General features: G+C 40.4%; 108 protein-coding genes, 1 tRNA gene and 5 pseudogenes (2 of these 114 cut by a window edge). 43 read left to right on the top strand and 71 right to left on the bottom strand.

What is annotated here, in order from left to right; translation table 11 throughout:
* The 3 genes in view from FEE42_RS00830 to FEE42_RS00820 are tightly spaced (each overlapping or abutting the next) and all read right to left on the bottom strand, a layout consistent with a single transcriptional unit that may run on beyond the window.
* Positions 1 to 480 carry the 5' portion of a glycosyltransferase family 2 protein gene (locus FEE42_RS00830; RefSeq protein ID WP_059365306.1) on the bottom strand. It extends 402 nt beyond the left edge of the window, so the window shows 480 of its 882 coding nt (coding positions 1-480); it begins with the start codon at positions 478 to 480; its stop codon lies beyond the left edge, outside the window.
* Positions 473 to 1672 (bottom strand): hypothetical protein, encoded by a 1200-nt coding sequence (locus tag FEE42_RS00825; RefSeq protein ID WP_164027469.1) that lies wholly within the window; start codon positions 1670 to 1672, stop codon positions 473 to 475. Before FEE42_RS00825 ends, FEE42_RS00830 begins: the two co-directional genes overlap by 8 nt.
* Positions 1673 to 2443: a glycosyltransferase family 25 protein gene (locus tag FEE42_RS00820; protein ID WP_164027468.1), complete on the bottom strand. Its 771-nt coding sequence runs from the start codon at positions 2441 to 2443 to the stop codon at positions 1673 to 1675.
* A 127-nt stretch (positions 2444 to 2570) separates the two neighbouring features.
* Between FEE42_RS00820 and FEE42_RS00815 the strand changes: the two genes are divergently transcribed.
* The 3 genes from FEE42_RS00815 to FEE42_RS00805 are packed head-to-tail and all read left to right on the top strand — an operon-like array spanning position 2571 to position 5790.
* Positions 2571 to 4094: a lipopolysaccharide biosynthesis protein gene (locus tag FEE42_RS00815; protein ID WP_164027467.1), complete on the top strand. Its 1524-nt coding sequence runs from the start codon at positions 2571 to 2573 to the stop codon at positions 4092 to 4094.
* Positions 4091 to 5050: a polysaccharide pyruvyl transferase family protein gene (locus FEE42_RS00810; RefSeq protein ID WP_164027466.1), complete on the top strand. Its 960-nt coding sequence runs from the start codon at positions 4091 to 4093 to the stop codon at positions 5048 to 5050. The genes FEE42_RS00815 and FEE42_RS00810 overlap by 4 nt, the downstream gene beginning before the upstream one ends.
* Complete coding sequence (locus tag FEE42_RS00805; protein ID WP_164027465.1) at positions 5047 to 5790, top strand: YdcF family protein; 744 nt, start codon at positions 5047 to 5049, stop codon at positions 5788 to 5790. The genes FEE42_RS00810 and FEE42_RS00805 overlap by 4 nt, the downstream gene beginning before the upstream one ends.
* A 55-nt stretch (positions 5791 to 5845) precedes the next feature.
* Here FEE42_RS00805 and pgi read toward each other — a convergent pair whose 3' ends face one another.
* The 4 genes from pgi to pyk form a co-directional block, all read right to left on the bottom strand.
* The gene (pgi, locus tag FEE42_RS00800) at positions 5846 to 7495 is read right to left on the bottom strand and encodes a glucose-6-phosphate isomerase (RefSeq protein ID WP_164027464.1); all 1650 of its coding nucleotides are present in this window, start codon (positions 7493 to 7495) and stop codon (positions 5846 to 5848) included.
* A gap of 25 nt (positions 7496 to 7520) precedes the next feature.
* Positions 7521 to 8603, bottom strand: coding sequence for an alanine racemase (alr, locus tag FEE42_RS00795; protein ID WP_164027463.1), 1083 nt, complete (start codon positions 8601 to 8603; stop codon positions 7521 to 7523).
* A gap of 9 nt (positions 8604 to 8612) precedes the next feature.
* The gene (locus tag FEE42_RS00790; protein WP_059365314.1) at positions 8613 to 10019 is read right to left on the bottom strand and encodes a replicative DNA helicase; all 1407 of its coding nucleotides are present in this window, start codon (positions 10017 to 10019) and stop codon (positions 8613 to 8615) included.
* A gap of 238 nt (positions 10020 to 10257) precedes the next feature.
* Entirely contained in the window at positions 10258 to 11694 is a 1437-nt protein-coding gene (gene pyk / locus FEE42_RS00785) for a pyruvate kinase (protein WP_059365315.1), read from the bottom strand.
* A gap of 232 nt (positions 11695 to 11926) precedes the next feature.
* Here pyk and FEE42_RS00780 point away from each other — a divergent pair.
* Positions 11927 to 12003: transfer RNA gene (locus FEE42_RS00780), tRNA-Val, on the top strand.
* Between the two features lie 124 nt (positions 12004 to 12127).
* Here FEE42_RS00780 and FEE42_RS12730 read toward each other — a convergent pair.
* The 34 genes and pseudogenes from FEE42_RS12730 to tssI form a co-directional block, all read right to left on the bottom strand.
* A pseudogene (locus tag FEE42_RS12730) lies at positions 12128 to 12310 on the bottom strand (RHS repeat-associated core domain-containing protein); the annotation flags it as partial.
* A 438-nt stretch (positions 12311 to 12748) separates the two neighbouring features.
* A complete protein-coding gene (locus FEE42_RS00770; RefSeq protein WP_237184446.1) occupies positions 12749 to 13759 on the bottom strand; it encodes an RHS repeat domain-containing protein in 1011 nt (336 codons plus the stop codon).
* Between the two features lie 452 nt (positions 13760 to 14211).
* Positions 14212 to 14616: a hypothetical protein gene (locus FEE42_RS00765; RefSeq protein WP_164027462.1), complete on the bottom strand. Its 405-nt coding sequence runs from the start codon at positions 14614 to 14616 to the stop codon at positions 14212 to 14214.
* 142 nt (positions 14617 to 14758) lie between these two features.
* Entirely contained in the window at positions 14759 to 15061 is a 303-nt protein-coding gene (locus FEE42_RS00760; protein ID WP_206023155.1) for a hypothetical protein, read from the bottom strand.
* Between the two features lie 11 nt (positions 15062 to 15072).
* Positions 15073 to 15621 (bottom strand): HYD1 signature containing ADP-ribosyltransferase family protein, encoded by a 549-nt coding sequence (locus FEE42_RS12725; RefSeq protein WP_164027461.1) that lies wholly within the window; start codon positions 15619 to 15621, stop codon positions 15073 to 15075.
* The gene (locus FEE42_RS12720) at positions 15618 to 16484 is read right to left on the bottom strand and encodes an RHS domain-containing protein (RefSeq protein WP_164027460.1); all 867 of its coding nucleotides are present in this window, start codon (positions 16482 to 16484) and stop codon (positions 15618 to 15620) included. Before FEE42_RS12720 ends, FEE42_RS12725 begins: the two co-directional genes overlap by 4 nt.
* A 35-nt stretch (positions 16485 to 16519) precedes the next feature.
* Positions 16520 to 16957, bottom strand: a complete 438-nt coding sequence (locus FEE42_RS00745; RefSeq protein ID WP_164027459.1) for a pentapeptide repeat-containing protein — start codon at positions 16955 to 16957, stop codon at positions 16520 to 16522.
* Between the two features lie 10 nt (positions 16958 to 16967).
* Positions 16968 to 17585, bottom strand: a pseudogene (locus tag FEE42_RS00740) (RHS repeat-associated core domain-containing protein); the annotation flags it as partial.
* 118 nt (positions 17586 to 17703) lie between these two features.
* The gene (locus FEE42_RS00735) at positions 17704 to 17937 is read right to left on the bottom strand and encodes a hypothetical protein (protein ID WP_164027458.1); all 234 of its coding nucleotides are present in this window, start codon (positions 17935 to 17937) and stop codon (positions 17704 to 17706) included.
* The gene (locus FEE42_RS12710) at positions 17934 to 18554 is read right to left on the bottom strand and encodes an RHS repeat-associated core domain-containing protein (protein ID WP_257792979.1); all 621 of its coding nucleotides are present in this window, start codon (positions 18552 to 18554) and stop codon (positions 17934 to 17936) included. The genes FEE42_RS00735 and FEE42_RS12710 overlap by 4 nt, the downstream gene beginning before the upstream one ends.
* Positions 18555 to 18669: 115 nt before the next feature.
* On the bottom strand, positions 18670 to 19125 hold the full coding sequence (locus tag FEE42_RS00725; RefSeq protein ID WP_077550066.1) for a hypothetical protein: 456 nt from the start codon (positions 19123 to 19125) through the stop codon (positions 18670 to 18672).
* Positions 19126 to 19129: 4 nt separating this feature from the next.
* Positions 19130 to 19228 carry a hypothetical protein gene (locus FEE42_RS12990; protein WP_135969254.1) on the bottom strand — a complete coding sequence of 33 codons (99 nt, stop codon included), beginning with the start codon at positions 19226 to 19228 and terminating at the stop codon, positions 19130 to 19132.
* A 90-nt stretch (positions 19229 to 19318) separates the two neighbouring features.
* The gene (locus FEE42_RS00715) at positions 19319 to 19546 is read right to left on the bottom strand and encodes a hypothetical protein (RefSeq protein ID WP_077550065.1); all 228 of its coding nucleotides are present in this window, start codon (positions 19544 to 19546) and stop codon (positions 19319 to 19321) included.
* A 16-nt stretch (positions 19547 to 19562) separates the two neighbouring features.
* The gene (locus FEE42_RS00710; protein WP_418067226.1) at positions 19563 to 20306 is read right to left on the bottom strand and encodes an RHS repeat domain-containing protein; all 744 of its coding nucleotides are present in this window, start codon (positions 20304 to 20306) and stop codon (positions 19563 to 19565) included.
* Between the two features lie 360 nt (positions 20307 to 20666).
* Positions 20667 to 20891, bottom strand: coding sequence for a hypothetical protein (locus tag FEE42_RS00705; protein WP_164027457.1), 225 nt, complete (start codon positions 20889 to 20891; stop codon positions 20667 to 20669).
* Positions 20892 to 21326: 435 nt separating this feature from the next.
* Complete coding sequence (locus FEE42_RS12705) at positions 21327 to 21602, bottom strand: RHS repeat domain-containing protein (RefSeq protein ID WP_237184442.1); 276 nt, start codon at positions 21600 to 21602, stop codon at positions 21327 to 21329.
* A 578-nt stretch (positions 21603 to 22180) separates the two neighbouring features.
* Positions 22181 to 22900 carry an RHS repeat domain-containing protein gene (locus FEE42_RS12700; protein WP_257792978.1) on the bottom strand — a complete coding sequence of 240 codons (720 nt, stop codon included), beginning with the start codon at positions 22898 to 22900 and terminating at the stop codon, positions 22181 to 22183.
* A gap of 187 nt (positions 22901 to 23087) precedes the next feature.
* The gene (locus FEE42_RS00690) at positions 23088 to 23540 is read right to left on the bottom strand and encodes a hypothetical protein (RefSeq protein ID WP_135969669.1); all 453 of its coding nucleotides are present in this window, start codon (positions 23538 to 23540) and stop codon (positions 23088 to 23090) included.
* A 3-nt stretch (positions 23541 to 23543) separates the two neighbouring features.
* The gene (locus tag FEE42_RS00685) at positions 23544 to 24422 is read right to left on the bottom strand and encodes an RHS repeat domain-containing protein (protein WP_237184440.1); all 879 of its coding nucleotides are present in this window, start codon (positions 24420 to 24422) and stop codon (positions 23544 to 23546) included.
* 170 nt (positions 24423 to 24592) lie between these two features.
* Positions 24593 to 25075 carry a hypothetical protein gene (locus FEE42_RS00680; protein WP_135969197.1) on the bottom strand — a complete coding sequence of 161 codons (483 nt, stop codon included), beginning with the start codon at positions 25073 to 25075 and terminating at the stop codon, positions 24593 to 24595.
* A gap of 4 nt (positions 25076 to 25079) precedes the next feature.
* Positions 25080 to 26984, bottom strand: a complete 1905-nt coding sequence (locus tag FEE42_RS00675; RefSeq protein ID WP_164027456.1) for an RHS repeat-associated core domain-containing protein — start codon at positions 26982 to 26984, stop codon at positions 25080 to 25082.
* Between the two features lie 59 nt (positions 26985 to 27043).
* Positions 27044 to 27589 (bottom strand): hypothetical protein, encoded by a 546-nt coding sequence (locus FEE42_RS00670; RefSeq protein WP_237184439.1) that lies wholly within the window; start codon positions 27587 to 27589, stop codon positions 27044 to 27046.
* Between the two features lie 11 nt (positions 27590 to 27600).
* Positions 27601 to 28293: an RHS repeat-associated core domain-containing protein gene (locus FEE42_RS00665; RefSeq protein ID WP_164027455.1), complete on the bottom strand. Its 693-nt coding sequence runs from the start codon at positions 28291 to 28293 to the stop codon at positions 27601 to 27603.
* Positions 28294 to 28316: 23 nt separating this feature from the next.
* The gene (locus tag FEE42_RS00660; RefSeq protein ID WP_164027454.1) at positions 28317 to 28952 is read right to left on the bottom strand and encodes a hypothetical protein; all 636 of its coding nucleotides are present in this window, start codon (positions 28950 to 28952) and stop codon (positions 28317 to 28319) included.
* A gap of 19 nt (positions 28953 to 28971) precedes the next feature.
* A complete protein-coding gene (locus FEE42_RS00655; protein ID WP_164027453.1) occupies positions 28972 to 29352 on the bottom strand; it encodes a hypothetical protein in 381 nt (126 codons plus the stop codon).
* Between the two features lie 393 nt (positions 29353 to 29745).
* Positions 29746 to 30426 (bottom strand): RHS repeat-associated core domain-containing protein, encoded by a 681-nt coding sequence (locus FEE42_RS00650; protein ID WP_257792976.1) that lies wholly within the window; start codon positions 30424 to 30426, stop codon positions 29746 to 29748.
* Positions 30427 to 30461: 35 nt separating this feature from the next.
* Positions 30462 to 30692: a hypothetical protein gene (locus tag FEE42_RS00645; protein WP_077585994.1), complete on the bottom strand. Its 231-nt coding sequence runs from the start codon at positions 30690 to 30692 to the stop codon at positions 30462 to 30464.
* Between the two features lie 201 nt (positions 30693 to 30893).
* Positions 30894 to 31148 carry a hypothetical protein gene (locus FEE42_RS12620; RefSeq protein WP_206023154.1) on the bottom strand — a complete coding sequence of 85 codons (255 nt, stop codon included), beginning with the start codon at positions 31146 to 31148 and terminating at the stop codon, positions 30894 to 30896.
* A 66-nt stretch (positions 31149 to 31214) separates the two neighbouring features.
* A complete protein-coding gene (locus FEE42_RS00630; protein ID WP_135969664.1) occupies positions 31215 to 32351 on the bottom strand; it encodes a tetratricopeptide repeat protein in 1137 nt (378 codons plus the stop codon).
* A 9-nt stretch (positions 32352 to 32360) separates the two neighbouring features.
* Positions 32361 to 33344: an RHS repeat-associated core domain-containing protein gene (locus FEE42_RS00625; RefSeq protein WP_164027452.1), complete on the bottom strand. Its 984-nt coding sequence runs from the start codon at positions 33342 to 33344 to the stop codon at positions 32361 to 32363.
* Between the two features lie 153 nt (positions 33345 to 33497).
* Positions 33498 to 33728 (bottom strand): hypothetical protein, encoded by a 231-nt coding sequence (locus FEE42_RS00620; RefSeq protein ID WP_077584623.1) that lies wholly within the window; start codon positions 33726 to 33728, stop codon positions 33498 to 33500.
* Positions 33729 to 33738: 10 nt separating this feature from the next.
* On the bottom strand, positions 33739 to 34842 hold the full coding sequence (locus FEE42_RS00615; RefSeq protein WP_470421595.1) for an RHS repeat domain-containing protein: 1104 nt from the start codon (positions 34840 to 34842) through the stop codon (positions 33739 to 33741).
* Between the two features lie 227 nt (positions 34843 to 35069).
* Positions 35070 to 35552: a hypothetical protein gene (locus FEE42_RS00610; protein ID WP_164027451.1), complete on the bottom strand. Its 483-nt coding sequence runs from the start codon at positions 35550 to 35552 to the stop codon at positions 35070 to 35072.
* A gap of 10 nt (positions 35553 to 35562) precedes the next feature.
* A complete protein-coding gene (gene tssI / locus FEE42_RS00605; RefSeq protein ID WP_164027450.1) occupies positions 35563 to 41517 on the bottom strand; it encodes a type VI secretion system tip protein TssI/VgrG in 5955 nt (1984 codons plus the stop codon).
* Positions 41518 to 41962: 445 nt separating this feature from the next.
* Between tssI and tyrS the strand changes: the two genes are divergently transcribed.
* The 5 genes from tyrS to FEE42_RS00580 all read left to right on the top strand — a co-directional run bounded on the left by tyrS (position 41963) and on the right by FEE42_RS00580 (position 47043).
* Positions 41963 to 43150, top strand: a complete 1188-nt coding sequence (tyrS, locus tag FEE42_RS00600; protein WP_164027449.1) for a tyrosine--tRNA ligase — start codon at positions 41963 to 41965, stop codon at positions 43148 to 43150.
* A gap of 109 nt (positions 43151 to 43259) precedes the next feature.
* Entirely contained in the window at positions 43260 to 44186 is a 927-nt protein-coding gene (locus tag FEE42_RS00595; RefSeq protein ID WP_164027448.1) for an aminoimidazole riboside kinase, read from the top strand.
* A 69-nt stretch (positions 44187 to 44255) separates the two neighbouring features.
* On the top strand, positions 44256 to 44867 hold the full coding sequence (locus FEE42_RS00590; RefSeq protein WP_135968910.1) for a glutathione S-transferase N-terminal domain-containing protein: 612 nt from the start codon (positions 44256 to 44258) through the stop codon (positions 44865 to 44867).
* 7 nt (positions 44868 to 44874) lie between these two features.
* A complete protein-coding gene (locus tag FEE42_RS00585; RefSeq protein ID WP_164027447.1) occupies positions 44875 to 46329 on the top strand; it encodes a glycoside hydrolase family 32 protein in 1455 nt (484 codons plus the stop codon).
* 51 nt (positions 46330 to 46380) lie between these two features.
* Positions 46381 to 47043: an NAD(P)H-dependent oxidoreductase gene (locus FEE42_RS00580; RefSeq protein ID WP_135968908.1), complete on the top strand. Its 663-nt coding sequence runs from the start codon at positions 46381 to 46383 to the stop codon at positions 47041 to 47043.
* An 85-nt stretch (positions 47044 to 47128) separates the two neighbouring features.
* Here the strand turns inward: FEE42_RS00580 and FEE42_RS00575 are convergent, their stop codons facing one another.
* The 3 genes from FEE42_RS00575 to FEE42_RS00565 are packed head-to-tail and all read right to left on the bottom strand — an operon-like array spanning position 47129 to position 49508.
* Entirely contained in the window at positions 47129 to 47902 is a 774-nt protein-coding gene (locus FEE42_RS00575) for a TIGR01619 family protein (RefSeq protein ID WP_059365327.1), read from the bottom strand.
* 9 nt (positions 47903 to 47911) lie between these two features.
* Entirely contained in the window at positions 47912 to 48715 is an 804-nt protein-coding gene (gene xthA / locus FEE42_RS00570; RefSeq protein ID WP_164027446.1) for an exodeoxyribonuclease III, read from the bottom strand.
* A 31-nt stretch (positions 48716 to 48746) separates the two neighbouring features.
* A complete protein-coding gene (locus FEE42_RS00565; protein WP_164028787.1) occupies positions 48747 to 49508 on the bottom strand; it encodes a TIGR01621 family pseudouridine synthase in 762 nt (253 codons plus the stop codon).
* Between the two features lie 18 nt (positions 49509 to 49526).
* Here FEE42_RS00565 and cls point away from each other — a divergent pair, with 18 nt between their 5' ends.
* From cls to FEE42_RS00540, 5 genes are all read left to right on the top strand, one after another.
* Entirely contained in the window at positions 49527 to 50987 is a 1461-nt protein-coding gene (gene cls / locus FEE42_RS00560; protein WP_164027445.1) for a cardiolipin synthase, read from the top strand.
* 75 nt (positions 50988 to 51062) lie between these two features.
* Complete coding sequence (locus tag FEE42_RS00555) at positions 51063 to 51827, top strand: ATP-binding cassette domain-containing protein (RefSeq protein ID WP_164027444.1); 765 nt, start codon at positions 51063 to 51065, stop codon at positions 51825 to 51827.
* A 1-nt stretch (position 51828) separates the two neighbouring features.
* Positions 51829 to 52719 carry an iron-siderophore ABC transporter substrate-binding protein gene (locus FEE42_RS00550; RefSeq protein ID WP_164027443.1) on the top strand — a complete coding sequence of 297 codons (891 nt, stop codon included), beginning with the start codon at positions 51829 to 51831 and terminating at the stop codon, positions 52717 to 52719.
* Positions 52713 to 54686 carry a Fe(3+)-hydroxamate ABC transporter permease FhuB gene (gene fhuB, locus FEE42_RS00545; RefSeq protein ID WP_164027442.1) on the top strand — a complete coding sequence of 658 codons (1974 nt, stop codon included), beginning with the start codon at positions 52713 to 52715 and terminating at the stop codon, positions 54684 to 54686. The genes FEE42_RS00550 and fhuB overlap by 7 nt, the downstream gene beginning before the upstream one ends.
* A 32-nt stretch (positions 54687 to 54718) precedes the next feature.
* Positions 54719 to 56737: a TonB-dependent siderophore receptor gene (locus FEE42_RS00540; RefSeq protein ID WP_164027441.1), complete on the top strand. Its 2019-nt coding sequence runs from the start codon at positions 54719 to 54721 to the stop codon at positions 56735 to 56737.
* A gap of 97 nt (positions 56738 to 56834) precedes the next feature.
* Here FEE42_RS00540 and FEE42_RS00535 read toward each other — a convergent pair whose 3' ends face one another.
* On the bottom strand, positions 56835 to 57893 hold the full coding sequence (locus FEE42_RS00535) for a TIGR01620 family protein (RefSeq protein WP_164027440.1): 1059 nt from the start codon (positions 57891 to 57893) through the stop codon (positions 56835 to 56837).
* 72 nt (positions 57894 to 57965) lie between these two features.
* Here FEE42_RS00535 and FEE42_RS00530 point away from each other — a divergent pair, with 72 nt between their 5' ends.
* Positions 57966 to 58847: a VirK/YbjX family protein gene (locus tag FEE42_RS00530; RefSeq protein ID WP_059365334.1), complete on the top strand. Its 882-nt coding sequence runs from the start codon at positions 57966 to 57968 to the stop codon at positions 58845 to 58847.
* Positions 58848 to 58849: 2 nt separating this feature from the next.
* Here the strand turns inward: FEE42_RS00530 and FEE42_RS00525 are convergent, their stop codons facing one another.
* Positions 58850 to 60280: a YcjX family GTP-binding protein gene (locus FEE42_RS00525; protein ID WP_164027439.1), complete on the bottom strand. Its 1431-nt coding sequence runs from the start codon at positions 60278 to 60280 to the stop codon at positions 58850 to 58852.
* Between the two features lie 69 nt (positions 60281 to 60349).
* Between FEE42_RS00525 and FEE42_RS00520 the strand changes: the two genes are divergently transcribed.
* The 6 genes from FEE42_RS00520 to FEE42_RS00495 all read left to right on the top strand — a co-directional run bounded on the left by FEE42_RS00520 (position 60350) and on the right by FEE42_RS00495 (position 66753).
* Positions 60350 to 62047 carry an ABC transporter substrate-binding protein gene (locus tag FEE42_RS00520; RefSeq protein WP_164027438.1) on the top strand — a complete coding sequence of 566 codons (1698 nt, stop codon included), beginning with the start codon at positions 60350 to 60352 and terminating at the stop codon, positions 62045 to 62047.
* Positions 62047 to 63012, top strand: coding sequence for an ABC transporter permease (locus FEE42_RS00515; RefSeq protein ID WP_059365337.1), 966 nt, complete (start codon positions 62047 to 62049; stop codon positions 63010 to 63012). The genes FEE42_RS00520 and FEE42_RS00515 overlap by 1 nt, the downstream gene beginning before the upstream one ends.
* A complete protein-coding gene (locus FEE42_RS00510) occupies positions 63002 to 63889 on the top strand; it encodes an ABC transporter permease subunit (RefSeq protein ID WP_164027437.1) in 888 nt (295 codons plus the stop codon). The genes FEE42_RS00515 and FEE42_RS00510 overlap by 11 nt, the downstream gene beginning before the upstream one ends.
* 2 nt (positions 63890 to 63891) lie before the next feature.
* On the top strand, positions 63892 to 64944 hold the full coding sequence (locus tag FEE42_RS00505; RefSeq protein WP_059365339.1) for a peptide ABC transporter ATP-binding protein: 1053 nt from the start codon (positions 63892 to 63894) through the stop codon (positions 64942 to 64944).
* A 3-nt stretch (positions 64945 to 64947) separates the two neighbouring features.
* Positions 64948 to 65757 (top strand): peptide ABC transporter ATP-binding protein, encoded by an 810-nt coding sequence (locus tag FEE42_RS00500; RefSeq protein WP_164027436.1) that lies wholly within the window; start codon positions 64948 to 64950, stop codon positions 65755 to 65757.
* Positions 65758 to 65820: 63 nt separating this feature from the next.
* Positions 65821 to 66753 carry a bile acid:sodium symporter family protein gene (locus FEE42_RS00495; protein WP_059365341.1) on the top strand — a complete coding sequence of 311 codons (933 nt, stop codon included), beginning with the start codon at positions 65821 to 65823 and terminating at the stop codon, positions 66751 to 66753.
* A 79-nt stretch (positions 66754 to 66832) separates the two neighbouring features.
* Here the strand turns inward: FEE42_RS00495 and sppA are convergent, their stop codons facing one another.
* A complete protein-coding gene (gene sppA, locus FEE42_RS00490; protein ID WP_164028786.1) occupies positions 66833 to 68689 on the bottom strand; it encodes a signal peptide peptidase SppA in 1857 nt (618 codons plus the stop codon).
* A 111-nt stretch (positions 68690 to 68800) separates the two neighbouring features.
* On the opposite strand from sppA, the gene FEE42_RS00485 reads away from it, so the two are divergent.
* Positions 68801 to 69355 (top strand): NAD(P)H nitroreductase, encoded by a 555-nt coding sequence (locus FEE42_RS00485; RefSeq protein WP_164027435.1) that lies wholly within the window; start codon positions 68801 to 68803, stop codon positions 69353 to 69355.
* A 28-nt stretch (positions 69356 to 69383) separates the two neighbouring features.
* Here FEE42_RS00485 and metX read toward each other — a convergent pair whose 3' ends face one another.
* A complete protein-coding gene (gene metX / locus FEE42_RS00480) occupies positions 69384 to 70469 on the bottom strand; it encodes a homoserine O-acetyltransferase MetX (RefSeq protein ID WP_164027434.1) in 1086 nt (361 codons plus the stop codon).
* Between the two features lie 158 nt (positions 70470 to 70627).
* On the opposite strand from metX, the gene FEE42_RS00475 reads away from it, so the two are divergent.
* The 6 genes and pseudogenes from FEE42_RS00475 (at position 70628) to fbp (ending at position 77114) form a co-directional block, all read left to right on the top strand.
* Positions 70628 to 71329, top strand: coding sequence for a SanA/YdcF family protein (locus tag FEE42_RS00475; RefSeq protein ID WP_059368788.1), 702 nt, complete (start codon positions 70628 to 70630; stop codon positions 71327 to 71329).
* A gap of 112 nt (positions 71330 to 71441) precedes the next feature.
* A complete protein-coding gene (gene lysC / locus FEE42_RS00470; RefSeq protein WP_135968892.1) occupies positions 71442 to 72794 on the top strand; it encodes a lysine-sensitive aspartokinase 3 in 1353 nt (450 codons plus the stop codon).
* Between the two features lie 149 nt (positions 72795 to 72943).
* Positions 72944 to 73738, top strand: a complete 795-nt coding sequence (locus tag FEE42_RS00465) for a hypothetical protein (RefSeq protein ID WP_135968891.1) — start codon at positions 72944 to 72946, stop codon at positions 73736 to 73738.
* 186 nt (positions 73739 to 73924) lie between these two features.
* A complete protein-coding gene (gene purA, locus FEE42_RS00460; RefSeq protein WP_059365346.1) occupies positions 73925 to 75223 on the top strand; it encodes an adenylosuccinate synthase in 1299 nt (432 codons plus the stop codon).
* Between the two features lie 68 nt (positions 75224 to 75291).
* Positions 75292 to 75888: pseudogene (locus FEE42_RS00455) on the top strand (DUF484 family protein); the annotation flags it as partial.
* Positions 75889 to 76109: 221 nt separating this feature from the next.
* Positions 76110 to 77114: a class 1 fructose-bisphosphatase gene (gene fbp, locus FEE42_RS00450; protein WP_059365348.1), complete on the top strand. Its 1005-nt coding sequence runs from the start codon at positions 76110 to 76112 to the stop codon at positions 77112 to 77114.
* Between the two features lie 92 nt (positions 77115 to 77206).
* Here the strand turns inward: fbp and FEE42_RS00445 are convergent.
* From FEE42_RS00445 to lptF, 4 genes and pseudogenes are all read right to left on the bottom strand, one after another.
* Positions 77207 to 77359 (bottom strand): annotated as a pseudogene (locus FEE42_RS00445) (LptF/LptG family permease); the annotation flags it as partial.
* A gap of 71 nt (positions 77360 to 77430) precedes the next feature.
* A pseudogene (locus FEE42_RS00440) lies at positions 77431 to 77583 on the bottom strand (LptF/LptG family permease); the annotation flags it as partial.
* 71 nt (positions 77584 to 77654) lie between these two features.
* A complete protein-coding gene (gene lptG / locus FEE42_RS00435) occupies positions 77655 to 78731 on the bottom strand; it encodes an LPS export ABC transporter permease LptG (RefSeq protein ID WP_059365349.1) in 1077 nt (358 codons plus the stop codon).
* 5 nt (positions 78732 to 78736) lie between these two features.
* Complete coding sequence (lptF, locus tag FEE42_RS00430; protein ID WP_059365350.1) at positions 78737 to 79828, bottom strand: LPS export ABC transporter permease LptF; 1092 nt, start codon at positions 79826 to 79828, stop codon at positions 78737 to 78739.
* 108 nt (positions 79829 to 79936) lie between these two features.
* On the opposite strand from lptF, the gene FEE42_RS00425 reads away from it, so the two are divergent.
* The gene (locus FEE42_RS00425) at positions 79937 to 81412 is read left to right on the top strand and encodes a leucyl aminopeptidase (protein WP_164027433.1); all 1476 of its coding nucleotides are present in this window, start codon (positions 79937 to 79939) and stop codon (positions 81410 to 81412) included.
* A 158-nt stretch (positions 81413 to 81570) separates the two neighbouring features.
* Here FEE42_RS00425 and FEE42_RS00420 read toward each other — a convergent pair whose 3' ends face one another.
* From FEE42_RS00420 to FEE42_RS00400, 5 genes are read right to left on the bottom strand one after another with little or no spacing between them, the layout of a single operon-like run.
* Complete coding sequence (locus tag FEE42_RS00420; RefSeq protein ID WP_164027432.1) at positions 81571 to 82188, bottom strand: energy-coupling factor ABC transporter ATP-binding protein; 618 nt, start codon at positions 82186 to 82188, stop codon at positions 81571 to 81573.
* Complete coding sequence (locus tag FEE42_RS00415) at positions 82175 to 82816, bottom strand: energy-coupling factor transporter transmembrane component T family protein (protein ID WP_164027431.1); 642 nt, start codon at positions 82814 to 82816, stop codon at positions 82175 to 82177. The genes FEE42_RS00420 and FEE42_RS00415 overlap by 14 nt, the downstream gene beginning before the upstream one ends.
* Complete coding sequence (gene cbiM, locus FEE42_RS00410) at positions 82813 to 83433, bottom strand: cobalt transporter CbiM (protein WP_059365354.1); 621 nt, start codon at positions 83431 to 83433, stop codon at positions 82813 to 82815. Before cbiM ends, FEE42_RS00415 begins: the two co-directional genes overlap by 4 nt.
* A gap of 11 nt (positions 83434 to 83444) precedes the next feature.
* Positions 83445 to 83918, bottom strand: coding sequence for a hypothetical protein (locus FEE42_RS00405; protein ID WP_059365355.1), 474 nt, complete (start codon positions 83916 to 83918; stop codon positions 83445 to 83447).
* A 15-nt stretch (positions 83919 to 83933) separates the two neighbouring features.
* Positions 83934 to 84617, bottom strand: coding sequence for a DUF4198 domain-containing protein (locus FEE42_RS00400; protein ID WP_164027430.1), 684 nt, complete (start codon positions 84615 to 84617; stop codon positions 83934 to 83936).
* A gap of 86 nt (positions 84618 to 84703) precedes the next feature.
* On the opposite strand from FEE42_RS00400, the gene FEE42_RS00395 reads away from it, so the two are divergent.
* A complete protein-coding gene (locus FEE42_RS00395) occupies positions 84704 to 85108 on the top strand; it encodes a MerR family transcriptional regulator (RefSeq protein WP_059365357.1) in 405 nt (134 codons plus the stop codon).
* A 61-nt stretch (positions 85109 to 85169) separates the two neighbouring features.
* Here FEE42_RS00395 and pntB read toward each other — a convergent pair whose 3' ends face one another.
* The 3 genes from pntB to FEE42_RS00380 form a co-directional block, all read right to left on the bottom strand.
* Positions 85170 to 86594 carry a Re/Si-specific NAD(P)(+) transhydrogenase subunit beta gene (gene pntB, locus FEE42_RS00390; RefSeq protein ID WP_164027429.1) on the bottom strand — a complete coding sequence of 475 codons (1425 nt, stop codon included), beginning with the start codon at positions 86592 to 86594 and terminating at the stop codon, positions 85170 to 85172.
* A 10-nt stretch (positions 86595 to 86604) separates the two neighbouring features.
* On the bottom strand, positions 86605 to 88143 hold the full coding sequence (gene pntA / locus FEE42_RS00385) for a Re/Si-specific NAD(P)(+) transhydrogenase subunit alpha (protein WP_077543952.1): 1539 nt from the start codon (positions 88141 to 88143) through the stop codon (positions 86605 to 86607).
* 239 nt (positions 88144 to 88382) lie between these two features.
* The gene (locus FEE42_RS00380) at positions 88383 to 89222 is read right to left on the bottom strand and encodes an endonuclease/exonuclease/phosphatase family protein (RefSeq protein WP_164027428.1); all 840 of its coding nucleotides are present in this window, start codon (positions 89220 to 89222) and stop codon (positions 88383 to 88385) included.
* 105 nt (positions 89223 to 89327) lie between these two features.
* Between FEE42_RS00380 and FEE42_RS00375 the strand changes: the two genes are divergently transcribed.
* The 3 genes from FEE42_RS00375 (at position 89328) to FEE42_RS00365 (ending at position 92995) form a co-directional block, all read left to right on the top strand.
* Positions 89328 to 90650 (top strand): cation:proton antiporter, encoded by a 1323-nt coding sequence (locus tag FEE42_RS00375; protein WP_164027427.1) that lies wholly within the window; start codon positions 89328 to 89330, stop codon positions 90648 to 90650.
* Between the two features lie 188 nt (positions 90651 to 90838).
* Positions 90839 to 91612 (top strand): hypothetical protein, encoded by a 774-nt coding sequence (locus FEE42_RS00370; RefSeq protein WP_059365362.1) that lies wholly within the window; start codon positions 90839 to 90841, stop codon positions 91610 to 91612.
* A 297-nt stretch (positions 91613 to 91909) separates the two neighbouring features.
* Positions 91910 to 92995 carry a zinc-dependent alcohol dehydrogenase family protein gene (locus FEE42_RS00365; RefSeq protein ID WP_077550206.1) on the top strand — a complete coding sequence of 362 codons (1086 nt, stop codon included), beginning with the start codon at positions 91910 to 91912 and terminating at the stop codon, positions 92993 to 92995.
* A gap of 158 nt (positions 92996 to 93153) precedes the next feature.
* Here FEE42_RS00365 and FEE42_RS00360 read toward each other — a convergent pair whose 3' ends face one another.
* From FEE42_RS00360 to FEE42_RS00350, 3 genes are read right to left on the bottom strand one after another with little or no spacing between them, the layout of a single operon-like run.
* Entirely contained in the window at positions 93154 to 95082 is a 1929-nt protein-coding gene (locus FEE42_RS00360) for an LTA synthase family protein (protein WP_164027426.1), read from the bottom strand.
* Positions 95083 to 95099: 17 nt separating this feature from the next.
* Positions 95100 to 95780, bottom strand: coding sequence for a tetratricopeptide repeat protein (locus FEE42_RS00355; protein ID WP_164027425.1), 681 nt, complete (start codon positions 95778 to 95780; stop codon positions 95100 to 95102).
* Positions 95781 to 95785: 5 nt separating this feature from the next.
* The gene (locus FEE42_RS00350; RefSeq protein ID WP_077582384.1) at positions 95786 to 96508 is read right to left on the bottom strand and encodes a YwiC-like family protein; all 723 of its coding nucleotides are present in this window, start codon (positions 96506 to 96508) and stop codon (positions 95786 to 95788) included.
* Positions 96509 to 96622: 114 nt separating this feature from the next.
* On the opposite strand from FEE42_RS00350, the gene FEE42_RS00345 reads away from it, so the two are divergent.
* From FEE42_RS00345 to gyrA, 4 genes are all read left to right on the top strand, one after another.
* On the top strand, positions 96623 to 96973 hold the full coding sequence (locus tag FEE42_RS00345) for a RidA family protein (RefSeq protein ID WP_077582383.1): 351 nt from the start codon (positions 96623 to 96625) through the stop codon (positions 96971 to 96973).
* A gap of 104 nt (positions 96974 to 97077) precedes the next feature.
* On the top strand, positions 97078 to 97479 hold the full coding sequence (locus FEE42_RS00340) for a Z-ring associated ZapG family protein (RefSeq protein WP_077494765.1): 402 nt from the start codon (positions 97078 to 97080) through the stop codon (positions 97477 to 97479).
* A gap of 175 nt (positions 97480 to 97654) precedes the next feature.
* On the top strand, positions 97655 to 99049 hold the full coding sequence (locus FEE42_RS00335; RefSeq protein ID WP_164027424.1) for a DegQ family serine endoprotease: 1395 nt from the start codon (positions 97655 to 97657) through the stop codon (positions 99047 to 99049).
* 146 nt (positions 99050 to 99195) lie between these two features.
* Positions 99196 to 101838: a DNA topoisomerase (ATP-hydrolyzing) subunit A gene (gene gyrA / locus FEE42_RS00330; RefSeq protein ID WP_164027423.1), complete on the top strand. Its 2643-nt coding sequence runs from the start codon at positions 99196 to 99198 to the stop codon at positions 101836 to 101838.
* Positions 101839 to 101893: 55 nt separating this feature from the next.
* Here gyrA and FEE42_RS12580 read toward each other — a convergent pair whose 3' ends face one another.
* Positions 101894 to 102037, bottom strand: a complete 144-nt coding sequence (locus FEE42_RS12580) for a hypothetical protein (RefSeq protein ID WP_164703637.1) — start codon at positions 102035 to 102037, stop codon at positions 101894 to 101896.
* Between the two features lie 260 nt (positions 102038 to 102297).
* On the opposite strand from FEE42_RS12580, the gene queC reads away from it, so the two are divergent.
* The 6 genes from queC (at position 102298) to rnb (ending at position 107832) form a co-directional block, all read left to right on the top strand.
* Positions 102298 to 102984 carry a 7-cyano-7-deazaguanine synthase QueC gene (gene queC / locus FEE42_RS00325; protein WP_059365371.1) on the top strand — a complete coding sequence of 229 codons (687 nt, stop codon included), beginning with the start codon at positions 102298 to 102300 and terminating at the stop codon, positions 102982 to 102984.
* Complete coding sequence (gene queD, locus FEE42_RS00320; RefSeq protein ID WP_164027422.1) at positions 102977 to 103402, top strand: 6-carboxytetrahydropterin synthase QueD; 426 nt, start codon at positions 102977 to 102979, stop codon at positions 103400 to 103402. The genes queC and queD overlap by 8 nt, the downstream gene beginning before the upstream one ends.
* 6 nt (positions 103403 to 103408) lie before the next feature.
* A complete protein-coding gene (locus FEE42_RS00315; RefSeq protein ID WP_164027421.1) occupies positions 103409 to 104038 on the top strand; it encodes a 7-carboxy-7-deazaguanine synthase QueE in 630 nt (209 codons plus the stop codon).
* A 113-nt stretch (positions 104039 to 104151) separates the two neighbouring features.
* Positions 104152 to 104907: a Nif3-like dinuclear metal center hexameric protein gene (locus tag FEE42_RS00310; RefSeq protein WP_164027420.1), complete on the top strand. Its 756-nt coding sequence runs from the start codon at positions 104152 to 104154 to the stop codon at positions 104905 to 104907.
* A 92-nt stretch (positions 104908 to 104999) separates the two neighbouring features.
* Positions 105000 to 105788 (top strand): enoyl-ACP reductase FabI, encoded by a 789-nt coding sequence (locus FEE42_RS00305; protein ID WP_164027419.1) that lies wholly within the window; start codon positions 105000 to 105002, stop codon positions 105786 to 105788.
* A gap of 64 nt (positions 105789 to 105852) precedes the next feature.
* Positions 105853 to 107832: an exoribonuclease II gene (gene rnb, locus FEE42_RS00300; protein WP_164027418.1), complete on the top strand. Its 1980-nt coding sequence runs from the start codon at positions 105853 to 105855 to the stop codon at positions 107830 to 107832.
* An 83-nt stretch (positions 107833 to 107915) separates the two neighbouring features.
* Here the strand turns inward: rnb and yfbR are convergent, their stop codons facing one another.
* From yfbR to FEE42_RS00265, 7 genes are all read right to left on the bottom strand, one after another.
* On the bottom strand, positions 107916 to 108509 hold the full coding sequence (gene yfbR / locus FEE42_RS00295) for a 5'-deoxynucleotidase (RefSeq protein WP_077582375.1): 594 nt from the start codon (positions 108507 to 108509) through the stop codon (positions 107916 to 107918).
* Between the two features lie 7 nt (positions 108510 to 108516).
* Positions 108517 to 109539 carry an outer membrane-stress sensor serine endopeptidase DegS gene (degS, locus tag FEE42_RS00290; protein ID WP_059365377.1) on the bottom strand — a complete coding sequence of 341 codons (1023 nt, stop codon included), beginning with the start codon at positions 109537 to 109539 and terminating at the stop codon, positions 108517 to 108519.
* The gene (gene ribD / locus FEE42_RS00285) at positions 109540 to 110661 is read right to left on the bottom strand and encodes a bifunctional diaminohydroxyphosphoribosylaminopyrimidine deaminase/5-amino-6-(5-phosphoribosylamino)uracil reductase RibD (protein ID WP_164027417.1); all 1122 of its coding nucleotides are present in this window, start codon (positions 110659 to 110661) and stop codon (positions 109540 to 109542) included.
* A gap of 2 nt (positions 110662 to 110663) precedes the next feature.
* Positions 110664 to 111113, bottom strand: coding sequence for a transcriptional regulator NrdR (nrdR, locus tag FEE42_RS00280; RefSeq protein ID WP_077543516.1), 450 nt, complete (start codon positions 111111 to 111113; stop codon positions 110664 to 110666).
* A gap of 62 nt (positions 111114 to 111175) precedes the next feature.
* Positions 111176 to 114571: an exodeoxyribonuclease V subunit gamma gene (gene recC / locus FEE42_RS00275; RefSeq protein WP_164028785.1), complete on the bottom strand. Its 3396-nt coding sequence runs from the start codon at positions 114569 to 114571 to the stop codon at positions 111176 to 111178.
* Between the two features lie 51 nt (positions 114572 to 114622).
* A complete protein-coding gene (locus FEE42_RS00270; RefSeq protein ID WP_059365380.1) occupies positions 114623 to 114910 on the bottom strand; it encodes a DUF5374 domain-containing protein in 288 nt (95 codons plus the stop codon).
* Positions 114903 to 115343, bottom strand: the 3' portion of a protein-coding gene (locus FEE42_RS00265; protein WP_059365381.1) for a DUF2572 family protein. 249 nt of this gene lie beyond the right edge of the window; the window shows 441 of its 690 coding nt (coding positions 250-690); its start codon lies off the right edge, out of view — the gene reads right to left on this strand; it ends in the stop codon at positions 114903 to 114905. The genes FEE42_RS00270 and FEE42_RS00265 overlap by 8 nt, the downstream gene beginning before the upstream one ends.

Here is a 115343-nt window from a genome sequence, read left to right as displayed (position 1 = left end):
TAAGAAAAGATCTTTCTTCACCGCCACCATCGGCATACCGCCAATTTTATTCGCCAGTAAGATACGTTCCACACTAATTTCTTGTGGTGGGATCGGCTTGGTCACGTAGCTAAATCCTTCATTGATCATCTCGCATTTCGCCGGATGATAAATAAAATTAATAGCGGGTTGCTCGCTAATCACCTCAGCCAATTTCTCACATTTATTCTCAGCAAATCGATCATCATCGTCCAAAAATAACAACCATTCCCCCGTTGCTGCACGAGCACCGATATTTCGGCTTTCCGCAGCCCCCTGATTGGTCTCATTACGAATCACGTTTACCTTAAAGGGATAAGATTGCTCCACTACAACAGGTTCTTGCGAGTTGTCATCAACGATCACCACCTCAAAATCGTTGTTGGTTTGCTTCCCTAAACTTTCCAATAAAGCGGGAATTTCCGATTTTCGATTGTAAGACGGTACAATGATACTAAACATTTTTTTCCTCATTCTGTACTAAGAAAATACGTTGTTTACCGTGAACGCCAAATAATGACAAAAACATCAACATCACAAACATAATGCCCGGAAAAGCGAAGGTATCGGCTTTAATATTGCAGGCGGTAAGAATCACAAAAGCGGAAAGAATAAATTTCCAACTACCATCAAACCAATTCAGGGCGACTTTGCGTACAAAATAAAATGTGACAAAAAAACAAACCAGTGCGTAAGCTACGCCGCCGTATAAAATTTGGCGTAAAAAACCGGAATCCGTATGGCCATAATAACGCCCGCTCTCTAACTGCCCTGTCATATACATTCCATCACCGCTGATAAATTGTTTCAAGGTCGGCATAAACAGATGATTTTTGACTAAAGTATCAGTGGAAGAACTCACAAAACCGGCGCCGTGCAACAAATTAATGATCGGCTCTAGCGCATGAGCGACATAAGGATTTTTGGGTGCAAAATAAGCCAATCCCAGCACCAATAGCAAAAATGCAATCAACGATGGGACATATCGCCATTTAAAATACACGGCTATACTCACTACGGAAAGCAACAAAAAGGTTCTACCGGAAATCAACCCGATACAGAGCATCAAAAATATAAAAACACTCAGAATACTGCTATGTTTTGCGTTATACGCTAATAAAAAATGGAACAGCATTAAGTAAAATAAACTCAGTTGGAAAAAGGCTGTCGCCGTGATGTTATACAGGCGGTATTCCTGTTCCGAACCATAAAATCTTGCCGGTAACACCGCATTGGTTGAAAGCAAAAAATCCACCAAAAATGACACACCAAACAAGGCTAATATGCCAAATACAAATTGCACCACAACCCCGATTTGTAAATCACGCACAAGCAGCTGTTGCCCATTGGGTATCGCATAGAAAACGTTATAAAACCCAATACCGAAAATAAATAAAATCAGTGATTTCACATACATAATAATCACTGAAAAATCGCTTGTCGTATTGATCAGTAGCGGAATCACACTCAATAAAATTAGTCCTAACAGTACGGCTAAGCTATCCATTGGCACAATAATACCTTGCGTGTTTTTTTTCTTTATATAGCGATAAAACAACACGCCCAAGGCAAGCAAGCCAACCACAAAAGACATACGCACCACATGGAAAAACCACGGATCATAGATATAGAAAAGATTAAAAAGTGCGGTCATTTATTTTCCTAAATTTTTCTGAATTGCCATTATTTTTTTCAGCGGATATTTCATCAGTTTTTTGACAAGATTATTCGCTTGCGAACCGCGAATCGCCTCAAGATTGCTTACTAATTTCGGATTTTCGATCACCATCAGCGGACGAACCACTTGATTCGACAAAGCAAATCGCGTTTCAAATAACAAAAAGTCATCGGCAAGCCAAAAAGGTTTCCCCTGTTCAAGTTGCTTAAGAAAAGCACGGGCGGCAGATTTTTTGATTAAATATCCTACCGTACCGGCAAAATAACTTTTATAGGGATAGGCATAAACCACATCATCTGCTTTATGACATAAAAATGAAAAAGTCGTCGGGTAATTAATTTCCAACTCAGTATCATTAAATTGAGCAATTTTTGATTGCCCGATAAGCACAATCGGCATGGCGTTATTTTGACTTAAAAGTGCGGTCAAATTTTGTTGGAAATTTGGCGCAAGCAAAGCATCATCTTCGCACACTAAGGCGTAATCATCCTCCGCCACCGATTCATCTTCCACGATTAAACGATATACGGCAAGATGACTCAGCGTACAACCGATTTCACCTTTCGTCACTTTACGCCCGTAATGCCGTTCAAATTGAGCCAAATCAAACTGCTGCGCCAATTCTTCCCATTCACGTTGCATTGTATTGATTGCGGAAAATACACAAAAATCCGCCGTATCGGCTTGCGAAAAGAAAAGCGTACGTCGCTGTTCATCTTTATCTAAGGAAATCAAATATTTATTCATTATTATCTCGACTAAAACGGTATCGTCTATTTGATTAATCAAATGGGAAATAGTTGCATAAAAGATTGCTGATTATACTAAAGAAATCTATAATTCCCCACCAATTTTAAGGCGAAAATCAGTCATAATGTCGAACAAAACCATTGCGAAAAATACCCTATTTCTTTACATCCGTATGCTCTTTAATATGGGAGCAATGCTTTATATTTCACGTGTTGTATTACGTGTGCTAGGCGTGGAAGATTTCGGGATTTATAACATTGTCATGGGTGTGGTGATTTTGTTTTCGTTTTTTAACGGTACGATGACGGCAACCACCCAACGTTTTATTAATGTGGAAAAAGCTTCCAATGATTCAAGCCGTGTCAATATTATTTTTAATATAAGTATCTTAAATCATCTCTTTATTATGCTTGTCGTGGCAGTGTTGGCGGAAACCGTGGGGCTTTGGTTTTTAAACCATAAACTCAATATTCCGACAGAAAGAATGCATGCTGCCAATATTGTCTATCAAATTGCTCTTCTCATTGCCCTGATTGAAATTATTAAAGTTCCTTTCAATGCCATGATTGTCGCCCATGAGCGAATGTCATTTTATGCTTGGCTGGGCTTGAGTGAGACGGCATTTAAACTCTCTGCTATCTTTATTTTAATGCAAATTGAACAATACGATAAATTAATCAGTTATAGCCTATTATTACTTGGGGTGAGCCTGCTCGTATTTGTACTTTATGTTAATTTTACCCGCCGCACCTTTTATAGTGAAACCCGTTTTCGTTTCTACAAAGATTTTAGCAAAACAAAGGAAATGGCAAGTTTTTCCGGTTGGATGTTACTCGGGCAAACGGCTTATGTCGCCTCAACACAAGGCTTAAATATGGTCATCAACCTGTTTTTTGGGGTCACCGTCAATGCTGCCGTAGGCATCGCCACCCAAGTGGATAGCGCGATTTATAGCTTTGTGAATAACTTTCAAGTGGCATTTAACCCACAACTTGTGCAATCTTATGCGGCAAAAGATTACGAACGCAATAAAAAGCTTATTCTCGGCACATCAAAATATTCCTTTTATCTCATTGCGATTTTATCCGCTCCGGTACTTTATTTTCCTCACACGTTGCTTACCTTCTGGTTAGGTGATCATTTACCGATATATGTGCAACAATTAGTGCAAATTACCCTGTTATGCTCGCTGATTAGTGCCATGGCGGGATCATTTTGGATGACAGCGTTGGCTATCGGAACAAACAAAATTAAGCAATATAATATTGTCATTGCCATCATTGATCTTTGTACCGTGCCGCTCGCCTATTATTTATTTACTCTCGGTTATAACCCGATCTATGCCTTTATCGGCAGATTTTCTACCGCACTTATCATGCAAATCTACCGTTTCTATTTTATTAACAAAAAAATTCAATTTAACCGAAAAGAATTTGTCACATACTTACTTAATATCGGCATCGTATTTGCCTACTTAATCGGGCTCATTTACTTGTCAGATACCCAGCGCATTTATACTTTCCCTGAATTTCTCGCTAAGGCGGTATTATTGGAATTTGGGCTGATTGCGGTGATGTTATTAATCGGTTTAAATCGGACAGAAAAAGCCTTCTTATTTGGCTATATTTTGAAAAAGGTAAAAAAATGAATTCAACATTAGTTTCGCTAAAGCAACAACTCGCTCCTATTGCGGATTTAATCAAAGATAAAAATGACGTGTTTTACTTTGATTATCCGTTGCATTTGAATGTCGGAGATTTATTGATCTATCACGGAACGGAACAATTTTTTAAAGATCACCATATCCGTGTGAGATTAAAACGTTGTGAGTTTGATATAGATATTAATGAGATAAAACAAAAGATTACCCCGAATACAACGATTTTGTTACACGGTGGTGGAAACTTCGGTGATCTCTACCCGCAACACCAAAAAATTCGAGAGGCAATGATTCAACATTTCCCCAATAACCGTATCATTGTGTTACCACAAACGCTGTATTTTAAAGAGCAAAAAAATCTCGAAAAATCAGCCGCACTTTTCAATCAACACGCAGATTGTTACTTACTTGCCCGTGATGAACGCACAGCGGAAAGTTTCAAACAATTTTCCTCAAATGTGTCATTATCACCGGATATGGCACACCAACTTTACGGCACTTTGCCGACAAAACAAGGCAACACCGGCAAACAACTTTATTTTTTACGCAAAGACATTGAAGCCAGTGACGTAGAAAAAAATATCCTTGCTACCCTGCCGGCAAATTCAAATGTGAAAGATTGGGATGATATTCTCTCCCGTTTAGACAGTATCGTTTTGGCGCTCGGTTGGCGTATAAGTAAATTTGCCAATCAACAAAACTGGGCTTGGTTAAAAAACCGTTTCCATCAATTTTGGTTTGCTTACACCAAACGTATTGTAAATCGCGTCGCCGAGGTATTTTTACAAAATGATCAGGTAACAACCACACGTTTACACGGCCATATTTTCTCCTGCTTACTGGAAATTCCAAACCGAGTATGCGATAACGCTTACGGTAAAAATTCCGGCTATGCCAATTTATGGACAAAAAATATTGATTTTGTGGAAATTGACAAAAAATGATGGAAATCAAAAAGCTCATCACCGCCATGATATTACCGCCATTCAATGTTTTAATTTTATGGCTGGCGGCATTGATTTTGGCAAGGTTTAATTGCAAAAAACTAAGCCGAATTTCGACCGCACTTGGGCTTGCCCTACTTTATATATTGAGTATTCCCTTCACAGCACAAAGCTTAAAAGACAGCTTAATTACGGAAGACAATTTAACACTCAACGACTACAAAAATGCCCAAGCCATCGTGCTATTGGGTGGCGGATTGCGCGATAGCAAAGAGCTTTATGCGCCGCTTGCTTCCACCGCAATTCAGCTTGAACGCTTACGCTATGCGGCGTATTTACAAAAAGAAACGGACTTACCGCTTTTGATTACCGGAGCAAGCCCGAGCGGTGCAATCGAAGCAAAAATTGCAGCGGAAGAATTACAACATTTCTTTCATATACCGACAAATTGGATTGAGCCTAACGCCTTAACCACCAAAGAGAATGCGCTCTTTACCAAACAAATATTGGAAAAAGAGCATATCAATAAAATTATTCTTGTTACCAATGAATGGCATATGCAACGTGCAACCTTGCTTTTCCAACAACAGGGATTTGAGGTGTTACCGGCGAGTGTCGGCGAAGGGATTACGCCTAAAGAATACGGGTTAAATATGATGCATTTTATTCCGCAAGGCGGTGCATTAGCGAAAAATATGCAACTATTGAAAGAATGGATCGGCTACTGGAAAGAAAAATAATCTCTTTCATAAAAAGTGCGGTCAAAATCGACCGCACTTTTCACTCTAATTTATTTTATCGCCACGCTTTAAATTGATTAATCAATCCGTTTGTTGAGCTGTCGTGGCTTGACACATTTTCGCTTCCCGCTAATTCCGGCAGGATACGGTTAGCCAGTTGTTTACCCAATTCCACGCCCCATTGGTCAAAGCTGAAAATATTAAAAATCACGCCTTGAACAAAGATTTTATGCTCATACATGGCGATCAACGCCCCTAAAGTGAACGGCGTAATTTTTTGCACCAAGATAGAATTGGTCGGCTTGTTACCGCTAAACACTTTAAACGGAACAATCTCTTTTACCTCATCTAAGGATTTACCCGCTTTCACAAACTCCGCTTCTACTTCTTCTTTTGTTTTACCAAATGCTAAGGCTTCCGTTTGGGCAAAGAAGTTAGAAAGTAATTTGTTATGATGATCCGCCAATGGATTATGACTTTGTGCCGGTGCAATAAAATCACAAGGAATTAAGGTTGTGCCTTGATGAATTAATTGATAAAAGGCGTGCTGACCGTTTGTACCCGGCTCGCCCCAGATGATTGGGCCGGTTTGATAATGGCTAATGGTGTTACCGTTTCTATCCACATATTTACCGTTTGACTCCATATTTCCTTGTTGGAAGTAAGCGGCAAAACGGTGTAAATATTGATCGTAAGGTAAAATTGCTTCCGTTTGTGCGCCTAAAAAATTAGTGTTCCACAATCCGACAAGCGCTAACGTGGTTGGAATATTCTGTTCGATTGGTGCGGTACGGAAATGTTTATCCATTTCATGCGCCCCGCTTAACAATTGCTCGAAGTTGTCAAAACCAATGGAAAGCGCAATGGATAAACCAATGGCAGACCATAAAGAATAACGTCCGCCAACCCAATCCCAAAACTCAAACATATTATCGGTATCAATACCAAACTCGGCTACCGCTTTGCCATTGGTAGAAAGTGCCGCAAAATGTTTTGCTACCGCACTTTTATCTTGTGCCGAAGCCAATAACCAATCACGTGCGCTTTCAGCATTTGTCATAGTTTCTTGCGTCGTGAAAGTTTTAGACGCAACCAAGAAAAGCGTGGTTTGCGGATTGACTTTTTTCAGCGTCTCTGCAATATGCGTGCCGTCCACATTAGAAACAAAGTGCATTGTGAGATGATTTTTATAAGGGCGTAATGCTTCGGTTACCATATAAGGGCCTAAATCCGAGCCGCCAATCCCGATATTCACCACATCGGTGATTGCTTTACCGGTATAACCTTTCCATTCCCCGGAAATCACACGCTGACAAAAATCCTTCATTTTTGCCAAAACCGCATTCACTTCCGGCATGACATCTTTGCCATCCACCATCACCGGTGTGTTAGCCCGATTGCGAAGTGCGGTATGTAATACGGCACGATTTTCCGTACGGTTAATTTTTTCACCACTAAACATGGCTTCTTTTGCACTGTCTAATGAACATTCTTGAGCCAATTGTCGAAGAAGAGAAAGGGTTTGTTGATTAATGTTATTTTTTGAAAAATCAACTAAGATTTGATCCTGAAAGTTTAATGAATAATCTTTAAAGCGATCTTTTTCTTGTCGGAATAAATCTTGGATAGTGATATTTGCCAACTCGGTTTGGTGAATGTCTAATGCTTTCCAAGCATTAGTCGTCGTCGGATTAATATTTTTCATCGTTATTTCCTCTATTAATTAAAAACTAGTCTACATACTCGGTTATAACGCGTGGCGTTAATTTTGTAATCAATTCATAGCTCAATATACCGGTAAATTGGGCGACGGTTTCAATAGGTAATTGTTTACCCCATAAAATCACTTCATCACCAACCTGATCTTGGCTATCCCAACCTAAATCTACGGTGAGCATATCCATAGACACACGACCGACAATCGGCACGATACGCCCATTTAAATACACGGGAGTACCTTCCGGAACATCGCGCGGATAACCATCGCCGTAACCGATAGCGACAACCCCAATTTTTGTATCGTTCGGGCTTGTCCAAATCCCGCCATAACCGACCGGTTCACCTTTTTTGTGGGTGCGTACGGCAATAAGGGAGGAAGTTAAATTCATTACGGGAGTTAAATTAAATTCTGCGCCCACGGTATCCGTTGGTGAAATACCATACATAATAATCCCAGGACGAATCCAATCCAGATGGGAGGCTTGCCAAAATAAAATTCCCCCTGAGGCAGCAATACTGCGTTCTCCCGATTTATCTTGAGTTACCGATAAAAAGCGATTAATTTGACGTTGTGTATAATCGGATTCCAACTCATCAGCCCGGCTAAAATGACTGACAAAACCTAAGTGCGGTTGAATTTGAGGGAGTTTTTTAAGTTCATGATAAAACCAATCTACCTCATCAAGCGCAACCCCTAAACGGTGCATTCCGGTGTCAATTTTAAGCCACACTTTAATTGGGCTTGGCAGAATTGCTCGTTTTAATGCCTCAAGTTGCTCATGATTGTGAACAATCGTTTCAATATTATTTACCGCAAGAACCGGCAAATCTTTTTCATCAAAAAAACCTTCCAATAACAAAATAGGTTTTGTGATACCGTTTGAACGTAATGCAAGTGCTTCTTCCAAACGCGCTACCCCAAAACAATCAACATCCTTCTCTAAGGTCGATGCCACAAATACCACACCATGCCCATAAGCATTGGCTTTCACCACTGCAATAATCTTACTATTGGGTGCTTTTTGTTTAATCACTGCTAAATTGTGTTTTAAGGCCCGCGAACTAATTTTTGCGGTTGCCGGTTTTACGTTCATTATTTTTCCTTAATAGTCATCATGATATTCACGTTGTTCTGCTAGATTATCGAAACGTGAAAATTGTCCGTTAAACTTCAAACGTACTCGACCAATCGGACCATTCCTTTGTTTTCCGATGATAATTTCCGCTACGCCCTTATCCTCAGAATTATCGTTATAAACTTCATCACGATAGATAAACATAATTAAGTCGGCATCCTGTTCTATGGAGCCCGATTCACGTAAATCCGAGTTTACCGGACGCTTGTCCGCCCGTTGCTCTAAGGTTCGGTTTAACTGAGAAAGGGCAATGACCGGTACCTCCAATTCCTTCGCCAGCGCTTTTAACGAGCGCGAAATTTCCGCAATTTCTAAAGTACGGTTATCGGAAAATGCCGGTGCGCGCATAAGCTGCAAATAATCCACCATAATGAGGCTGAGCCCGCCATTTTCACGATATACACGGCGTGCACGAGAGCGCACTTCCGTTGGTGTTAAGGCGGAAGAATCATCAATATAAAGGTTGTTCTTCTGCTTAAACATACCGAATACACTACTGATTTTATTCCACTCAATTTCATCCAAACCTTGACCGGTACGAATTTTCGTTTGATCCACTCGGGCAAGGGAAGCAATCATACGCATCATAATTTGTTCCGCCGGCATCTCTAAACTAAATACCAATACAGGCTTATCACTTGCCATGGCGGCATTTTCACATAAATTCATCGCAAAGGTCGTTTTCCCCATGGAAGGACGTGCGGCGACAATAATCAAATCGGAAGGCTGAAGACCCGCCGTTTTTCGATCGAGATCCGTAAAACCTGTTGTTACTCCGGTTACACCGGAATGATTTTTTACTTTACTCAAGGTATCAATGCGTTCAATCGTATTCTGTAACACACTAATTACATTTTGCGGCCCTTCATTAGAAGAACTCCGCTTTTCAGCAATGGCAAAAACTTCCCGTTCCGCTTCATCCAAAATCAATTTGATGTCTTGCCCTTTGGGGGAATAGCTTTTTTCCGCAATACGATTTCCCACGGAAATTAATTCGCGCAAAATCGCTTTTTCTCGAACAATATCCGCATAGGCTAAAATATTGATGGCATTTGGCGTATTATTCGACAGCTCGGCAAGATACGCAAAGCCCCCGACCTCTTCACTGATTCCTTTATTTTTTAGTGCCTGATCAAGTGTAATCAAATCAATGGGCGATTGGTTTCGTATGAGATCTTCCATTGCTTGAAAAATTGCGCGGTGTGCAAAGGTGTAAAAATCATCGGCAATTACACGCTCGGCAATGCCGTCCCAATGTTGATTGCTCAACATAATACCACCCAATACGGCTTGTTCGGCTTCAAGGGAATGAGGAGGAATGCTAACTTGTGCAGTTTGTTTATCTGATGAGGTAATTTGCGGTTTCGAGGCCATAGATAATTTGAAATACAAAAAGAATTGGCGTTTATGATACCGCAAATAGAGAGGAGGTTTAAGAAAAAAGTGCGGTCACAAAAAACAAAGTTTTTTGAACGTTGGCTTTGCCAACGGCTCCGAAGGGGTGAATAAATCACTTTAGTGATTTATGCATAATTTTCGAGGCGATTTTATTCCCAAGAGAAAATAAAAAACGGTAGGAAAACCCACCGCTCTTTTTATCTCACCCCGTTTATTACTCAACAATTAAAGTACGGCATACGTTAGTATGCTTCATTAACTCATCACCTTGAGTGAGTAACACTAAATCGCCCGAGCTTAAGTAGCCTTTTTCTTTTAATAACGCGATTGCTGTTTGTGCGCCATTTGAGCTACGAGATTCAGCATCGCTGAATACCGGAGTAACACCACGATATAATGCGCAAAGGTTTAAGGTTTCTTGATTACGGGACAAGGCAAAAATCGGTAAACCCGAACTAATACGGGACATTAATAATGCAGTACGACCGGTATGGGTTAAAGTCACGATTGCTGCAATACCTTTCATATGGTTTGCAGAATACATGGCTGACATCGCAACGGCTTCTTCAATATCATCAAACTCTTTGTCCATACGATGGCGAGACACATTTATGCTAGGCATTTTTTCCGCACCTAAACAAACACGCGCCATTGCTGCAACAGTTTCTGACGGATATTGACCGGCAGCCGTTTCAGCTGAAAGCATTACTGCATCAGTACCGTCCAATACAGCGTTCGCCACGTCCATAACCTCCGCACGGGTCGGCATAGGGTTACTAATCATGGACTCCATCATTTGTGTAGCCGTGATCACTGCACGGTTTAATTGACGTGAACGACGAATTAATTTTTTCTGAACGCCAACTAATTCAGGATCACCGATTTCAACCCCTAAGTCACCACGCGCAACCATGATAACATCAGAAGCCAAAATAATATCATCCATTGCTTCATCACTCGCCACACTTTCGGCACGCTCAACTTTAGCAACGATTTTCGCATTTAAACCGGCCTGTTTAGCAAGTTCGCGCGCATAATCTAAATCTGCACTTGAGCGAGGGAAAGAAACAGCCAAGAAATCAACACCGATACGTGCGGCAGTAATAATATCCGCTTTATCTTTTTCAGTTAAGGCATCTGCAGATAAACCGCCACCTAATTTGTTAATCCCTTTATTATTTGATAACGGCCCACCAACAGTCACTTCAGTGAAAACTTTCGCACCTTCGGTCGATAGCACTTTTAATTGAACACGGCCATCATCTAATAAAAGAATGTCACCGGGAACAACATCTTGAGGAAGGGTTTTATAATCTAGCCCTACCGCTTCTTGATTACCTTCGCCTTTTGGTAATTCCGCATCAAGAATAAATTTATCACCAACATTTAAGAAAATTTTGCCGTCTTTAAAAGTAGAAACACGAATTTTAGGCCCTTGTAAATCCCCTAAAATTGCAACCGTCTTACCTAATTTTTTCGCAATAGAACGAACACGTTCAGCACGCTCAATATGATCTTCAGGTGTACCGTGTGAAAAATTCATACGCACTACATTTGCACCCGCTGCAATAATTTTCTCAAGATTGTTATCGCGGTCGGTTGCTGGCCCCATAGTACATACAATCTTTGTTCTTCTTAGTCTTCTAGACATCATTCTACTCCGTCAATATTTCGCTAACTTAAAAAATAAAACCAACTTACCCAAACATCTTTGAGTAATGTAAATCGGCGCGCATTATACGCCGAAAATCAGCCAAAATCAAAAAAGAGTTCCCGATATCTCCCCCCTATGACTCTGGTTATTTTTTTACCATTTGAAATAATCATTAAAGAAAATTACTTGTCTTCATGAAAAAAACTGTTTATTATCCACCGCATTCAACGCGACTATAGCTCAGTTGGTTAGAGCACCACCTTGACATGGTGGGGGTCACTGGTTCGAGTCCAGCTAGTCGCACCATACCTTATTTCAAACCTGTTCAAAACAGAGAGTGAATAGCTAGATTCATCAGGGATCTAGCTGTTTTTTGTTCGTTTTAGTTCAAAAATTTGATACTGACTAAGATTTTATTACTACATTTTCCTCAAAATAATGCAGATCGAACTAATGTATCCAACTGATTCTGCACCGCTCCCTCAAACCGATAAAAATTCATCCCTCCCGCAAGTCCAATCGGGTCTTGGCTGATAAACCGCCCCGTCATCGGTTCATAGTAACGCAGGAAGTTATAATGTAATCCTGTCTCTTGGTCAATGTATTGGTTCTGTAAGCGGAACGGTTAGTGTGTAGGGTTTGGGTACGACAGTTGCTGTCATAAGTGAGTTGTTCTACATGTGTTTTATCTATTTTTGATGAATAAACTTAAGATATAAGATAGATGAAGTTTTTTAACTTATTAAATTCCATACCTGCTAATCCCGATACTAATAACACATAGGAATATTAACCAAAACAACAGATATATAATAATTAAATTTAATATCCCGTAAAAAATTCTATATTTCTTAATAAAAAACATTACCATTAAAGAAAATATAGAAAAAGGGAAAACCACCTCACTACCAAAAGGAAATAAAAAAACAAAATAAATATGTGATATACAATCAATCTTTAATATTAAAAACAAGTAATTTATTAAAAAAAATACAACCACCAAAATAGCATCAATTAATATAATTTTCTTCAACATAAACTCTCCTTTTTATTAAACAAGAATATCTCTTAGGTTTTTTCTCTTATTATTAATTATTCTATCGTATTCTTTTACAGATTCAGTTTTGAAGTCTTGGCAGTTATTTGTGAATAACCCATAGTTATCGTCATCATACTGTAATCCTTTAGAAAACAGACCATCTTTTCTTGATGATATATTAGCTACAGCTTTTCTCATAATATTATCATCGTAAATATTGGTCGTATCGCATTTATATTTTTTTATTACATTAGGGTCTGTTTCTTTAAATATTCCATGATTTCCATATCCTATATTATCTACATTTTCAAAATTAGAGCTGTCGCCATAGAAAATATGAGTATGATTCATAGCAAGATCCATATTTGTCCCAAGTAATGTCTCAAACTTAATATCTCCAAATTTTGGAACATCTGTTAACAGAGACAATGGTCGAGTACATATTACTGCCAGTCCCAACGGATCAACCCATGCCTGTGCATTAGGCGCAAACTGATAAAAATTCATCCCTCCCTGTAAGCCAATCGGATCTTGTGTCGTAAACCGCCCCGTTATCGGGTCGTAGTAGCGCAGGAAGTTATAGTGTAACCCTGTTTCTTCATCAAAATATTGATTCTGTAAACGGAACGGTTGGTGACCTTGGTTTTGTTGCGTGAGGTGGCGGTCATAGTGTAAGCCGCCCCACGCATCATAACATCCTCGCCAAATCACTTTACCTTGGCTGTCCGTCATCTCCCTCGGGATGCCGATTTGGTCGCAGTGGAAGTAGTTTATCTCGTGATCAATTCGGTTGCCCTGTTCATCCCTGCGGTCAATACATTGCGCCAGCGGCTCGTAGCTGTTCGGATGACGATAGATATAGGTAAAAGTGCGGTCGGTTTCTTGCGAGTTTTTACCTTTTTGAATTTCTTGCACTAAGTGGCTACCGTCCCAAACGAACACGGTGTGGATTTCCAGTTCGCCCTGTTTGTTCCGTTTTGCTTTGGCTATCCGTCTGCCGATGGCGTCATAATATATGCCCAACGTTCGGTATCGTAACGCCCTTTAATCACGGAATTAGATGTCATTTAATCCATAGAGTAATCTATTTGGACTAAATCAAGATTGCTAACAGACATTTTCTTGTGTTTTGTATAAAATTTCACTATTAACTTCAATAATATTATCCGCCTTTAATTCCTAACAATATGAATATCATCGCAATAGCATAGAAAAACAAATAGGATAAGAGGGAAATAAAAATTGCATTGATTATCAAATAAAATATAGATACATCATTAAAATATTTTTTTTTCAAAAAAATTTGGAGTAAAAGAAAAACAAAAGGGGTATATATAAAAAGCAATACATCATTATCTATAATGATCCATAATAAATAATACCAATTTATACCAAAGTCAAATAAAATAAAAACAAAAGATAGAATACATACATATGACAATATGAATATATTAATTTTTTTTAAGATTAATGACTTACCCATTACCCCCCTCCAATTTATAATACTCCTTTTCTACCTCTGTAGCAAAATCTTGGCAATTATTCAAGGCACCATTATATTGCTCATTCCCAAACTGAAATACTTCTTTTTCTGCAACCATCTCCTTACTTAATTTGTATTTCTTAATTTTTCTTGATTTTACATTTTCAACAGCTTTCTTCATCACGTTATCATCAAAATGAGTACTAGAGCATTTATACCCTTTCATAGACTCTTCAGAAAATGTTCCTGTTGTTGTATAACCAATATTTGTACCATCATCAAAAAAGATTTGTTCATGAAATAATCCTAGATCTAATCCTCCCCTAAAGTTTTTATCTAAATCTGTTGATAAAGGAAAATTCTGTAATCGTCTGGTACAAAAACGCGCTAACCCCAACGGATCAACCCACCCCTGTGCATTATCAGCAAACTGATACAGGTTATTCCCCCCCGCAAGCCCAATCGGGTCTTAGCTGATAAACCTTCCCGTTATCGGTTCATAGTAGCTCAGGAAGTTGTAATGTAACGAGAAATTATATTTATAAACTATCTCTAAGTTTCATAAGATCTTTTTCCTCAAGAGAGTATTCTTGTGGAATAAAATGATCTTTATCATCTACACCAACAGTAAAATCCTCCCCCAAAATCTCTTTTTTTTGCATAATGCTCAAAGCATTCCAAAGTGTTTCATAATAAAGCTTATGTATAGTAGGATAGTAATTTTCAACAAATCTATTTATTATTTTTTGATTTGATGCTCTATCAGGATCATGGAATATTTCATTTAACTTATCCAATAATAAATATAATTTTAAAATATCATCTTCAGTTAATTTTTTCATATTTAATACTCCTAATTATTTCTATGGTATGTTGGATTTCTTCCATTTAAATAAAATGGTCCATCATGAGTATATTCGATCGCTTTACTATTAAGAGAATTTAGTCTAGGAACAAACTCTCCTGGACAGGTATCAAAATCTACATAATGTTTAGCTCTTCCCCGTTTTAATTTAAATTTATTTTCAAAATCAGCTGCACTCAATGGTTTTCCCTTTGCAGGGACTGCAAATACTTTATTTTGATCGCTAGGTATAATTACATTCGTTGCTTGAATTCCAGATATCCCCTTAGAATTAGTAAAATGCCTCATTCTGATTTCTTTCTGTCCATTGCATTTTTTCCGCTTTTCCTCCTCGCATTTACTACAAGTATCCGAAGTTAAAAGTGAGCTGACTGCGCCTACGGCAAAAAAACTCAATAATACTGAAGCACTCGCACCCACAGCACAACCCAAAGGTCCCCCCAATGCTCCGGCAGCACATCCTGCAGCTATTTGTGCAGCTGCCCCTGAAACATCAATCCATGCCTGTACATTAGGCGCAAACTGATAAAAATTCATCCCTCCTGTAAGCCAATCGGGTCTTGGTTGATAAACCGTCCCGTTATCGGTTCATAGTAGCGTTGGAAGTTATAATGTAATCCCGTTTCTTGGTCAACGTATTGGTTCTGTAAGCGGAACGGTTGGTGGCCTTGATTTTGTTGTGCTAGGTGGCGGTCATAGTGTAAGCCGCCCCAAGCATCATAGCGTCCGCGCCAAATCAGTTTACCTTGGCTGTCCGTCATCTCCCTTGGCATGCCGATTTGGTCGCAGTGGAAGTAGTTTATATCGTGTTCTAATCGGTGAGGGGTTTCCTCTCGTTCCATCTTCCGTCCGATACATTGCGCCAGCGGTTCGTAGCTGTTCGGGTGACGGTAGATATAGGTAAAAGTGCGGTCGGTTTTTTGTGCGTTTTGGATATTTTGAGCGTTTTGCACTTGAGCCTTATGGGTTTCCTGCACCAGGTGGCTACCGTCCCAGACGAATGTGGTTTGGATTTCAGGCTCGCCTTGTTTGTTTAGTCTCGCTTTGGCTAGCCGTCTGCCGAGTGCGTCATAATAATAAACCCAACGTTCTTTTCGGTAGCGGGTGGTAATCTCGACACCTATCAGACGGTCGTGTAAGTCGTAGCGGTAACTGACCCGATTGTCCCGGTCGTGGGTGGTTTCAAGGGGGTTGCCTAAGCCATCGTAAGTAAAACCCACGCCGGCATAGTGGCTGATTCGGTTGTTTTTGATTATTTGGTTGTCGTACTCAATCAGATTATGTGCCGGGTCAAAACGAAACCGTTCGTCATGTGGTGCACTGCCATTTCTTTCGGTGTGCACATGTTCAATACGTCCTGACGGGTCATATTGATAGATCGATTTGATTTTGTACCGCATCTTCAAATTGATACAACTATACCTAAATAAAATATTTATGATAGATAGTTAAAAACATTCCCATTTATTAATTGAGCGCCTGTCATATTTAATTTTTCAATAAAACTATCATTCAAATAAATATCTTTAAATATACACTCTCTAATAATACATTTATTGAAATCTGTAAATCTAAATATACAACTATTAAACTTACAGTTATCAAATGAGGTTTCAGACAAACCAGCTGTTATAAATGAACAGTTATTAAAATGACACTCCATAAAAGAAGTTTTTACAAAAAATGCCCCCCGAAAAGATACATTATTAAAAATAACTTTATCCAATGACATTTCTATAAATTCAAATCGATGAAAATCAACGTGATTGATAATTTTACTATTGTTTAATAAGTGAATCAGATCTAATCCATTAGAGTTAATTAGTTCACTATTAATTTTAAATAAAATATCTTCAAAGCATTCTTTTTTCATACTTCCTCCTTTATCTCCAATCCTTAATATCAGGTACTATATCTTTTAATGGTTTTATCCTATAAGTTTGGGATGGGGGAACCACACCTGGGGCTATTGGTGGAATTTGATCGCATAACAATCCTGCAACCATCCTATGATTACCTTCAACGATAACATTATTATCCATTTTTATAGCAGGAGGAACACTTCCCTGTTCGATTAATAGTGTATAATCCCTTAGCATTGGTATAGATACTCCTGATTGTAGTGTATAGTAAGGAGTATTTTTTGTTACATCTTTGATATTTTCTATGGTGGGTTCTTTACATTTCCTACGCTTTTCTTCCTCGCATTTGTTACAAGTATCCGAAGTTAAAAGTGAGCTGACTGCGCCTACGGCAAAAAAACTTAATAATACTGAAGCACCCGCCCCCGCAGCACAACCCAAAGGTCCTCCCAATGCTCCGGCAGCACATCCTGCAGCTATTTGTGCAACTGCCCCTGAAACATCAATCCATGCCTGTACATTAGGCGCAAACTGATAAAAATTCATCCTTCCCTGTAACCCAATCGGGTCTTGTGTGATAAACCGCCCCGTCATCGGTTCATAGTAACGCAGGAAGTTATAATGTAATCCCGTTTCTTGGTCAAAATATTGGCTTTACAATCCATAGTGTAATTTGAGACACAATCAAATAAATTTTTAATATTAATTTATTTGAAAATAACCTTTGCTTTCAACTGATAAGTTATAGGTATCTCTATTATTTTATTACATCTTTATACTTTGATACCCCAACATCTTGATATAAATTCAATAATTCATCCTTTACCTCTGGATAAAAAATAACAGGAATAGATTCATAACACTTAATTCCGTCATTTAAATTCCCCATTTTTATATCAACCATACAATTATCAAATACTTGAGTATAATAAATTCTTGCAATAACAAATACTAATATTACAAAAAAAAGAAATAGGGCTGTTTTTCTCATTTGATCACCTCTAGAATATTTTCATGCCCTTTTTTAGCCTCCTCATCTAAAAAAGATATCATTGCATCAAACTCTTCTTTACATTTTCCTTGTGGAGATACTGTAATACAACCTTTAGAAAAAGTACCTAGATGCAAATTGGCTCCTCCTCTTTTTATCCCTAAATAATATCCTAGCGAACTAAATTTATTCCAGCTAACTTCCTGTAAAGCATACCAATCGCTACCTTTATGTTTATCCTTTGTATTTCTAAACATATTAAATTTCCCAGGCCAAATTGGTCCATCGTTTTTATTATTCACCTCACTAATTTTATTTTTAGCATCTCCACGTCCAGAATGAATACAATTAGAGTCAATCTTATATATTTTTCTGTCATTAGGATCATTTGAGGTACAAGCTAGTTCATGTCTTTCTATAGAATAAGTACAGTTGGCCAACCCCAACGGATCAACCCACACCTGTGCATTATCCGCAAACTGATAAAAATTCTCTCCTCCCGCAAGCCCAATCGGGTCTTGTGTGATAAACCGTCCCGTCATCGGCTCATAATAGCGCAGGAAGTTATAATGCAACCCCGTCTCTTGGTCAATGTATTGATTCTGTAAGCGGAACAGTTGGTGTCCCTGGTGTTATAGCAGAATCTATTATTTAATTCTGTTTACTATTCAAAGTAATTTTTAACCAATAACTTATTTAAGTTACAGCTACAATGATTGTTACCACCATAATTTAAGATAATTTTGAAGCTAAAAATTCTAAATCTAAGAATAAGTAATGCTCTCCGATTTCAGATATAATCTCCTCACTAGTTTCATATAAAATGTTTTCAATAATCTTATTTAAAATAGACAAATCTGAAAATTCCAATTGATTAATTAGCTCAACTATTCTTTCTGTCATTGTCATATTAACAATGAAATCCAATAAGGATATAGATAGACATTCAACTTCACTTTGTATTAAATACAAAATCCTTGGTAACAAATAATCTAGCCCTGAAATGCTAAAAAAATTCCAAGGTAATGAATGTTTCCCATCAAATTGTATCTCATCTATAGGCGTCCCCTCATAATACTTAAAGTCATTTTGGTATTCTAAGCATACATAATGGTCACTTCTATATTTACTTATAAACAAGCCAGTACTAGGGTAATTCCTATATTTTATTTGAAAAATCTTTCCCATAATATTATTTCATACCATTACATTTATAATAGTTCTTCCAAGCATCCGCAATTTGTTGCTGATGGGTAGCATCTCCACCTTCCCAACACGTCTGCTCTCTTATAGAGCGAGCTTAGGCGGATATGCTGTGTGGGTTTGAGCCAGATTGCCTAGACTGTCATAGTAGTATTATGCGAATAAGAAATATTAGTTTTTAATCTCCTTCCCTTTTTACTAGCTCTAAATCATCCTCTGGCTTATCCTCATAATAAGTTAAACCATATTTAGGAAAATCAACCAGTAGTCCTGTCTTTAAGTAACTAAAAAATTCATATCCTTCCATAAATAAGTTATCTGAAATAATGGCAACAATAGTTCCAATATCTCCAGGAACACTTGCCTTATCACCTAACTTAATCTGAGATCCATTATAATATTTCATAATTTATATCCTTACCTTATATTGCAAAATATTCAACAGGAATAGCTCCAGCAGGAGGTCCAACTGATACATCTATTGTTTGTATTTCATGCCAAAAACATCTACATTTAGGGAAAGGGCTTTGGTGCGCTTCAAATATATGATAATGGCTACCTAGATGCGGATAATGGGGTTTACTTGGAGGAACTTGATCCAATCTATATCCAATAGTACCTACAGGTACTATTTTTCCACTTACAGTCTTACAAGGCGGACACTGCTTCTTATCACATTTAGAGGTATTTTCCGATTTACTTTGTGCAGAAGATCTAGCCTTATCATGCTCTTCCTTCGCATCCATGATACCTGCCGCAATAAGAATGCCCGCCACAGCAGTTCCTACATAAGCTAATCCTTCCAAAATCCAAGGGACTGCCGGTGCAAGTGCCGGCGCAAATAATCCCAACGGATCTATTTGATTCTGCACCGTTCCCTCAAACCGATAAAGATTCATCCCACCCTGCAACCCAATCGGGTCTTGTGTCGTAAACCGTCCCGTTATCGGTTCATAGTAGCGCAGAAAGTTATAATGCAACCCCGTCTCTTGGTCAATGTATTGGTTCTGTAAGCGGAACGGTTGGTGGCCTTGATTTTGTTGTGCGAGGTGGCGGTCATAGTGTAAGCCGCCCCACGCATCATATCTCCCACGCCAAATCAGTTTGCCTTGGCTGTCCGTCATCTCCCTCGGTATGCCTATTTGGTCGCAGTGGAAGTAGTTTATCTCGTGCTCAATTCGGTTGCCCTGTTCATCCCTGCGGTCAATACATTGCGCCAGCGGTTCGTAGCTGTTCGCGTGGCGGTAGATATAGGTAAAAGTGCGGTCGTTTTTCGTGCGTTTTGGACACTTTTCGCTTTGTGAATTTCCTGCATCAGGTGGCTACCAGCCCAGACGAAGATGGTGTGGATTTCCTATTCGTCCTGTTTGTTCCGCTTCGCTTTGACTATCCGTCTGTCCAGGGCGCCATAAGAATAAATCCAACTTTCTTGGCGACAGCCATCGTTGGATGAGTGAACCAACAGTTTACGCACAAAAATTCACAGTATGTGTGTGGATTTTTCAAATCCACACACCCTACGTTCGCTATTCTTGTCTTTGAATAAACTCTACATCTTCTTCTATTTCATCATCATAATAAATTAGACCGTAATGATTAAACTTAATAAGAACGCCTTTATGTAAATATGCAAAAGAATCATATCCTTCTAAATATTTATTCTCAGAAATAATAGCAACTACTGTCCCCGGACTCTTAGATAACGTAACTCTATCACCAAGTTTAACTTTAATTCCATTATAATAATTCATTTATATTTCCTTATTGAAACGGCTCTGCAGGAATTGCGTCAACTGGAGGAGTTTCTCCTCTTGTAACATCTAACATGCCGTGTTTACCCCAAAAGCATCGGCAATTATTGGGATTTTGATTTGCTTTATATAAATGGTAATGACTTCCTGTGTATGGATAATGTGGCTTACTTGGCGGAACCTGATCCAAACGATATCCAATAGTTCCTACAGGAATGATTTTCCCATTCACAGTCTTACAAGGTGGACATTGGTTTTTATCACATTTTCCAGTATCTGTATCAGCTTCTGATAAAGGAATCACTCCAGTCGCAGCAGCCCCCAATATTCCATAGGCAACCCACTTAGGCCATGCAACATCTGTTGGATCTGGAGTTGCAGTATCAGCAGCAATAAGTGATAAAACGCCTGTTGCGGCCCCGGCTGCACTTAAACCTAAAGCATCACTCCACCCCTGTGCATTATCCGCAAACTGATAAAATTCATCCCTCCCTGTAACCCAATCGGGTCTTGGCTGATAAACCGTCCCATCATCGGTTCATAATAGCGTAGGAAGTTATAATGTAACCCCGTCTCTTGGTCAACGTATTGGTTCTGTAAGCGGAACGGTTGGTGGCCTTGATTTTGTTGAGCGAGGTGGCGGTCATAGTGTAAGCCACCCCAAGCATCATAGCGCCCGCGCCAAATCAGTTTGCCTTGGCTGTCCGTCATCTCCCTTGGTATACCGATTTGGTCGCAGTGGAAGTAGTTTATCTCGTGCTCAATTCGGTTGCCCTGTTCATCCCTGCGGTCAATACATTGCGCCAGCGGCTCGTAGCTGTTCGGGTAGCGGTAGATATAGGTAAAAGTGCGGTCGGTTTCTTGGTCGTTTTTTGGATTTTATCAGATTCCCTATACCTAGTGTGAGCCGTCCCAAATAAATTAGATATGTAATTGTTTTTTTATCCATAAGAAAAATAATTTCATCCTATTAATCTAATATGCAATAAGATCATGACTCAATAGAATAGAAGTTATAATAAAGAAAATAAAATAAGATAAAATCATCATAATTGTCATATTTAAAATTAATATTAAATAACTAACATATACCTTGCCATAAAATTTCATATAAACTTGACAAACAAAAAAAATAATTGGTATATATATAAATAAAATAGTATCTTTATCAATATAAAACCAAAGTAAATATATAAATCTATCATTAGTCAAAAGAGATAAAACACTCATCAAAGCAACATAAATAACAATACATATATTGTGAATTATTAACTCTAATTTTCCCATATTTACTTAACCTTTTTAATCTTAAAAATTTCTTTTTCCACTTCAGTTGAAAAATCTTGGCAATTATTCATTAACAAACTGTAATTATCATTACCAAAAACCAGATTATTTCTTATCACTATTTCCCCATTATCTGCTTTCTCTAAAGTTGGTTTCGTTCTATTTTTTACATTATTTACAGCTTGCCTCATAGTCTCATCATCATAATGTGTATTAGAACATTTATATCCTTTCATTGATGTTTCAGAGAAGAGCCCATCTCCTCCGTATCCTATATTAGTTCCATCATCATAAAAAATATGTTCATGAAATATACCTAAATCTAGCCCGCCTCTAAAATTAGGGTCTATATCAGAACTTCCTGGAATATTTTTCAATGCTCTAGTACAAAAACGCGCTAATCCTAATGGATCAACCCACCCCTGCGTATTATCCGCAAACCGATAAAAATTCTCTCCTCCCTCAAGCCTAATCGGGTCTTGGCAGATAAACCGTCCCGTCATCGGTTCATAATAACGTAGGAAGTTATAATGCAAGCCCGTTTCTTCATCAAAATATTGATTCTGTAAACGGAACGGTTGGTGTCCCTGGTTTTGTTGCGCGAGGTGGCGGTCATAGTGTAAGCCGCCCCATGCATCATAGTGTCCCCGCCAAATCACTTTGCCTTGGCTGTCCGTCATCTCCCTCGGGATACCGATTTGGTCGCAGTGGAAGTAGTTTATCTCGTGCTCAATTCGGTTGCCCTGTTCATCCCTGCGGTCAATACATTGCGCCAGCGGCTCGTAGCTATTTGGGTCGCGGTAAATGTAGTTTCAGGATGTTTTTACAAGCTAACAACTACATACACTATCTGAACATTATAAGTACGTATAGAGAGATGCGCACAATCAGATATTAATTTCTTAAAAATTAACAATTATTATAAACTCCAACCTCTCTCACATCTAATTCTGATATATTTCCTAAATTAGAAATCTCAAATATTTTACTAAAATTTAAATCAGAAATCTTAATTAAATAGATGTCATTTAGTGATAACAAAAATCTTAATAAATCCTGACTATACCTTATAACCTTAAATATTGGATAAGATTCAATTGGATAATTTACACCTGAATATGAATATATAAACAAATATACAGACTCATAACCCAAATCCTCCTCTAGCCTTAAGATAACATTAGAAATAGAAAGATCACTATATATAAAATCAACATTCATTAATTTATAAAATTCCAGAGACTTAGGAAACACCACAATTTCATCAATATAATCAAACAAACTCGTTAGTTTATTTTCACGCCAATACTCTAAAATTTTCTTCTGTTGAATAGCAATTAATTTCTCTTGTAATTTGTTCATATATTAATTCCTATGTTCAATTGTTGGGTAATCTTTATAATATTTCCAGGAAAATGTCCCATTACCATTATTTCTCCTTTGAACATTGTTATAACTATCCATTTTCGCACTGCCAACATGCCAGTGAGGGCAGGGATGGATTAAATCTGCTGGATGATGTGAAACAATTAAGGGTTGACCATTAACTTTAGTACTTTGATACATATATTGCTCCCAGCCTGGAACTCTATTTTGAGCAATAGGCATTGATGTAATTGGAATACCTGCGGTCTGTAATGCAATTTTTCTAGAGCTATCTTTACTTGGATATTGGGAGCAAGGGTCGTTGCATTGTCCTACCTTAGATATACTTTCCGATTTGGCTTGTGTAGTAGGCTGAGCCTTATCATGCTCTTCCTTCGCATCCATGATACCTGCCGCAATAAGAATGCCCGCCACAGCAGTTCCTACATAAGCTAATCCTTCCAAAATCCAAGGGACTGCCGGTGCAAGTGCCGGCGCAAATAATCCCAACGGATCGATTTGATTCTGCACCGTCCCCTCAAACCGATAAAAATTCTCTCCTCCCGCAAGCCCAATCGGGTCTTGTGTCGTAAACCGCCCCGTTATCGGGTCGTAGTAGCGCAGGAAGTTATAGTGTAACCCTGTTTCTTCATCAAAATATTGATTCTGTAAACGGAACGGTTGGTGACCTTGGTTTTGTTGCGTGAGGTGGCGGTCATAGTGTAAGCCGCCCCACGCATCATAACGTCCCCGCCAAATCAGTTTGCCTTCGCTGTCCGTCATCTCCCTCGGCACGCCGATTTGGTCACAGTGGAAGTAGTTAATCTCGTGCTCAATCCGGTTTCCCTGTCCGTCCGTGCGGGCAAGACATTGCGCCAACGGCTCGTAGTTGTTCGGGTGGCGGTAAATATAGGTAAAAGTGCGGTCGGTTTCTTCGATATTTTTCGCTTTATAGATTTACTGCACTAGGACTGAGCTATCCCAAATAAATAGGGGATGCAATTATCTTTCAACTTGTTTTTTGTTCAGTCTTAAGTAGACCTTTTTAACTACTCACAAATATCTAATTTTTCTTTATTATTCAAATTTATAATCATGACATTTATTTTTTTATTTAAGTCATATTTACTAACTAAATAATACTTACCATCTTCTTTGAATATAAAGCAGTATTCGATACCATTAGAGATAAACTTCTTTATTTTTTCATTTGGCATATTTAATTTATTTAGAAAATCTTTAGATTCTTTTGGTGATCTTGATTTTATTAGTGAAAAATCCTTTAGATCTTCATTGTTTTCAATTTGAAATATTAAAATAAGATCATTGGTTTCAACAAATCGTCTCAAATAGATATCTGTAGCTTTTTCTGGTGGGGAGGGTATATACCAAGAACCCGAATCTGAATTAAATTCAAATGTATTTTTATAATAGCTTTCAGTGTGATTATCTACTAAAAATGCCAATGTTATTATTGTAAATAAAAATATAAGTAATATTGATAATATAATCTTAATAGTTAATTTTATCATAATGTTATAAATATCCTTTTTGTTTAAGAAACTCTTTAGTATTGAGATGTTCTTTATTTATAAATTTTTCGCATCGTTGAGCACAGCTTTGATCTGATGGACATTTAAATCCATATTCATTAACAGCTATATCTTTTTTCATATCAATGAGCATTTGAGACTGCGATAGCTTGTTATCACCATACCTACCTATTAGATTCTGTAGCCAATCAACTCCTTCTTTTATTATTCCATAACCTAATGCTAGATTTTTATCTGGCACATTTGATTTTGATACTTTACAAAATGCAGTACAGTGGAAAAACTGATCTGAATCAACTAATTTATATTTTTTCATATCAGATAAAGTTTTACTCAGAATTTCAAAGCTAAAATCAGTACTAGAATATTTGGCTGAAGCTCCATACCAATCACCAAATTGATCTATATACGTTGTACTCAACCCCAAAGGATCTAGATACCTCTCCACATTCGGAGCAAACCGATAAAAATTCTCTCCTCCCGCAAGCCCAATCGGGTCCTGTGTCATAAACCGTCCCGTCATCGGTTCATAATAACGTAGGAAGTTATAATGCAACCCCGTTTCTTCATCAGAGTATTGGTTTTGTAAGCGGAACGGTTGGTGGCCTTGATTTTGTTGGGCTAAGTGGCGGTCATAGTGTAAGCCGCCCCAAGCATCATAGCGTCCTCGCCAAATCAGTTTGCCTTGGCTGTCCGTCATCTCCCTCGGGATACCGATTTGGTCGCAGTGGAAGTAGTTTATCTCGTGCTCAATTCGGTTAGGGTTTTCCTCTTTCCGTCCGATACATTGCGCCAACGGCTCGTAGCTGTCCGGGTGTGCGTAGATATAGCTAAAAGTGCGGTCATTTTCTTGCGCGTTTTTACCTTTTTGAATTTCCTGCACTAGGTGGCTACCGTCCCAGACGAACAGGGTGTGGATTTCAGGCTCACCCTGTTTGTTTAATTTCGCTTTGGCTATCCGTCTGCCAACGGCGTCATAATAATAAACCCAATGTTCTTTTCGATAGCGGGTGGCAATCTCGGCACCTATCAAACGGTCGTGTAAGTCGTAGCGGTAACTGACCCGATTGTCTTTGTCATAGGTGGTTGCTAGGGTGTTGCCTAAGCTATCGTAAGTAAAACCCACGCCGGCATAGTGGCTAATTCGGTTGTTTTTGATGATTTGGTTGTCATGCTCAATCAGATTATGTGCCGGGTCAAAACGAAACCGTTCATGATATTGGGATTTGCCATTTCCTTGGCTGTGCGCGTGTTCGATACGTCCTAGCGGGTCATATTGATAGGTGGTTTGGTCGCGTTCAAATTGTCCACCGGTAAACAAGCGGGTGTCGCTTTGTTGTAGGTTTCCGCTTGGGTCATAAGTAAAGGTTCGCGCTAGGGTGCGAATGGCGGTACTCTCCGTTAGTCCGGCTTGTTGTTTGGTTAATTGTCCCAATGGATTATATTGATATTCGCCGGTTATTCTCCCTTGTGTGCGGGTGATTTCCCGGTGGCGCTTATCGCGGGTAATTTCGCTGATAAGTTGGTGATTGAGCTTAATGCCCGATAAGTGCCCTGTGCCGTAGTAAAAATAATGAATGTCATCCCCGCTCGGTAAGCCGGTTTTGATGCGGTTGCCGTTGGCGTCATATTGATAACTTACCTTGGTCGCGGCGTTATCAAGCATTTGGTGTGTGACGGTTTCTTCCACTAAACGCCCTAGCGCATCATAACGATAAGCAAGCCGGCTTTCGCCGTTGTCTATGTCCGTCAAGCGACCGTTGGCGTCATAGCGGTAGTGGGTGGTGTGTTGTTGATGACCCTGTTTGATTTGTTGTTTGGTGAGCCTTCCCTGACGGTCGTAATGAAAGGCGGTTTTATTGCCCTGCGGGTCGATGACCGCTGCCATATGTTCTACGTTGTTATAGCGATAAAAAAAGACATGAATAGAAAAATAATCTCATGAGCTTATATTCCCCCATTCAATATAGATATTGTTTTTGTATTTGTATAAATACTAACAATTTTCCAATAATGTTCAGGGATTTTTTGTTTGTTTATTAGCAAATATTCATTAGCTTTATTATAAGAGGAGAACAAACTATACTCATTTAATAAATAGTCATCTTTATTATATTCTGCCGAGATACCATGAGTTCTAATACTAAGAAAGAGAGTATCCATAACATCGTAACCTAAAAATACTAAATCAGCTGAGGAATAAATATCTTGAATAGGTTCAAATCCCAAAATATCTAACCAATAATTATAATCATAATTTTCAACTGATAATACGCATGGGTGAAATCCCTTAAATGCGAAGTTCAAGGATTCTTTATTTTTAGGCTGAAAATGTTCAACTTGATCTATACTAGTAATATTTAGGTTGTATTGGTCGTTATAATAATTAGGAATTTTATCGCATTCTAAGGTATCATCCCAAATAGTGAAATCATAAGAAAGTTGCTTATCTGTTGGAAAACAACAAATTCTTGTTGATAAATATTTCATCATATATCTCTCTTTTAATGTGGGTAATTAGGCGGTCTATTAGAACTACTATTTAAATCAACCCAGCTAGGATCTATAGCTCCAAAATATTGATGCCCCCAAATTGATTTATTACCTTTTTGCCATCTACATTTACAATCATTCGGATTTTGCTGTACCTCGAAGATGTGGTAATGCATCTGTCCTGCGAACATTCCTCTTTCATGAGATTCAGTCCCCTGATATCCTATTGTTCCTACGGGATAAGGCTTACACGGCGGACATTTTGTTTTATCGCATTTAGATGTACTTTCAGCCTTAGTTTCAGAACTTGTCTGCTCTTGACTTTTCATTGCTTCCTCTGCTACAACTCCGACGCCAAAAATACCTAACGTCACAAGTGCCGCTTTTCCTAACGCTATAAGCTCTGGTGCAAAAACAATAGCTTGTACGAATAACCCCAACGGATCGATTTGATTCTGCACCGTCCCCTCAAATCGATACAGGTTATTCCCTCCCGCAAGCCCAATCGGGTCTTGTGTGATAAACCGTCCCATCATCGGTTCATAATAGCGTAGGAAGTTATAATGTAATCCCGTTTCTTGGTCAATGTATTGATTCTGTAAGCGGAACGGTTGGCGCCCCAGATTTTGTTGGGCGAGGTGGCGGTCATAATGTAAGACGCTCCAAGCGTCATAACCTCTGTCAGATGATGTTCTCTTGAGCATTGAATTGATGTATTATATAGTAATTAAAATAAACGGTTTATTTTTTCTAACGTGTAACTATCACAAAATACAGCAATAGGTTCCCACTTTATATTTTGTTTTATTCCCTGCACAGTAATGATTACATCACTGTTGTTTTTATTTAGATAAAAATCTAATTTATCGTCATTTAACAATCCATATTTATTTAAATCAGTTATTTTTATATTTAGAAGAGTATTATTCTCTAAAATAATAGGATAAAAACCATCTGTAATAGCTTCATCACCTTCATTATTAACTATAGTCCACCCAAGAAAACACATATTTTTAATGGAAATATTCTTATCCCATAAACATTCTAATTTTTTATCTTCTGTTGAACAAAAAAACAAAATAAAAACATTGTAACTGCGGCATTCTTCAATCAAAGAAGAATCTGTTATTATTAAGTCTTCAGCATAGTAAATACTCGAGCCAGTTGAATATATGGAAAATGTTTTATTTTCTATTTTTTTAACTAGTTCAATTGCCTCCTGCTCACAGTTTCTTAAAGAAGCTTCTAATTTTTCATTGGATATTATCTTTGTTTTTTTTGATATATCTGGAAAAATCAATATCTTATTTTTATATTTAAAAAAATTGCTATAAAAGCTACATTTTTCTAGAAATAGTTTCATATTATCTCTTTCTCCTATATTAAGGGTAGGATGGTGGTTGTCCTTTTCCATTTAAATCAATTGCTCCAACCGGAATATTATAGACATGATGACCGTATGTGGCTTTTATTTGTCGAGTATGCTGCCATTTACAAGAGCAGTCTCTATTATCTTGAGTAACAGCAAATAATTTATAATGAGAAACTCCAACTCCACCATTACTTCTAACTCCATCAATGCCATGTTGCGTTATTCTAGGTCCAATATAACCTATAGCTCCTACCGGATAAGGTTTACAAGGCGGACACGGCTTCTTATCACATTTAGAGGTGTTTTCCGATTTAGCCTGTGTAGCAGACTGAGCCTTATCATGCTCTTCCTTCGCCTCCATAATACCCGCAGCAATAAGAATACCTGTCAAAGCAGTTCCTACATAAGCTAATCCTTCCAAAATCCAAGGGACTTGCCGGTGCGTAGCTGATCCTACTCTCCATATAACCTAATATATTCTTCCAACATATAAATAAAAATTATATAACTTACTAAAGTTATGAAAAGAAAGTTAATTATTATTATAAATAATTTTTCTAATTTGAAATATCTTATAACAAATAACACTTGAAAAATAAAAATTAAAAAGGGAATATAAATTATAACCCATCCATTTAAATGTATAAAAACAAACTTAGAAAAAAAACGCTGATAATGAATAGGACTAAAAAAAGACAATCCTATAAAAATAACCACATACAACAAACAAAAAATATCAACCAAAATGAGATTACATTTATATGATTTTAAAAGATGAATTAATTTATTTTTCAATGTTATTCCCCACATCTGTTACGAAATGCTGACAATTATTGTTTACCACATTGTATCTACTCACATCATATTTCTTTATTTTTCTAGTACCATAGACTAAACTTCCATATTCATTTATTTCACTTTTCCTATAAATTTCAACCTCTTTCATATTTAATACATTATTAACAGCTTTTCTCACCTTTTCATCATCATAGTGCTTACCTTCACATTTATATTGAGACAGAAGTTCAGGATCTGTTTCCTTATATACACCTTTATCTTTAGCATATCCTATATTATCTCCATCATCATATATGATCTGTTCATGAAGTATTCTTAGATGTCCATTATCTCGATTTCTATTTTCCGGATTATCTGGATACCAATCTTTTAAAACAGGAGCATTTAGAGGTCTAGTACAGAATCTAGCTAATCCCAAAGGATCAACCCATGCCTGTACATTGGGCGCAAATTGATAAAGATTCATCCCACCTTTCAACCCGATCGGGTCTTGTGTCATAAACCGTCCCGTCATCGGCTCATAATAGCGCAGGAAGTTATAATGTAATCCCGTCTCTTGGTCAACGTATTGGTTCTGTAAGCGAAACGGTTGGTGGCCTTGGTTTTGTTGTGCTAGGTGGCGATCATAGTGCAAACCGCCCCAAGCATCATATCGCCCGCGCCAAATCAGTTTGCCTTGGTTGTCCGTCCTTATATAGTTATTTAAATTCTTTCCAAGAAATCAATGTTATCATCTCTCTGTATGTGAACTAATCCAATTTGCTCAAATTTAATCATAACTCCTCCTTCCTGAGAGGATAAATAACTATAATCATAGTTATCCAAGAAAACTTTCTCATCAATTAAACACACAATAATACCTTTTATAGGATTGCTTCCTTTCCAGATTACACAATCTCCCAATTTCATTTTTTCCCCACCTGAGTATTTCATAAATTAATCTCCTTTAATTCAAAAAGTCTTCAATTGGCATCATATTTGGAGAAAGCTGTTCTAGCTTTAATACATATTTCTGCTTACTCCAAAAGCATTGGCAATTCTTAGGATTCTGATTAGCTTCAAATATATTATGATGAGAGCCATAAACACCATGCTCCATCTTATCATCAGGAATAATATCTAATGGTCTATATGCTAATGTTTTAAGAGGCTCACGGTCTTACAAGGCGGGCATTGTTTTTTATCGCATTTTTTAGTCACATCAGATATTGTTGTATTGGAACTTTCTGAGGCTTCCATAGCATCCATCGTACCTTGTACACCCACATAAGCTGCTGCTCCAAATAACACTCCCCAAAGAGCATAGGCACCGTAGCCGACTGCCGGAACTAGTAGCCCTAATGGATCCGTTTGATTCTGCACCGTTCCCTCAAACCGATAAAGATTCATCCCACCCTGCAACCCTATCGGGTCTTGTGTGGTAAATCATCCAAGCTATAACGGTAGGTAGTTCGATTATTTAAATGTAAAACCATTTTCTTTAGCTTTTTCTAGCCAGTACTTTGCTTTTTCTAAGTCTTGTGGAGTATCAATTGAACCATTTGAATATATTTGAGATAACGCAAACATTGCAACCACTATATTATTTTCATTTGCAGCCTTTTGAAGCCATTTAATCGCTTCTTCTTCATTTCTTTTTACATAACGCCCATTAAATAACCAATTAGCAAGATTATTCTGAGCTAATCCATGTCCCATTTCCGCTGCCTTTTTATAGTACTCAAAAGCCTGTTTATCATCTTGCTGTACTATAGAATTTCCTTCTGAAAATAATGTCGCTAAAAGAAAATAAGCTTGCGTTTCATTTTGTGCAATAGACTTATTTAACCAATACAATGCTTGCTCTTTATCAGGAATAGTTCCAATTCCTTTTGCATAATAAAATCCTAAATTTGCTTGAGCAAGAGAACCTCCAGCTTCAGCACCTTTTTTTATCCATTTAAAAGACTGAGTATTATCCCCTAGTTCTTTATAATAAAAGCCCAAGTTATTCATTCCCATTACATCCCCAAGCCCAGCCGCTTCTTTTGCTAACTTGATAGCTTTATTAATATCTTTTTCTACGCCCAAACCATAAAAATAACTATTAGCTAAATTAATTTTGGTAATAGGTAACTGGTTATCAACTAATAACGCTTGATTAAAATAATCTATTGCTTTTTTAAAATCTCTATTTGTGCCAATTCCATTTTGGTAATATACTCCGAGATTATTTAAACCAATTGGATTGTTTTCTTTTGCAGCCTGCTCAGCCCAATAAAATGCTTTATCGTAGTTTTTTTCAACTACCACACCATTTTTATAAAACCAACTTAAATTCGCTTTTGACTTGGTAAAACCTAGTTTTGCAGACCTATTAAACCAATAAAAAGATTTTTCAAGATCAACTTTTGTACCGATACCATCTCGATAAATAACCGCTAAATTATACTGGCTAAACAGATCATCTTTAGTGGCACAATAGCTTAGATCTTGAATATCTTTAGTAACTAATGTTTTACATTCAGGAACTTTAGATAAACTGTGATTTGAAAAAAATAATGCTGGTACTGAAAATAACCCAATAGTGACCGTGAAATAGAATTTTCTCATATTTTCTCCCTACTTACATATGGTAGCTTGAACACACTGCTTAAGGCTAACCCCTAGCTTAGCCCCTACGGCAGGACCAAAAGATGTTGTAACACTATCGTCTCCACCTAAATACCTACTATTTACGCACATTGATCCTCCAATTCCACCACCAGCACTCCCTGAGACATCAATACAGCTGGGAAATGATAGGCCTGTACTTATGGAGGCATTTGTGTATGCAATTCTATTTGATACTTGGGCCCCACCATCAATACCAACGTTTCCACACATAGTAACATAACCACATTTGTTTATTTTGCCATCTTTATCTCGTGATGTTGCCAATCCTCCTGTAAAATCAAGCCCTACACCTGCCACAGCAGATCCAGAAACTTCATTAGCAAGCGTATAAGGTTTATTTTTTACGCTATCTTTTATTTTTGGAAAAATATTAGTCTCAGCTTGTTGAGCTAAATAATCCCCATGAGCCTTCACTGCTAAATTATTTAACTGTTCATGAGTAAATCCAAATGGATTAGAGTTCAATCCCAAAGGATCAACCCATGCTTGCACATTAGGTGCAAATTGATACAGATTATCTCCGCCCAACAACCCTATCGGGTCTTGTGTGGTAAACCGCCCCGTCATCGGTTCATAATAACGTAGGAAGTTATAATGCAAGCCCGTTTCTTCATAAAAATATTGGTTCTGTAAACGGAACGGTTGGTGTCCCTGGTTTTGTTGGGCTAGATGGCGGTCATAGTGTAAGCCGCCCCACGCATCATAGCACCCCCGCCAAATCACTTTGCCTTGGCTGTCCGTCATCTCCCTCGGGATGCCGATGTGGTCGCAGTGGAAGTAGTTTATCGCCTGTTCGATTTGGTGATAGTTTTCCTCTCGTTCCATCTTCCGTCCGATACATTGCGCCAGCGGTTTGTAGCTGCCCGGGTGGCGGTAGATGTAGGTGAAAGTGCGGTTGGTTTTTTGGTCGATTTCCTGGACTTGAGCCATCCCAACTGTCCGCTACCCCCCCCCCCCTTTCCAACCGTACTTTTCCGATTCTTCTGGCTAAAATATCATACTGATATTGCCATTCCTTTTTCGCTTAATTTGGCTTTTGAATAGTCCTTTGATAAGTTAGTTTTTCGTCTTATAGCGTATTGCTTAGATTTTTATCAAAAAATCAATATTATCATCTCTCTGTATATGAACTAATCCTATTTTTTCAAATTTAATCATTACCCCTCCACCTTGAGAAGATAAATAAGTATAGTCATAGTCGTCTAAAAATATGTTTTCATCAATCAAACTTACAACAATTCCTTTTATAGGATCTGAACCCTGCCAAATCACGTTATCCCCTAACCTTATTTTTTTTCCATTTGAGTACTTCATTTTATCCTCCTTAGTTTACAAAATCTTCAATCAATATCATATTTGGAGTAATTTGATGTGGTTTTAATACATATTTTTGTTTACTCCAAAAACACTTACAGTTATTAGGATTTTGATTGGCTTCAAATATATTATGATGAGACCCATAAACACCATGTTCCATTTTATCATCGGGAATAATATCTAAAGGTCGATACGCTAATGTTTTAGGAGGAACTATTCTACCACTTATGGTTTTACACGGTGGACACGGCTTCTTATCACATTTAGAGGTATTTTCCGATTTGGCTTGTGTAGTAGGCTGAGCCTTATCATGCTCTTCCATCGCATCCATGATACCTGCCGCAATAAGAATGCCGGCCACAGCAGTTCCTACATAAGCTAATCCTTCCAAAATCCAAGGGACTGCCGGTGCAAGTGCCGGCGCAAATAACCCCAACGGATCCGTTTGATTCTGCACCGTCCCCTCAAACCGATAAAGATTCATTCCACCCTGTAACCCTATCGGGTCTTGTGTGGTAAACCGCCCCGTTATCGGGTCGTAGTAACGCAGGAAGTTATAATGCAGCCCTGTTTCTTCATCATAGTATTGGTTTTGTAAGCGAAACGGCTGGTGGGTGGCTGCCGCATTGTTCGGGTAGCGCTCCCGGATAAGACCACCCCAAGCATCATAACGCCCCCGCCAAATCAGTTTCCCTTCACTGTCCGTCATCTCCCTCGGGATGCCGATTTGGTCACAGTGGAAGTAGTTAATCTCGTGCTCAATCCGGTTTCCCTGTCCGTCCGTGCGGGCAAGACATTGCGCCAACGGCTCATAGCTATTTGGATGGCGGTAAATGTAGGTGAAAGTGCGGTTGGTTTTTGGGGCGTTTTGCGCGCTTTGCTCATGTCGGATTTCCTGCACCAAGTGCGACCCGTCCCAAATAAATTCACTGTGTAACTGTTTTTCGCCCCCTTTGGTCAACTTCCATTTGGCGACCCGTCTGCCCAACGGATCATAATCATACCCCCAACTTTCCTCTTTGTAACGGCTGTAAATCGCCGCTTTTATCAGCTGATTTTTTAAATCATAGGTATAACGTTGGTAATCATCCTCTGCCGATTTCCGCTCAATCAGATTGCCTCAATTTTATGCTTTATATTTGCTTTTCCTATATTTACACCACCACAATCAGTTTTTATCCCACATAGTTTTACTCTTTCATTTTTATGTTGGTTTAATGATAGCACTGCACCAGCGGCACATAACCGTCCGCTTCGCTGTAAATATAGCTGAAAGTGCGGTTACTTTTATGAGCGATTTCTTGGATTTAAAGTTTATTTTTATTATTTAGTCATAAATTATCTAATTAAACCTATTTTATTGGTTGTAAAATGATAATGCTTAGTTCCATACTCATCATCCATAAGAGAAATCTCCAAGAAATTATCATTATTTATGGAAAATATATAAAGTGACACATATTCTTTCTTAAAAGCGAGATTAAACCAATCAAACAATTGAGTAGTATTAATCTTAAAAATAGGGAAGTATTTGTCTGATATACTATAATTATCTATATTTTTAATAATAAGATTACATAATATATAAACGTAATCTTCACTATTAAATATATCCATACATATACGAAGTGATTCCACAATATTAAAAGAACCATATATCCTATGAAATTCACTAACATTTCTATATTTCTGATATATATATATCGTTTCAGGAAAAAGAATTATTTCTTCTGAATTATTTATTAAAGAAGATAAGCTTTGATCTTCAATCCAATTTTGTAAAATTTTCTTTTGAATAAATAAATAGTTATTATTTTTCATTTTTGACACCTTAATTAAAACGATGAGGAAATACAGCACCTCCTCCTTGATACTTCCAAGCTCCGTGGCTAAAAGTTTGTATTTCTCCATTATCTGTTTTAGCATTACTTATATGCCAATGTGGACAAGGATGATCCCTATCAGACGGGTGATGAGATACTATCTTTATATCTCCCTGAGGATAGGCGCTATACGCATATTGTTCCCAACCTTGAATACCTCGTTTAGCAATTAAATCATTTTCTGTTAATTGAGAAGAAGCTAATGCTTGCTTTTTAGCTTCGGAGCGTGTTGGATAATCTGAACAAGGATCTTTTTTACACTTGGATGTTTCAGCTTGTGCAGCAGACTGAGCCTTATCATGCTCTTCCTTCGCATCCATGATACCTGCCGCAATAAGAATGCCGGCCACAGCAGTTCCTACATAAGCTAACCCTTCCAAAATCCAAGGGACTGCCGGTGCAAGTGCCGGCGCAAATAATCCCAACGGATCCGTTTGATTCTGCACCGTCCCCTCAAACCGATAAAGATTCATCCCACCCTGCAACCCTATCGGGTCTTGTGTGGTAAACCGCCCCGTTATCGGGTCGTAGTAGCGGAGGAAGTTATAATGCAACCCCGTTTCTTCATCAGAGTATTGGTTTTGTAAGCGAAACGGCTGGTGGGTGCCTGCCGCATTGTTCGGGTGGCGCTCCCGGATAAGACCGCCCCACGCATCATAACGTCCCCGCCAAATCAGTTTCCCTTCACTGTCCGTCATCTCCCTCGGGATGCCGATTTGGTCACAGTGGAAGTAGTTAATCTCGTGCTCAATCCGGTTTCCCTGTCCGTCCGTGCGGGCAAGACATTGCGCCAACGGCTCATAGCTATTTGGATGGCGGTAAATGTAGGTGAAAGTGCGGTTGGTTTTTGGGGCGTTTTGCGCGCTTTGCTCATGTCGGATTTCCTGCACCAAGTGCGACCCGTCCCAAATAAATTCACTGTGTAACTGTTTTTCGCCCCCTTTGGTCAACTTCCATTTGGCGACCCGTCTGCCCAACGGGTCATAATCATACCCCCAATTTTCCTCTTTGTAACGGCTGTAAATCGCCGCTTTTATCAGCCGATTTTTTAAATCATAGGTATAACGTTGGTAATCATCCTCTGCCCATTTGCGCTCAATCAGGTTCCCCAAACTATCATAGGTAAAACGAATACCTTGATAGTTGACTACCCGGTTGTCCTGAACCTTTTCCGTCGGGCTGTTGACGAGGTTATGTGCCGGGTCAAAATAAAAATGTTGGGGTGGGTGTTGGGGTTGAGATTGGCTATGCCCTTGACCCGCCACTTTGGCAATCCGCCCCAGATTGTCATACCGATATTGCGTCTGTTGCGGTGCCTCAAACGGTTTCGACGGGAACACCGTGCGCGTTTGGGTCAGATTACCCAAGCTATCATAGCCGTAAGTGCGGTCAATTTGGAGGGCGTTTTGGTGGTGGGTTAGCCCCGCCTGCTGTTGCACCAACCGTCCCCCCTCATCATAACGGTAACGCCCGCTCAGCTGTCCCTGACTTCGGACAATTTCTCGATGAAGCGTATCCCGCGTCATTTCACTGATGAGTTGATGATTGAGCTTGATACCCGATAAATGTCCCGTACCATAGTAAAAATAACCAATACTGTCCCCCGACGGCAGGCCGGTTTTTACACGGTTGCCATTCCCATCATACTCATAGGCAAGCCGATGCCCTCCCTGACTTTCTTCCACTAAACGCCCTATCGCATCATAACGAAAAGCAATCTGCCGCCCGCCACTTTCGACCGCACTCATTCGTCCGTTTAAATCAAACCGGAATCGGGTTTGGTGGGTGCTCTCTCCCTGCCGGATAACTTCTTCGGTCAGCTGTCCCAAACTATCGTACTTAAATTCCGCTATCCGTATCGCCGCTTTATTCCGCTCTCCACGCGCCGTCACGCCATAATCCGTGCGACGCATCAGATTCCCCTGTCGGTCATAGTCATACTGCGTAAGCTTATCATCAAACCCCTTCTCCCAAATCACCCGGTCCAATTCGTCATACACAAAACGGTAGCTGGCGTGGTTTTCGTTAGTCAGCCCGACCAACCTCCCCGCCACGTCATAATCATAGTGGAACTGATGACCCCGGGCATTGGTTTTTATACTGACTAAACCGTCAGCCCGGTATTGATAGCGGGTGCGGTTGCCCTGTGGGTCCGTCACCTCTGTCATACGCCCCGCCTTGTCGTAGCGGTAAGCGGTGCGGCTTTGGTTCGGTAATATCAGCGCAATCAGTTGTTGGCGGTCGTTGTAATCATAGCTTGTGGTGTGACCCTGCGCATCCGTTTGTGCGGTGAGCTGCCCCCATTCGTTATAGCCAAACCGGCTTTGATTACCCGAACAGTCCGTCACCTGGCTCAGTTGATAGTTGTCATCATACGCAAACAAGGTATCATTACCCAACGGGTCGGTACTGCAGGTTAAAAGCCCTTTGTCATTATAAGCATACTGCGTTTTTTGATTTAACGCATCAACACGCTCAATCAGCTTGCCCCTGTCGTCATAATGATAACGGGTCAGGTTGCCAAGCGCATCCGTTTGTCCCGTTAAACGCCCCTCATTGTCATACATAAAATATAACATCACATTATCCGGACGGGTGAGCTTGGTCATTTGTCCTTGCGGGTTATATTCAAAATAACTGGTTTGTCCGGACGGAGCGGTTTGACTTAACACCCTGCCTAATTTGTCTCTCTCTTGCAGGGTTGCCTGTCCGTTTGCCGCGACGAATTTGATAAGTTCTCGATGTTCGTCAAAATGATATTCTTCCGTTCGTCCCAACACGTCGGTCACTTGCGTATAGCTTGGGAAATAGGCAAATTCCCAACGCTCGCCGAGGTTGGTGCTATTACGTATTACCTTGCCGCTTGGGCGATAGTGGTCATATTCATAACGGGAAACTAAGCCTGCGGCATCTTCATGGGCAATCATCAGGTGATTGCGATAGGCAAATTTGCGCACCACATAGCCTAAGCCGTCTTTTACTTCAATTAAATCCCCTTCGGCGTTGTAGCGGTAAGCGACTAATTTTTTGCCAAGCGGGGAATTGGTTGATACCTCTGATACCTCAGAAAGTGCGGTGTGTTTTTGTAAAGTTTCCTGTAATTGGGTGAGATTGACTGCGGAAAAAGGCTGGGGTAATAAGTAAATATCGGTCAGCCGCCACAGTGGTGAGCGGTCGCCCGTTTCAGGGGGAATAGTCGCACTTGCCATTGCCGCTATCGGAGAGGCTGTCGCCGTTGTCGCAGCCATGTGCTTAAACTGTAACGCAAAGACCCGTCCGTTGCCGTCTGTTACCGCATAAGGTAGAGGCGGTTGTCCGTATAATACTTGTCCGTACAAGAACTGTTGGCGGTTGCCGTGGTTGTCTTGAATTGTCTGTAAAGTGAAATAGCGGATGGACGTTTGTCCGTCTTGCCTCTGTCGGGCGGTTTGCGGGGGCGAGCAACGAAATGTCATGCGTACCGATTTTGTCGTATTGGCAATTTCAATCGTCTCCGCCCCGATATAGTGTACCCAAATCTGTTCGGCTTGAATAAATATCGGTGTGCCGTCAATCTCGCGCGGTAACGGAATTTCCCGCCCCTGTTCGTCAAGGTAGTAAAAGGATTCAAGTGCGGTCGATTTCGGCGGCGTTTCTTGTCCGTCGTTCAATGGAGTGTCCAACGGGTTATCTAACGCGACCGACTGTAACCGCCCTTCTATCCATTGGCTGCCGTTCACCCGCCAACCTTGCCCTAACCAGTTACCCATCTCGCCTGCCGGAATATCCGAGTAATATGACCGACGCCATGTGAGCGGTAACAGCCCAGGTAAGGCAAAATCCACTTCATTGGTCAGCAGTTTAATCCCCAAAATCGGGTTGACCGGTCGCCCGACTGCCGCCGCCTGCTTACAGGCGATACATTCTCCCTCCACCGAGCGCCCGCCCGCCATCGCCTCGCCTTTCACCGTCAGCGGGCCTTCAATGGTGACAATGCCTTTTAAGGTAATGCCCTTTTCATTCAGATGAATCTGACCGCCTTTGCTGTCCAAGCGAATTTCATCTTTACCGGTGACGTGCATATTTTGGCTTATCATCGTTAGTAATTGGGCGGTGCTGAAATGGGTATTATTGCCCACATCAATGCGGTAATCCTTGCCCACCGTTAAATCGCAGTCCTGACCGACCATTTCTTTTTGGCTGAGCAACACATTCAGACTGCGCATCATCCCCACATTATGTAACTCGTTCATGGCGATGTTGGTCATTCGGTTAAAGCCTACCGTAAGCAGTTCATTTTGCTTGATGGTTTGCGAGCGGTTTTTTCCGACGGTGATTTTTTCATGACGCCCAACTTTTTCGCTGCGATTGCGCCCGACTTTGGTGGTTTCGTCATGATTGACCACATTGTTTTGGTTTTTTTGCGCATGGATAAAGATTTCTTCTTGCTCTTTTTCATCGTCGAAACGTAATTCGTTAAAGCCCTCCCCTTTGTGGGTTTTGGATTTAATCGTCATGCGGGTTTTATGGGTCGGTAGCGGATAAGGCGGCTCGGTGGTGCCGTGATAGGTGCGCCCGGTAATAATCGGTTGGTCCGGGTCTCCCTCTAAGAAACCGACCAATACCTCATGCCCGATACGCGGAATCGCTATACTGCCGAACTGCGCCCCCGCCCAGCCTTGGCTGACCCGTATCCAACAAGAGCTGTGTTCGTCATTATTGCCCTGTCTGTCCCACGGGAACTGGACTTTCACCCGCCCCCATTCGTCACAGTAAATCTCTTCCTCTGCCGGCCCCACCACATGCGCCACCTGAAGTCCGTCCACGCGCGGTTTGGGTTGGGGAGTAGGACGCCATTGTCGTCCCTGCGGTATTAGTTTGATGTCGTTTTCATAACGATTACCTTGCTCGCCGCTCTCTTCTTCCAATACGCCACTCTGCCAACCGCGATGGGTGACTCCCACAACCAGCCAATCTCGATTGTAGTGGGCCCGACGATGGCCCGTCAAAGTGAAACAATAGCCCGGTATTACCCGTAAATCGTCACTTTTGGCGGTGGCAAGCTCAGCCTCACGTTGAAGGTATTCCAAGCGGTATCGGGTGAACGGCTTGCCCTGTGCATCCCGCTTATAACGACCCGGATAATCGTAACTCTCATATTGTGCGTCACGGTGTTCGCCAAAAATGTTTGGGGTGTTGCGAACGGCTTGGTGCTCTTGGTGATAGCGCGGGTGGGTAAAGGTATAATCCCGTAGGGTTTGCTGTGTCCCCGCTAACTTTTCTTCATAAGCCCAATGCCACACTGCCGCCTCAGGCCGCTCGCCTGCCGGCATAGCGTTATACAATAGCTGCCCTTTGGATTCGGCAAGTCCGCTACTGTTGGAGAAATGTAAAATATGATGGTCGGCGGTATGTTCAAAATAATAGTACGTGCCTTCTTCTGCCACTAAGCGTTCAATAAAGGCTAAATCGGTTTCCCGGTATTGCACACAATACTCCCGCGTCCAGTAGGCATCGGAAAAATGAAACTGATGTTGGGTTACCTGATTTTTACGCAACAGGGTTTCGATAATCTGTTGGCTGTCTTGCTGTTGGAAAATACGCAAATCCGCTTGTAGGTTGGCACGGGATAAGGCGGGTTCAATCACCATCTGATAACGGGTGCGGGAAAAACCGCTTTCTTGTTGTTTGAAACCGGTGACGATACCGTTAAGATAACGAATCGGTGTGTCATCTTGCCAAAAGGTTAAGGTGGCGGGGTGGTTTAAAATCTCGGCGAAAGCAGGGGCGTTATCAAAACCAGCTAACGCCAGCTCGGCACGAAATAGTGAGGATAAATGTTCGGTCAGGACAAAACTGACTACATCAAATTGGCTGTTGCCGTTGACCGTAAGGCTATAACGATAATCGGATTGAACTGCCATAAGCATTCCTATCTGGATAGTGAGTTACAACATTGGGTGATACAAATATCTTTGATTTTTAACGACTTGCTAAAAATATAGCAATTTGGGGAAATTGACAACTGTTTTGAGGTTTAGAGAGTAAATAAAATAGTTTTCGAAACTTACACAGCAAAACCGATCCGGATAAATTCCTTTTCTTTGAGATAGAATCGCCACAAAAACAACTTGGTTATACATCTCCACAAGTGACAAAACGTTACATCCGCAAGAATAAAATTCTCTTATTTACTCGAGTATCGTTTCGGAACATAGCTATAACGTCGAAACGAACTCAAGAATTACCACAAATAACACATTGATATAACATGAGTTTTCAACAAACTAAAAACATCATTTTTTTATTCACAAATCTTTTAGAATCCCTATAATAAACCATCTCAAAATCATAATTAGGAAATAAATAATGACTGATATTAACACTGTTCTCGCGGAGCTGAAGCGGGGTACCGATGAAATTCTTTCCGAAACGGATTTAATCGAAAAACTGAAAGAAAATCGCCCATTAAAAGTAAAATTAGGCGCTGATCCTACCGCACCGGATATCCATTTAGGACATACCGTTGTGCTAAACAAGTTACGCCAATTTCAACAACTCGGTCACGAAGTTTATTTCTTAATTGGTGATTTTACCGGTATGGTAGGCGATCCTTCCGGTAAAAATACAACCCGTCCTCCATTAAGTCGCGAAGATGTATTGCGTAACGCAGAAACCTATAAAGAGCAAATTTTCAAAATTCTTGATCCGCAAAAAACCAAAATCGTCTTCAATTCCGAATGGTTAGGTAAACTGGGTACAGAAGGAATGATTCGCCTAGCGAGTAATTATACCGTTGCCCGTATGTTGGAGCGTGATGACTTCAAAAAACGCTTTACCAATAATCAACCTATTGCGATTCACGAATTCATTTATCCTCTATTACAAGGGCATGATTCCGTCGCTCTCGATGCGGATGTCGAACTTGGCGGTACTGACCAAAAATTCAATTTATTGGTTGGCCGTGAATTACAAAAATCAGCCGGTCAAAAACCGCAGGTAGCGATTACGATGCCATTACTTGTGGGCTTAGACGGCGAGAAAAAAATGTCAAAATCCCTTGGCAATTATATCGGTGTCACCGAAGCGCCAAATGATATGTTTGGTAAAGTGATGTCGATTTCCGATGAGTTAATGTGGGATTGGTATAATCTTCTTTCATTCCGTCCATTGACTGAAATTGAGCAACTAAAAGCCGATGTCAAAAATGGTAAAAACCCACGTGATGTTAAAATTTTACTCGCTAAAGAATTAATTGCCCGTTTCCACGATGAAGCAGCCGCAGATACGGCAGAACAAACCTTCATTAATCGTTTCCAAAAAGGGGCAATACCGGACGAAATGCCTGAATTTACTTTTACCGGTGAAATGGGGTTAGCGACGTTATTAAAAGAAGCGGGGTTAGTACCGTCCACTTCTGAAGCGATTCGTTCCGCACAACAGGGCGGGGTCAAAATTAACGGTGAAAAAGTTGATAATGTAAAAGAAAACGCACCAAAAGGTACCCATGTTTATCAAGTCGGTAAACGTAAATTTGCCCGTGTGACAGTGGAATAATAAAACACTCTGCAAAATAACCGCACTTTAAAAAGTGCGGTTATTTTCTAACATGAATTAGTGTAGATAAAGAATTTATACCCTAGTCTATTTTATAAGGAAGATTACTATGAGCCAGAAAATTTGGGTAACCGGCGATGCCGTAGTTGATTTAATTCCTGATGGCAAAGATCATTATTTGCGCTGTGCCGGCGGCGCACCGGCAAATGTCGCGGTGGGCGTAGCCCGTTTAGGCGGACAAAGCGCCTTTATTGGTCGTGTAGGAAATGATCCCTTAGGTCAATTTATGCAACAAACGTTGAATGCTGAAAATGTGGATACTGCCCATATGATTTTAGATCCGCAACATCGAACTTCAACGGTGGTTGTTGGATTGGATAATGGCGAACGCAGTTTCACGTTTATGGTCAATCCAAGTGCGGATCAATTCTTACAAACAACCGATTTTCCCCCTTTTCAACGTGGTGAATGGTTACACTGTTGTTCTATCGCCTTGATTAATAATCCCTCTCGTGAGGCGACCTTTGAAGCAATTCTCCGAATTAAAGTAGCAGGCGGTTTCTTCTCTTTTGATCCCAACTTACGCGAATCGTTGTGGGCAAGCCTAGAGGAAATGAAAACCGTGGTGATGGAAGCCGTGGCGTTAGCAGATGTATTAAAATTCTCCGAAGAAGAGCTTACACTTTTAACCGATAGTGACAGTCTTGATAAAGCCTTTGAAAAAATTACCGCACTTTATCCGGAAAAACTGATTATCGTCACCCTAGGTAAAGACGGGGCGTTATATCATCTTGCCGGTAAAAAAGATGTAGTAGTGGGCAAAGCATTAAAACCGATAGATACAACAGGAGCTGGCGACGCCTTTGTAGGCGGATTATTAGCCGGACTTTCTCAACACGAAAATTGGAAAGAAAACGACATACTCGTGAAAATCATACGCCAAGCTAATGCTTGCGGCGCCCTTGCCACCACCGCAAAAGGGGCAATGTCCGCTTTACCAAATAAGACACAATTAACCGAGTTCTTGGCGAATTAATCTCAAGGTGCGTGACTTCCTATTTCACGCACTTTCCTACTAAGTGCGGTCATAAATAGAGGTATTTTTATGAAACTATGGTATTCCGATTCCAGCCCTTACGCTCGAAAAGTACGCAGTGTGATTCATTATCACCAATTACAAAATCAGATTAAATTATTACACGCAACAAGCGGAATGGATCAACATTCCCCACACAATCAAGCTAACCCTCTTGGGCGCTTACCTGCACTTCAAACGGCAAATGGCGAATGGTTATATAACAGTTCGCTGATCGCAGAATATCTTGATCATTTAGGTTCGCAACCTTCACTTTATGGTGATAGTGAACAACGTTGGCAAATTCTCCGTTTACATTATTTAGCCGATGGTATTTTAGAAAATGAAATATCCGTTATACCGGAAAAACGCCTACGTCCTCGGTCGGAATGGTGGATAGAGCGCCATCAACAAATTTTCCAACGTACCGAACAGAGCCTTATCGCAATTCAAAAGTCCATTGATTTATTTGGTGAAACACTCAATATTGGTACGCTAAATACAGTTTGTGCCATTGATTTTCTGCTCTTTCGTAATGATTGGACTTACGCCACAAAACATTCCGTTATGGAATCATTAAAATCGTGGGCGGAAAAAATGAACGCCCGCTATGCTTGTTTAAACGAAACTTATCCCAAATAGGACAACGATGATTATCTTCAACAACGGCAAATACAAAAGTATTCTTGCAGCAGAACAAGGCGAACTTGATACGATACGTAAAACGGTGGAAAACGACAAACATTTCTATCCTGTTTACCATCTTGCGCCACCTACAGGGCTGTTAAACGATCCTAACGGGCTCATTTTTGACGGCGAAAAATATCACCTTTTTTATCAGTGGTTTCCTTTTGATTCCATGCATGGCATGAAACATTGGAAGCATTTCATCACAAGGGATTTTCAATCTTATCAATCCGCTGATGATTTGATCCCTTGCGAATTATTTGAATCACACGGTTGCTATTCCGGCGGGGCGTTAAAAGTCGGTGATCGATTAGCGATGTTCTATACCGGTAATACCCGTCGTGCAAGCAATAACCAACGCGTGCCTTATCAAAATCTGGCAATCTTTGATTTAGACGGCAAATTGCTTAGCAAACGCCCATTAATTGAAAACGCCCCTAAAGGCTATACCGAACATGTACGCGATCCCAAACCTTACCTAACAAAAGAGGGGAAAATCCGTTTTGTTTGCGGTGCACAACGTGAAAATCTGACCGGTACGGCAATTATTTTTGAAATGGATCATTTAGACGATACGCCACGCCTAATCGGTGAACTGTCTATTCCCGCCTTTAATAATCACAAGGTATTTATGTGGGAATGTCCGGATTTACTGACATTAGCGGATAAGGATATGTTTATTTGGTCACCGCAAGGTAAAGATCGTGCAGCCCATCAATTTCAAAATAACTATCACGCGACTTATGCTCTTGGGCAACTAAAGGATAATACATTGCTCGCAGAACATATTGCAGAACTGGATCAAGGTTTTGATTTCTACGCTCCACAAACTTTTGCCGGTCTAAAAAATAAAGAAAGTACAATTATGTTTGGTTGGATTGGCTTACCGGATTTAACTTATCCGACAGATAAATTTAAATGGCATTCCGCCCTCACAATGCCACGTGAAGTGCGTATTGAAAACAATCGGTTATATCAATGCCCTATTGGCAAAATTTATGAAAATATGACCGCACTTTCTGCACAAACCCTGCAAGAAAAAACTACGATTGAACATTTAGATCGTGCCTATTTGAAATTTGATGCAGAAAATCAGCCGTTCAGATTGTCTTTCTTTACCAATGAAAAAGGCGAAACGTTGCAGTTATCCTATCAAAACGGCTTAATTTGTTTGGATCGCAGTCAATCCGAACAAACGGAATTAATGGCAAAATTTGATACGACACGCTATTGTGAAATCGCCGATCTTCGCACGGTGGAAATTTTCTTGGATCGTTCGATTATAGAAATTTTCTTAAATAACGGAGAGAAAGTGATGACTTCAAGATTCTTTATTGCAAATCGACAAAATATTGTTGTAACAGACCGCACTTTAGACATTGAACTTGGCTTTCCGAAACAAATCGACTATGTTTAGCTCACAGCGAATCAAAATCGACAAATAGAGAAACTTAATAGAGAGGAAAATATGGTAAAACTTACTGCGCAAGAAATTATTGAATTATTCAATCAACGTAGCTCAACCCGTTATTACGATCCGAGTAAAAAAATCAGTGACGAAAATTTCCACGCCATTTTGGAATGTGCACGCCTTTCCCCGAGTTCTGTGGGATCAGAGCCTTGGAAACTCTTAGTGATTCAAAACAAAGCGTTAAGAGATAAAATCAAGCCATTTAGCTGGGGCATGATGAATCAGTTGGACAATTGTAGCCATCTGGTCATTTTACTGGCGAAGAAAAACGCGCGCTATGATAGCCCGTTTTTTGTTGATGTGATGGTTCGTAAAGGGCTGACAGAAGAACAGCAACAACAAGCCTTAGCAAAATACAAAACCCTGCAAGAAAACGATATGAAATTGCTGGAAAGTGACCGCACTTTATTCGACTGGTGTAGTAAACAAACTTACATCGCCCTAGCCAATATGCTGACCGGTGCGGCGGCCATGGGAATTGATTCCTGCCCGATTGAAGGCTTCCATTATGACTTAATGAATCAGGCGCTTGCTGAAGAAGGTTTGTTTGATCCAAATGAATATGGCGTATCCGTTGCCGCAACATTTGGTTACCGCGCCCGAGATATTACGAAGAAATCCCGTAAAGCGATGGATGAAATTGTAACTTGGGTAAAATAACCGTTGTCTATTAAAACAGACTCAAAAGGGCTAAATCCATACATAAATAACCTAGGGTAACGTTTACCCTAGGTCAAAGAGCAAATTAATTCAGCTGCTTATTATCATCCATCAAACTATCGCACTCCCAACCAATATAATCTCCCATAAATTGTTGGGCTAATTTTTCAAATTTTTCGACTTGTTCAAAAATCTCGCCATTATCAAGGGATAGTTCTTGCTCAAGCTTCACTAGATAATAAGGCTCATCATCTTCATTAAACTGAATAGGTTGTGCGGAATATTGCAAGGTGGAAAAGGAATGATCGGCTAAGCTCAATTCATCCATAAAAGGAAACATTTTCTGTTCTTCATCAAAATGAAAACTATGTTCTACCAAATAAGTATCACTTAAATCACGCCCTTTACTTTGCAGTAAACCTAACAATTCTTCGGTGGCATTCATTTTTATTTCAAGCGGTGACGCAAGTAAAAAATCAAAATAAATATCCCAATGGGGATCCTCTTGAACACTCACCTCTTCCACAAAATCAATTTGCGATAACGTCTCAAGCAAAATCTCCGAATGTTCACAATAGAAATGCATTTTAGCCTGCCCGTTACAAATAAAATGTCCGGCAAAAAACACATTCGGAAGTGCGGTCAATTGTGCCAAAATTTTGAATATACGATTGATAAGTTTATCGTACTCTTCTTCTGACGGAAGCCCGCTCTCATCACTCTCATAATTAATGGCAAATTGCACAATTTTATTGCAATTATTACCATGAAATCGATCGATATTTTCAATGTTTGCGGTAAACACGGCAGGCATATCATTCACGCTGGAACGATAATTCTGCCAATTTGCCATATCCATATTTTATTCCTATTTAAATTCTGCCCAAATCGGCGCGTGATCGGAAGGCTTTTCCATTGCCCGAATATCCAAAGCAATGCCGACATCAACACAGCGTTCCGCTAATGCTTGATTCACCAAAATATGATCAATACGTAAGCCACGATTATCATCAAAACCTTTTGAACGGTAATCAAACCACGAGAATTTATCATTTGCCGTTGGGTTCAATTTGCGGAAACTGTCCTCTAAGCCATAATCATATAAGCGCTGATACCACTCACGTTCTTCAGGTAAGAAAGAACATTTTCCGGTACGCAACCAACGCTTGCGATTTTCCTCACCAATGCCAATATCTAAATCTGTCGGGCTAATATTCATATCCCCCATAATTAAAATCGGATTGGCTTTATCGTGATCTTGTTCTAAATAACGTTGTAAATCCGCATAAAATTTTTCTTTTGCCGGAAATTTGGTTTCGTGGGTGCGGCTCTCGCCTTGCGGGAAATAGCCGTTAATCACCGTCAATAAACCAAAATCCGTTTCCAAATCCACCATAATAATCCGTTTTTGCGCATCCTCATTATCCGTCGGGAAACCACGGCGAACGGCTTTCGGCTCTTGTTTGGTCAATAACGCCACACCATAATGCCCTTTTTGTCCGTGGTGAAATACGTGATACCCCAAATTTTCTGTGATTTCATAAGGAAAGGCCTCATCCGCCACTTTAATTTCCTGTAAACCAATCACATCCGGTTGGTATTTTTCAATCACCGCCTCCAATTGATGAGGACGAGCACGCAAGCCATTAATATTAAAAGAGATAAATTTCATTTAAGTTCCTGTTTGTAAAAATTGCGAAACATTATACAAGGATTTTGCCCTTTCCGAAAAATGGGTTTTCATTTATTTTTGCGATCACAGTTTCCCTTTGCCACCATTCCCCTTCTTTCGGCATTGCCTTCACATCAAATTTTTCACCGTGAAATTCAAATTCCAACCTTGCGGCGTGTAAATAAGTGCGGTCACAAAAAACAACGTTTTTTGAACGTTGGCTTTGCCAACGTCCTCGTGAGAGGTGAACAAACGAGTGATCGAGTTTGTGAATAATTTCAGCCGTGTTTTTGCCATAGAGATCATCGCCTAAAATCGGGCTGCCAAGGCTTTTCATAGCAACCCGTAATTGATGGGTTTTGCCGGTTTGGGGATTGAGGATAAACAAACGTAAATTCGGTTCGCAACTAATGCTTGCAAATTGGGTAATCGCAGGATTGTCTTTACTTTGGCAAAGTTTCCATGCCCCATTACGGGCTTTTTTCATATCACCGATAATCCGCCCCTGTTTCTTTTTTGGTTTTTGATGGCTTAACGCGAGGTAGGTTTTCTGTATTTTATGTTCAGCAAAAAGTCGTGAAAATTCAGCCGCACTTTCTGCATTTAAGGCAAGAATTAATAATCCTGAGGTGACTTTATCCAATCGATGTACTAACCACACTTGCGCCATACCCAGTTGATTCGCCACTTGCGTGGTTAGACCAACGGTTTCCTGATCTTTATGTACGCTTACGCCACAAGGTTTATAAATAATGATAAAATCACGATGTTGATAAAGAATCTCGAATTCCATAAGTGCGGTTAAAATTTTATGAGTTTTGAACATATTATACTGGTTTATATTGCCCCAATGATAGTTTGGGTATCAGTGATTTCCGTTACGTTGCGTTTGCTCGTAAAAAAACAAGCAGTCTCCGCCACGCTTTCTTGGTTGATGATCATTTATTTAGTGCCGCTTATCGGTGTCGTTGCCTATTTGGTTTTTGGCGAGATAAAATTAGGTACAAAACGTGCTAAGGCGTTCAAAACATTACACCCGAAATATAGTGAATGGTTAGCTCATTTATCACAACAATCTTCGCTTGTCGGTATGCCAAAAAATCGGCAATACCGACCGCTCTTTGATCTGAATTATCAACGTCTCGGCATTCCTTGTATCAAAGGCAATGAATTGCATATTCTAGACACCCCCGAAAGCATTATTCACCATCTGATCAAGGATATTCAACAAGCACAGAATTCCATTAATATGGTTTTTTATATTTGGTCGAACCAAGGCATGATAGAAAAAGTAAGCCAAGCCTTATTGGATGCCAAACAGCGCGGGGTAGAAATCCGCATTTTATTGGATTCCGTAGGAAGTCGCCCTTTCCTAAAAAGTAAAGCATGTCGGGCGTTACGCAAACAAGGCATCGAAATTGTCGAAACCCTTTATGTCAATCTATTTAGGATGTTTTTTAGTCGGATTGATTTACGCCAACATCGAAAAATCATTGTCATTGATAATCAAATTTCCTACACCGGCAGTATGAATATGGTCGATCCTGCTTTTTTTAAACAAAACAGCAAAGTTGGAAATTGGGTCGATATTATGGTGCGGGTTAACGGTGCGGTTTCGACCGTGTTAAACAGCCTACACGCTTGGGATTGGGAAATTGAAACCGGCGTTGAATTGCCATTACCTTTACCAAATTGTCCGCTTGTGCCGATTGATGATTATGACACCCACTCCGTTCAAGTTATCGCTACCGGCCCGGCATTCCCCGATGATCTGGCACCGCAAAGCTTAGCGTTGGCAATTTATGCCGCCAGACAAAGCATTGTCATCACCTCTCCCTATTTCGTGCCAAGCCACAGTATTGCCGAAGCGTTACGCATTGCCGCCTTACGGGGCGTGGAGGTTTCAATTATTCTACCGAAGAAAAATGATTCCCTTATGGTGGGCTGGGCAAGCCGTACTTTTTTTGACGATCTCCTTGCCGCCGGCGTGAAAATCTATGAATTTAAAGCAGGTTTATTACACACCAAAAGCGTGCTTATCGATAACAAACTCGCCTTAGTCGGTACAATGAACATGGATTTACGCAGTTTCTTCTTGAATTTTGAACTGGCGCTTGCCGTAGAAGATCTTGCCTTTGCCAATGAAGTTTCGATCCTACATGAGAGCTATATCGCAAATTCAGACCGTCTAGACAGAGAAAAATGGCTATCCCGACCATTTTACAATCGTATCATCGAACGTTTGTTCTTTTTATTTAGTCCGTTACTGTGAGTGATGTCGCTAAAGTTGAAATAAGAATAGTTTTCACATAAAATTGCACTCATTTCTGTAGTTTTTGGATAATTTGTGTTTCAACTTCGACAAGCGTCATTTTCAATTCCCCGGAGAACACTGCTCCACCCGACTTCCCTCTCTTTTGAAAACGGTAAGGTTTATGGGTTAATCGGGCATAACGGTTCCGGTAAATCCACATTAATCAAGCTAATGGCACGACAACAACGCCTCTCTAGCGGCGATATTTTGTTGGATAATCGTTCTATTCAGCACTGGAATAGTCGGGATTTTGCCAAACAGGTGGCTTATTTACCGCAACATTTGCCACAAACCACCAATATGACGGCAAAAGAACTCATCGCCATGGGGCGTTACGCGTGGAATGGGTTGTTTGGGCGTGAAACCGAGGCGGACAGACAAGCCGTCACACGCGCGTTACAACTTACCCATACCGAAAAATTCGCCGATCAATTGGTCGATACCCTTTCCGGTGGAGAACGTTCGAGAATTTGGCTGGCGATGTTGATAGCACAAGAAAGCCGCTTTTTATTGCTTGACGAACCTTTAGCCGCCTTAGATATCGCTCATCAGGTAGAAGTCATGCAACTGATTCAGCAACTGAGCCGTGAATTAAACCTTGGCGTGGTTATTGTGATTCACGACATCAATCTCGCCGCCCGTTTTTGTGATCATTTAGTCGCCTTGCACAGTGGAAAATTATTAGCACAAGGTAATGCTCACGATATTGTCAATCCCGCCTCATTACAACAAATTTACGGCATTGGGCTCAATGTCATTGATCACCCCGAAACCCACCGTCCTGTGAGCTTTTATTAATATGCCAAACCTTATAAAAAAAATGCTCACAATTCTGACCGCACTTTTCAGTAGCCTACAAATCTCAGCCGGCGAATCTCAGGCTGGTTATGCTACAGTGGATTGGTCGGTGGCGGAAACCTTAATTGCGCTAGGCGAAGCACCACTTGCCGTGGGCGATGTGAAAAGCTATCAAACTTGGGTGATAGAACCAGCATTGCCTAAAAATACAGTTGATTTAGGTGTCCGTTTACAGCCTAATTTTGAACTGATTTCAACCTTGTCACATTCCTTAAATGCACAACCGCTTACTTTTATTCATAGCCATTTTTATGTGGCGTTGAATGAGAAATTATCCGCTTATGGAAAAGTCTACAACGTGGAGTTTTATAAAGAAGGAAATGCGTGGCATAACGTCGTGGCGGCGACCCAACAAATCGGCAAGATCATCGGTAAACCACAAGCCGTACAAACCTTACTTGAAAATTATCAGAAAAAAATTGCCGAATATCGACCGCACTTAATGCCTTTTACGGATCGCCCTGTGGCGTTGGTACAATTTATTGATACACGCCATTTGCGCATTTATGGTGAAAACAGCCTGCTCGGTGCGGTGATTCGGCAACTTGGCTTTCAAAATGCCTATTCTCATAACGTGAATTATTGGGGCTTTCAAAATATCGAGATTACCGAGTTGGCAAAATTGTCAAAAAATACACGATTTGTGGTGATTAAACCCTATCCGAATAATATTGCCTCGGCACTCACGCATAATACCTTATGGCAGCATTTACCGATGGCGAAAGAACCCTTGATTTTACCTGCCGTTTGGACATTCGGTGCCTTACCTTCCGCAGAACGTTTTATCACTGTGTTTGCAAATGGCTTATTACAGGGCGGTGAAACATGGTAAATCGTGCTTTGGCTTTCATTTTTGTGTTAAGTGGCATTTTCATTGTGCTTACCGGTTTCTTGTTGAATGTGCAACTTCCTATTGGGCATCCTATTTTTGCGCTTTTTTATTTCACCGATAATCTTGATTTATTGTTAATCCAAAGCTATACCTTTCCACGCATTGCCATTGCTCTACTAGCCGGAGGAAGCCTCGCCTTCGCCAGTCTATTATTACAACAAGTCATGGGGAATCAGCTCGCCTCCGACAGCACGCTGGGCATTAACAGCGGTGCTCAATTCAGCCTATTTTTAGTCGCTATTTTTGCACCGACGTTATTGGAATACGGTTCAAGCATTATTGCCCTCGCCGGAGCGGCATTCAGTCTGCTATTGGTGATAATCCTTGCGGCACGCAAAACGATGTCTCCGTTATTATTGATTTTAGCCGGGGTTGTGGTGAACCTCTATTTTGGTTCTTTCAGTAGTATGATGATGCTGTTCTACCCTGAAGAATCACGCGGTTTGACACAATGGGGTGCCGGCTCATTAGTCCAGGAAAGTTGGCACGACAGCCAATTATTGTTTGTGCAAAGTGCGGTGAGTTTTGCCTTAATTTTTACCTTACGCCGCCCGTTCACGATGCTTGCCTTAAATGATAATAACGCCAAAAGCCTTGGCGTTCCGGTAGGAAAACTCCGTTTTATCGGCGTGGTGGTGAGCGCTTATTTGATCGCTTCCGTCGTCAGCGCAGTAGGCATGCTCGGTTTTGTGGGATTAGCCGCTGCCACTATCGTACGCCAACTGGGCGTTCGCACCTTAACGTGGCAATTAATCTCTGCTTTTATCGTCGGCGCATTGCTATTGGCGATCACCGATTTAGTCTTGCAAATCATCAATTTTTACGCTCAAATCAGCCTGCCGACCGGCGCAGTCACGGCTTTACTTGGCACACCGTTATTACTTTGGTTGATGTTTCGCGCGCTCCCACATAGCGGACGTTTGACAGACGCAGCCCCACAAAAACCCCGCCAATATCGACCGCACTTTACCCTGTTGATGATTGCCTTATTTGCGGTCAGTTTGCTTATTGCGCTTTGTCTTGGTAAAGACGCATTCCATTCACAATGGAAATTCCTCGTTCCCGATAATGCCTTTGATTTGGAGATTCTCGCTTTACGTTATCCACGCATATTGATTGCGATCTGTGCCGGAATTTTGCTTTCCCTGTCCGGTGTATTATTACAACGTTTAACCTTAAACCCGATGGCAAGCCCTGAATTACTCGGTGTATCGTCAGGCGCAAGCATGGGCATTCTCGCCCTACTCTTTATTTTTTCCGCCCAAGCAACGGTTTGGTTTTGGCTTGCCGGTATCAGCGGTGCCTTTATTGCATTAATGATTCTAGCCGCCATTAATCAACGCAATGGAATGCTGCCGGAAAAAGTGTTACTGACAGGGATCAGCCTTTCCGCACTGTTCGACACGCTTCAACGTCTTGCCGTTGCCACCGGTGATCCGCGTGCGAATCAATTAATCAGCTGGACTTCGGGTTCGACACAAAATACCGATCCGAATCTTGCCATACCGTTTATTTTATTGACATTGGTATTATTGGCGATGAGTTTGATTTTTAGCCGTTGGCTGGATTTATTATCACTTCAAACTTCAATGGCACAAGCCCTTGGTTTGAACATCAAACGCACTCGATGGATACTGATTATTTTTAGTGCCTTTTTAACTGCACTTGCCACCCTAATGATCGGCCCGTTGAGCTTTATCGGTTTGCTCGTCCCACACTTAACCCATTTTTTAGGCGTGCACAAAGCGCGCACGCAACTGCTACTTTCCGCCGTACTCGGCAGCACCATTATGCTCATTGCCGACTGGATCGGGCGACAACTTTTATTTCCTTACGAAATTCCTGCGGGGTTGGTCGCAACCTTAGTGGGCGGCACTTATTTCTTACTGATGATGCGAAAAGTTTAACGTAATTTATTCACCTTCATAGAGGACTCAACATGAAGAAAACCTTTGTTTACAGCGCACTGACAAGTGCGGTCATTTTTGCCATGAATTCTGCCTATGCCGAAGAGCAAAAAGTGGAAGAATTGGATGAAATCAACGTAGTCGGTTCAATTGCCAAAACCGGTAAAGTTGACTATATGACACCGCGTTCTATTGCCGTGCTCAATGATGAAACATTAAAAGACTGGGCATTAACTCAACTTGATGCAAGCCTTCGCTATGAAACCGGGGCATTATCACAAGTTTACGGCGCAGATCTGGATACGAATGATTGGATCAAAATGCGGGGAATGGATACCCGTTTAACGGTTGACGGTTCTGCCGTTTATAACACAGGTTACAGCCATTGGACACCGAATATGTACGGTATTGAAACAGTGGAAGTGGTAAAAGGGGCGGATTCTTTAACCTACGGTTCGGCACAAAGTGGCGGCTTGATCAATTTAATCACTAAACGCCCGACTACGGAACCTAAAGGCGAGGTCAATTTCAAGCTAGGTAATCGTCACGAACGTGGCATTAGCGCAGATATCAGCAATAAAGCGACGGAAAATGTACGCTATCGCCTTGTGGCCGACTACAACAAAAAACAAGGTGAACTACGCGGCACTTGGTTAGAAAACTATTATTTTGCGCCAAGTCTGACTTGGGATATTTCTAACCGCACTTCCCTCACCTTATTAGCAAGCGTACAAAAAGACGTGGGCGTGCCGACGACAGGATTTTTCCCAATGCAGGGAACGCTTTACACTAATTTGGGGAAAATTGATCGCCGTACCAACTTAGGTGATCCCACAACGGATACCTTAAATCGTAAACAATATTCACTGGGCTACGAATTTAGTCATAAGTTTGATGAGGGCTTAACCTTCTCACAAAATTACAAATTCAATATACAGGATGTGAAACAACAATCCGCTTTCTCAAACGGCGTAACGGTTTTTCCAATCATCGGGCAAGGAGCAGTATTTAACGAGGTGATCACACGTAGCCACTCTATTGATAACCGTCTCACGAAAAACTGGACGTTCGATAATGTAGAAAACAGTTTGACCTTAGGCATTGATTATCAATATTTAACGGCAAAAGGAAGCTACAACAGCTACTATATGCCATATTCCGTGCCGGCAAGCTATACGCCACGTTACACACTCAACAGTCTTGCGCCCGTTTATAATGGCATTCAAGTGCCAAATAACGCCCGCCCAAACTACGATGTCACTCAGCGACAATTAGGCTTCTACTTACAGGATCAAGTTAAAATCGGTAACTGGCATTTATCCGGCGGCATCCGTAATGACCGGGCTAAGGGTGAAGAAGGGGAAAAGCGTTACAAAATTAACCATACCTTATATTCCGGCGGGTTAATGTATGTAGCGGATAGCGGGCTTGCGCCTTATTTTAGTTATTCCGAATCTTTTGTACCGGAAACCGCACAATATAAACCGACTGAAAGCAGACAATATGAAATCGGTATAAAATATTTACCAAGTTTTATTGATGGAACGTTCTCCGTTGCATACTTTGATTTGAAACAGGATAACGCTTTCACACCAAGTGCGACAGGTAATGCTTTCCAAACCAAGGAATTAAGAAGTAACGGTGTGGAAGTTGCGGCAAATTTTAACATTGCAGAAAACACCGCAATGACATTAGGTTATACATTTAATCGCGTAAAAGATATTCGAGAAACCGGCGATGTTATCCGTCCGGCATTAATTCCCCGTCATACTGCCTCAGCGCAAGTCACCCATCAATTTGTTGATAATTTAATTGGCGGTGCGGCAATTCGTTATATCGGCACCTCATCAAACGGCACAGCGGATAATATTAAAGCACCGGCAAAAACCTTAGCTGATTTAATGTTGAAATATCGCATTAACCACAATTGGGCGCTACAAGTAAACGTATCCAACCTCACCGATAAAAAATATGTTGCAAGTTGTTTTTATAGCACTTGCTACTACGGTGAAGGACGCCGATTCAGTGCGAATTTAACTTATAACTGGTAGGTTAAATCCTGTTAACAATGTGAAAATCCCAATTACGCTCAAGCATAATTGGGATTTTTTACAAGTAAAACGCTTTTTAATTAACCTTTATTTTTTATCAAAGGAATTCCTTTTCTTTCACTTTTTTATTTAATACCACCTCTTTTATTGTGGTTAAAAGCTCTTTTTGAATATGAGACAACTTAGGCTTTTCATTAGCTTGAAAGGCGAGCGGACGACAAAACTCCATTGCTTTCACCCCTAAACGGGCGGTGAGCAACCCGACTCCAATCCCCTGTGCCGCACGGGCGGAAAGTTTTGCCGTAATATCTTGCGAAAGCCAATCCATACCGACCTCTCGCACCACCTCGGTTACGCCGGCAAATGCGATATTGATTAACACCATACGTAATAAACGAATACGGGCAAAATAACCAAGTTCAATACCATAAATATCTGCAATGCGGTTGATTAATCGAAGATTTCGCCAAGCGACAAAAAACATATCTACTAAAGACAGTGGGCTGATCGCCACGACTACGGCAGATTCCGCCGCCATTTTACTAATCAATTTTTTCGCTTTGAGATCGAAAGGTTTCAGCACATTTTGGCTGAATAATTGCGCCACCTCTTGCGCAGAATAAGCGTCATTCAATTGGCTTTGCCATTGAACAATAGCTGGCGATTGCTCATCTAATTGCAAACCTTTTGCCATTTCTAAGCAAAGTTTTTGACCTTGTTCACCATCAGCGGCAAAAACATCCGCATTTTTGACCGCACTTTTCTGCCAAAGTAACCGACTTTGTTGTTGTAATTTTTCACGTTTTTTCAAATAGACTAAACGCCGCCATTCGCCCACGATCGCTTTCACGCCAAACAACACAACAACTAAACTGACAAGGGAAAATGCGAAATAAATCCATTGTTGATTTTGAAAACTTGTCAAAACCCACTGTACCGATTGCGCCACGGTTGCGCCCCCAAATAAAAGTGCGGTCAATTTTAACGCCGTTTTCCAACCTTTTGATCGAGGTTTCATTGCCTGATTAAATTGTTCGTCCAGCAATTCCCCTTTTAAAGGTTCGTCCAAAATGGTTTCTACATTGGTAAATTCTTGCTTTGGCTGAAAGCGTTCTACCGTCAGTTCATCATATTGGTTGAAAATTTGTTTTTCCATTATAAAATAAGCCCTATTTTTTCCGTTCCATCGTCACATAAGTGTGACTTTTTAACTAATATCGTGTTCAAAATGGCAATACCAACTAAGATTTCCTTTCCAACTTATGTTCAAATGTATCCTTATTCAAAAGATCGCCCGTTAACAAAACAGTTGCGCGAGAAATGCCGTTATTATGCCTACAGTTTTATTTATAAAAAACAATGCCGTCAACTTATTGAGTTTTTAAATAACACCCCTCAATGGCAGGCGCTTTTTACCCAAGATTATTATCGCTTTAATCCACTTTTAACTACCTATTGTGACAAACGTTTTTCTGCTGCACAGCGATTCGAGGCAATCACTCAAAATCTCAATATTGCAGAAGAAAAATTAGGTTTGCCGTTTTGCAAACGTTTACTGCAAGAGCAGGTTATTTTATTAAGCCAATTAAGTGATGATCTTTTCCTAAATTTAAGTCTAAATTTTATCGACCCTTTTGAGGGCTACTTTGCCATCAATATCCGTAATCAAAATCACGAACGAATTTATGATGCGTCATTCACGTTTTTAGCGCCAAATAAATTGTTGATTAGCTCCATACAAGGTCCTAGCCACGGAAACACCCAAGAATTAATCAAACAAGCAACCAAAGATTTACACGGCATTCGCCCAATGTTTATGTTAATGCACGTATTCCGTGAGTTAGCAAAACATTGGCAATGTGATTTGATCGGTATTCCACATAAATTTCAAGGGAAATACCGCCTATCCGCACGAAGTAAAATCTTATTTAACTATGATGAATTTTGGCAAGAAAACCAAGGAATCTATCAAGATCTTTATTGGCAACTTCCCCTTGATGTGGAACGCAAACCGCTAGAAGAAATCGCCAGTAAAAAACGTTCAATGTATCGCAAACGTTATGACATGCTGGATAGTCTCACAAGCGAGATTGCAAGCCGTTTCAGCTAAACTTAATCAAACCGATCGCCCAATAAAAACTGCAACACGGCATCCATCCGCAAATGGAGGAGCGGCTCACCTTGTTCAAGGGGTTGCGGATCAAAACTGTCAAACTCAAAATGCGCCGCATTTTCCGTAAAGTGCGGTTGTTTTTGCCAAAATTCTTGGTTCGGTAATTTGCTCGGCACACTGCCGGGATAAAGGGTTATTAACCGCTTATCTTTAGCACGAACACCTTGAATCGCTCTAATTTGTTTACCGTTTTGATTGACAATGACTTGTTTCGTTGCACGAATTGCGGCAATTGCTGTGTATTCCGTTTCGATGCCTTCAAATTCCACATGGCGACCGCCTTCTTGGACTAACTGTCGCATCAGGCTCACTAAATTCGGTATTTGATCACTCGTGATATGATCCGCTTTCGTAGCAATAAACATTAATTTATCAATACGTGGGGAAAACAAACGGTTCAAAAAATTCCGTTTACCATAATGAAAATTTTTAAATAACTGATTTAGCCCCCTCTGCATATCTAAAAATGCTTGGCGGCTATGATTCAACGGCGTTAAACAATCCGCCAAAATGACTTGGCGATCAAAGGTTGAAAAATAATTTTCGTAAAATCCTTTCACAATGCTATTGCGATAATAATCATAACGTTTATTCAATACAGCAAAATAGCTGTTTGGTTTTGCCTCTTTTTTAAGGTTTTTCCATTGCGCCTGTGTAAGGTGAAGTAACGGGAAAAACTGCAAGACCGGCGCCCCTTCCAATTCTCCCGGTAAAACAAATCTGCCCGGCTGAATAAACTGCATACCCTGTGCTTTACATTGATGAAGATACGCCGTATAAGCCTTTGCAAGTTTTGCTAAAACCTCTTCATTAACAACCGCAGTTAAGTCTAATTTTTTTACATCTTCCAGCCAAGATTGAGTAAGCTCGGCACGTATTCCTTGATGAATTTGCGCCTGCTCTAATGACCATTGTTCAAAATCCAAATCCAGCAAAGGTAAATCCAACAGCCACTCCCCCGGATAATCAAAGATATCCAAATAGAGTGTGCCACGCTCTTTCAGGTGGCGAAGTAAGCCTGATTGACGCTGAAAACGAATGGCTAAACGTGTTTCACTCACGCCTCTGGTAGATTGACACCATTGGGGCGGTGTTCGATAAAGATCGGCTAAATTGGCTTCGTAATCAAAACGGGGGACGTTTAAATTTTGTTGCGGCACACGCTTTACCGCAATAATTGCGCCGTTGGCAGCCTCAAATAAAGGTAAGGTGTTGTGTGAAACTTGATTAACGGACAAAAGTTGATTGATCAGACTCGTGATAAATGTGGTTTTGCCACTCCGACTCAACCCTGTTACCGCAAGGCGTAAAGTGCGGTCAAATCCGCGATTAATTATTTGGTTGAGTTCTTTTGAAAAGATGTTAAACATTCAATAGCCTAGCCATTTTTACTAATATATCTTACAATTTGCGCCATAATTTACCATAACGCACTTATTATGTTACGCCGAAATCTGACATTTTTCTGTCTTCTGCTAAATATGGGCTTGTTTGCGCAAGTTCAAGCGGCACCGCGTGTACCGGAAAGTTTAACGGAAAACGGGTTGATTTATTGTACCAATGTATCGGGTTTCTCTTTTAATCCGCAAACAGCGGACGCCGGCACCAGTATGAATGTGGTAACGGAACAAATTTATAATAAGCTGTTTGAAATAAAAAATCACAGTGCAACGGTTAGCCCTTCTTTAGCGGTATCTTATTCCGTTTCAGCCGATGGCAAAGAGATTCTAATCAATCTCCGCAAAGGCGTAAAATTTCACCACACCCCATGGTTTACACCAACCCGTGATTTTAATGCGGAAGATGTGGTATTTTCCATTAACCGCGTACTCGGACATGACACCTATTTGCCGATTTTAGATCAAGATAATTTTGAATATGATAAAAATCCACAATACCGCGTATTTCATGAACAGGCAAAAAAAGCACGCTTTCCCTATTTTGACAGCATAAAATTAAACCAAAAAATAAAATCTATTACTGCGGTCAATCCTTACCAAGTAAAAATTGAATTATTTGAGCAGGATTCCTCGATTTTGTCTCATCTAGCCAGCCAATATGCGATTATTTTCTCGCAAGAATATGCCTATCAATTAAACGCGGACAATAACCTTGCACAATTGGATACCCACCCTGTCGGTACCGGGCCTTATCAGGTGCAAAACTATGTCTATAATCAATATGTCAGACTATTACGCAACGATAGCTATTGGAACAAAGATGCTAAAATCAAACACATTCTGGTTGATTTATCTACCGAGCGAACCACTCGGCTGATCAAGTTTTTCAATAATGAATGCCAAATTGCGGCTTATCCGGAAGTCAGCCAATTAGGCTTACTACACAATAATGACGAACGCTATTACTTACAATCGACAGATGGGATGAATCTTTCCTATCTCGCGTTTAATTTTAATAAACCGCTTATGCAAAACAAGCAAATTCGCCAAGCGATTTCTCAAAGTATTAACCGCGCACGTATCATACGCAATATCTATCACAACACGGCTACTGTCGCGAATAATATTATTCCGAATGTATCTTGGGCATCCAGTGTCAATACGCCAGAATTTGAGTTTGATTACGCCCCCAAACCGGCGAAAAATATCCTATCGGGTAAAAATCTTCAGCTGAATATGTGGGTATTAAATGAAGAACAGATGTATAATCCGTCTCCCCTAAAAATGGCGGAACTCATTAAATGGGACTTGGCTCAAGCCGGTGTGAAGGTAAAAGTGCGGTCGGTTACGCGAGTGTTTTTGCTCGATCAACTTGCTAAAAAAACAGAGGATTACGATATGATTCTCACCGGTTGGCTTGCCGGAAATTTAGACCCCGATGGTTTTATGCGCCCAATTTTAAGCTGTGACACCAAAGATGACATCACGAATTTATCCAATTGGTGCAATCCCAAATTTAACCAACTGATGGACAATGCCCTTTCCAGTACACGATTACAAGAACGTGCGAAGAATTATAATCTTGCACAAGAGCTGATATTAAAAGAGTTACCGATTGTGCCTATTGCCAGTGCAAAACGTTTTCTAGTGGCAAACGGTAAGGTAAGAGGTGTGCAAATGAGCCCTTTCGGCAGTATGCATTTTTCGACACTCTATTTTGCAAAGGATAAAAAATAATGTTGTGGTCAGTGCTACGTCATCTCCTTTGGGTTTGTTTATTATTATTTATTTTAACCTTACTTAGTTTTGCGATTTTAATGCGTGATCCGCTTAATTCGGCCCTTGTCACAAAGAGTATTTATAGTGCTTATTTTCACTATCTTGGCTCTTTATTACAGGGGGATTTCGGTATTACTTATAATGGAGGGCAATCTTTAAAATCCTTGATTTTTACCGTATTGCCGCCCACCTTGCAGCTTTGCTTCACCGCACTGCTACTTGCTTTAATTTTAAGTATTCCTCTTGGCATTCTAAGTGCGGTTAATAGTCAGGGTATTTTTTCAAAGAGCCTGCAAACGCTCTCTTATGTGGGGCTATCTATCCCTGTTTTCTGGCTTGCGCCGATTTTACTTTATGCAGCGGCGGTTTACGGCTGGGAAATTTCCGCCACGGGACAATATAATTTACTTTATGAAATTAAACCGATTAGCGGCTTTCCGGTGATTGATGTATGGTTTGTAGATAAGCCTTATCGCATCAAAATTGTGCAAAGCGTATTACAACATTTAGCGTTGCCGACACTGATTTTATGTATTTTGCCCACGATGGAAATTATCCGTATTATTCAACAGCGCGCAGAATATATCTTGCAACAAAATTACACCAAAGCCGCGCTAACCCGTGGTTGGTCAAAATGGAAAATTTTACAAAAATATGTTTTTAGAAATACTTTTCCCTTATTGGTACCGCAGATTACCCGTGTATTCACATTGGTTATCACACAATGTATGTTGGTGGAAAGCGTGCTCGGTTGGCCGGGCATAGGGCGTTGGCTCATTGATGCGGTTAGCAATCAAGACTACAACAGTATTTCAGCCGGGGTAATTGTATTGGGAATTTGTATTATCACCCTTGATACGTTGGCAAAAACCCTGATGTTTATCCTCGATCCGTTTAATAAGAAAGGTTGGTATGCAAGATAAAGAACCTGATGAATTTCGTGAAAGCACATCAATTTATCAAATTTGGTTACAGTTTCGTAAAAACCGTATCGCCTTATTCAGCTTTTACTTATTTTTTCTATTAATTTTGACCGCACTTTTCTCCCCTTTTATCGCCCCCTATAGCGATAGTATGGAGTTTGTCGGACAAGAGTTAATGCCGCCCTCTTGGGTAGAAAAAGGGCAAATCGCCTTTTTCTTCGGTACCGATGATCTTGCCCGCGATGTATTAAGCCGAGTTATTATGGGAACGCATTATACGCTTGGTTCTTCACTCATTGTTGTTTTTCTTGTGGCGGTTATCGGAGGTGCATTAGGCATTTTAGCCGGCATGTCAGGAGGCATTAAAGCGCGTTTTCTCGGACATATTTTTGATGCTTTTCTATCGCTCCCTATTTTGTTAATTGCTATCATTATTTCTACTTTTATGGAACCCAGTTTAATGAATGCAATGGTATCGACCATATTGGCGGTGCTGCCTTATTTCATTCACACTATTTACCAAGCAATTCAACAAGAATTAAAAAAAGAATACGTGGTGATACTAAAACTTGATGGCATTTCCAACATTGAATTATTGCGCAGCACGATTTTGCCGAATATTACCGTCACTTACATTCAAGAGATTTCACGTGCTTTTGTCATTGCGATTTTAGACATTACCGCTTTGAGCTTTATTTCCCTTGGCGCGCAACGCCCAATGCCTGAATGGGGGGCAATGATAAAAGATTCGCTGGAACTGCTTCATCTTGCACCTTGGACGGTATTACTACCCGGGTTTGCAATTATTATCACTATTTTATTAAGCATTTTGTTTACCAACGGCTTATGTAAAGCCATTAACCAATATTATCAATAATTATGGTACTCCTGGATATTCGTAATCTAAACATTGAAATTAAAACGCCAACCGGCAAAATTAAAATCGTTGACGGTGTGAATTTAACCCTCAACGCAGGAGAAATTTTAGGGTTAGTGGGAGAATCCGGTTCAGGCAAAAGTTTGATTGCCAAAGTCATTGCAAACTCAATAAAAGAAGATTGGATTATCACGGCAGATCGCTTTCGTTTCAATGATGTAGAACTGTTAAAATTATCACCGGCGCAGCGTAGAAAACTCATTGGAAAAGAAGTTTCTATGGTTTTTCAAGATCCGCTTACCTGTTTAGATCCCAGCAAAAAAATTGGAAAACAGCTCATTCAGAGCATTCCAAACTGGACATATCGTGGAAAATGGTGGAATTGGTTCGGTTGGAAAAAACGCCGCGCCATTGAATTATTACACCGTGTCGGAATAAAAGACCATCAAGGAATTATGGCAAGTTATCCGAACGATCTCACGGAGGGTGAAGGACAAAAGGTGATGATCGCTATTGCCGTGGCAAATCAACCCCGTTTATTAATCGCGGATGAACCGACCAATACGTTAGAATCGATCACAGCCAATCAAGTTTTCCGTTTGCTTTCCAGTATGAATCAAAATCAGGGAACAAGTATTCTTCTAGCAAACAATGACATTCGTAGCATTAGCGATCTTTGCCACACAATGTCTGTGCTGTACTGCGGTCAAAATGCCGAATCGGCACCGACTCAAACATTGTTGGAATCGCCGCATCATCCTTATACGCAAGCATTAATTCATTTTGTACCGGATTTTACCGAACCTCTTGGTTTTAAAACAAAATTAGGCACATTAGAAGGCACCGTACCGCTTTTAGAACAAATGCCGATGGGCTGCCGTTTCGGGCCTCGTTGTCCGTTTTCACAAAAAGAATGTATGCAAAAACCCACCCGTCATCGTATTAAACAACATGAGTTTTCCTGCCACTTTCCAATTAATCTTAGGGAAAAACGTTTAAAGGAAACCTTAGCCAATTCACCGCTAACGTTATCCACTGAGCCAAGTAAGGAATAATTTATGCCATTATTGGAAGTAATTGAATTGTCTAAAACCTTTAATGACCCTGCCCATTGGTTTGGTTCAAGAGTGTTTAATGCCGTAGAAAAAGTGAGTTTTAATCTTGAACCGAAACAGACTCTCGCTATTATCGGTAAAAACGGTTCGGGAAAATCTACCTTAGTCAAAATGATTGCCGGCATGCTCAAACCAACTTCAGGTGAAATAAAGTTTAACGGAACAACTCTTAACGTTGAGGATTCACACTATCGAACCCAACATATTCGTATGGTATTCCAAGACGTGAATTCTGCGTTTAATCCTCGCCAAAATATCGGACAAGCTTTAGACACCCAGCTTCGCTTAACAACCGATTGGGATGAAGAAACCCGTAATCAAAAAATTTTTGAAACCCTCCAAATGGTCGGGCTTTATCCCGATTATACGAATTTAAAAATTAAAAATCTCTCTGCCAGTCAAAAGCAACGGGTCGCACTGGCCCGAGCATTTATTTTAGAGCCGGAAATTATTATTGTCGATGATACTTTCAGTACCCTTGATGCATCCGTTCGCGCCCAATTAATGAATCTTTCTCTCGATCTTCAAGCCCGCCTCGGCGTTGCTTATATTTATGTGGGGCAAGATTTAGGGCTGATTAAACACATTGCAGATAATGTATTAGTCATGGATGAAGGAAAAATGGTTGAATACGGTAAACCTAAAGATCTATTTTGTCGGCCCCAAACGACTATAACGGAACGTTTGGTAGAAAGTCACTTTGGTCGATTACTTAATGAAAGCTCATGGATTCGTCCGACGATGGATAATTGATTTGAAAGAAAAACATCTTTAGAATCAATCACTCTTTTAGTTACATTACAATAAGGAAAATCCATGCAAACATTGCTGAAATTAACTCAATTTGTCAGCAAAACTTTTGCTTTATGGGCAATTGTTTTCGCTGTTCTTGCTTTCTTATTCCCTACCGAATTTAAAATTTTTGCACCCTACATTCCCTACTTACTCGGTTTAGTCATGTTTGGTATGGGAATTACTCTCACGTTCAATGATTTTAGTGAGGTCGCTAAACATCCCAAGGCGGTATTTATTGGAGTGGCAGGGCAATTTATTATTATGCCTGCGATCGCATTCTTACTTGCCAAAGCCTTTAATCTGCCTTCGGATTTAGCGGTGGGAGTCATTTTGGTCGGCTCTTGTCCGGGCGGGACATCCTCTAATGTGATGACTTATCTTGCAAAAGGTAACACCGCGCTTTCCGTGGCTTGTACAACAATTTCAACACTGCTTTCGCCATTGCTTACCTCAGCAATTTTCTATGTATTGGCAAGCCAGTGGTTAGATATTAACGCCTCCGCAATGTTTATGTCGGTATTAAAAATGGTGCTTTTCCCAATTTTCTTAGGTTTAGTCATTCGTGCCTTATTTAAAGATGTTATTGTGCAGGCAAGCAAAATTACCCCGCTTATTTCCGTTGTTTCAATCGTTTTAATTCTGGCGGCTGTCGTTGCGGTAAGTAAGGATAAAATTGTTGAATCCGGTTTATTAATTTTCAGTGTTGTGGTTCTACACAACTGCTTAGGCTATTTAATCGGTTTCTTCGCAGCAAGACTATTCAAGCTCAATACTGCTGACAGTAAAGCGATTGCTATTGAAGTAGGCATGCAAAATTCTGGTTTAGGGGCGGCACTCGCAGCGGCACACTTTAATCCGATTGCTGCCGTACCCAGTGCATTATTCAGTTTCTGGCACAATGTATCCGGTCCGATACTTGCGAATATTTTCTCAAATATGAAAAATCAAAAATAAACTCTAAATTGACCGCACTTTATAAAAAAGCAGGGAATTCCCTGCTTTTTCTTTAAAAATAACATTGCGTCAAATTCGATTATTTTACTCCGCCGCAATTCAAACAATACAAATATTGTCCTTTAGGATCATTAAACTTATTCAGTTGATTTAAATGCTGTTTGAGTTGTTGAATCGGTTTTAGTAAATCAAGCCAAGTCAGCATAAATTGCTGGGCGTTATATTTAAGATCCCGAAACAATTTACCGAGCATACTGCTATCTTCTTCTGTCATCCATTCCACCGTAAAATCTTCAATCACGGTTTCACGATGAAAATTGATCAATTCGCCTGCTTTTTCTACCGCACGATCAAAATCCCCCAATTCATCCACAAGATTATGTTTAAAAGCATCCGTACCCAACCATACTTGCCCCTGAGCAATTTTATCCACGGCAGTTTTTGATATTTGACGGCCACGACTCACTAAATCTAAGAATTTATCATAGCCGTGTTCAATTTCTAATTGGTAAATATCTTGCGTATTTTTTGAAAGCGGGCTGAAAACAGAGCTTTCCGCCAGTTCAGTTGTGGCGACGCCATCACTATTCACACCGATTTTTTTAATTGCATTTTCAAAGGTCGGTAACATCCCAAAAATACCGATAGAACCGGTAATGGTATTTTTGTCCGCAATAATGTAATCGGAGGTGGCGGAAATCCAATAACCGCCCGAGGCAGCCATTGATCCCATAGACACCACCACTGGTTTACCGACTTTCTGTAAATTATTCACTTCTTGGCGAATTAATTCCGAAGCAAAAGCACTGCCTCCCGGTGAATTCACACGCAAAACGACCGCTTTTACCCGCTCATCATCGTAGGCTTTACGTAACAAGCGCACCACATTGTCGCCTCCGACCTCTTCTTCCGTGCTTTCGCCATCAATAATCGCCCCTTCAACGTTTACCACCGCAATTTTATTTTCATCTCTTGATGAAGCCATTCGATCCTCAAAACCGGATAAATAATTTGAAAAACCAATCATATTTACCTTGCCTTCTCTATTTTTACCGAAAAGTGCGGTCAATTTTTTATCCAATTCCAGATTGTCGGCAATATCCGTTACCAATTTTCGCTGTTTTGTATAAGCCGTACTATCGCCTTTCAATGTCTTTAATTCTGCCAAATATTGTTTGGCACTCGGTAACAACGTTTCCGCAGAAATATGACGGTTTCCACTCACAATTTGCACATAGTTATTCCACATGCCATTTAGCCATTGATTCATATTTTGTTTGGCTTCCGGCGACATATCATTGCGCAAAAAAGGCTCGACAGCGGATTTATAAGTTCCCACTCGGAAAATATGCGGTGTCACGGCAAGCTTATCCAATAAATCTTTATAATAGAGATTTTCTTGCGCCAATCCTCGAATAGAGACCTGACCAATTGAGTTTAAATAAATCTGATCGGCAAAACTTGCTAAGAAATATTGCCCTTGAGAATAATTGTTAGCCAACGCAATAACCGGTTTTTCTGATGTTTTAAAATCTTGAATGGCTTTACCGATATAATTCATGGCTGGCAAATCGCCGCCTGAAAAATAATTGAGATCCAATACTAATCCTCGAATATTCTCATCTTCTTTTGCTAAATTAATGGCATATACCACATCGAAGGTTGAAATTTTAGTCGGGATACGCTCCCCGCTATTTAGTTCTCGCAATATTTGCTGCCAGCCAAAAGCATCATCACGATTGTCGGCTAAGTAACCGTCTAAATTTAGCAATAATGCTCCTTTATCCGTATTTAAATTCACTGCGTTTTTTTTAGTATTTGCAGTGATACTGAAAATTGTCACCAACAGAAAAATGAAAATTAAAAAGAAAAAATTCATCACTAAATCACGAATAAAATTTAGCGCATGCCAACAAAATTTGATCACTCGGAAAATTGGGTTCATAAAGGTTTTAACAGGTTGAAAAAATTGCGCTTAGCGTAACATAAACTCAGGCTAAAAACTATGCTATAATCCGCCGTACTTTTATTTACTTTGTGAAATCAAATGGATACATTAACCCTATTAACAACACGACGCTCAAATAAAAAACTTACCTCCCCTGCACCAAGCAAAGCCCAACTTGAGCAAATTTTTCAGGCGGCACTTCACACGCCGGATCATGGCAAATTGCAGCCTTATCACTTTGTTGTTATAGAAAATGAAGGATTGGATAAATTAGAACATTTACTCAAGGAAGCCGCGGTAGAACTCAACCTTGGCGAAGAGCGCTTAAAAAAAGCCGAAAAACTTGCTCATCGCGCGCCGATGGTCATTGCGGTTATCGCTAAAATTAATCCTGATGTGGAAAAAGTACCCACTTGGGAACAGATACTTACCGCCGGCTGTGCCGCTTACGGCATTCAACTTGCCGCCAATGCGCAAGGTTTTGATAATGTTTGGATTACGGGAAAATGGATCAATGGAAGTGCGTTACGGCACGCCCTTGGCTGTCGCAAACAAGACAAAATTGTAGCGTTATTGATGCTTGGTACGGCGGCGGAAAAACTTGAACGTGAATCACGTGGCGGGAATGTTGAAGAATTTGTAAGCTACCTATAGAAAAGTGCGGTAGAAATTACCGCACTTTTTAATTTTTACCTGCCAAGCCTTCACTAATCCACTTATCAAATCCATCGTAATCAACCAAAAAGGCATCATGCCCATAAACCGATGGAAATTCGTAAAAATTCAAGGAAACATTACTTTGTTCTAAAAGCTGCTTGGTTTTATGTAAATCAATGGATTTAAACAGTTGATCGGTTGTTACCGAAATCAGCGTATAGCGTGCTTTGATACGTGAAAGCGCTGCTTTAACATCAGAATAGCCCAAGCTCGGATCATACATATCCAAGGCGCGAAGCAAATGCAAATAGCTGTTGGCATCAAAGCGTTCAAGGAATTTTTTACCTTGGTAAGTCAGATAAGATTCTACTTGGAAATAATCTCCCCAAAAATCTCCTTCCGATTTAGTCGCCCGTCCAAACGCTTTAGCAAGCTGTAAATCCGTACGATAAGTCAGCATTCCTAACATACGGGCAATGGATAAACCTTGATCGGGCGGTGCGCCATCATAATAATCTCCGCCATTAAAATTGGGATCATTAATCACAGCCTGACGCATAACATGATTAAATCCTATGGCTTCCGCACTGAAAAAAAGTGATGAACAAAGGTTAACGATATTATCAACAAAATCCGGATATTCAATGCCCCATTGGGTTGCTTGCATTCCGCCGAAAGATCCGCCAATCACCGCTTTCAGGTGTGTTACGCCTAAATGATCTAGTAGTACTTTTTGCACATGCACAATGTCCTGTACTGTAATATTCGGAAATTGGCTACCATAAGGCTTGCCCGTTTTAGGATTAACGGAAGCCGGCCCTGTCGTGCCTTTGCAGCCGCCCAATACATTCGAGCAAATAAAAAAATAACGGGAAGTATCTAGCGCAAGACCATCGCCCATAAAATTCTGCCACCAGCCGTTTTTTTCTTTATCCGAAAAATAAGGCTGCGCATCCCCGGTTAGCGCATGGCAAATTAGCACGATGTTATTTTTATCCGCATTCAATGTCCCATAAGTTTGATAAGCCACGTTAATCAGCGAAATTTCACCGCCCAACATAAGTTGTAGCGGATTATCTTGAAAAAGCACCACATTTTGGACAGACGACATTGAAAACCTACTGCGTGAAATTAAAGATGTTTCCAATTATCAACAGCTTATTATCTTTGTCAAGAAATTTTAGCCGTCTAAACGGCTAAACCAACATAGTGAGCGGTGAACACAAAATTCAGCTTGAACTTACCTCAAGTTTTCATTATTTTAGTTACATGATTGATTCAAAATTATCTCTCAAAATGACCGCACTTTCCCTTTGGCATCGTTTTCATTTAAAAAAAATGATTCGCCGGATGTACTGCGTGAGCCTATCTTTTCTTTTAGCTTGTCTGATAATCGATCAATCTATCAGTTTCTATGTTCGTGACAGCGTATTTGAAAAAGTGGATAAATTGCCCTACCGCCCTTACGGAGTCGTACTCGGCACATCAAAATATGTTGCTACCGGCAAAACCAACGATTACTACACCAATCGTCTTACTGCGGCAAAAACACTTCTCGAAAATCAAAAAGTGAGTTATCTTCTGCTCAGTGGTGATAATCGGACATTACAATATAATGAGCCGCGCACAATGTTGAGGGATTTACGAAAAATGAATGTGCCGAGAGATCGTCTTTTCCTGGATTTTGCCGGTTTCCGTACATTAGATTCTGTGGTGCGTGCCAATAAAGTTTTCCAAGTCCCTTCTTATATTATTATCAGCCAAAAATTTCATTGTGAGCGAGCCCTGTTTATCGCCAAATATTATGATATTGATGCGATTTGTTTCGCCGCCAAACAGCCCGATGTCTATTTCGGTACACGTATTCGAGAAACCTTTGCCCGCCTGAAAGCAATCTTTGATTTGGCAATTGGTATTCAACCTTATTTTCTAGGCAAACCGGAGCCTCTCCCACTTCCTGATAATGAATGAAAAATCTAACCGGCTTTTTATGAAATCCATTTGACAATGTTTGACTAAATCGTTATTTCTATGCTTTTGCAAACACTATACTTAGAACATTCATTTAACAGGAGAATATTTTATGTCTCATTTATCTGTCGCTAAATTCGGCGGTACTTCCGTTGCCAACTACGCAGCAATGACAGCCTGTGCAAAAATTATTATTAATGATCCAAACACGCGCATTGTTGTCCTTTCAGCCTCTGCCGGCGTCACAAATCTTTTGGTGGAACTTGCCAATGGTGTGGAAGCGGAAAAACGCAGAAGATTAGTTGGGGAAGTACGTCAAATTCAAGAAAATATTTTAAACGAACTGAAAGACGATTCTCTTGTTCGACCAATCATTGAAAAATATATTGAGAATATTGAATATCTTTCCGAAGCCGCAAGCCTTGCTACCTCAACCGCCTTGACAGACGAATTAATCAGCCACGGCGAAATGATGTCAACACAAATTTTTATTGAAATTTTGCGTGAACAAAATAAAAGTGCGAGTTGGATAGATATGCGTAGTATTGTGGCAACCAATAATCATTTTGGCAAAGCCGTACCGGATGACGAAAAAACCCAACGCAATAGCGACAATATTTTAAAACCATTGATTGACCGTGGTGAATTAATCATTACTCAAGGTTTTATCGGCCGTGAACCGGGCGGGAAAACAACAACATTGGGGCGTGGCGGCAGCGACTACTCCGCTGCACTCTTAGCCGAGGTATTAAATGCAAAAGATGTATTAATTTGGACTGATGTTGCCGGCATTTACACCACGGATCCCCGTATTGTACCAACAGCACAACGCATTGATACAATGAGTTTTGCAGAGGCTGCGGAAATGGCAACCTTCGGCGCCAAAGTACTTCATCCGGCAACATTATTGCCTGCCGTTCGCAGCAATATTCCCGTATATGTGGGTTCAAGCAAAGCACCACAAGACGGAGGAACTTGGGTAACCCGCGATCCGCAGCCCAGACCGACTTTCCGTGCGATTGCATTGCGCAGAGATCAAACGTTATTGACCCTTTCCAGCCTGAGTATGCTACACGCCCAAGGTTTCTTGGCAAACGTATTCAGTATCTTGGCAAAACACAAAATTTCCGTAGATACCATTACCACATCGGAAATAAGCATTGCTTTAACACTTGATAAAACAGGCTCAAGCTCATCCGGTACAACATTGATTTCAGGCGAATTGTTGGAAGAGCTAAGCCAATATTGTACGGTAAAAGTCGATACCGGTTTATCCCTTGTCGCACTTATCGGAAACGAACTCCATATTGCGTCAGGTATCGCAAAACGTATTTTTGAAACGCTGGAATCTTACAATGTTCGTATGATCAGCTACGGTGCCAGTACTAATAATATTTGTATGTTAGTACAGAGTAAACACGCCGATGAGGTGGTTCGCTCGTTACATAAATCGTTGTTTGAATAATACCCGTTACCTGAATGAAGTCACTTTTGAACCAATCAAAATGTGACTTCAATATTGTTACCCTTTTGTTCTTACTAAGCTGTAAATAATGCAGAAAGGAGGGGAACATTAAAATAAAATCTCAATAAAAAACGAATAGGAAAAATAGTATGTCATATTTAAAGACACTAAAAACACTCGTCATTTCAACCGCACTTTGTGGTGTAATCGGCTATGCATCAGGCTATTGGCTAAACGCAAAATGGAAAACAGAAGTGGAAATCACTCATCCTACCCTATCCGAACTGGGCAATTATTATTCCCTCCACTCTATGTACCAACTCATGCAAGGGAAAGATACAACGGATAGTAAAGTTACCGAATTAGTTTATCAAAATTTTACCAAACAGTTGGTTTCTTATGACAACCTAAAACACTTTTGGGAAAACTCAAGCTATTACAAGCAAAAAATCAGTAAAAACACGACAGACAATGCCCGACTATTAAATGATTTAATCAATAATACCCACTTCCAGCCGCTCAGTTATAACACCGGGAAAATTACCATTACATTAAGTGAAGCAGGGGAATCACAAGCATTGCTTTCCTCACTTCTTGATAATAGTAATACCATTACAAGAAAAATGATGTATGCCGACCTCATTCTCCAATGGAAAAATTTATTTACTCAAGTAAAAACCGCAGCAGAACTCAATTTGGGCAATATTCCTTACGGTAATAGCGTGGAACGTCAAGATTGGCAGGGAAAACTCAATATGATGAAATCCGTTAATCCGCTTGACGAGAATTTTACCGCATTTCATTTCACTAAAAGTCCACAGCAGATGGAAATAAGAAGACCAAACAGTTGGGGATACCTAGGTGCCGGAATCGGTCTATTGCTCGGGTTATTCGTTATTTTATTTCGCCGTGAACGAAAAGCCATTAATTCACCGGTAAATTGAAGGCGTATCAAAACTAGAAAGTCACAGCAGAATAGTTTAATATAGCGGGTCGTGATTCGTTCTAAATTAATATTCATCCCTCAATTAAAGTATAGAATTTAATTTTTAGGGTAATAAAAAAGAATAAAAAAACATCCGGCTATTCATTTCATTTGATCAATCAACCAAATTTAAAAGGTGGAAATTATGGGAAAAAGTGTCGTTATCTTGGGCGCTCAATGGGGTGACGAAGGTAAAGGTAAAATCGTTGACTTGTTAACTGATCGCGTAAAATATGTTGTGCGCTATCAAGGCGGTCATAACGCAGGACATACGCTTATTATTAATGGTGAAAAAACCGTATTGCGTTTGATCCCATCCGGTATTTTACGCCAAAATGTAACCTGTCTTATCGGCAATGGCGTGGTGCTTTCACCTGCGGCATTAATGCAAGAAATGGGCGAGCTTGAAAACCGTGGTATCAATGTTCGTGAGCGTTTATTGATTTCCGAGGCTTGTCCCTTGATTCTCCCTTATCACGTTGCCATGGATCATGCCCGTGAAGCAGCACTAGGCAAAAAAGCAATCGGTACGACCGGTCGCGGTATCGGGCCGGCTTATGAAGATAAAGTCGCCCGTCGCGGATTGCGAGTAAGCGATTTATTTGACAAAAAAGCCTTTGCTGAAAAACTTAAAAATATTCTTGAATACTATAATTTCCAATTAGTAAACTACTACAAAGTTGAGCCGATCGATTATCAAAAAACCTTAGATGATGTCATGGCAGTAGCTGATATTATCACCGGTATGGTGGCAGATGTTACCACAATTTTGGATACTGCACGCAAAAACGGCGACAATATCCTATTTGAAGGTGCGCAAGGCACTATGTTAGACATCGATCACGGTACTTACCCGTTTGTAACCAGTTCAAACACCACGGCAGGTGGCGTTGCAACCGGTTCCGGCTTTGGTCCTCGTAATCTTGATTATGTATTGGGTATTATTAAAGCCTACTGTACCCGCGTAGGTGGAGGTCCATTCACTACCGAATTATTCGATGATGTAGGCGCTGAGATTGCACGTAAAGGGAATGAATTTGGTGCGGTAACCGGTCGTCCGCGTCGTTGCGGTTGGTTTGACGCCGTAGCCATTCGTCGGGCGGTTCAGCTCAACTCTATTTCCGGTTTTTGTATGACGAAATTGGATGTATTGGACGGCTTTGATGAAATTAAAATCTGTGTGGCGTATAAAATGCCAAATGGTGAAATTGTAGAATACGCACCACTTTCAGCAAAAGATTGGGAAGGTATTGAGCCTATTTATGAAACCTTACCGGGTTGGAAAGAAAATACTTTCCGTATTACAGATGTAAATAAATTACCGCAAAATTGCCTTAACTATATCAAACGTATTGAAGAAGTCACCGGAGTTCCGGTAGATATTCTATCAACAGGCCCTGATCGCGTAGAAACAATGATTTTACGTGATCCCTTTGTAGAATAATTTTCTTCTTATTTTTTGACCGCACTTAAAAGTGCGGTCTTTTTTTCTTCTGTTTTGAATCACATATTATGAACGAACAAGATATTATTCATTACCTTGAAAGCCATCCTGATTTCTTTACCCGACATTCTTCACTCTTAAGAAAACTGACTTTTCATCATTCACAAAAAGGGACGATTTCACTCATTAATGCCCAATTAAACCAACAGCGTCAACAAATTACCGCACTCACCTCACAACTTGAAAAATTGCACCGACTGGCTATTCATGACGCCGATATTTTCTTCGCCTTAATGCCACTCCAAAAGAAATTGTTTCAAGCGCAAGATTTTCGTTCTATCGAAAAAAAATTAGATCAATGGGCAAAATCTTATGAATTGGAGGGCGCTAAAATTCTTCTATTTACCGATAGTTGGAAAAAAACGGAAAGTATCCCCTCGCATAATTGGGTTGATCGTAAAGCCTTTGAAATTATTCGTTTGGAACGTTTAGGATTACGCCAATTTTATTTGGGTGAATTAAGCGGTAAAGAGAAATCTTTAATATTTTTACCGGAAGAATTGCCCATCGGTTCTGTGGCTTGCTGCCTGTTTGGTCTAAAAGATACTCACAAACCCAGCGCAATGTTACTCTTTCGCTCACGTGATACGCAACGTTTTCATAACTGACAAGATATTACTTTTCTCAAACATTTAGTGGATATTGTAGACATTTATTTAGCAAGACATCTCAATCAATAACCAGTGGCTTAGCCTCTCCTACCACTAGGTTGTCCTACTTTGAAAATATAAAATTTTGTGATCCAGATCTCATTATTGAAAATTGTCTTTTTATGAAAATTTTAAATGACATATAATTTCCGCAAGCGTTGTTAGAAGGAAAAATTATGAAAACATTAAGTGAATTTATTGTAGAGCGTCAAGCGGAATACCCTAATGCAAAAGGAGAACTAAGTGGGATTTTGTCGTCCATCCGTTTATTAGCTAAGATCATTCATCGTGATATCAATAAAGCGGGGCTCACCAGTATTTTAGGTCAATCCGGCATTGAAAATGTGCAGGGTGAAAGTCAAATGAAGCTCGATCTCTTTGCTCATAATACGATGAAAGCCGCCCTTATGGCACGTGAAGAAGTCGCGGGCTTTGCCTCCGAAGAAGAAGAAAGTTTTATTGCCTTTGATACGGAACGCGGACGTAATGCGAAATATGTGATTTTAACCGATCCCCTTGACGGCTCTTCTAATATTGATGTTAATGTGTCCGTCGGAACAATTTTCTCTATTTATCGTCGTATTTCCCCTATCGGTACACCGGTAACGATGGAAGATTTCCTTCAGCCCGGCAATAGACAAGTTGCGGCAGGCTATATTGTATATGGGTCATCTACCATGTTGGTTTACACCACAGGAAATGGTGTGAATGGTTTCACCTATGATCCCTCTATCGGCACGTTCTGTTTATCCCATGAAAATATGAAAATGCCAAAAGACGGGCGTATTTATTCCATCAACGAAGGGCAATACCTCAAATTCCCACAAGGCGTGAAAAAATATATTAAATATTGCCAAGAAGAAGATAAAGCGACACAACGTCCTTATGCTTCACGCTATATCGGTTCTCTTGTTGCCGATTTTCACCGCAATTTATTAAAAGGCGGAATTTATATTTATCCTAGCGCAACTAACTATCCAAAAGGGAAACTACGCTTACTTTATGAGGGCAATCCTATGGCATTTTTAGCAGAACAAGCCGGGGGATTAGCCACAGACGGTTATCGTCGAATTTTAGATATTGAACCGAAAGAATTACACGAGCGCATACCGTTATTTGTCGGCTCGGAACAAATGGTGAAAAAAGCAGAAGAAATGATGCTTGCCTTTAAAGAGGACTAACCAACCAAAACAAAAGTGCGGTCAATTTCATAAGAGTTTTAAAACTCATTTGAAATTGACCGCACTTTTTTATGCTATCTACTTTGCTAAAATTAATCCCGTTTTCGACTTAATAGCCACCAGATAACCGCAATAAATAACAAACTTGGGATTAATGCGCCAAACACTGCCGGCATATTATAAACAACGCTCATTTGCCCAAAAATCTCATTGACCACATAAAACAAGAAACCAAAACAAATTCCCTTCAAGTAAGTTTTAAAATTCATTTGAAATTAACCACACTACACTTTTTATGCTATCTACCTTGCTAAAATTAATCCCGTTTTCGACTTAATAGCCACCAGATAATCGCAATAAATAACAAACTTGGGATTAATGCGCCAAACACTGCCGGCATATTATAAACAACGCTCATTTGCCCAAAAATCTCATTGACCACATAAAACAAGAAACCAAAACAAATTCCCTTCAAGTAAGTTTTAAAATTCATTTGAAATTAACCACACTACACTTTTTATGCTATCTACCTTGCTAAAATTAATCCCGTTTTCGACTTAATAGCCACCAGATAATCGCAATAAATAACAAACTTGGGATTAATGCGCCAAACACTGCCGGCATATTATAAACAACGCTCATTTGCCCAAAAATCTCATTGACCACATAAAACAAGAAACCAAAACAAATTCCCGTCACAATTCTTGCGCCTGCCGTCACGCTACGCAAAGAGCCAAAAATAAAGGATAAGGCAAGCATCATCATCACACCGACAGAAATCGGCTGAAAAACTTTACGCCAAAAAGTTAATTCAAAGCGCCGCGCGTCTTGCCCGGTTTCTTTTAAAAAGTGGATATATTCATATAATCCGCTGATAGACAACGAGGTCGGACGCAATGACACAGCCCCCAATTTATCCGGGGTTAAATTGGTTTCCCAAGATTCGGTTAAACGATTTGTCGTGACAATACTTTCTTTTTGGATCGTCGAATCGTTTACTTGATGCAGTTTCCACTTGTTTTCTTCCAAAGAATAGGTCGCCTGATTGGCGTGTTTTAACTGCGTTAAATGTCGCTTATCATCAAAGGTGTAAATATAAACATCGTTTAATTTAACATTATCCGTTACGCTACGCACAAAAACAAAACGCTGACCGTCTTTCGCCCATACGCCGTTTTTTATTGAAAGCATTGAACCGCCTGAAATCGCTCGGGCGCGCATATCACGGGCAAACTGTTCTGTTTGCGGAATGCCCCATTCACCAATCACCATCGTTAAAATCACTAATGGTAAGGCAGTTTTCATCACCGCCAATCCAATTCTAAAACGTGAGAAACCTGCTGATTGCATCACCACTAGTTCACTACGACTAGCCAAGTTACCAAGAGCAATCAACGCCCCCAATAATACCGCCATAGGGAAAAATGTTTCCACATCCTTTGGTATAGTTAAAAAAGTAAAACTAACCGCTTGCAATACATCATAAGTTCCCTTACCGACACTACGGAACTGCTCCACGAATTTGATGATGGCAGACAAGCCCACAAGCATGAGCAACGTTGCAAAAATAGCCCCTAAAATGCTTTTACCAATATAACGGTCTAAGGTATTCATCATTTGGCTTACCCTTTTCGGCTAAAAAGACGGCGGAATTTATACATCATGGCACTATCCCAAGTATTTAATACAATCCCAATCAATAAAAAGATAACATTTACGGTAGGCATAAAAATTGCCGTATCTAATTTTCCCGCCGAACCGGCAGATTTCAATGAGCTTTGTAACAAGAAATAAATAAGATAAAGCAATAATGCAGGCAGAATTTTCGCAAAACGCCCTTGTCTTGGATTCACTCTACTTAACGGCACAGCAATTAATGCCATTAACGGCACGGCTAAAATAAGACTAATCCGCCAATGTAATTCGGCTTTTGCAGCCATGCTATTTTGTTTCACTAATTCTTCAGAAGAAAGCGCAGCGGCTTCATCAGATTTGCTATCAGTAGCTTGAAAACCTAAATAAGCTTGATAATTATCAAAATGTGTAATACGGAAATCCGGCAACGCAGCTGTGCCTTCTACCCGTTGTGTATTTTGCAAATTCAGAATTTGATCGCCATTTGGCAAGGCTTTTAACTCCCCTTTTTCCGCAGTAATGACAGAAGGTTTGGTTTGTCCCTTTGGTGCAGTTTGGAATAGATAAACTTCATTGATTTGATTACCTTTAATGTTATCAATAAACAACACAAAATTATTATTGCCGGAGATAAACTGACCGGAAGAAAGCGCCCCCATCGTTGGATTCGCTTTCGCCTCTTCAACAATAGTGCTTTGCTTTTGAATCGCCCAAGGGGAAAGCCATAACGCATTATATGCAGCTAAGCCCGCAGTAAACAAAGACAGTACGAGCGCCACACGCACTAAAATCCGCTGACCGACACCGCAAGCACGCATCACGGTAATTTCACTTTCCGCATATAAACGCCCAAATGTCAACAAAATGGCAATAAACAAACACAACGGCAACATTAATTGCGCCATGGTCGGCATTCCCAGTCCAAGTAAAGAAAAAACCAAATCTGCCGGCACATTACCATTTGCCGCAGAACCAAGCACACGCACAAGTTGCTGGCTGAAAAAGATCAACAACAAAATGAACAAAATCGCCACTTGGCTCTTAAAGACTTCTTTCGTTAAATATCGCGTTAAAATCATCTTATATCGTTATTGTTTATCGTTAAAATTGAGGGGAAAACTAGATAAAATCGACCGCGTATGATACCTTATTTTCGCTGATTTAAACAATCAAAATAAGGAAATCAAATGAAATATCAAGCAAAATTAACCGCACTTTCACAAGCTGCCGAATGTATTGTAATCGGTGTGTATGAGAACAATGAATTTTCAAAAAGTTTCAATGAAATCGACCTTACCACTCAAGGCTACCTCAACGCTTTAATACAATCCGGCGAACTCAGCGGAAAATTAGGACAAACTTTATTGCTACGCGACCTCAATGGCACTAGCGCAAAACGAGTGTTAATTATTGGTTGCGGTAAAAAAGGCGAACTCAGCGAACGCCAATATAAGCAACTGATTCAAAATATGTTAAAAGCGTTAAAAGATGCCGCTATTCGTGAAGCGGTTTGTTATTTGACAGAAGTTGAACTCAATAACCGTGATATTTACTGGAACATCCGTTTTGCCATTGAAACCATTGAACATAGCAACTATCAATTCGATCAATTCAAATCTAAAAAAGCAGAACCAATCAGCCTAGAAACGCTCATTTTCAACACGGATTGCCAACAGGCACAACTCGCGATCAAGCACGCCCAAGCTATTGCAAGCGGCGTAAAAGCGGCTCGGGATATTGCCAATATGCCGCCTAATGTGTGCAACCCGGCTTATCTGACCGAACAAGCGAAAAATTTAGCGGAAAAATCCACTGCACTTTCCCTTGATGTGATCGATGAAAAAATGATGGCTGAGTTAGGTATGAATGCTTATCTTGCGGTTTCCCACGGTTCATCAAACCCTGCCTATATGTCGCTTCTTCATTTTAACAACGCCGCAGATAAAAATACCAAACCGATTGTGCTTGTCGGCAAAGGCTTAACCTTTGATGCCGGCGGTATTTCCTTGAAACCCGCAGCCGATATGGACGAAATGAAATATGATATGGGCGGGGCGGCTTCCGTATTCGGGACTATGAAAGCCATTGCAGAACTTAACTTACCCCTCAATGTGATTGGAGTGCTTGCAGGTTGTGAAAACCTACCGGATGGTAATGCCTATCGACCGGGAGATATTCTCACTACCATGAACGGCTTAACCGTCGAAGTGCTAAACACCGATGCGGAAGGCCGTCTGGTACTTTGCGATACCCTCACCTATGTAGAACGTTTTGAGCCTGAGCTGGTAATTGATGTTGCGACCCTAACCGGCGCGTGCGTTGTCGCATTGGGGCAACACAACAGCGGGCTAATGTCAGAAGATGAAACTCTTGTCGCCGAATTACTCAATGCCGCTCAACAAACTACAGATAAAGCCTGGCGTTTACCGCTCAGCGAAGAATACCAAGAACAGCTTAAATCCCCCTTTGCCGATCTTGCCAATATTGGCGGACGCTGGGGCGGTGCAAGCACGGCAGGGGCGTTTTTATCTAACTTCACTAAAAAATACCGCTGGGCACACTTGGATATCGCCGGTACGGCATGGTTACAAGGTGCGAATAAAGGCGCAACCGGTCGTCCGGTTTCGTTACTCACCCAATTCCTAATTAATCAGGTGAAATAAAACAAAATTGACCGCACTTTTTATTATGGCGACAAAGTGCGGTCAATCTTTACTAATTATTCAGTCACTCCCAATCTATCCGGAAACAGAATTTGAGCCCGATAGCTTGCAGCGCGTTCCCAACGGGATTTATTGATTTTTTTTAGATTTCGTGGCGATCACAAATTGATAATTTCATCCGCCAATTCATCAATAAATCCTTGATAATGTGAAGAAATTAACATAGGCAGTCCAAGTTCACGCAAAAGTGCGGTCAGTTTTTCCGTATTTTTTCGATCTAAGCCATTGGTTGGTTCGTCCAACAATAAAATTCTAGGTTGCATGGCAAGCACACCGGCAAGAGCGGTAAAATTCTTTTCGCCGCCTGAAAGCGTATGCACCGTGCGATCCTTTAAATGACTAATCCCCAGACGGTCAAGTTGTTGTTCCGCAAGTTGATAGGCGTATGCTTGAGAGTGGCCTTGGTTAAGCGGGCCAAAGGCGACATCATCCAGCACGGTCGGGCCGAAAAGTTGATCATCGGCATTCTGAAAGCAAATTCCCACCACACCACGAAAAGGGGCAAAATCTTTTTCTTTTCGACAGTTTTTTCCAAATAATCGGATTTCCCCTTTTGAAATAGGAACAAACCCAAGTAAGGCAAGTAATAAAGTAGTTTTACCCGCACCAATTTCCCCTTGAATAAATAAGCGTTTTTTCTCTTCAAGGTGAAACGTTAAATCTTGAATAATCGGTTTGCCATTACGTTCAATGTAAAGATCTTTAACGTTCAGCATCTTCTTTCCTTTTACCAAATTGAAAACTGCGACACTTCAATGCAATTTGTGCCGTTTCCGCTTTCAATAAGGCATGAATTAATAATAATGTCACTGCCTGTGCCATCACATAAAAGGTTCGACGATTAAATGCGGCTTGATAGCCACGGGCACGCATTGCAATATCCATCTTTTGTCGTAGCTCGCCAAGCAATGCAATGTAACGTATCGTCAAAACAAACAATTGTACGAGTTTTTCTGGTAAGGGTAATTTGCCAAGTGCTTGAATCAATATGGCATCGTTGATATTCCATAAAAAAAGCCAGAGAGAAAACAATACTAGATTCATTCTTAGGCTAAGTATTTCAGCAAGTCGTATTCCTTGTATATTAACTTCAATACCTTTTTCCCCTACCTTCCAAACCAGTGTCGCCCAGATTAAAAAGATAAAAATCAATAAGCTTAACCAGCGTTTAACATAGGGAAATAAAGGCTTGGAATGAATTAAAACCAACAAAATAAAAACAGCCATGACACTAATATTAAACGTAATAAGCCAAGAAAAAACACTTAAACCGCTAATTATTAGTCCCCAGAGAAAAAGCCCGATCAAACGAAAGTGCGGTTGAAATAAAGCATGAATTTTCATGAAACAATTGCCGTGCGATTCAATGCTTGAGGATACATTTTACAAAGAAGTGAAATCACACCAACACTGATTAGGCTATCTAACACAAATACCGGAATATGGGAAATGAGCAATAACCCAACCAGACTGCTATAACTTTTCCCTCCGTCAAGCACCAATGCCAAAGAGGCTAATGCGGCTGCTCCCCCTACGCCGATAATCCCCGCGCCGATACCAACAAATAAACGGCTTTTTAATGGCATTTTAGGCATCAAAAATGAACGGAACAGATAGTGAGCGATAAGTGCCGGCGTTGCCATCAAACAAAGGTTTACCCCTAATACCGCAAAGCCGCCAAAGGAGAAAAACAACACTTGTAACAATAAAGCGATGAGAAAGGCTGGAAAAACCGCCCAGCCCAGAAAAAGCCCCGCCATACCGTTTAAAATCAAATGCACACTGCCGATGCCGACCGGTATATGGATCGTACCGGCGACAAAGAAAGCGGCGGCAAAAAGTGCTGCGAGCGGTAAATTTTCAACCTCTAAACGGCGTATTCCGATCGTAATTCCTATCACGGCGAGAACTGCTCCGGCTAATAAAATCGGTGTATGCAAGACACCTTCGGATAAATGCATTTTGAGTATCCTTATTTAGTTTTCCGTGAATTCCACCAAGCTATCAGTCCGGCGATGCCGACAATGTAGCCAATCCCGCCTAAAATATCACGCCAATAAATTTTATCTTTCAACTGGTTAATATCAGATCGCAGCAGCATCAGATCCGCGGTTTGATTATTTGAAGGTGATGTACGATCCGCCACAATAGAGGCATGATGACCTTCCTCACCTTCCACCACGACTTTTAATACCGCCCCAGCCACATTCGGCACCGCAAGGCGAAATTCACCTTTCATATTTGTTTTGGAATTTAAAATTGGTTCTTTCGTTCCCGAACGAAACACTTCTAAATAGGTTTCCGCCGCCGGTGTCATATCGGAATAGTAGGATTTGCCGGAAAGGATTTGCCCGTCATATTGAGCAAATACGTGAAGCGCATGAGCTTGCACATTCGGTAAGTACAATGCAAGAAAAAGTGCGGTGAAAAAAGACAATATTTTCATTACAGCATCGCCTATTTATTGGGCATCAAAGGTCAGCATATATTCAACGGTTCGGCGATCATAATCAGGGTTATCCGCCACATTTTCTTCAAACTCCGCCCATACTTTGTTGTAACCTTTCACCGGTGTAAATTCGGAAATCCCCTTTTCATCGGTTAAATTAAACGGGGCGTCTTCACCTATACCTACCTTAATAGCTTGAATCGGTTTACCGTTGTGTAACACAAGAATAGCAAGCGGTTTTCCCGCCTCGGCTCTCGCCTGCGGGATCAATTCATAAGCGACATCATGGGCTTTAAAAGACTGTTCATCCCATTTTAAAATCGCTTTACCCAATTTCAGCGGATTAGTACTAAATTCCGCGGAGGGTGCTTCCCGTTTGGTTTTTTCCACATATTTACCACTTGGTAATTTTGACCATACACCATTGTTAAATGTCATAAATACCATATTGGATTCGGGTATCACGTAGGCTTCGCCGTTTTTGAATTGATAGTCAAGTGCGGTTAATTTTCCTTGAGAATTTATGATTTGTAAGGACTTAATTTTATGTTGTGGGTAGGATTCCGTTTCCGTATGGCCGAATTTCATCACATATTCACCCTGTGATGAAGTCGGTTCAAGCCATACATTATGTGCATTTGCCACAGATAGTGTGAAAAGTGCGGCTAATCCCATTGTTATTTTTTTGAATTGCATTTATTGGTTTCCTTATTATTAAAAAAGCGGGAGCAATGATAAAATATGAAGTAACTTTAGAGTCAAGCAAAATTTTGAGGAAAATCATGAAAATAGGTCAGCTTGCCAAAGCATTAAATTGTACCGTAGAAACCATTCGTTTTTACGAAAAACAGGGACTACTCCCCGCCCCCCAACGCACAAATGGAAATTTTCGTCGATATAATGAAGATCATCTGCAACGTCTGTCTTTTATTTGCAATTGCCGAAGTTTAAATTTATCTCTCAATGAAATCAAAACCTTAATTTCGCTTGAAAACCAAACCGAGCAACGAACAGAAGAAATGAATAAATTATTGGATAGTCATATTAAGGATATTGCTAAACGTATTCATGAATTGGCACACTTGCGGATGAAATTAATTAAGCTCAAAGAAAAAAGCGTTGCAAATCATGAAGATCCAATAAAACTACTGTTACAACATAGTGGGGTCAGATTTGTGAGGTTATAAATTTAACGCAAAAAAATACCGCACTTCAGCTTCCCAAAGTGCGGTTTATTTTCAGCCTGTTTTAAAGGGCTTTCAAAATGTCTTCAACGCGATCTTTCGCATCACCAAAGAGCATTTGGGTATTCTCTTTGAAGAATAATGGATTTTGCACACCGGCATAACCCACCGCCATAGAGCGTTTGAATACAATCACATTTTGCGCTTTCCATACTTCCAACACCGGCATTCCTGCAATCGGGCTGTTTGGATCTTCCATTGCCGCCGGATTTACCGTATCGTTTGCCCCGATAACCAATACCACATCGGTATCTGCGAAATCTTCATTGATTTCATCCATTTCAAGCACAACGTCATAAGGTACTTTGGCTTCCGCTAACAATACATTCATATGACCCGGTAAACGACCCGCAACAGGGTGAATACCAAAACGTACATTTACGCCGCGTTCACGTAATTTTGCGGTGATATCCGCCACCGGATATTGCGCTTGCGCCACCGCCATACCATATCCCGGTGTGATAATGACGGAACTTGCGTTTTTCAATAACTCCGCCACTTCCTCCGCTGTAGTCTCACGGTGCTCGCCTTGTTCTTCATCGGAAGAGACTTGCACATCGTTGCCAAAGCCACCGGCAATTACGCTGATAAATGATCGGTTCATCGCTTTACACATAATGTAAGAGAGAATCGCACCGGAAGAGCCTACTAACGCCCCGGTTACGATTAATAGGTCATTGCTCAGCATAAAACCTGCCGCCGCCGCCGCCCAACCGGAGTAAGAGTTAAGCATAGATACCACTACCGGCATATCCGCACCACCGATCGATGCCACTAAATGCCAACCGAATGCCAGTGCGATTGCGGTCATTAATAACACAGGGAAAATATTTTCCGGATTGTTCAAAAAGGCAACCATCAATAATATAGAAACCACAATCGCGGCTAAGTTTAATTTATGACGATGTGGCAACATTAATGCTTTTGAGTTAATTTTGCCGCTTAACTTACCGAATGCCACCACTGATCCCGTGAACGTTACTGCACCGATAAAGATCCCGAGGAACACTTCAACATTGTGAATAGTCGTCAGGGTTGCCTGTTCTGCCAAGAATTGAGCCTGTTGCACATCATCTAAACCGTTCGGCATAGTGGGAATATCGTGTAAACCGTAGCTATTAAAACCGACAAGCACGGCGGCTAAACCTACAAAGCTGTGGAGAATTGCTACAAGCTCCGGCATTTCCGTCATTTCCACTTTTAATGCGCGTTGAACACCGATTACACCACCGATAATCATCGCAATGATGATCCAAAATGTCCCTTCGGAATGCGGGCCAAAAATCGTCGCCACGAGTGCAATCGTCATCCCGACAATACCAAACCAACAACCTGCTTTGGCAGTTTCGTGTTTAGAAAGTCCCGCCAAGCTCATAATGAAAAGTAATGCTGCAACAATATACGCAGCCTGTACTAAACCTTCAGACATTACGTTCTCCTTAACCTTTTCTAAACATTGCCAACATACGTTGTGTTACACGGAATCCACCAAAAATATTGATGCTTGCCACCAAAATTGCCACAAAGGCTAACGCATCAATAAAGAGGTTGCCCGACGGCTGACGAATTTGCAGTAACGCCCCTACAATAATGATACCTGAAATGGCATTTGTCACCGCCATTAATGGTGTGTGAAGTGCATGGCTAACGTTCCAAACCACGTAATACCCCACCACACAGGCTAATACAAATACCGTAAAATGTGATAAAAACGCAGCCGGTGCAACAGACGCAAGCCACAGGAATAATACGCCGACACCTGCCATCACACCGTATTTCACACGCGGATTGGTCGGCTTGGCTTCTTTTTTCTCTGCTACAGGTGTGGCTTTTACATCTTGTTTTGGTTGAGCCGATACTTGAATTTGTGCCGGAGGAATTTCTTCCCCATCACGTACAACGGTCACACCGCGCAATACCACATCCTCAAAATCAATGTTAATGTTGCCGTCTTTCTCTTTACACAAGAGTTTCAATAAATTGACTAAGTTTGTGCCGTAAAGTTGGGAAGATTGTGTCGGTAAGCGGCTTGGGAAATCCGTATAGCCGATCACTTTCACTTGGTTTTCAGTCGTCACGACTTTACCTGCTTGGGTATATTCGCAGTTACCGCCTGTTGCGGCTGCCAAATCCACAATCACCGAACCCGCTTTCATGGAATCCACCATTTCTTTGGTGATCAAACGTGGCGCAGGTTTACCCGGAATCGCAGCCGTTGTAATGATAATATCCACCTCTTTGGCTTGCTCTGCGTAAAGTTCCATTGCTCGGCGGTTAAATTCTTCCGACATCACTTTCGCATAACCATCACCGCTGCCGCCTTCTTCTTTAAAATCAATTTCTAAGAAGCTTGCGCCCATACTTTGAACTTGTTCTTTTACTTCCGGACGGGAATCAAACGCACGTACAATCGCACCAAGGCTATTTGCCGCCCCAATCGCAGCTAAACCGGCTACCCCCGCACCAATCACCAACACTTTCGCCGGCGGGACTTTACCTGCCGCTGTAATTTGTCCGGTGAAAAAACTGCCAAATTCATGTGCAGCCTCGATCACCGCACGGTAACCGGAAATATTCGCCATGGAACTTAATGCGTCCAAGGCTTGTGCGCGAGAAATACGCGGCACGGCATCCATTGCAAGCACATTGATTTTTTTCGCTGTTAATTTTTGCATTAACTCAGGATTTTGCGCACGCCAAATGAAACTAACCAACGTTGCGCCTTCTTTCATTTGAGCAATTTCTTCATCTGTCGGCGGATTTACTTTAAAAATGATATCCGATTGCCAAATTTCAGCCGCCGTACCAATTTTTGCACCTGCGTCTAAAAATGCTTGATCCTCAAAACTTGCTTTAAAGCCCGCATCGTGTTCAACGATAACCTCAAAGCCCAATTTCAGGATTTGTTGAACCGTTTTTGGCGTTGCCGCCACACGCGCTTCATTATCAAGCAGTTCTTTTGGTACACCAATTAACATACTGTTTCCCTCTGTTTGATGATTGGGTTGATGATTTGATTGAATGAATTCAAGTTCATTCTTCCGATAAATGACAAAAAGTCAGATGGCACTAACTGTATCATTTTTCAGTTAAAATGAGATATATTTTTTCACTGTTTTTACAATATATTGTGATAGAGAGCACAAAATTTAAACAAAAAGTGCGGTTAATTTTCACAATATTTTTCGCTGACAATATGCTCAATCGTTGCCTTTGCTTACTCTAAAATGAACTCTAGCCAAACCGGAGAATGATCGGAAGAGGCAACTTTTTTCGATGTTGCGGTTAGGACTTTCATCCCCCTGACAAATACATAATCCAACGGATAATCAAAAAATCGTACCCGTTCATCTTGAGAAAAAGACACTTCATTTAACCCCTTTTTTCTCATAAATTCATCGAGGATTTGTTTTCGTTCTGCATTCCACGCATTAAAATCGCCCGCTAAAATGACCGCACTTTGATAAGACGGAATCAAAGAAAAAATCTGCTCCAATTGTGCGCGGTAGGCATCGGGCTGCCACTCAAAATTGATTAAATGGGCATTAATCACGAATAATTCACCACCATTATTCAATGGGAATGTCATCACACCGGCGACTTTGGGAATACGAATCCAAGGTTCTGGCTCGGCAATGCCGCAATAACTTTTTGGCACAGTACGGCTAAAGGTTTTCACACCGGATTGCCGCCCTTTATAAGAAAAACTTGAAATAAAAAGTGCGGTGGAAAATGAAGACAAATTTTGTTCGGGTGTGGCTTCTTGTAGAAGTACAAAATCCTGATCTTGTGAAAAACGGGCTAAATCTTGCTGCCAACCTTGATCCGAACCTTTATGAATATTCCAACTTAATAATCGAAAGTGTTTCTTCGCTAAAGTAGGAATCGATTCCTCACGGGAAAAACAAAATGTATTTGTCGGATTAAAAGAGAATTGAGCAGTTGTTTTTAAATCAATTTGAATTGATTCAAAAATACGAAGTTGGCTAACAAGATAAATTCCGACTGCAATACCTACCACGAGTAAAAATGCAAAAATTTTATTAATCGTTTTCATTATTTTATATATTTCAATATGAACTTTATAAATGATAGCAGTTTGCTTATACTAGACAACGTTTAATTTAATCATGCCTACTATTTCTTAGTTTGGAACTAAACCATGAATATTTACACCTACCTCTGCTTTCTTGCCACTATTGCTATTTTAATCAGTTTTATCACACGAAAAATCAATGATAATATCCAATATACCATTGCAATTACCGCTACCTCTATGTTGGGTTCTTTAATATTGGTTTTATTAGGATATTTAAATTGGTTTAATTTAGATGAAATCGCAACAAAAGTTGTAGAACGAATTGATTTTAAAGATTTCTTACTAAACGGTATTCTCGGTTTCTTACTTTTTGCCGGTGCATTAGGCATTAAATTGCCGGTATTAAAAAACCAAAAATGGGAAATCACCACCTTTGCGCTGTTCTCTACCTTTGCCTCTACTTTTTTTATCGGTTTTATGCTTTATGCGATCAGTCAATTATTCGGTTGGCATATCGATTTAATCTACTGCATTTTATTCGGTGCATTAATCTCCCCTGACGACCCTATCGCCGTACTCGCCATTATTAAAAACTTAAAAGCCCCAAAGCGTTTAGCTATGCAGGTTGAAGGAGAATCTTTATTTAATGACGGGATCGGATTAGTGATTTTTACTACCGTTTTTGCTGTTGCCTTCGGAGGGCAAGAACCGACAGCAGGCGGTGTATTACATCTCTTTTTTAAAGAAGCATTAGGCGGCATTGCTTTTGGTTTTGTTATCGGCTTACTTGCGCACTATTTAATTTCTGCAACCGATGACGGCTCATTAGAGATTTTATTAACTCTGACTATCCCCACTGCCGGTTTTATGTTAGCAAATTTACTCCATGTTTCCGGTGCTCTAGCCATGGTTGTTGCCGGAATTTTAATCGGTAACTGGACACGCTACACCGGATTTTCAAAGCAAAGTCGGCACTACTTTAATCATTTTTGGGAAATGATCGATCACTTCCTCAATTCACTTCTATTTATTTTAATCGGCTTAGCCATTCTACTGATTCATGTTTCATGGCAAGGTTTAATTCTGATTGCTCTTGCCATTCCGATTTGCTTGGTTTGCCGTTACATCAGTGTATGGCTTCCTTTCCAAGTGATGAAACGCTATCGCAAATATAATCCTTATACCCTACGAGTGCTGACTTGGGGTGCATTACGCGGCGGATTGGCATTGGCAATGGCACTTTCTATTCCTATGGGGCAATCCTACATTGAAGGGTTAAATATGGATGTGCGTGATCTTATTTTAGGTATGACCTATGCCGTAGTAATGTTCTCCATCCTCGTACAAGGTATGACAATTGAAAGCATGATCCGTAAATCAAAAGAAGTGATCATGCGTGAACGTGGTTATGTTGGGGTAGGTTTAGCCAAAGAGAATAAAGAATAATCGGCAAAAGTGCGGTTAAAAAATAGGGCATTTTATCTCATAGGTAGGGGCACCATACAACCTTTTAAAATCATTTGATTTTTCACGGATGCCAGCGTGTCGTCCCTACATTTTCTTTAAATTGTGCATTTGCTACATCATATTGGATTCTCTCAGTATTATGCAAGCCGTCGCACAACGATCTAAAATTGACTATTGACCGCATAAATTTGAATGCCTTTCCGATCCCAAATTTAGCGCCAATTTATACCGATGCTCCAATCGGTCCTAGCCAGCCCTATAAGTTTGTAATCGTTGGTAATTATCTTCTTTCAGTAGGGGATGTTCTAACTGCTAGGGGAACTCCTCCTGCTCAAACAAAATTAACAGCTAATCCTGTAAACCCTGATAAATATAAAAAAGATAGCTATTTAGGTATGACGTTATGGAATATAAAAAACTTGAAACCATTAGCTCGTTTGTGGGGGAATTCAGGAAGAACGATGGGACTAATTAGCTCAGATGGAAAATGGATTGTAGCAACAAGTGAAAATGGACAACGTTATATGTGGTCAGCATTGAACCCTCATCAACAATTTAAATTAGCTGCTATTGATGGGATTCTTAGAGAAGATTCTATGATAAGAGATAAAAGTAAATTGTTGCCCATCCCAGAAAAATTTAAAGATAAGCAGATCAGTCGCTCTGATTCTTTTGCTGTTGCTTTTGTAACAGAAAAAGATTTTATTCTTTTACCTAATAGTAATGACGAACTTGCATTACTTTATACAACAGGCGATCCTTGGATAAAAGCCTATGTAGAAATAGGAAATAAACCTGAAATTTCAAGAGGAAATTTAAGCATAGCCTCCGCTTATAAAGCCAATATTCTCGTTACAGGACAATACGGGCGAGGCGGAATTAATGTCTATAAATATCACCCTGAAACAAAAGAGTTAGAAAAAATCTGGGTGGCGGATTAATTAAAACTAAAAAGTGCGGTTAAAAATGAGGGCGTTTTTGACCGCACTTGCTTTAAAATATCACTGACACGATTGCGAAAGCCCTAGCGTTTTTTTATTTCAGATGTTTAGTATAGGTTGTTTATTTGTCAATGTAATCTAGAAACATCAGATGAAAATAAATTGTTATTTTTTTGTTAAATAAAAGTATGATTTTTATTGATTATTCTATTCCTGTAGAGATAAAATATTTCTGTGCTGAGGTATATGCACATCGGTAATAACAGTATAAAGTAAGTAATGAATAGGAGACTCATTATGAACAAAACTATGAAAGCAATGACTTATTACGGTGCAAATGATCTTCGTTTTGAAGATCGCCCTATTCCAACGATTATTGACCCGACAGATGCCATTATTAAAATGGAAAAAACCACCATTTGCGGTACGGATTTAGGCATTTGGAAAGGAAAAAATCCGGAAATTGAAAAAACGGCTTTAGCAAAAACAGGGCAATGGAATGGGCGAATTTTGGGACACGAAGGGATTGGTGTCATTGAAGATGTTGGTAGTGCGGTAAAAAACTTTAAAAAGGGCGATCGGGTAATTATTTCCTGTGTCAGTAAATGTGGTTCTTGCGAGAATTGCCAAAAGCAGCTTTATGCACATTGTCAAAAAGAGGGCGGATGGATCATGGGCTATATGATTGATGGTACCCACGCAGAGTATGTGCGTACGCCTTTTGCCGATAACTCTCTATTTTTATTGCCTGATAATTTAAATACCGATATCGCCGTCTTTCTCTCGGATGTGCTGCCAACGAGCCACGAGATCGGTGTTAAATATGGCGAAGTTAAACCGGGGGACAGCGTTGCAATTATTGGTGCAGGCCCTATCGGAATGGGCTGCTTACTTACCGCCCAATTCTATTCTCCCGCAACGATTATTGTTGTAGATATGGATGACAATCGTTTGGCGCTTGCTAAAGAATTAGGTGCAACTCACACGATCAATTCTGTGAAAGAAAATGCAGTGGAAAAAATCTTGGCAATCACAGAACAACGTGGTGTCGATTGTGCCATGGAAGCAGTGGGTTTACCGGCGACTTGGGATATTTGTCAAAAAGTGGTAAAAGAAGGGGGCAATCTCGCGAATGTTGGGGTACACGGTCAGTCGGTCAATTTTGAAATTGATAAACTCTGGATCAAAAATTTAACGATTACCACAGGATTGGTGAATACCAATACCACAGGAATGTTATTAAAATCCTGTCAATGCGGAAAATTGCCTCTTGAAAAATTAGCGACCCATCATTTCAAATTAAGTGAAATGGAAAAAGCCTATGATGTATTCAAACATGCAGCCGATGAAAAAGCGATGAAAGTGATTATTGAAATGCAATAAGCATGCTATTCATCTGTACTTGAGTCGCTTTTTACCATAAAAAAATCCCTATTGAGTTTAAATTTCAATAGGGATTTTAATTTTTTTAATCGGTAATATCTTGATAGCATTGCTACATAATGCTGAAAAATACCGTATTTTCTGACCACACTTTATTTTTACTTATTTTCACTTCCCGCTTGATACAAGCGATTTTTGTATAAATAACTTCCCAACAACGCATACGCCAGTGCTTCTTGTTTCATTTCTTCCGATACGCTTTTTTCCTTCAGCGTTTCAGTGGCTTTATCGTAATAATAACCTTGTGCGGCTTTGCTTGGCATTTGAATAACCACATCACGGTTTCCTTTCATTAAAGCCTGCGTTTGATCAAATTGCATAATGGCACGATCAGGGTTGGTATTTTTGGTTAAATCATAACCAATCATAGGATAATTACCGCTTACCCCTGCTAAGGATAATAACGTTGTCGGCATATCAATTTGGCTCACTAGACGCAGATCACGACGTGGCGCAATTCCCTCGCCTAAAATAAGTGCCGGAATATGGAAATTTTTAATCGGTATTAATGAAGCACCGGCAGCTCGTGAATCGTGATCGGCAATCACCAAGAAAATGGTATCTTTCCAATAGTTAGATTTTTTCGCTAAATTAAAGAAATGGCCAACGGCATAATCCGCATACTTTGCACTATTATTTCGTGTTGCTTTGGGTTGTTCATACAATTCGATTTTCCCATCGGGGAATTCAAAAGGATCATGATTACTTGAGCTAAATACAAGACTGAAAAAAGGTTTTCCCTCGTTTTGCAGTTTTGTAAAAGTTTCGTCCGCTTTATCAAACAAATCCTCATCACTCACTCCCCAAGTAGCAGTAAATTTCGGATTTTTATAGTCTTGCTGATCAATAATCGTTTTAACCCCATTGCCGTAGAAAAAACTTGCCATATTATCAAAATGCTTTTCACCGCCATAAATAAATGAGGTGTCATAGCCTTGTTTACCTAGAAAATCGGCAATGGTGAAAAAATTATTTTGTGCATTATTGAGTTTAACCACAGCACGTGCCGGCGTTGGTATAAAACCTGTGGTTACCGCTTCAATGCCTCGCACGGAACGGGTTCCCGTGGCGTAAATATTTTCAAATAACCACCCTTCTTTGGCTAATCGATCAATATTCGGAGAAAGAGGCTTACCGCCTAAAGTACCGATAAACTGTGCTCCAAGGCTTTCTTGCAATATGATGACAATATTTTTGGGCTTACCTTGATAGCTTGCAGTATTTTTAGTTAAGGTTGGGAATTTTTCAGAAATATAATCATCTACGGCTCTGCCACGATTTAATTTCACGATGCGTAACATTTCATTCGTATCCATTTTGCCATACATTTCTGAGGATTTTTCTTCGTCCTTAAATTGCTGTGCGGCATAAATCACCGAATAGCCGGAATTTAATACTAAAGAATTTACCAAGGAATCGGAAGAAAATGCCACCATCGCAGGATTAATGCCACGGTGCTGAAAGCTTGAACGTGCTCCGATAAAACCCACCGCAATCACCAACAATGCTACAATCGGGCGAACTTTCCAGCTCATTGGGCGTAAATTTTTAACCGACCAAGCAGCAAGTTGCCAATAAAGTATTGTCGCTAAGACAGTAAAAACAAGGCTAAGAATGACCGCACTTAAATGCCCTTCCATCAACATAGAAAAGACTTCTTTAGGATAAATTAAATACTCAATAAACAGGCGGTTCGGTCGATAATCATAAGTTTCAATAAATGCCGGCGTAGCCATTTCCATAAAAATAATGAAAACACTGCCAAATGTCAGCCAAACCCGTAGGATCTTTTTCCATAAATCACTCGTATGGAACAACACTGTAAATAATGCCGGAACGCCAAATAAATAGCATAACGCCACTACATCAATACGTAAGCCTTGTAGGAATAATTCCCCCCAATCCTGTACGGCGGAAACCCGTTCCATTTGCCATAAAGATAAACCCAAGCGGGACAAAGAAAAAATAATGAGGTTGATAACAACAAAAACAACAATTGGAAATAAGGGGAAACGAGTGTTTTTCATAAAAAATATTCTTATTATTAGGGGATATTATGCTCAGAAAGATTTTTTAACCTTTGCTCAGCAGCTTGTTTAATTTCATTCGGTATGTTGTTTGAAATCAAAATCTCACGATAAATTAATGCCGCAAGATGTTTATTCATTGAAGTGCCAATACCTTTTTCGTAATAAATACCTAAACGCAATTTTGCGTCGGGGTTGTCTAAATCGGCGGCTTTTTTAACCCATTCAAAAGATTTTGTTTCATCTTTTTGCTTCAGATAAATTTCAGCCAACATCATCATGGCACCTAAATCTTTTGCTTTTGCCGTAGTTTCAAATAATTTGATGGCTTGCGGAATATCCTTTTTCACATAATCGCCACTGTAGTACATCATCGCTAAATTATTAATGGCTCGAATGCTTCCCATCTCTGCGGCTTCACTAAACCACCAGTAGGCTTTCTCTTTGTTTTTTTCCACGCCGCGACCAAGGTTATAAAGCATACCTAAATTCCCCTGTGCTTGAACATTACCTTCCAATGCGAGAGGTTGCATAATTTCAAACACGGATCGCCAATCTTGTTTGTTGGCAAAATTCTGTGCCATATTCATCCGTTGTTGATCCGTTAATTTGGGATTCGTTTCCAGTGCTTCCGAATGGCTCGAAAAAGTCATTGAAAATCCCAAAAGTGCGGTAAAAATAACGAGAGTTTTTTTCATCAAATTTATCCTGTTAATGTGCCGAGTAAAAGAAACACAAAGAAAATAGCTGTGATTAAGAACTCCGTTAGACCAACCTGTTTGACAGAAAGTTTCTTACGCGGTAAATAAATTGCACGCGCCCAACCAACCAAAAATGCTAATGCGAGATAAAATTGCCCCGTTCCGGCAAAATACGCCACCAGAAAAGAATGAAAAAGAATTGATGCCCGTAAATATTTCCGATTTTTCCGCTCACGCATCATTGATTTCACATAAATTGTCGTACCGATGAAAAACAACGAAGGATAAACGGCAACCCACCAAATTTTCATATCAAAAGTGCGGTCAGGAAAATAATAGGCTGCCATTCCGGCAAGAGTAAAAATGGCAATGCCGGCAAGATCATTGAAGAAATTACGCTCGTCTTTTTGTTTAACGTAATAAATATTCACGAAAACAAAAGGCAGCATTGCCACGATAAAATAAAGAATGTGTTGGTTATAACATAATGCAGGGAGAGCAAAAACAAGCGTTGCCGCGCCATAAATGAACGTCCATTTTCGGTATTGTTCAATATTTTTACCTTTGAACAAATTTAGCAAAGGGTAAGACATCAAGTAAAGGGAAAACCATGCCATTAATAAAAAAGCATGTACCCACACGGGATGATTAAGCAACATACCGTAAAGGAAAGGTAATAATGCCATGACAACGGCACCATGTTGATTAGAAATTAACAGCTTCATAGTGAGCCCGTAAGTGAGAATAATTCTCGAGCATTTTACTGCGATAAACTCGAATTTACAAAGTGTGAGCCGCACTTTAGAATACAACCGATTTATTATTAAAGGAAAAATATAATGACTATCAAACGAATTCATTCAAGCGAACGTTTTTGCGAAGTGTCCATTTATAACGGCGTGGCTTATTTTGCCGGACAAGTCCCGGAGAAAACCCTTGAAAAAGATGCTTACGAGCAAACCAAAGAGGTGCTTTCACTCATTGATAAATTGCTTGCCGAAATAGGATCGCACAAAGGCAATATTCTCAATGCACAAATTTTTCTTGCCGATATGAAAGATTACCAACAATTAAATCAAGCTTGGGATGAATGGGTTGATCGTTCAAACCCGCCAAGCCGTGCGACCGTTGAAGCCAAATTAGCCGTGCCGGAATGGAAAGTGGAAATTGTGATTACCGCTGCGGTTTAAATATTAAATTTGTGATCCGTAGCAAAGAAATTTTTTTTCATTTTTCTTACAATGCCTTTTACCATTCAAATACTTTAATAAACAACAAATATAAGGAGTAAACTATGCAAGCGTGGACAACTGAAATGTGGCAAACTGCCGGTATCGGTTTAGCGGTGGGGGTTATCCTCGGCTATTTAATTTTACGTTTAACCAAAGGATCGGTAAAACAGCAAGTTCAAACGGAAACGGAGCTAAAAGCGGTGAAAGCCCGACTTGAAAGCCAAAATCAACAACTCGAAAAACATTTCGCAGAAAGTGCGGAATTATTTAAAACCCTCATCGGCGATTATCAAAAACTCTATCGTCATTATGCTAACTCTTCCGACGCTTTATTAGGGGAAAATCCAAAAGGTTTATTCACACAACAATTAATCACCGCCGTAGATAAACCGCAAAATGAACCTCCGCTGGATTATTCTGAAGGCTCGTCAGGGTTACTTAAAACAGAAAAAGAAAATCATTAAACAACTCTAAATGCGGTCAGAAAAAACAATTTCAATTCTGACCGCACTTTTTTTAATTTTTTTCTCAAATACCTTGTTTTTCTTGAACATTTCATTTATTCCTTTGTCTGATGAAACACCATTTAGGTATGAACTTTTCTCTTTCACAAGAAAGATCGTTTTACTTGGAGATTCTATGAAAAAAAGACATTTTATATTAACCGGTATTGCATTAGGTTTAAGCGTTTTAGGTACGTCTGTGAGTGTGCAGGCGAACCTGCCGAGTTTTGTGGTAAACCAGCAAAATAGCCTTGCTCCCATGCTTGAAAAAGTACAACCCTCAGTAGTCACAATTTCAGTGGAAGGTAAAGCAAAAAATAGCGGCCGTTCTTTCCTACCTGATGATATTCCTGAAGAATTTAAATTTTTCTTTGGCGATCAATTCGCCGAACAATTTGGCAATCGCGGTAGCGGGCGTAACTTTCGTGGTCTGGGCTCCGGTGTCGTGATTAATGCGGATAAAGGTTATGTGCTAACCAATAACCATGTGATTAACGATGCAGATAAAATCAACGTTACTTTACAAGACGGACGTGAATTTAAAGCAAAATTAGTCGGAAAAGACGAACAGTCGGATATTGCGTTAATTCAAATTGAAAAACCGTCAAATTTGACCGCACTTAAATTTGCCGACTCCGATAAATTACGTGTAGGTGATTTCACTGTTGCTATCGGTAACCCATTCGGCTTAGGGCAAACCGTGACTTCCGGTATTATATCCGCATTAGGCCGTTCAACAGGTTCCGACAGCGGTGCGTATGAAAATTACATTCAAACTGATGCGGCAGTAAACCGTGGTAACTCAGGCGGTGCGTTGGTGAACTTAAACGGCGAATTAATCGGTATCAATACGGCAATTATTTCACCAAGCGGCGGTAATGCCGGCATTGCATTTGCAATTCCAAGTAACCAAGCGAACAATATCGTTCAACAAATTTTAGAATTTGGTGAAGTACGTCGCGGTTTACTCGGTATTAAAGGCGGTGAATTAAATGCCGATTTAGCCAAAGCATTTAACGTGAATGCGCAACAAGGTGCATTTGTGAGTGAAGTATTACCTAATTCCGCTGCGGAAAAAGCCGGTATTAAAGCCGGTGATGTGATCACCGCAATGAACGGTCAAAAAATCTCAAGTTTTGCAGAAATGCGGGCTAAAATCGCCACTTCCGGTGCCGGCAAAGAAATTGAGCTAACCTATTTGCGAGACGGCAAATCACAAGATGTTAAAGTGAAACTGCAAGCGGATGATGGCAAAGGATTGAGTGCAAGCAATGTTGAATTGCGTGCCTTAGACGGTGCAGAATTAAATAACTACAATGCGAAAGGAATAAAAGGGATTGAAATCACTAAAGTTCAACCGAATTCCCTTGCGGCTCAACGCGGTTTGAAAACCGGTGATATTATCATTGGCGTAAACCGCCAAGCGGTAGAATCAACCCAAGATTTACGTAAAATTTTAGAGGGAAAACCGTCCGCTGTCGCATTAAATATCTTACGTGGGGAGAATAATTTTTATTTATTAGTTCAATAAGTTTAAAAGTGCGGTCTATTTGACGGCAATTTTACCAAAGCGGTGTTTTATCAAAGATAAAGCACCGTTTTTTCATGGGAAAACTAGGGAAAAATCCGCTTTTATGATACAATTCCTGCAATTTTTTGATCGAAAAAGGAATACCCATGACGGATTCAATTCAATCCTCAATTACCCCTGTCAATATTGAAGAAGAACTCAAATCCTCCTATCTTGACTATGCCATGTCTGTGATTGTCGGACGAGCTTTACCTGATGTACGTGACGGTTTAAAACCCGTACATCGTCGCGTATTATTTTCAATGGATCGCGAGGGCAATACGGCAAATAAAAAATATGTCAAATCGGCTCGTGTCGTCGGGGACGTTATCGGTAAATATCACCCTCATGGTGATTCTGCCGTGTATTACACTATCGTCCGTATGGCACAACCGTTCTCACTGCGTTATATGTTGGTGGACGGGCAAGGTAACTTTGGTTCGATTGATGGTGATGCGCCGGCGGCGATGCGTTATACCGAAGTGCGTATGCAAAAAATTACCCAAGCGTTGCTCACGGATTTAGATAAAGAAACCGTCAATTTCTCGCCAAACTATGATGGCGAATTAATGATTCCTGATGTATTGCCTACCCGTATTCCTGCATTGCTTGCAAACGGATCATCCGGTATTGCGGTAGGGATGGCAACCAATATTCCGCCACATAACCTCAATGAAATATTAAACGGTTGCTTGGCTTATATTGATAACAACGACATCACTATTGATGAATTAATGCAATATATTCCGGGGCCGGACTTCCCTACTGCTGCTCTAATCAATGGTCGTAAAGGTATTGAAGAAGCCTATCGTACCGGTCGTGGTAAAGTCTATGTTCGCGCACGGGCGACTGTCGAAACCAATGATAAAGGTCGCGAACAAATTATCGTGTCTGAATTGCCTTACCAAGTAAACAAGGCAAAACTGGTGGAAAAAATAGCCGAGCTTATTCGCGAGAAAAAAATTGAAGGTATCAGCAATATCACCGATCTTTCCAACAAAGAAGGGATTCGCATTGAGATCGATATCAAACGTGATGCAGTCGGTGAAGTGGTATTAAACCATCTTTACTCTCTCACTCAAATGCAGGTAACCTTTGGCATCAATATGGTTGCCTTGGATCACGGTCAGCCGCGTTTATTCAATCTTAAAGAAATCATTGAAGCCTTTGTGTTGCACCGCCGTGAAGTGGTAACCCGCCGCTCCATTTTTGAACTTCGTAAAGCACGTGAACGTACCCACATTTTAGAAGGGTTAGCAGTGGCGCGTTCTAATATTGATGAAATGATCGCCATTATCCGTAATTCCAAAAACCGAGAGGAAGCCGCTAACGCTATAAGTTCTCGTTCTTGGGCATTGCACAGCGATATTATCAATCTACTTGATATCACTGCCCGTCCGGACGATCTTGAGGAAAACCTAGGCATTCAGGGCGAACAATATTATTTATCTCCGGCACAGGTCAATGCGATTTTAGAACTTCGCTTACACCGTTTAACCGGCATCGCTTTTGAAGAAGTGGTGAAAGAATACCAAGAATTATTGATAAAAATTGCCGACCTTCTTCATATTTTGGGCAGTGCCGAACGCTTAATGGAAGTGATCCGTGAAGAATTGGAAGAAGTGAAATCACAATTTGGTGACGAACGTTTAACGGAAATCACCACGGCTTCGGGTGATATTGACTTAGAAGATCTTATCGCTCAAGAAGATGTGGTGGTTACACTTTCCCACGAAGGTTACGTGAAATATCAACCGCTAACCGATTATGAAGCGCAACGCCGTGGCGGTAAAGGAAAATCTGCTACGAAGATGAAAGAAGAAGATTTCATCGAAAAACTACTGGTTGCCAATACCCATGATACGATTCTCTGTTTCTCAAGCCGCGGACGATTATATTGGCTAAAAGTGTATCAACTTCCACAAGCCAGCCGTGGGGCTCGCGGTCGTCCAATTGTGAATATTCTGCCATTACAAGAAAATGAACGTATCACCGCCATTCTGCCGGTTTCTGCCTATGAAGAAGACAAATTTGTGGTGATGGCAACGGCAGGCGGTATTGTGAAGAAAATCGCCCTCACTGAATTTAGCCGCCCACGTTCAAGCGGTATCATTGCCTTGAATTTACGTGATGAAGATGAACTGATCGGCGTCGATATTACGGACGGCAGCAATGAAATTATGTTGTTCTCGTCTCAAGGTCGTGTGGTGCGTTTCTCTGAAACTGCCGCGCGTGCAATGGGGCGTTTAGCAACCGGAGTTCGTGGCATTAAACTCGCCCTAACAAACGATATTTCAGAAGACGAAAGTGCGGTCGAAATTGACGAGGTTTCCGATGAAAACACAGAAGATACCTTAGATCTCAATATCGACAAAGTAGTTTCCTTGGTCATTCCAAAAGGTGAAGGCGCGATCTTAACCGCCACACAAAACGGTTACGGTAAACGCACTCAATTAAGCGAATACCCGACAAAATCACGCAATACCAAAGGGGTGATTTCTATCAAGGTGAGCGAACGCAACGGTAAAGTGGTTGCCGCAACCCAAGTGGAAGAAACTGATCAAATTATGCTAATCACTGATGCCGGTACGCTTGTTCGCACCCGTGTAAGTGAAGTCAGTATTGTGGGCCGTAACACACAAGGTGTGCGTTTAATCCGTACCGCAGAAAATGAAAATGTGGTGAGTCTTGAGCGCGTATGTGATGTAGATGAAGAAGAACTATCACAAGATAGCGATGCCGAACAATAATGTCTAAATAAAAACAAAAGTGCGGTTAAAATTAACCGCACTTTAAACATTCTCCTCAACGATTTACACCCCAATGACGAGTGTCTTTATCAAATTTCATACCGGAATGAGATCCTTCCGAACCGTTAAAATACACGTCTTTATTGGCACAAGCAGAAATAAGCAATGCTCCCACAACAACGAATAATAATTTCTTCATGACATCTACCTTTGTTTACTATGATTAAACCGCTGCGGATTCTAACATAATCTCGGTACGCCAACCACTCCCGTAAAAATCCGATATATCCAAAATCATCTTATCATTCATTTTCAAACAACTTAGATTTGCCACAAACATACTGTAATAACTTGATAAAATACGCCATCCCCTCTACAATGCACGCCTTATGTAGTTCGCAAACCTCCTACATGGACGCATTAAAATATAACTGCGCCCTAACAAAACTAGGTACTAAAATGAATATTTCAAACCCAAACCATAACCGTAAGGCGGTCGTGATCTTTTCCGGCGGGCAAGATTCCACCACCTGTTTATTTCAAGCCATAGCCGATTACGGCAAAGAAAATGTCGAAACTATCACCTTTCAATATGGTCAGCGACACGCCGTTGAGCTAGAAAAAGCACAGTGGATTGCCCAAGATCTTGGCATAAAACAAACCTTAGTGGATACATCCGTTATAAAAGCCATTACCCATAACGCTTTAATCGATCAACAAACCAAAATCGAACAAAAAAATCACGAACTGCCAAACACCTTTGTCGATGGTCGAAATGCCTTATTTTTACTTTATGCGGCAATTTACGCAAAGGGGCAAGGGATTCAAGACATCATCACAGGAGTATGTGAAACAGATTTTAGCGGTTATCCCGATTGCCGTGATGTTTTCGTCAAGTCGATGAATGTGACGCTAAATCTTGCCATGGATTATCAATTCAATATTAAAACGCCTTTAATGTATCTTACTAAAGCCCAAACTTGGCAACTTGCTGATGAATTAGGCGTGTTAGATTACGTTCAACAGCATTCCCATACTTGTTATGAAGGCGTGGAAGGCGGCTGTGGCAACTGCCCGAGTTGTGAATTACGCAACAAAGGGTTACAACAATATTTGCGACAAAAGGGCGGTGAAAAAAATGTTTAAAATTTCCAAAGAGTTCAGTTTTGATATAGCGCATTTATTAGATAATCACGATGGTAAATGCCAAAATCTACATGGACACACTTACAAATTACAAGTGGAAATCACCGGCGACTTGCACGAAAATGGGGCGAAAAAATCTATGGTTATGGATTTTTCCGATTTAAAAAATACCGTGAAAAAAGCCATTTTAGATCCCATGGATCACGCTTTTATTTACGATCAAACCAGCGAGCGGGAAAGTAAAATCGCCGTATTATTGCAGGAATTAAATTCAAAAACTTTTGCCGTACCTTTTCGCACGACCGCTGAAGAAATGGCACGATTCATTTTCAACCGTTTGAAATATGATGAAAAACTCGCGGTTTCAGCAATCCGTTTATGGGAAACTCCCACTTCTTTTTGTGAATATTCGGAGTAAAGTGCGGTGAAAAATCAAGCGGTTTTAGAACCGCACTTTAATATTGTGGAAATTTTTGAAAGCCTGCAAGGAGAAGGTTTCAATACGGGTATGCCCAGCATTTTTGTTCGTTTTGGTAAATGCAATCTCGCCTGCCCTTGGTGCGATACGCCTTATAACCAATTTGAACGCTGGTCTGCTTCACAGATTCTGGCAAAAGTGCGGTCGTTTTCGGCGAAGAATATTATCATCACCGGTGGCGAACCCACCATTGTGCCCAAAATTGAATTGCTACTCGATCAATTCAAAACCGACGGCTATTTTCTCGCCATTGAAACCAACGGCTTAAAAGCAATTCCGCCACAAATCGACTATATCGCCACCAGTCCAAAGCGTCTTTATATGCACAAATATGAGCAACGTTGCATTGAATCTGCCGATGAAGTACGCGTTGTAGCAGATGAAAATGTCTTACCTTTTTGTGAACTGATAGAACAAAAAATCCGTGCGCAACACTATTATCTATCCCCTTGTGACAACGACGGCAAAATGAATTTACTGGAAACCATCACTCAGTTAGGCAAACTTAATCAGCGCACGAATAAACCCAAATGGCAATTAAGTTTACAGACTCATAAACTAGTGGGCATTGAATAAAAAATAAGTAGTAAAACAGGGCTAGTGCAATATTTCCAACAAACTTTTTGCACTAGCCATTTTTTTTTAAATTTCGTACTATACGCCATCTTTTCCCCATTTCTCTTTTATTTATGAATAATCTTGAACTTGAACAACTTCTCAACCAAACGCTCAATTCAAACCAAATTTCCGACTATGCCCCGAACGGCTTACAAGTAGAAGGCAAAACAGCCATTAAAAAAATCATCACGGGTGTGACCGCCAGCCAAGCTTTAATTGATTATGCGGTTGAACAACAAGCCGATGCCCTGTTGGTACATCACGGATATTTTTGGAAAAGCGAAAATCCTTGCATTCGAGGAATGAAAGGTAAACGAATCAAAACCTTATTAGTCAATGACATCAATTTATATGGCTATCATTTGCCATTGGACGTACATCCTGAACTTGGCAATAATGCACAACTTGCCAAACTACTCGGTATCGAAAATTTACAACCGTTAGAAAATACTCCGACAAGCATTCCCGTTTGGGGAGAATTAAACAAACCAATAACAGCAGAAGAATTTGCCGCCCGTATTGAACAGGTTCTTCAACGTAAACCGTTAATTTGCACCGAAAACGGACCGCACTTTATTCGCAAAATCGGTATTTGTACCGGAGGAGGACAGGGATATATCGACCTCGCGGCGGCACGAGGTTGTGATGCGTTTATTACCGGTGAGGTCTCGGAACAAACCATCCACTCCGCCCGTGAGCAAGGGATACACTTTTTTGCCGCCGGCCATCACGCCACCGAACGCTACGGTATCAAAGCTCTCGGCGAGTGGCTGGCAAAAGAATATGGCTTTGATGTGGAATTTAAGGATATTGATAATCCGGCGTAATATACTGGTTCAACCAAAAAGCCGTTTCATTGCTCAAAATAGGCAAAACAGGTATAATCCACCCAATTTTTATTCAACCAATAGGAAAAAACATGGGTTTCTTAACAGGTAAACGAATTTTAGTCACTGGTCTGGCAAGCAATCGTTCCATTGCTTACGGAATCGCAAAATCAATGAAAGAGCAAGGTGCGGAACTTGCTTTCACTTATCTCAACGAAAAATTACAACCGCGCGTAGAAGAATTTGCCAAAGAATTCGGTTCTGATATTGTGCTTCCTTTAGATGTGGCAACCGATGAAAGTATCCAAAACTGCTTTGCAGAATTAAGTAAACATTGGGATAAATTTGACGGTTTCGTGCACGCCATTGCTTTTGCACCGGGCGATCAATTGGACGGTGATTATGTCAATGCCGCAACCCGTGAGGGCTACCGTATTGCTCACGATATCAGTGCATATAGCTTTGTGGCAATGGCACAAGCCGCACATCCTTATTTAAATCCGAATGCTGCATTACTCACCCTTTCTTACTTAGGGGCGGAACGTGCAATCCCTAATTACAATGTCATGTGTTTGGCAAAAGCCTCATTAGAAGCAGCAACTCGAGTAATGGCTGCGGATTTAGGCAAAGACGGGATCCGTGTTAATGCGATTTCTGCCGGCCCGATTCGTACATTAGCCGCCTCAGGCATTAAAAACTTCAAGAAAATGCTTTCTGCCTTTGAGAAAACCGCAGCATTACGCCGCACAGTGACAATCGAAGATGTAGGTAACTCCGCTGCGTTTTTATGTTCCGATCTTGCTTCCGGTATTACAGGCGAAATCGTTCATGTTGATGCCGGTTTTAGTATCACCGCAATGGGCGAATTAGGTGAAGAATAATTTTCATCTCATTTATTTTGGGCAGACTTTTCGGTCTGCCTTTTCTCTTTTTTAAAATATAACTATGTTCCAAGACAATCCATTACTCGCACAACTCAAACAACAAATTCACGAAAGCAAAGAGCGTGTAGAAGGTGTAGTGAAAAGCACCGACAAAGCCTATGGTTTTTTAGAATGTGATAAGAAAACCTATTTTATTGCGCCACCTGCGATGAAAAAAGTGATGCACGGCGATAAAATTACCGCCACAATTGAAAAACAAGGTGACAAAGAACAAGCCGAACCAGAATCCTTGATCGAACCTATGCTGACCCGTTTTATTGCAAAAGTGCGGTTCAATAAAGACAAGAAATTACAAGTGTTGGTCGATCACCCAAGCATTAATCAGCCTATTGGTGCGCAACAAGCCAAGTCTGTAAAAGAAGAATTGCAAGAAGGCGATTGGGTTGTTGCTAACCTGAAAACTCACCCATTGCGTGATGATCGCTTTTTCTATGCCACGATTAACCAATTTATTTGCCGTGCAGATGATGAATTTGCCCCTTGGTGGGTCACTCTTGCCCGTCACGAACAATCCCGTTATCCGGTACAAGGTGCCGAGCATTATGAAATGCTTGATCAACAAACACGTGAAGATTTGACCGCACTTCATTTTGTTACCATTGACAGTGAAAGCACACAAGATATGGATGATGCTCTCTATATTGAGCCTGTTGAACAAAATGGTGAGCAAATCGGTTGGAAATTAGTCGTTGCGATTGCCGACCCGACAGCTTATATCGCCCTTGATTCACAAATCGAAAAAGATGCGAAGCAACGTTGTTTCACTAATTATCTTCCCGGTTTTAATATTCCCATGTTGCCACGTGAGCTTTCCGATGAACTCTGCTCTTTAATGGCAAATGAAACCCGTCCAGCCCTCGTTTGCTATATTGAAACGGATTTACAAGGTAATATCACGGCAAAACCGTATTTTGTTTCGGCTCATGTACAATCAAAAGCCAAACTTGCCTATAACAAAGTTTCTGATTATTTAGAACAAGTACCCAATGCGTGGCAACCGGAAACCACTGAAATTACCGAGCAAATTCATCGTCTACACCAATTTACATTAGCACGGATCAACTGGCGTAAAACCCATTCGCTATTGTTCAAAGAAAAACCGGATTATTCTTTTGTGCTGGCTGAAAATGGCAAAGTGCAAGAGATCAAAGCGGAACACCGCCGCATTGCAAATCAAATTGTAGAAGAATCAATGATTATTGCGAATATTTGTGCGGCACAATTCTTAAATGAACAGACAAAAACCGGTATCTTCAACACTCATAGCGGTTTTGATAAAAAATTCTTGGAAAACGCCCATCATTTCTTAATGGCAAATTTGGCTAACGAAGAAAATCAATCGGAACTTAATGAGCGTTATTCTACGGAAAATTTATCAACATTAAATGGCTATTGCCAAATGCGTCACGATATCGAACCTATTGACGGCGATTATCTCGAATTACGCTTGCGCCGCTATTTAACCTTTGCCGAATTTAAAGCAGAATTAGCACAGCACTTTGGTCTGGGCTTGGAAGGATATGCCACTTGGACATCACCAATTCGTAAATATTCCGATATGGTGAATCACCGCTTAATCAAAGCCGTACTGACACAACAACCTTATGAAAAACCACAAGACGAAGTGTTAGCACGCTTGCAAGAAGCCCGCCGCCAAAATCGCTTGGTAGAACGTGATATTGCCGATTGGTTATATTGTCGCTATCTTGTCGATAAAGTGGCTGAAAATGCAGAATTTGATGCTGAAGTGCAAGATGTTATGCGGGGAGGATTACGGGTTCAATTATTAGAAAATGGTGCGTCAATGTTTGTGCCGGCCTCTACCCTTCATAATAATAAAGAGGAAATCCAAGTGAATACCGATGAACTCGCCCTCTACATTAAAGGTGAACGGGCATACAAAATCGGGGATATTGTGCGTGTAAAACTCACGGAAGTAAAAGAAGCAACCCGAAGTATTGTTGGTTCAGTGGTGATTTAGCATAAAAAAATGGCGTTTTAATTAACGCCATTTTTATTTGAAAAATTGACCGCACTTCTAAAAGTGTCTGTATATAATGATTGCTACAATGCAATCTCATCCAATGAACGCCCGAAACTTGGCATAAAAACTTGTAAGAAGTAATCCATTTCTTGGCTATGCCATTGTTGCATTAGGCTTTCCAATCTTGTTTTTGCGCTTTTAAATTCTTGATTGCCATTCTCCAGCTCAAATTGTGCTTTAATATAAGCACAAATTAAATCCGCCTGTTTCACTAAATGCTTTTCCTCATCAGAAAAGGTTTCACTGTCTAAATAAGGGGCAAAATCAGCTTGGAGTGCTTGCGGTAAAAGACTGATTAAATGAAGTTCCGCCGCGCTCTCAATTTGTTTATAGGCTTGAGTGATTTCAGGGTTGAAATATTTAATCGGTGTCGGCAAATCACCGGTAAAAATTTCAGATGTATCATGATACATCGCCATAACGGCGATCCGTTCCGAATTAACCCGACCATCAAAAAATTTATTTTTAATAATCGCTAATGCTTGTGCGACAAATGCGACTTGCAAGCTATGCTCTGCCAAATTTTCTTTTTCAATGTTGCGCATTAATGACCAACGTTGAATCAAACGCAAACGGTCTAAACAAGCAAAAAAATGACTGGTTTTAATCTCCATATCTCCTCTAATTAGACGGAAGCTCTTCCACCATCACAGACAAATCAAACACTCGTCCTAAACGCATTACTGTTACCGTTACTCTTGTATTCGGTTTGGTATTGGAAATAATTTGCATCATTTCACGGGTTGAAATGCCCTCTTGATTATTCAGTTTTAAGATAACATCGCCTACTTGAATACCGGCTTTTGAGGCAGGACTATTCGGTGTAACGCCCGTAATCAAAATTCCTTGTTCCGCACTGGAATTAATCTCGCTTTGTACGCCAAAATAGCCCCGAATGACACGTCCGTCGCGGATAATTTTATGCAAAACATCATTTGCAATATCCATAGGAATGGCGAAATTTAGACCTTCGGCAATTTCCGTTGACGTTTTACCGATACTCAAGGTGCTGATTCCAACCAGCTCACCGGCTGAATTAATTAACGCACCACCTGAATTACCACGATTAATTGAGGCATCCGTTTGAATAAAATTTTGTCTGCCAAGAGAATCCCCTACCGCACTTCGTCCTACGGCACTAATAATTCCCTGAGAAACGCTTTGCCCAAGATTATAAGGATTGCCAATCGCCAGAGCGACATCCCCGACATGAACTTGGCGATTCGCATTTTGTGGAATAGTAGAAAGATTATCGGCATGAATTTTCAACACTGCAAGATCCGTTAAATTATCGGAACCGATCAGGTTTGCTTCATAAATATTACCATTCTGTAATGCCACCACAATCTGATCGGCATTTTGGATCACGTGTTTATTGGTGAGAATATAGCCGTCTTTACTCATAATAACGCCCGATCCCAAATTATTCACTTGCAGTTGATCATTATCGTTAATACTGGCTGATGAGAAAGAGCGATTGTACACATTGACTACTGCAGGCGATGCGATCCGCACCGCATTTTTGAAAGAAACAATGTCATCAGAGGTAAAAATATTGCTGCTATTTATTCTTGGCACAGCAAAGAGAATTATGCCGGCAGCGGCTAATCCCCAAAGAGCGGAATAAACAAGTTTTTTAAGCATTTAAAATCCTTTTGGCGTATAAGTTAATTTTATGTCATCGCCAATTTGTTGAAATTCATTCAGTTGCCATAGAGGAGCCTCAGCTAATTGTGTCAAATGAGGCAAGTTACATAGACCACGAGCTTGTTCGCCCAACAATTTGGGGGCAATATAAAGAATCAGTTCATCCACCAATTTTTGCTCAATCAAACTACCGGCCAAATTTTTTCCCGCTTCGACCCAAAGACTATTAATTTGACGTTTTCCTAATTCAACCATTAATTCCGATAAGAGATTATCTTGAGGCAAGACAATTTGCTCACAAAACTCGGGAAAACCCGCAAGATCACGCGCTTCACTTGAAACCAACCACACCGGTGACACGGTTTCAAATAATTTATGGCTTGGCTGAATACGATGTTGTGAATCTAAAATAATACGCACGGGCTGACGCACGGTTTCTTTCGCATATTCTTGTTTGAGATCAACAGGAAAATCCTCCCACCGCACATTTAGGCTGGGATCATCAGTTAAAACAGTAGCGGAAGTGGATAAAAGTGCGGATGATTTTGCCCGCATTTTCTGCACATCGGCACGTGAGGCTGAACCAGTAATCCATTTACTTTCTCCGCTTGCCATAGCCGTTTTACCGTCAAGGCTCATCGCTAATTTAAGCTGTACAAAAGGCGTTCCTTCTCGCATACGTTTTAAAAAACCGTTATTCAACTTTTCCGCAGAATCTTTTAGTAAATTGACCGCACTTTCAATACCGGCTTCGGCAAGCATTTTCAGTCCTCTACCCGCCACCTGCGGATTTGGATCCTCCATTGCCGCAACCACTTTCACAACACCGGCTTCAATTAAACCCAATGCGCAAGGAGGTGTGCGACCATAATGGGAACAAGGCTCCAAGGTAACATAAGCGATTGCCCCTTTTGCCTTTTCACCTGCTTGCGCCAACGCAACCCGTTCCGCATGAGGTTGCCCCGTCTTAAAATGAAAACCTTCCCCGACAATCTCACCATTTTTCACTAATACGCAACCCACCGCAGGATTTGGCGTTGTCGTGTAAATTCCTTTTGCCGCTAAATCCAAAGCCCGTTGCATAAATTGCGTGTCTTGAACGGTAAATTTATCAGACATCATTAATCCTTCAAACTTTCAATTTCTTTGGTAAATTGATTAATATTATCAAAGCTCAAATACACCGAAGCAAAACGAATATATGCGACCTTATCCATTTCTTTTAATTCATTCATTGCCAATTTGCCGACGAGTTGGCTAGGCACTTCACGCTCACCTGTCGCACGTAGCTGCAAAATAATGTGGCTAATCGCTTTTTCTACATCATCTGAACTGACAGGGCGTTTTTCTAAAGCATGCTGAATACCACTACGCAGTTTGTCTTCATTGAAAGGCTCCCGCGAACCATCGCTTTTAATAATTTTCGGTATAACCAACTCAGCGGTCTCAAAGGTGGTAAAACGTTCGTGACAATGACCGCACTCACGGCGGCGGCGGACTTGATAACCATCGGATACTAACCGACTATCAATGACTTTAGTTTCTTCAGTAGAACAAAATGGGCAACGCATAGGAGATCCTCTCAAAAACGGGCACTTATCTTAGCAAAAAAAGTCCGTGTTGACGATTTACTTTATTTTTTATTACTTGACTTCTTAGCGTCTTTTGCAAATAACACGCCAAACCAATCTGTCGTTTGTTTTACTAATGTCATCAGGTTTTCCTGCTGATCAAATTTTGTCGTTTGAGCCAATACACGAGACCAATAAGGATCGGCTTTCTTTGTATAATTTCTTTGCTTTTCATCTTCGGTTAATTTTCTTAATTTCGCCAAAACAACCTCAACATTGACCGCACTTTCATCTTTTTCAATAAATTCGGTGATTTTGTCAATCGTTGGAACAAGCTGGATTTCCAACTGACTTTGCAAATACGCCTGTGCGTAAATTTGCAACTGGGTTAATGCGCTCTCCCGCTCCACTTGCGGTAATTCAATGGTTTGATCTTGTGTAATTAATTTTGCCGGCAGAGTATTTTCCTGCGTGACAGATTGGATCAAATAATAAATCCAAGGGCGAATACAATAACGCTCTTTATAGTTCGCAAAACGCCATTCAATCACTTGATTTGTTTCACCGAAAAGATTTTGCATATAACCAAATAGGCGGATTGCTTGTGTTTTGCCTTGCCAAGGAACATTCAATGTGAAATCGACAGAGGCATTGTGCGGTTTATCCAGATCCGTGATTTTATGTTTAAATTCCAATACGGTCTCACGCAAGGTTTCCGCCGCGACTTGACCAAATTGCGCACGAGGTAATACCCCTTTCACATTAGCTTGGGCAAAATATCGGTCGAACTCACTTTCATCAAGATACAGCAGATGATTATTAAGCGCATATTTATCCAATCCGGTTAAGGTGAAATTTTCGCTGTCGGCAATACGATCGTCTTCATCACGAAAATACACCCCAAGCTGTTTTTCAAAGAAAAATTTCACCGAATTTTCCACAAAACCCACAAAGCGCTCCAACTCGATTTCCGTTATGGATTCCGTATTTTCCATCAGCGTAACAAATTCTTTTTGTGATTTATGCCCTGTCATCTTGGCTATGGGCAACCATTTAGCGGCAAAAGAGCGGTTAACATTATCGCTATTTTTAAAATTACTCGGGCTAAATGCCGTCATCGTATGTTGTTGAATAGACAATTTTCCCTCGTTCGTTTGCCGCTGATTAATATAATCCAATAATTGGCTAACCAGTATGGAGGGCTCTTTGCTTTGGTTATCAATAGTTGAACGACCAATATAACTGATGTAGCAATAATCCCGTGCGGCAAGCAAGGCTTCAAGGAATAAATAACGATCGTCATCACGCCGCACCCGATCACCTTTTTGATGATGATATTGCATTAGATCAAAACTGTTTGGCGTTTGTCTGCGAGGGTAATCCGCCTCGTTCATCCCCAATAAGCAAACCACTCTGAACGGAACGGCACGCATTGGCAATAGTGTACAGAAATTGACTTTACCGGCTAAAAATTTCAGGCTATTCGGCGTATCCTCCAACTTTATCCTCATCACATCGGCGATTACATCCGATTGCAATAAAGTATTAAAATGAAGCTCCTCTAATTGCTCCGTCACCTCATTAATTTTTTCCTGAATATAAAGGAGGCTGTCATGGTTTTCTTCATTTTGTACAAAAAAATCCTGCAAAAGTGCGCTTAATATTTGTTGCCATTTTTTCATGGAATGGGCTTCTTGAAGCATTTCATACCAAGCGGAAAGCACGGTGAAAAAATGCGACAAATATCCGGCTAACACGCCCTTTAAACCATAGCTACTGTCAAACCCGAGGCTGTCTTGCCAAATACCGTGCTCTTCACGCATCGCATAGCCTAATAGCATACGTTCTAAGCCTGCTTGCCAAGAATTAAAATTTGTCCCGTCTTGATTTTTTTGTAAACCAAAACGGATTCCCGCATCAGCCACCCATTCACGGATTAGGGGTAAATCGGAAAGCGAAATGTTAAAACGCTGATGTACGGCGGGAATATCCAATAAAGCGAGTATTTGTTCCGCACTAAAGGTGCTTTCTTTTAAATGTAATAACGAGAGATAACAAGAAACCAAAGCATCACTTTCCGATAATTTGTTATCGGAAATGGAAAAAGGAATCAGCGGCACATCACCATTTTTATTACCAAAAACGGATTGAATATAAGGGGTGTAATGATTAATATCCGCCACCATAACCACAATATCTTTTGGAGTAAGCAATGGATTTTGATTAAACAAATCCAGTAAATAATCATGCAATACTTCCACCTCACGCATTGCGCTGTGACAAGCGTGTATGCTTAAACTACGGTCGTTTTTTGCAATGTTTAAAGGTTGATTGGTTAAATGCAAAATATGGGATTGTAATTGCCCGAGTAACGTCCTATTCGGAATTTCCTCATAAGCATTCAGTGCATAGGTGGGAATGCGTTCTTCATCCTTAAGCAATGTGTAAAGAAAATCACGCCCCATCTTCCCCCAAGCGGCAAGCAGCGGATTGCCGTTTTGCAGTTTTTCCTCATAATAGGTAGTTTCAAGATTATTGTCTGTCAATGCAGAAATCTGACTATTGGAAAAGAGCGGTTGAATTTCCTGTTGTTTTTGATAATGACGACGTACACGATTGCTAAGATAATCCATCCGTAAATCACGAATATCCCCCCAATATTCCTGACTTGGATTATTAAAAAACAGATGAATATCTACCTCTAATGACATTGCCTGTAAAATGGATAAATAAGCCGTTGGCAACGCTGAGATACCAAAAATAAAGAGACGATTAGGCAGTTTTTTGGGTTGATTTTTATCGTTTAATAAGGTGAGAAATTTCTCGTGCAAAGCCGCGCGGTGTGTGGCTTGCTCACCGGTATCCGTTTTTACCTTTGCAACCAATGCCCGCCACAATATACCCTGCCAAGTCACATTTCCTTGAATTTGTTGCAACAACACATCATTTAAATGAGCTTGTTGCCTTTTGATTTGTGCGGCAATTTTCTCATCTTCCTCTCTTTCCCAAGCAAAAATCCACTCGGGACGATAAACCAAATATTGGTCAAATAAATCGGCAATTTTGCTACTTAATTGATAGAGTTTGTATTGTTCCGAATAAGGCGAAGAGGATAAATAATGACGTAAAGGCTCGAATTCTTCCCGATCTAAAAAATGAGGTATTAATCCCATTAAACGCCACATCATACTGTCTTTATCAAAAGGATTCTGTAAAGAAACGAAAGGTAAATTATCTTTGTAAAGTTGCCAAATAAACGTCGCCGGCATTGGAAAGGTTAAATTGGCGGAAATGCCGTTTTTCTTGGCTAATTCCATCTGTAACCATTGCGCCATACCGGGACTTTGCACCAGAATAATATCTTGCTGAAAAGGATCTTCCTTTGGCATTGTGTTAAACAATTCGGCAAGAATCTCTTTCTGTTTTTCAAGTTGATTGGAATAGTAAACGATAAACACGGCACAACCTATCAAAAATAAGCCAAAACGGAGTGTCATTCTACCTGTTTTTTACTCATTTTTCAGGGAAAATTCACCTTGAGAAGAGCGAACAACTACTTGGTTACCCGAGCATTGTATTTGAAATTGTAGATTATTTTGTTTCACTTGTTGTTCACAAGGTAAACCTAAAAATTGTCGTTGTGCTTGATTTTCGGCGATCTGCAACGCTTGAAAATCATGATAAATTTCTGCCGCACTTTTACGCTGATTTGCCGTCCAGCGATTAAATACCAGAAACAATATACTAAACAGCATAATCGTAAACATCACGGAAGTCAGCGACATCCCTTTATTCATTTGAGGCTTTAAAATCACTCCAACTTTTCTCCGCTAATTGCCATTTACTGTATTGTTGCACCAAAGGTTCGATGATCTTTTTACCATAGGCAAGACTAACGCCTTCTAATGTTAGCCGCCCGCCTGTAATCACCGCTCCGCTCACCCGCCCTTTACCCCGTAATATTAAATCCCCTTCTGCTACTAAAATGCCTTGTACTGTGCCATTTACTTCCCATTCCGTTTGTTTCCCATTAAACCAATATAGTTGCGGCATTTTATTCGATACTAATGGGTTAGCAGGCATTGAAAAGAGCGGTCGAAATTCATCAAGATTTTCTAAATGAATCAAGCTTGCCAACAAACCTTGATTATCCCCTTTTGTCGGCGACTTCTTAAATATGGCGGCACGCCGACACCATAGAGAATACTGAATCGAATCTTCTGCCCCCTC

The organism is Rodentibacter caecimuris (genome assembly GCF_010587025.1).
Taxonomy (GTDB): domain Bacteria; phylum Pseudomonadota; class Gammaproteobacteria; order Enterobacterales; family Pasteurellaceae; genus Rodentibacter; species Rodentibacter caecimuris.
The sequence above is the reverse complement of the archived record's forward strand: the minus strand, read 5'-3'. Positions and strand labels throughout refer to the sequence as shown.

What these genes read in the sequence shown, in the direction of transcription:
- FEE42_RS00825 (WP_164027469.1), bottom strand. Translation starts at nt 1,672, where the DNA reads ATGACCGCACTTTTTAATCTTTTCTATATCTATGATCCGTGGTTTTTC.
- FEE42_RS00820 (WP_164027468.1), bottom strand. Translation starts at nt 2,443, where the DNA reads ATGAATAAATATTTGATTTCCTTAGATAAAGATGAACAGCGACGTACG.
- FEE42_RS00815 (WP_164027467.1), top strand. Translation starts at nt 2,571, where the DNA reads ATGTCGAACAAAACCATTGCGAAAAATACCCTATTTCTTTACATCCGT.
- FEE42_RS00810 (WP_164027466.1), top strand. Translation starts at nt 4,091, where the DNA reads ATGAATTCAACATTAGTTTCGCTAAAGCAACAACTCGCTCCTATTGCG.
- FEE42_RS00805 (WP_164027465.1), top strand. Translation starts at nt 5,047, where the DNA reads ATGATGGAAATCAAAAAGCTCATCACCGCCATGATATTACCGCCATTC.
- pgi (WP_164027464.1), bottom strand. Translation starts at nt 7,495, where the DNA reads ATGAAAAATATTAATCCGACGACGACTAATGCTTGGAAAGCATTAGAC.
- alr (WP_164027463.1), bottom strand. Translation starts at nt 8,603, where the DNA reads ATGAACGTAAAACCGGCAACCGCAAAAATTAGTTCGCGGGCCTTAAAA.
- FEE42_RS00790 (WP_059365314.1), bottom strand. Translation starts at nt 10,019, where the DNA reads ATGGCCTCGAAACCGCAAATTACCTCATCAGATAAACAAACTGCACAA.
- pyk (WP_059365315.1), bottom strand. Translation starts at nt 11,694, where the DNA reads ATGTCTAGAAGACTAAGAAGAACAAAGATTGTATGTACTATGGGGCCA.
- FEE42_RS00760 (WP_206023155.1), bottom strand. Translation starts at nt 15,061, where the DNA reads ATGAAAAAATTAACTGAAGATGATATTTTAAAATTATATTTATTATTG.
- FEE42_RS12725 (WP_164027461.1), bottom strand. Translation starts at nt 15,621, where the DNA reads ATGAATTTTTATCAGTTTGCGCCTAATGTACAGGCATGGATTGATGTT.
- FEE42_RS12720 (WP_164027460.1), bottom strand. Translation starts at nt 16,484, where the DNA reads ATGCGGTACAAAATCAAATCGATCTATCAATATGACCCGTCAGGACGT.
- FEE42_RS00745 (WP_164027459.1), bottom strand. Translation starts at nt 16,957, where the DNA reads ATGAAAAAAGAATGCTTTGAAGATATTTTATTTAAAATTAATAGTGAA.
- FEE42_RS00735 (WP_164027458.1), bottom strand. Translation starts at nt 17,937, where the DNA reads ATGAGAAAAACAGCCCTATTTCTTTTTTTTGTAATATTAGTATTTGTT.
- FEE42_RS00725 (WP_077550066.1), bottom strand. Translation starts at nt 19,125, where the DNA reads ATGGGAAAGATTTTTCAAATAAAATATAGGAATTACCCTAGTACTGGC.
- FEE42_RS00715 (WP_077550065.1), bottom strand. Translation starts at nt 19,546, where the DNA reads ATGAAATATTATAATGGATCTCAGATTAAGTTAGGTGATAAGGCAAGT.
- FEE42_RS00705 (WP_164027457.1), bottom strand. Translation starts at nt 20,891, where the DNA reads ATGAATTATTATAATGGAATTAAAGTTAAACTTGGTGATAGAGTTACG.
- FEE42_RS12705 (WP_237184442.1), bottom strand. Translation starts at nt 21,602, where the DNA reads ATGACGGACAGCCAAGGCAAACTGATTTGGCGCGGGCGCTATGATGCT.
- FEE42_RS00690 (WP_135969669.1), bottom strand. Translation starts at nt 23,540, where the DNA reads ATGAACAAATTACAAGAGAAATTAATTGCTATTCAACAGAAGAAAATT.
- FEE42_RS00680 (WP_135969197.1), bottom strand. Translation starts at nt 25,075, where the DNA reads ATGATAAAATTAACTATTAAGATTATATTATCAATATTACTTATATTT.
- FEE42_RS00675 (WP_164027456.1), bottom strand. Translation starts at nt 26,984, where the DNA reads ATGGCAGCGGTCATCGACCCGCAGGGCAATAAAACCGCCTTTCATTAC.
- FEE42_RS00670 (WP_237184439.1), bottom strand. Translation starts at nt 27,589, where the DNA reads ATGATGAAATATTTATCAACAAGAATTTGTTGTTTTCCAACAGATAAG.
- FEE42_RS00665 (WP_164027455.1), bottom strand. Translation starts at nt 28,293, where the DNA reads ATGCTCAAGAGAACATCATCTGACAGAGGTTATGACGCTTGGAGCGTC.
- FEE42_RS00660 (WP_164027454.1), bottom strand. Translation starts at nt 28,952, where the DNA reads ATGAAACTATTTCTAGAAAAATGTAGCTTTTATAGCAATTTTTTTAAA.
- FEE42_RS00645 (WP_077585994.1), bottom strand. Translation starts at nt 30,692, where the DNA reads ATGAAATACTCAGGTGGGGAAAAAATGAAATTGGGAGATTGTGTAATC.
- FEE42_RS12620 (WP_206023154.1), bottom strand. Translation starts at nt 31,148, where the DNA reads ATGAATCTTTATCGGTTTGAGGGAACGGTGCAGAATCAAACGGATCCA.
- FEE42_RS00630 (WP_135969664.1), bottom strand. Translation starts at nt 32,351, where the DNA reads ATGAGAAAATTCTATTTCACGGTCACTATTGGGTTATTTTCAGTACCA.
- FEE42_RS00625 (WP_164027452.1), bottom strand. Translation starts at nt 33,344, where the DNA reads ATGGCTCAAGTCCAGGAAATCGACCAAAAAACCAACCGCACTTTCACC.
- FEE42_RS00620 (WP_077584623.1), bottom strand. Translation starts at nt 33,728, where the DNA reads ATGAAGTACTCAAATGGAAAAAAAATAAGGTTAGGGGATAACGTGATT.
- FEE42_RS00610 (WP_164027451.1), bottom strand. Translation starts at nt 35,552, where the DNA reads ATGAAAAATAATAACTATTTATTTATTCAAAAGAAAATTTTACAAAAT.
- tssI (WP_164027450.1), bottom strand. Translation starts at nt 41,517, where the DNA reads ATGGCAGTTCAATCCGATTATCGTTATAGCCTTACGGTCAACGGCAAC.
- tyrS (WP_164027449.1), top strand. Translation starts at nt 41,963, where the DNA reads ATGACTGATATTAACACTGTTCTCGCGGAGCTGAAGCGGGGTACCGAT.
- FEE42_RS00595 (WP_164027448.1), top strand. Translation starts at nt 43,260, where the DNA reads ATGAGCCAGAAAATTTGGGTAACCGGCGATGCCGTAGTTGATTTAATT.
- FEE42_RS00590 (WP_135968910.1), top strand. Translation starts at nt 44,256, where the DNA reads ATGAAACTATGGTATTCCGATTCCAGCCCTTACGCTCGAAAAGTACGC.
- FEE42_RS00585 (WP_164027447.1), top strand. Translation starts at nt 44,875, where the DNA reads ATGATTATCTTCAACAACGGCAAATACAAAAGTATTCTTGCAGCAGAA.
- FEE42_RS00580 (WP_135968908.1), top strand. Translation starts at nt 46,381, where the DNA reads ATGGTAAAACTTACTGCGCAAGAAATTATTGAATTATTCAATCAACGT.
- FEE42_RS00575 (WP_059365327.1), bottom strand. Translation starts at nt 47,902, where the DNA reads ATGGATATGGCAAATTGGCAGAATTATCGTTCCAGCGTGAATGATATG.
- xthA (WP_164027446.1), bottom strand. Translation starts at nt 48,715, where the DNA reads ATGAAATTTATCTCTTTTAATATTAATGGCTTGCGTGCTCGTCCTCAT.
- FEE42_RS00565 (WP_164028787.1), bottom strand. Translation starts at nt 49,508, where the DNA reads ATGGAATTCGAGATTCTTTATCAACATCGTGATTTTATCATTATTTAT.
- cls (WP_164027445.1), top strand. Translation starts at nt 49,527, where the DNA reads ATGAGTTTTGAACATATTATACTGGTTTATATTGCCCCAATGATAGTT.
- FEE42_RS00550 (WP_164027443.1), top strand. Translation starts at nt 51,829, where the DNA reads ATGCCAAACCTTATAAAAAAAATGCTCACAATTCTGACCGCACTTTTC.
- fhuB (WP_164027442.1), top strand. Translation starts at nt 52,713, where the DNA reads ATGGTAAATCGTGCTTTGGCTTTCATTTTTGTGTTAAGTGGCATTTTC.
- FEE42_RS00540 (WP_164027441.1), top strand. Translation starts at nt 54,719, where the DNA reads ATGAAGAAAACCTTTGTTTACAGCGCACTGACAAGTGCGGTCATTTTT.
- FEE42_RS00535 (WP_164027440.1), bottom strand. Translation starts at nt 57,893, where the DNA reads ATGGAAAAACAAATTTTCAACCAATATGATGAACTGACGGTAGAACGC.
- FEE42_RS00530 (WP_059365334.1), top strand. Translation starts at nt 57,966, where the DNA reads ATGGCAATACCAACTAAGATTTCCTTTCCAACTTATGTTCAAATGTAT.
- FEE42_RS00525 (WP_164027439.1), bottom strand. Translation starts at nt 60,280, where the DNA reads ATGTTTAACATCTTTTCAAAAGAACTCAACCAAATAATTAATCGCGGA.
- FEE42_RS00520 (WP_164027438.1), top strand. Translation starts at nt 60,350, where the DNA reads ATGTTACGCCGAAATCTGACATTTTTCTGTCTTCTGCTAAATATGGGC.
- FEE42_RS00515 (WP_059365337.1), top strand. Translation starts at nt 62,047, where the DNA reads ATGTTGTGGTCAGTGCTACGTCATCTCCTTTGGGTTTGTTTATTATTA.
- FEE42_RS00510 (WP_164027437.1), top strand. Translation starts at nt 63,002, where the DNA reads ATGCAAGATAAAGAACCTGATGAATTTCGTGAAAGCACATCAATTTAT.
- FEE42_RS00505 (WP_059365339.1), top strand. Translation starts at nt 63,892, where the DNA reads ATGGTACTCCTGGATATTCGTAATCTAAACATTGAAATTAAAACGCCA.
- FEE42_RS00500 (WP_164027436.1), top strand. Translation starts at nt 64,948, where the DNA reads ATGCCATTATTGGAAGTAATTGAATTGTCTAAAACCTTTAATGACCCT.
- FEE42_RS00495 (WP_059365341.1), top strand. Translation starts at nt 65,821, where the DNA reads ATGCAAACATTGCTGAAATTAACTCAATTTGTCAGCAAAACTTTTGCT.
- FEE42_RS00485 (WP_164027435.1), top strand. Translation starts at nt 68,801, where the DNA reads ATGGATACATTAACCCTATTAACAACACGACGCTCAAATAAAAAACTT.
- metX (WP_164027434.1), bottom strand. Translation starts at nt 70,469, where the DNA reads ATGTCGTCTGTCCAAAATGTGGTGCTTTTTCAAGATAATCCGCTACAA.
- FEE42_RS00475 (WP_059368788.1), top strand. Translation starts at nt 70,628, where the DNA reads ATGATTGATTCAAAATTATCTCTCAAAATGACCGCACTTTCCCTTTGG.
- lysC (WP_135968892.1), top strand. Translation starts at nt 71,442, where the DNA reads ATGTCTCATTTATCTGTCGCTAAATTCGGCGGTACTTCCGTTGCCAAC.
- FEE42_RS00465 (WP_135968891.1), top strand. Translation starts at nt 72,944, where the DNA reads ATGTCATATTTAAAGACACTAAAAACACTCGTCATTTCAACCGCACTT.
- purA (WP_059365346.1), top strand. Translation starts at nt 73,925, where the DNA reads ATGGGAAAAAGTGTCGTTATCTTGGGCGCTCAATGGGGTGACGAAGGT.
- fbp (WP_059365348.1), top strand. Translation starts at nt 76,110, where the DNA reads ATGAAAACATTAAGTGAATTTATTGTAGAGCGTCAAGCGGAATACCCT.
- lptG (WP_059365349.1), bottom strand. Translation starts at nt 78,731, where the DNA reads ATGATGAATACCTTAGACCGTTATATTGGTAAAAGCATTTTAGGGGCT.
- lptF (WP_059365350.1), bottom strand. Translation starts at nt 79,828, where the DNA reads ATGATTTTAACGCGATATTTAACGAAAGAAGTCTTTAAGAGCCAAGTG.
- FEE42_RS00425 (WP_164027433.1), top strand. Translation starts at nt 79,937, where the DNA reads ATGAAATATCAAGCAAAATTAACCGCACTTTCACAAGCTGCCGAATGT.
- FEE42_RS00420 (WP_164027432.1), bottom strand. Translation starts at nt 82,188, where the DNA reads ATGCTGAACGTTAAAGATCTTTACATTGAACGTAATGGCAAACCGATT.
- FEE42_RS00415 (WP_164027431.1), bottom strand. Translation starts at nt 82,816, where the DNA reads ATGAAAATTCATGCTTTATTTCAACCGCACTTTCGTTTGATCGGGCTT.
- cbiM (WP_059365354.1), bottom strand. Translation starts at nt 83,433, where the DNA reads ATGCATTTATCCGAAGGTGTCTTGCATACACCGATTTTATTAGCCGGA.
- FEE42_RS00405 (WP_059365355.1), bottom strand. Translation starts at nt 83,918, where the DNA reads ATGAAAATATTGTCTTTTTTCACCGCACTTTTTCTTGCATTGTACTTA.
- FEE42_RS00400 (WP_164027430.1), bottom strand. Translation starts at nt 84,617, where the DNA reads ATGCAATTCAAAAAAATAACAATGGGATTAGCCGCACTTTTCACACTA.
- FEE42_RS00395 (WP_059365357.1), top strand. Translation starts at nt 84,704, where the DNA reads ATGAAAATAGGTCAGCTTGCCAAAGCATTAAATTGTACCGTAGAAACC.
- pntB (WP_164027429.1), bottom strand. Translation starts at nt 86,594, where the DNA reads ATGTCTGAAGGTTTAGTACAGGCTGCGTATATTGTTGCAGCATTACTT.
- pntA (WP_077543952.1), bottom strand. Translation starts at nt 88,143, where the DNA reads ATGTTAATTGGTGTACCAAAAGAACTGCTTGATAATGAAGCGCGTGTG.
- FEE42_RS00380 (WP_164027428.1), bottom strand. Translation starts at nt 89,222, where the DNA reads ATGAAAACGATTAATAAAATTTTTGCATTTTTACTCGTGGTAGGTATT.
- FEE42_RS00375 (WP_164027427.1), top strand. Translation starts at nt 89,328, where the DNA reads ATGAATATTTACACCTACCTCTGCTTTCTTGCCACTATTGCTATTTTA.
- FEE42_RS00365 (WP_077550206.1), top strand. Translation starts at nt 91,910, where the DNA reads ATGAACAAAACTATGAAAGCAATGACTTATTACGGTGCAAATGATCTT.
- FEE42_RS00360 (WP_164027426.1), bottom strand. Translation starts at nt 95,082, where the DNA reads ATGAAAAACACTCGTTTCCCCTTATTTCCAATTGTTGTTTTTGTTGTT.
- FEE42_RS00355 (WP_164027425.1), bottom strand. Translation starts at nt 95,780, where the DNA reads ATGAAAAAAACTCTCGTTATTTTTACCGCACTTTTGGGATTTTCAATG.
- FEE42_RS00350 (WP_077582384.1), bottom strand. Translation starts at nt 96,508, where the DNA reads ATGAAGCTGTTAATTTCTAATCAACATGGTGCCGTTGTCATGGCATTA.
- FEE42_RS00345 (WP_077582383.1), top strand. Translation starts at nt 96,623, where the DNA reads ATGACTATCAAACGAATTCATTCAAGCGAACGTTTTTGCGAAGTGTCC.
- FEE42_RS00340 (WP_077494765.1), top strand. Translation starts at nt 97,078, where the DNA reads ATGCAAGCGTGGACAACTGAAATGTGGCAAACTGCCGGTATCGGTTTA.
- FEE42_RS00335 (WP_164027424.1), top strand. Translation starts at nt 97,655, where the DNA reads ATGAAAAAAAGACATTTTATATTAACCGGTATTGCATTAGGTTTAAGC.
- gyrA (WP_164027423.1), top strand. Translation starts at nt 99,196, where the DNA reads ATGACGGATTCAATTCAATCCTCAATTACCCCTGTCAATATTGAAGAA.
- FEE42_RS12580 (WP_164703637.1), bottom strand. Translation starts at nt 102,037, where the DNA reads ATGAAGAAATTATTATTCGTTGTTGTGGGAGCATTGCTTATTTCTGCT.
- queC (WP_059365371.1), top strand. Translation starts at nt 102,298, where the DNA reads ATGAATATTTCAAACCCAAACCATAACCGTAAGGCGGTCGTGATCTTT.
- queD (WP_164027422.1), top strand. Translation starts at nt 102,977, where the DNA reads ATGTTTAAAATTTCCAAAGAGTTCAGTTTTGATATAGCGCATTTATTA.
- FEE42_RS00310 (WP_164027420.1), top strand. Translation starts at nt 104,152, where the DNA reads ATGAATAATCTTGAACTTGAACAACTTCTCAACCAAACGCTCAATTCA.
- FEE42_RS00305 (WP_164027419.1), top strand. Translation starts at nt 105,000, where the DNA reads ATGGGTTTCTTAACAGGTAAACGAATTTTAGTCACTGGTCTGGCAAGC.
- rnb (WP_164027418.1), top strand. Translation starts at nt 105,853, where the DNA reads ATGTTCCAAGACAATCCATTACTCGCACAACTCAAACAACAAATTCAC.
- yfbR (WP_077582375.1), bottom strand. Translation starts at nt 108,509, where the DNA reads ATGGAGATTAAAACCAGTCATTTTTTTGCTTGTTTAGACCGTTTGCGT.
- degS (WP_059365377.1), bottom strand. Translation starts at nt 109,539, where the DNA reads ATGCTTAAAAAACTTGTTTATTCCGCTCTTTGGGGATTAGCCGCTGCC.
- ribD (WP_164027417.1), bottom strand. Translation starts at nt 110,661, where the DNA reads ATGTCTGATAAATTTACCGTTCAAGACACGCAATTTATGCAACGGGCT.
- nrdR (WP_077543516.1), bottom strand. Translation starts at nt 111,113, where the DNA reads ATGCGTTGCCCATTTTGTTCTACTGAAGAAACTAAAGTCATTGATAGT.
- FEE42_RS00270 (WP_059365380.1), bottom strand. Translation starts at nt 114,910, where the DNA reads ATGAATAAAGGGATGTCGCTGACTTCCGTGATGTTTACGATTATGCTG.